At 32.9% G+C, this 115,343-nt stretch carries 95 protein-coding genes (1 of these 95 only partly in view); 43 read left to right on the plus strand and 52 right to left on the minus strand.

Features of this window, described 5'->3' with window-relative positions; genetic code table 11:
• The first annotated feature begins 41 nt into the window (after nt 1-41).
• The 4 genes from C8C88_RS02305 to C8C88_RS02320 are packed head-to-tail and all read left to right on the plus strand — an operon-like array spanning nt 42 to nt 4,094.
• The gene (locus C8C88_RS02305; protein WP_121336588.1) at nt 42-1,046 is read left to right on the plus strand and encodes a bifunctional oligoribonuclease/PAP phosphatase NrnA; all 1,005 of its coding nucleotides are present in this window, start codon (nt 42-44) and stop codon (nt 1,044-1,046) included.
• 4 nt (nt 1,047-1,050) lie between these two features.
• A complete protein-coding gene (gene gldI, locus C8C88_RS02310) occupies nt 1,051-1,674 on the plus strand; it encodes a gliding motility-associated peptidyl-prolyl isomerase GldI (RefSeq protein ID WP_121336589.1) in 624 nt (207 codons plus the stop codon).
• A 10-nt stretch (nt 1,675-1,684) separates the two neighbouring features.
• A complete protein-coding gene (locus C8C88_RS02315) occupies nt 1,685-2,809 on the plus strand; it encodes a peptidylprolyl isomerase (RefSeq protein WP_121336590.1) in 1,125 nt (374 codons plus the stop codon).
• A 34-nt stretch (nt 2,810-2,843) separates the two neighbouring features.
• Nucleotides 2,844-4,094, plus strand: coding sequence for a peptidylprolyl isomerase (locus C8C88_RS02320; RefSeq protein ID WP_121336591.1), 1,251 nt, complete (start codon nt 2,844-2,846; stop codon nt 4,092-4,094).
• 77 nt (nt 4,095-4,171) lie between these two features.
• Here the strand turns inward: C8C88_RS02320 and C8C88_RS02325 are convergent, their stop codons facing one another.
• Nucleotides 4,172-4,612: a hypothetical protein gene (locus C8C88_RS02325; RefSeq protein WP_121336592.1), complete on the minus strand. Its 441-nt coding sequence runs from the start codon at nt 4,610-4,612 to the stop codon at nt 4,172-4,174.
• Between the two features lie 131 nt (nt 4,613-4,743).
• Between C8C88_RS02325 and C8C88_RS02330 the strand changes: the two genes are divergently transcribed.
• The 5 genes from C8C88_RS02330 (at nt 4,744) to C8C88_RS02350 (ending at nt 10,786) form a co-directional block, all read left to right on the plus strand.
• The gene (locus tag C8C88_RS02330; RefSeq protein ID WP_121336593.1) at nt 4,744-5,391 is read left to right on the plus strand and encodes an HAD family phosphatase; all 648 of its coding nucleotides are present in this window, start codon (nt 4,744-4,746) and stop codon (nt 5,389-5,391) included.
• A 190-nt stretch (nt 5,392-5,581) separates the two neighbouring features.
• Nucleotides 5,582-6,631: a glycosyltransferase family 9 protein gene (locus tag C8C88_RS02335; RefSeq protein ID WP_121336594.1), complete on the plus strand. Its 1,050-nt coding sequence runs from the start codon at nt 5,582-5,584 to the stop codon at nt 6,629-6,631.
• Between the two features lie 264 nt (nt 6,632-6,895).
• On the plus strand, nt 6,896-8,305 hold the full coding sequence (locus tag C8C88_RS02340) for a leucine-rich repeat domain-containing protein (RefSeq protein ID WP_121336595.1): 1,410 nt from the start codon (nt 6,896-6,898) through the stop codon (nt 8,303-8,305).
• A complete protein-coding gene (locus C8C88_RS02345) occupies nt 8,302-8,967 on the plus strand; it encodes a CPBP family intramembrane glutamic endopeptidase (protein ID WP_121336596.1) in 666 nt (221 codons plus the stop codon). Before C8C88_RS02340 ends, C8C88_RS02345 begins: the two co-directional genes overlap by 4 nt.
• A 166-nt stretch (nt 8,968-9,133) precedes the next feature.
• Nucleotides 9,134-10,786, plus strand: a complete 1,653-nt coding sequence (locus tag C8C88_RS02350) for a PAS domain S-box protein (protein WP_121336597.1) — start codon at nt 9,134-9,136, stop codon at nt 10,784-10,786.
• Nucleotides 10,787-10,943: 157 nt separating this feature from the next.
• Here the strand turns inward: C8C88_RS02350 and C8C88_RS02355 are convergent, their stop codons facing one another.
• The 3 genes from C8C88_RS02355 to C8C88_RS02365 all read right to left on the minus strand — a co-directional run bounded on the left by C8C88_RS02355 (nt 10,944) and on the right by C8C88_RS02365 (nt 13,355).
• The gene (locus C8C88_RS02355) at nt 10,944-11,540 is read right to left on the minus strand and encodes a GNAT family N-acetyltransferase (RefSeq protein ID WP_199711380.1); all 597 of its coding nucleotides are present in this window, start codon (nt 11,538-11,540) and stop codon (nt 10,944-10,946) included.
• A 218-nt stretch (nt 11,541-11,758) separates the two neighbouring features.
• Entirely contained in the window at nt 11,759-12,118 is a 360-nt protein-coding gene (locus C8C88_RS02360; protein ID WP_121336599.1) for a hypothetical protein, read from the minus strand.
• 58 nt (nt 12,119-12,176) lie between these two features.
• Nucleotides 12,177-13,355 (minus strand): AIR synthase related protein, encoded by a 1,179-nt coding sequence (locus C8C88_RS02365; RefSeq protein WP_121336600.1) that lies wholly within the window; start codon nt 13,353-13,355, stop codon nt 12,177-12,179.
• A gap of 389 nt (nt 13,356-13,744) precedes the next feature.
• Between C8C88_RS02365 and C8C88_RS02370 the strand changes: the two genes are divergently transcribed.
• Nucleotides 13,745-14,017 (plus strand): DUF4242 domain-containing protein, encoded by a 273-nt coding sequence (locus C8C88_RS02370; RefSeq protein ID WP_121336601.1) that lies wholly within the window; start codon nt 13,745-13,747, stop codon nt 14,015-14,017.
• A gap of 111 nt (nt 14,018-14,128) precedes the next feature.
• Here C8C88_RS02370 and C8C88_RS02375 read toward each other — a convergent pair whose 3' ends face one another.
• A complete protein-coding gene (locus C8C88_RS02375) occupies nt 14,129-16,318 on the minus strand; it encodes a glutamine synthetase III (protein ID WP_121336602.1) in 2,190 nt (729 codons plus the stop codon).
• A 266-nt stretch (nt 16,319-16,584) separates the two neighbouring features.
• On the opposite strand from C8C88_RS02375, the gene C8C88_RS02380 reads away from it, so the two are divergent.
• Nucleotides 16,585-17,598, plus strand: coding sequence for a glutamine synthetase beta-grasp domain-containing protein (locus C8C88_RS02380; protein ID WP_121336603.1), 1,014 nt, complete (start codon nt 16,585-16,587; stop codon nt 17,596-17,598).
• A 144-nt stretch (nt 17,599-17,742) separates the two neighbouring features.
• Nucleotides 17,743-18,708: a TerC family protein gene (locus C8C88_RS02385; RefSeq protein ID WP_121336604.1), complete on the plus strand. Its 966-nt coding sequence runs from the start codon at nt 17,743-17,745 to the stop codon at nt 18,706-18,708.
• Nucleotides 18,709-18,782: 74 nt separating this feature from the next.
• Here C8C88_RS02385 and C8C88_RS02390 read toward each other — a convergent pair whose 3' ends face one another.
• Together C8C88_RS02390 and C8C88_RS02395 are read right to left on the minus strand one after the other, a co-directional pair.
• Complete coding sequence (locus C8C88_RS02390; protein WP_121336605.1) at nt 18,783-19,295, minus strand: hypothetical protein; 513 nt, start codon at nt 19,293-19,295, stop codon at nt 18,783-18,785.
• A gap of 234 nt (nt 19,296-19,529) precedes the next feature.
• Nucleotides 19,530-24,572 carry a T9SS type A sorting domain-containing protein gene (locus C8C88_RS02395; protein WP_121336606.1) on the minus strand — a complete coding sequence of 1,681 codons (5,043 nt, stop codon included), beginning with the start codon at nt 24,570-24,572 and terminating at the stop codon, nt 19,530-19,532.
• A gap of 614 nt (nt 24,573-25,186) precedes the next feature.
• Between C8C88_RS02395 and C8C88_RS02400 the strand changes: the two genes are divergently transcribed.
• Entirely contained in the window at nt 25,187-25,585 is a 399-nt protein-coding gene (locus tag C8C88_RS02400) for a FimB/Mfa2 family fimbrial subunit (RefSeq protein ID WP_121336607.1), read from the plus strand.
• Nucleotides 25,586-25,682: 97 nt separating this feature from the next.
• On the opposite strand, the gene C8C88_RS02405 is transcribed toward C8C88_RS02400, so the two are convergent.
• The gene (locus C8C88_RS02405; protein WP_121336608.1) at nt 25,683-29,225 is read right to left on the minus strand and encodes a methylmalonyl-CoA mutase family protein; all 3,543 of its coding nucleotides are present in this window, start codon (nt 29,223-29,225) and stop codon (nt 25,683-25,685) included.
• Nucleotides 29,226-29,464: 239 nt separating this feature from the next.
• On the opposite strand from C8C88_RS02405, the gene C8C88_RS02410 reads away from it, so the two are divergent.
• On the plus strand, nt 29,465-30,172 hold the full coding sequence (locus tag C8C88_RS02410) for a DUF4197 domain-containing protein (RefSeq protein ID WP_121336609.1): 708 nt from the start codon (nt 29,465-29,467) through the stop codon (nt 30,170-30,172).
• Nucleotides 30,173-30,298: 126 nt separating this feature from the next.
• Entirely contained in the window at nt 30,299-31,153 is an 855-nt protein-coding gene (gene purU, locus C8C88_RS02415; protein WP_121336610.1) for a formyltetrahydrofolate deformylase, read from the plus strand.
• A gap of 61 nt (nt 31,154-31,214) precedes the next feature.
• Here purU and C8C88_RS02420 read toward each other — a convergent pair whose 3' ends face one another.
• Together C8C88_RS02420 and C8C88_RS02425 are read right to left on the minus strand one after the other, a co-directional pair.
• On the minus strand, nt 31,215-32,699 hold the full coding sequence (locus C8C88_RS02420; RefSeq protein WP_121336611.1) for a catalase: 1,485 nt from the start codon (nt 32,697-32,699) through the stop codon (nt 31,215-31,217).
• 330 nt (nt 32,700-33,029) lie between these two features.
• The gene (locus tag C8C88_RS02425) at nt 33,030-33,815 is read right to left on the minus strand and encodes an alpha/beta fold hydrolase (RefSeq protein WP_121336612.1); all 786 of its coding nucleotides are present in this window, start codon (nt 33,813-33,815) and stop codon (nt 33,030-33,032) included.
• 107 nt (nt 33,816-33,922) lie between these two features.
• Between C8C88_RS02425 and C8C88_RS12915 the strand changes: the two genes are divergently transcribed.
• Nucleotides 33,923-34,072, plus strand: coding sequence for a hypothetical protein (locus C8C88_RS12915; RefSeq protein WP_199711381.1), 150 nt, complete (start codon nt 33,923-33,925; stop codon nt 34,070-34,072).
• Here C8C88_RS12915 and C8C88_RS02430 read toward each other — a convergent pair.
• Complete coding sequence (locus tag C8C88_RS02430) at nt 34,046-34,873, minus strand: ABC transporter substrate-binding protein (protein ID WP_121336613.1); 828 nt, start codon at nt 34,871-34,873, stop codon at nt 34,046-34,048. The genes C8C88_RS12915 and C8C88_RS02430 overlap by 27 nt on opposite strands.
• Nucleotides 34,874-34,936: 63 nt before the next feature.
• Between C8C88_RS02430 and C8C88_RS02435 the strand changes: the two genes are divergently transcribed.
• The gene (locus C8C88_RS02435; protein ID WP_121336614.1) at nt 34,937-35,554 is read left to right on the plus strand and encodes a YceI family protein; all 618 of its coding nucleotides are present in this window, start codon (nt 34,937-34,939) and stop codon (nt 35,552-35,554) included.
• Nucleotides 35,555-35,594: 40 nt separating this feature from the next.
• On the opposite strand, the gene pyrF is transcribed toward C8C88_RS02435, so the two are convergent.
• Both pyrF and prfA read right to left on the minus strand, forming a co-directional pair.
• Entirely contained in the window at nt 35,595-36,407 is an 813-nt protein-coding gene (pyrF, locus tag C8C88_RS02440; RefSeq protein WP_121336615.1) for an orotidine-5'-phosphate decarboxylase, read from the minus strand.
• Nucleotides 36,408-36,554: 147 nt separating this feature from the next.
• Nucleotides 36,555-37,631, minus strand: coding sequence for a peptide chain release factor 1 (gene prfA / locus C8C88_RS02445; RefSeq protein WP_121336616.1), 1,077 nt, complete (start codon nt 37,629-37,631; stop codon nt 36,555-36,557).
• A gap of 250 nt (nt 37,632-37,881) precedes the next feature.
• Here prfA and C8C88_RS02450 point away from each other — a divergent pair, with 250 nt between their 5' ends.
• From C8C88_RS02450 to C8C88_RS02465, 4 genes are all read left to right on the plus strand, one after another.
• Nucleotides 37,882-38,520 carry a DUF1801 domain-containing protein gene (locus C8C88_RS02450; RefSeq protein WP_121336617.1) on the plus strand — a complete coding sequence of 213 codons (639 nt, stop codon included), beginning with the start codon at nt 37,882-37,884 and terminating at the stop codon, nt 38,518-38,520.
• Nucleotides 38,521-38,621: 101 nt separating this feature from the next.
• Entirely contained in the window at nt 38,622-39,095 is a 474-nt protein-coding gene (locus C8C88_RS02455) for a DUF6265 family protein (RefSeq protein WP_121336618.1), read from the plus strand.
• 194 nt (nt 39,096-39,289) lie between these two features.
• On the plus strand, nt 39,290-41,653 hold the full coding sequence (locus tag C8C88_RS02460; RefSeq protein ID WP_121336619.1) for a TonB-dependent siderophore receptor: 2,364 nt from the start codon (nt 39,290-39,292) through the stop codon (nt 41,651-41,653).
• Nucleotides 41,654-41,707: 54 nt separating this feature from the next.
• A complete protein-coding gene (locus C8C88_RS02465) occupies nt 41,708-42,256 on the plus strand; it encodes a PepSY-associated TM helix domain-containing protein (protein WP_121336620.1) in 549 nt (182 codons plus the stop codon).
• A 74-nt stretch (nt 42,257-42,330) separates the two neighbouring features.
• Here the strand turns inward: C8C88_RS02465 and C8C88_RS02470 are convergent, their stop codons facing one another.
• Together C8C88_RS02470 and C8C88_RS02475 are read right to left on the minus strand one after the other, a co-directional pair.
• Nucleotides 42,331-42,708, minus strand: coding sequence for a hypothetical protein (locus C8C88_RS02470; protein WP_147403437.1), 378 nt, complete (start codon nt 42,706-42,708; stop codon nt 42,331-42,333).
• Nucleotides 42,709-42,908: 200 nt separating this feature from the next.
• Complete coding sequence (locus tag C8C88_RS02475) at nt 42,909-45,542, minus strand: valine--tRNA ligase (RefSeq protein WP_121336622.1); 2,634 nt, start codon at nt 45,540-45,542, stop codon at nt 42,909-42,911.
• Between the two features lie 217 nt (nt 45,543-45,759).
• Here C8C88_RS02475 and C8C88_RS02480 point away from each other — a divergent pair, with 217 nt between their 5' ends.
• Entirely contained in the window at nt 45,760-46,146 is a 387-nt protein-coding gene (locus C8C88_RS02480) for a DUF1573 domain-containing protein (RefSeq protein WP_121336623.1), read from the plus strand.
• A 40-nt stretch (nt 46,147-46,186) separates the two neighbouring features.
• On the opposite strand, the gene C8C88_RS02485 is transcribed toward C8C88_RS02480, so the two are convergent.
• The gene (locus C8C88_RS02485; protein ID WP_121336624.1) at nt 46,187-47,515 is read right to left on the minus strand and encodes an aspartyl protease family protein; all 1,329 of its coding nucleotides are present in this window, start codon (nt 47,513-47,515) and stop codon (nt 46,187-46,189) included.
• Nucleotides 47,516-47,641: 126 nt separating this feature from the next.
• On the opposite strand from C8C88_RS02485, the gene C8C88_RS02490 reads away from it, so the two are divergent.
• The 5 genes from C8C88_RS02490 to lgt all read left to right on the plus strand — a co-directional run bounded on the left by C8C88_RS02490 (nt 47,642) and on the right by lgt (nt 52,613).
• Nucleotides 47,642-48,847 (plus strand): pyridoxal phosphate-dependent aminotransferase, encoded by a 1,206-nt coding sequence (locus tag C8C88_RS02490; RefSeq protein WP_121336625.1) that lies wholly within the window; start codon nt 47,642-47,644, stop codon nt 48,845-48,847.
• Between the two features lie 167 nt (nt 48,848-49,014).
• Nucleotides 49,015-49,686, plus strand: coding sequence for a GTP cyclohydrolase I FolE (folE, locus tag C8C88_RS02495; protein WP_121336626.1), 672 nt, complete (start codon nt 49,015-49,017; stop codon nt 49,684-49,686).
• A 140-nt stretch (nt 49,687-49,826) separates the two neighbouring features.
• The gene (gene cysS, locus C8C88_RS02500; protein ID WP_121336627.1) at nt 49,827-51,305 is read left to right on the plus strand and encodes a cysteine--tRNA ligase; all 1,479 of its coding nucleotides are present in this window, start codon (nt 49,827-49,829) and stop codon (nt 51,303-51,305) included.
• Between the two features lie 70 nt (nt 51,306-51,375).
• On the plus strand, nt 51,376-51,624 hold the full coding sequence (yidD, locus tag C8C88_RS02505) for a membrane protein insertion efficiency factor YidD (RefSeq protein WP_121336628.1): 249 nt from the start codon (nt 51,376-51,378) through the stop codon (nt 51,622-51,624).
• A 62-nt stretch (nt 51,625-51,686) separates the two neighbouring features.
• Complete coding sequence (gene lgt / locus C8C88_RS02510) at nt 51,687-52,613, plus strand: prolipoprotein diacylglyceryl transferase (protein WP_121336629.1); 927 nt, start codon at nt 51,687-51,689, stop codon at nt 52,611-52,613.
• Nucleotides 52,614-52,942: 329 nt separating this feature from the next.
• Here lgt and secDF read toward each other — a convergent pair whose 3' ends face one another.
• From secDF to gyrB, 3 genes are all read right to left on the minus strand, one after another.
• Nucleotides 52,943-55,915: a protein translocase subunit SecDF gene (gene secDF, locus C8C88_RS02515; protein WP_121336630.1), complete on the minus strand. Its 2,973-nt coding sequence runs from the start codon at nt 55,913-55,915 to the stop codon at nt 52,943-52,945.
• 225 nt (nt 55,916-56,140) lie between these two features.
• The gene (gene mdh / locus C8C88_RS02520) at nt 56,141-57,076 is read right to left on the minus strand and encodes a malate dehydrogenase (RefSeq protein WP_121336631.1); all 936 of its coding nucleotides are present in this window, start codon (nt 57,074-57,076) and stop codon (nt 56,141-56,143) included.
• Nucleotides 57,077-57,131: 55 nt separating this feature from the next.
• A complete protein-coding gene (gyrB, locus tag C8C88_RS02525) occupies nt 57,132-59,075 on the minus strand; it encodes a DNA topoisomerase (ATP-hydrolyzing) subunit B (RefSeq protein WP_121336632.1) in 1,944 nt (647 codons plus the stop codon).
• Nucleotides 59,076-59,326: 251 nt separating this feature from the next.
• Between gyrB and C8C88_RS02530 the strand changes: the two genes are divergently transcribed.
• On the plus strand, nt 59,327-60,190 hold the full coding sequence (locus tag C8C88_RS02530) for a LamG domain-containing protein (protein WP_121336633.1): 864 nt from the start codon (nt 59,327-59,329) through the stop codon (nt 60,188-60,190).
• A gap of 306 nt (nt 60,191-60,496) precedes the next feature.
• On the opposite strand, the gene gatB/aspS is transcribed toward C8C88_RS02530, so the two are convergent.
• From gatB/aspS to C8C88_RS02565, 7 genes are all read right to left on the minus strand, one after another.
• Nucleotides 60,497-63,826 (minus strand): bifunctional amidotransferase subunit GatB/aspartate--tRNA ligase AspS, encoded by a 3,330-nt coding sequence (gene gatB/aspS / locus C8C88_RS02535; RefSeq protein WP_121336634.1) that lies wholly within the window; start codon nt 63,824-63,826, stop codon nt 60,497-60,499.
• Complete coding sequence (locus C8C88_RS02540) at nt 63,826-65,223, minus strand: amidase (RefSeq protein ID WP_121336635.1); 1,398 nt, start codon at nt 65,221-65,223, stop codon at nt 63,826-63,828. The genes gatB/aspS and C8C88_RS02540 overlap by 1 nt, the downstream gene beginning before the upstream one ends.
• 1 nt (nt 65,224) lies before the next feature.
• Entirely contained in the window at nt 65,225-65,497 is a 273-nt protein-coding gene (locus C8C88_RS02545; protein WP_199711382.1) for an Asp-tRNA(Asn)/Glu-tRNA(Gln) amidotransferase subunit GatC, read from the minus strand.
• 228 nt (nt 65,498-65,725) lie between these two features.
• Nucleotides 65,726-66,175 carry a hypothetical protein gene (locus C8C88_RS02550; protein ID WP_121336637.1) on the minus strand — a complete coding sequence of 150 codons (450 nt, stop codon included), beginning with the start codon at nt 66,173-66,175 and terminating at the stop codon, nt 65,726-65,728.
• A 31-nt stretch (nt 66,176-66,206) separates the two neighbouring features.
• A complete protein-coding gene (locus C8C88_RS02555; protein ID WP_121336638.1) occupies nt 66,207-67,973 on the minus strand; it encodes a TonB-dependent receptor in 1,767 nt (588 codons plus the stop codon).
• A gap of 45 nt (nt 67,974-68,018) precedes the next feature.
• Nucleotides 68,019-68,882 carry a PhzF family phenazine biosynthesis protein gene (locus tag C8C88_RS02560; RefSeq protein ID WP_121336639.1) on the minus strand — a complete coding sequence of 288 codons (864 nt, stop codon included), beginning with the start codon at nt 68,880-68,882 and terminating at the stop codon, nt 68,019-68,021.
• Nucleotides 68,883-68,942: 60 nt separating this feature from the next.
• Nucleotides 68,943-71,957 (minus strand): tetratricopeptide repeat protein, encoded by a 3,015-nt coding sequence (locus C8C88_RS02565; RefSeq protein ID WP_121336640.1) that lies wholly within the window; start codon nt 71,955-71,957, stop codon nt 68,943-68,945.
• A gap of 169 nt (nt 71,958-72,126) precedes the next feature.
• Between C8C88_RS02565 and C8C88_RS02570 the strand changes: the two genes are divergently transcribed.
• A complete protein-coding gene (locus C8C88_RS02570) occupies nt 72,127-72,810 on the plus strand; it encodes a cell division ATP-binding protein FtsE (protein WP_121336641.1) in 684 nt (227 codons plus the stop codon).
• Nucleotides 72,810-73,703, plus strand: a complete 894-nt coding sequence (locus C8C88_RS02575) for a glycosyltransferase (RefSeq protein ID WP_121336642.1) — start codon at nt 72,810-72,812, stop codon at nt 73,701-73,703. Before C8C88_RS02570 ends, C8C88_RS02575 begins: the two co-directional genes overlap by 1 nt.
• A gap of 1 nt (nt 73,704) precedes the next feature.
• Here the strand turns inward: C8C88_RS02575 and C8C88_RS02580 are convergent, their stop codons facing one another.
• The 3 genes from C8C88_RS02580 to C8C88_RS02590 are packed head-to-tail and all read right to left on the minus strand — an operon-like array spanning nt 73,705 to nt 76,028.
• The gene (locus C8C88_RS02580) at nt 73,705-74,805 is read right to left on the minus strand and encodes a glycosyltransferase family 4 protein (protein ID WP_121336643.1); all 1,101 of its coding nucleotides are present in this window, start codon (nt 74,803-74,805) and stop codon (nt 73,705-73,707) included.
• Nucleotides 74,802-75,209: an FdtA/QdtA family cupin domain-containing protein gene (locus tag C8C88_RS02585; protein ID WP_121336644.1), complete on the minus strand. Its 408-nt coding sequence runs from the start codon at nt 75,207-75,209 to the stop codon at nt 74,802-74,804. The genes C8C88_RS02580 and C8C88_RS02585 overlap by 4 nt, the downstream gene beginning before the upstream one ends.
• A complete protein-coding gene (locus tag C8C88_RS02590) occupies nt 75,210-76,028 on the minus strand; it encodes a glycosyltransferase family 2 protein (protein ID WP_121336645.1) in 819 nt (272 codons plus the stop codon).
• Nucleotides 76,029-76,072: 44 nt separating this feature from the next.
• On the opposite strand from C8C88_RS02590, the gene C8C88_RS02595 reads away from it, so the two are divergent.
• Complete coding sequence (locus C8C88_RS02595) at nt 76,073-77,230, plus strand: glycosyltransferase (RefSeq protein ID WP_121336646.1); 1,158 nt, start codon at nt 76,073-76,075, stop codon at nt 77,228-77,230.
• On the opposite strand, the gene C8C88_RS02600 is transcribed toward C8C88_RS02595, so the two are convergent.
• From C8C88_RS02600 to C8C88_RS02615, 4 genes are read right to left on the minus strand one after another with little or no spacing between them, the layout of a single operon-like run.
• Nucleotides 77,204-78,478, minus strand: coding sequence for an O-antigen translocase (locus tag C8C88_RS02600; RefSeq protein WP_121338529.1), 1,275 nt, complete (start codon nt 78,476-78,478; stop codon nt 77,204-77,206). The genes C8C88_RS02595 and C8C88_RS02600 overlap by 27 nt on opposite strands.
• Before the next feature lies 1 nt (nt 78,479).
• Complete coding sequence (locus C8C88_RS02605; protein ID WP_121336647.1) at nt 78,480-79,559, minus strand: DegT/DnrJ/EryC1/StrS aminotransferase family protein; 1,080 nt, start codon at nt 79,557-79,559, stop codon at nt 78,480-78,482.
• Complete coding sequence (locus tag C8C88_RS02610; protein ID WP_121338530.1) at nt 79,556-80,533, minus strand: GNAT family N-acetyltransferase; 978 nt, start codon at nt 80,531-80,533, stop codon at nt 79,556-79,558. The genes C8C88_RS02605 and C8C88_RS02610 overlap by 4 nt, the downstream gene beginning before the upstream one ends.
• A gap of 35 nt (nt 80,534-80,568) precedes the next feature.
• A complete protein-coding gene (locus tag C8C88_RS02615; RefSeq protein WP_121336648.1) occupies nt 80,569-81,171 on the minus strand; it encodes a trimeric intracellular cation channel family protein in 603 nt (200 codons plus the stop codon).
• Nucleotides 81,172-81,321: 150 nt separating this feature from the next.
• On the opposite strand from C8C88_RS02615, the gene C8C88_RS02620 reads away from it, so the two are divergent.
• The 8 genes from C8C88_RS02620 to C8C88_RS02655 all read left to right on the plus strand — a co-directional run bounded on the left by C8C88_RS02620 (nt 81,322) and on the right by C8C88_RS02655 (nt 91,663).
• Entirely contained in the window at nt 81,322-82,107 is a 786-nt protein-coding gene (locus C8C88_RS02620; protein ID WP_121336649.1) for an RNA methyltransferase, read from the plus strand.
• A gap of 21 nt (nt 82,108-82,128) precedes the next feature.
• Nucleotides 82,129-83,676, plus strand: a complete 1,548-nt coding sequence (locus tag C8C88_RS02625) for a serine hydrolase (RefSeq protein WP_121336650.1) — start codon at nt 82,129-82,131, stop codon at nt 83,674-83,676.
• A 116-nt stretch (nt 83,677-83,792) separates the two neighbouring features.
• Nucleotides 83,793-86,012: a bifunctional (p)ppGpp synthetase/guanosine-3',5'-bis(diphosphate) 3'-pyrophosphohydrolase gene (locus tag C8C88_RS02630; RefSeq protein WP_121336651.1), complete on the plus strand. Its 2,220-nt coding sequence runs from the start codon at nt 83,793-83,795 to the stop codon at nt 86,010-86,012.
• 84 nt (nt 86,013-86,096) lie between these two features.
• The gene (locus tag C8C88_RS02635) at nt 86,097-86,570 is read left to right on the plus strand and encodes a Fur family transcriptional regulator (protein WP_121336652.1); all 474 of its coding nucleotides are present in this window, start codon (nt 86,097-86,099) and stop codon (nt 86,568-86,570) included.
• A 69-nt stretch (nt 86,571-86,639) separates the two neighbouring features.
• Nucleotides 86,640-87,911, plus strand: a complete 1,272-nt coding sequence (locus C8C88_RS02640; RefSeq protein WP_121336653.1) for an adenylosuccinate synthase — start codon at nt 86,640-86,642, stop codon at nt 87,909-87,911.
• A 59-nt stretch (nt 87,912-87,970) separates the two neighbouring features.
• Nucleotides 87,971-88,552 (plus strand): GDP-mannose pyrophosphatase NudK, encoded by a 582-nt coding sequence (nudK, locus tag C8C88_RS02645; RefSeq protein WP_199711384.1) that lies wholly within the window; start codon nt 87,971-87,973, stop codon nt 88,550-88,552.
• A 342-nt stretch (nt 88,553-88,894) separates the two neighbouring features.
• A complete protein-coding gene (locus C8C88_RS02650; protein ID WP_121336655.1) occupies nt 88,895-90,838 on the plus strand; it encodes a DUF2075 domain-containing protein in 1,944 nt (647 codons plus the stop codon).
• A gap of 423 nt (nt 90,839-91,261) precedes the next feature.
• Entirely contained in the window at nt 91,262-91,663 is a 402-nt protein-coding gene (locus C8C88_RS02655; RefSeq protein WP_121336656.1) for a DUF1398 domain-containing protein, read from the plus strand.
• Nucleotides 91,664-91,672: 9 nt separating this feature from the next.
• Here the strand turns inward: C8C88_RS02655 and C8C88_RS02660 are convergent, their stop codons facing one another.
• Both C8C88_RS02660 and C8C88_RS02665 read right to left on the minus strand, forming a co-directional pair.
• Nucleotides 91,673-92,893, minus strand: coding sequence for an MFS transporter (locus tag C8C88_RS02660; RefSeq protein WP_121336657.1), 1,221 nt, complete (start codon nt 92,891-92,893; stop codon nt 91,673-91,675).
• A 54-nt stretch (nt 92,894-92,947) separates the two neighbouring features.
• Nucleotides 92,948-93,859: an AEC family transporter gene (locus C8C88_RS02665; protein ID WP_121336658.1), complete on the minus strand. Its 912-nt coding sequence runs from the start codon at nt 93,857-93,859 to the stop codon at nt 92,948-92,950.
• Between the two features lie 132 nt (nt 93,860-93,991).
• On the opposite strand from C8C88_RS02665, the gene meaB reads away from it, so the two are divergent.
• Nucleotides 93,992-95,086 carry a methylmalonyl Co-A mutase-associated GTPase MeaB gene (gene meaB / locus C8C88_RS02670; RefSeq protein WP_233549304.1) on the plus strand — a complete coding sequence of 365 codons (1,095 nt, stop codon included), beginning with the start codon at nt 93,992-93,994 and terminating at the stop codon, nt 95,084-95,086.
• 10 nt (nt 95,087-95,096) lie between these two features.
• On the opposite strand, the gene C8C88_RS02675 is transcribed toward meaB, so the two are convergent.
• The 4 genes from C8C88_RS02675 to C8C88_RS02690 all read right to left on the minus strand — a co-directional run bounded on the left by C8C88_RS02675 (nt 95,097) and on the right by C8C88_RS02690 (nt 99,670).
• Complete coding sequence (locus C8C88_RS02675; RefSeq protein WP_233549305.1) at nt 95,097-96,878, minus strand: LTA synthase family protein; 1,782 nt, start codon at nt 96,876-96,878, stop codon at nt 95,097-95,099.
• Between the two features lie 170 nt (nt 96,879-97,048).
• On the minus strand, nt 97,049-97,276 hold the full coding sequence (locus C8C88_RS02680) for a hypothetical protein (protein ID WP_121336660.1): 228 nt from the start codon (nt 97,274-97,276) through the stop codon (nt 97,049-97,051).
• A gap of 26 nt (nt 97,277-97,302) precedes the next feature.
• Nucleotides 97,303-98,211, minus strand: coding sequence for a prohibitin family protein (locus C8C88_RS02685; RefSeq protein WP_121336661.1), 909 nt, complete (start codon nt 98,209-98,211; stop codon nt 97,303-97,305).
• A 76-nt stretch (nt 98,212-98,287) separates the two neighbouring features.
• On the minus strand, nt 98,288-99,670 hold the full coding sequence (locus C8C88_RS02690; protein WP_121338532.1) for an MATE family efflux transporter: 1,383 nt from the start codon (nt 99,668-99,670) through the stop codon (nt 98,288-98,290).
• Nucleotides 99,671-99,883: 213 nt separating this feature from the next.
• On the opposite strand from C8C88_RS02690, the gene C8C88_RS02695 reads away from it, so the two are divergent.
• Nucleotides 99,884-100,432 carry a hypothetical protein gene (locus tag C8C88_RS02695; protein WP_199711385.1) on the plus strand — a complete coding sequence of 183 codons (549 nt, stop codon included), beginning with the start codon at nt 99,884-99,886 and terminating at the stop codon, nt 100,430-100,432.
• A gap of 255 nt (nt 100,433-100,687) precedes the next feature.
• Complete coding sequence (locus tag C8C88_RS02700) at nt 100,688-101,530, plus strand: hypothetical protein (RefSeq protein WP_121336662.1); 843 nt, start codon at nt 100,688-100,690, stop codon at nt 101,528-101,530.
• A 156-nt stretch (nt 101,531-101,686) separates the two neighbouring features.
• On the opposite strand, the gene mtaB is transcribed toward C8C88_RS02700, so the two are convergent.
• The 11 genes from mtaB to hisS all read right to left on the minus strand — a co-directional run bounded on the left by mtaB (nt 101,687) and on the right by hisS (nt 112,654).
• Nucleotides 101,687-103,015, minus strand: coding sequence for a tRNA (N(6)-L-threonylcarbamoyladenosine(37)-C(2))-methylthiotransferase MtaB (gene mtaB, locus C8C88_RS02705; protein ID WP_121338534.1), 1,329 nt, complete (start codon nt 103,013-103,015; stop codon nt 101,687-101,689).
• Nucleotides 103,016-103,185: 170 nt separating this feature from the next.
• Nucleotides 103,186-103,710, minus strand: a complete 525-nt coding sequence (locus C8C88_RS02710; RefSeq protein ID WP_121336663.1) for a GNAT family N-acetyltransferase — start codon at nt 103,708-103,710, stop codon at nt 103,186-103,188.
• A gap of 19 nt (nt 103,711-103,729) precedes the next feature.
• Complete coding sequence (locus C8C88_RS02715; RefSeq protein ID WP_121336664.1) at nt 103,730-104,527, minus strand: Cof-type HAD-IIB family hydrolase; 798 nt, start codon at nt 104,525-104,527, stop codon at nt 103,730-103,732.
• A 21-nt stretch (nt 104,528-104,548) separates the two neighbouring features.
• Nucleotides 104,549-104,767, minus strand: coding sequence for a putative signal transducing protein (locus tag C8C88_RS02720; protein ID WP_121336665.1), 219 nt, complete (start codon nt 104,765-104,767; stop codon nt 104,549-104,551).
• 17 nt (nt 104,768-104,784) lie between these two features.
• A complete protein-coding gene (locus tag C8C88_RS02725; RefSeq protein WP_121336666.1) occupies nt 104,785-105,432 on the minus strand; it encodes a DEAD/DEAH box helicase in 648 nt (215 codons plus the stop codon).
• Nucleotides 105,433-105,518: 86 nt separating this feature from the next.
• On the minus strand, nt 105,519-106,682 hold the full coding sequence (locus C8C88_RS02730) for a sigma-54 dependent transcriptional regulator (protein WP_121336667.1): 1,164 nt from the start codon (nt 106,680-106,682) through the stop codon (nt 105,519-105,521).
• 84 nt (nt 106,683-106,766) lie between these two features.
• Nucleotides 106,767-108,083, minus strand: a complete 1,317-nt coding sequence (locus C8C88_RS02735; RefSeq protein WP_121336668.1) for an ABC transporter permease — start codon at nt 108,081-108,083, stop codon at nt 106,767-106,769.
• A 51-nt stretch (nt 108,084-108,134) separates the two neighbouring features.
• Complete coding sequence (locus C8C88_RS02740; RefSeq protein WP_121336669.1) at nt 108,135-109,055, minus strand: ABC transporter ATP-binding protein; 921 nt, start codon at nt 109,053-109,055, stop codon at nt 108,135-108,137.
• A 165-nt stretch (nt 109,056-109,220) separates the two neighbouring features.
• Nucleotides 109,221-110,339, minus strand: a complete 1,119-nt coding sequence (dnaJ, locus tag C8C88_RS02745; RefSeq protein WP_121336670.1) for a molecular chaperone DnaJ — start codon at nt 110,337-110,339, stop codon at nt 109,221-109,223.
• A 44-nt stretch (nt 110,340-110,383) separates the two neighbouring features.
• On the minus strand, nt 110,384-110,965 hold the full coding sequence (locus tag C8C88_RS02750) for a nucleotide exchange factor GrpE (RefSeq protein ID WP_121336671.1): 582 nt from the start codon (nt 110,963-110,965) through the stop codon (nt 110,384-110,386).
• 318 nt (nt 110,966-111,283) lie between these two features.
• Complete coding sequence (hisS, locus tag C8C88_RS02755) at nt 111,284-112,654, minus strand: histidine--tRNA ligase (protein ID WP_121336672.1); 1,371 nt, start codon at nt 112,652-112,654, stop codon at nt 111,284-111,286.
• A gap of 109 nt (nt 112,655-112,763) precedes the next feature.
• Between hisS and C8C88_RS02760 the strand changes: the two genes are divergently transcribed.
• Entirely contained in the window at nt 112,764-114,005 is a 1,242-nt protein-coding gene (locus C8C88_RS02760; protein ID WP_121336673.1) for an ABC transporter permease, read from the plus strand.
• A gap of 66 nt (nt 114,006-114,071) precedes the next feature.
• Here the strand turns inward: C8C88_RS02760 and prmC are convergent, their stop codons facing one another.
• Together prmC and C8C88_RS02770 are read right to left on the minus strand one after the other, a co-directional pair.
• Nucleotides 114,072-114,929, minus strand: a complete 858-nt coding sequence (gene prmC, locus C8C88_RS02765) for a peptide chain release factor N(5)-glutamine methyltransferase (RefSeq protein ID WP_121338535.1) — start codon at nt 114,927-114,929, stop codon at nt 114,072-114,074.
• Nucleotides 114,930-114,937: 8 nt separating this feature from the next.
• On the minus strand, nt 114,938-115,343 hold the 3' portion of the coding sequence (locus C8C88_RS02770) for a GNAT family N-acetyltransferase (protein ID WP_121338536.1). Its footprint extends 80 nt past the window's final position; only the last 406 of its 486 coding nucleotides appear in the window; its start codon lies beyond the right edge, outside the window — the gene reads right to left on this strand; it ends in the stop codon at nt 114,938-114,940.

The following is a 115,343-nucleotide window of genomic DNA, read 5'->3' on the forward strand; positions in this document are numbered from 1 at the left end:
TGATTTCAACTTTACATTAAAAAAATGTAATTTCGCAAACTATGAAAATACAAGACATTCAAGCGATAAAGTTGTTATTATCAACTCCGAAAAAAATTGCCATAATTCCTCACCGCGGTCCTGACGGAGATGCGATGGGTTCTACCCTAGGTTTGTATCATTTTTTATTAAAAAATAATCACCAACCAACCGTTATTTCTCCAAATGAATTTCCTGATTTTTTAGATTGGATTCCTGGCGCAAATACGGTTAAAATTTTTGAAAAAAACAAAGAAAACTGCACCAAAATTCTAGAAGAAGCAGAGCTAATTTTTACATTAGATTTTAATGCTTTGCATCGTGTAGGAGAAATGGAGCATACACTGGCAAAACTCAAAGTGCCTTTTGTGATGATTGATCATCATGAAAAACCACATGATTATGCCACCTATATGTATTCAGATACTTCGTTTGGATCTACCTGTGAAATGTTGTACAATTTCATTTCATTTCTTGACAAAAAAGAAGATATTGACGAAACAATAGGAACTTGTATTTATACCGGAATTCTAACCGATTCAGGTTCTTTTAGATTTCCAAAAACAACAGGAACAACACATCGAATCATTGCTGATTTGATTGATTTAGGTGTTAAAAATACCGTAATTCCAACTCTCCTTTTTGACAATAGTTCTTTCGGGCGTTTACAATTATTAGGAAGAGCTCTTCAAAATATGAAAGTCATTACGGAACACAAAACGGCCTTTACAACACTTACACAAGATGAACTTGATTCATTTGATCATGTTAAAGGTGATACCGAAGGGATTGTAAACTATGGATTAAGTATAAAAGGAATTATTTTTACTGCTATTTTTATCGAAAATAAAGAAGAAAAAATAATCAAGATTTCGTTTCGTTCTCAAGGTGATTTCAATGTAAATCAATTTGCAAGAGATCATTTTAATGGTGGAGGACATCACAATGCAGCAGGTGGAAAATCAGAAGTTTCAATGGATGAAACAATCGAAAAATTTGAAAATTTAATAAAAACCATAAGCATATAAACCCATGGGATACCGAAAGATTATTACAATCCTTTTTGTTTTAGCGGTAGTTGCTACTAGTTGTAAGCAAAGTCAAGAGGCGCGAAGACCTATTTCGCAGGCTTCAGGTACGTTTATGAAAAAATCAATCGAGCGAAACAAGAAATTAATTGCTGGTGAGGAAGGAAAGATTCAAGCTGTCATAAAAAGAAACTCTAAAACAAAATTCATCGCTTCCGCTAAAGGGTATTGGTATGCCTATTCCATCAAAAACATCAAAGACACCATCACTCCTAAAAAAGGGGATATTGCTTTTTTTGATTATGAGATAAAAGATTTAAAGGGAAATATCATTTATACTAAACAAGAAGTTGGTCCTCAAACGTATTATGTTGACAAACAAAATATCATGATGGGATTGCGTGACGGAATAAAAATAATGCATAAAAAAGAAAAAATAAATTTCCTTTTTACCTCACAAATGGGATATGGATATCATGGTGACGATAAAAAAATTGGTACTAATATGCCTTTATTATGCATCGTTACACTTCGTGATTTCAAGTCTGAAGCTGCCTATAAAAAAGAGCTTGAATTGAAAACCGAAATCACATCTCAAATAAAATCCCAAGATACTATAACACAATAAATATTTAGAAATGAAAAAAAGAATCGTATTCCTATTCGCTATCATTGCTTCACTTTATTCTTGCAAAGAAGAACATAACAATCTTCCTGATGGTCTATATGCTGATATTGAAACAAACAAAGGACACATCATTGTACAATTAGAATATGAAAAAGCGCCAATAACTGTGGCTAACTTTGTGACTTTGGCCGAAGGGAAAAATGAATTTGTAACCAATGAAAATTTAAAAAACAGACCCTTTTTTGATGGTTTAAAATTTCACCGTGTAATCGAAAATTTCATGATTCAAGGTGGTGATCCTCTTGGTACAGGTTCTGGTGATGCAGGATACAAATTCAAAGATGAATTTTCTGATATGCATTTTGACAAAGGTGGCGTTTTAGCAATGGCCAATAACGGTCCTACAACTAACAGCAGCCAGTTTTTCATCACTCACGTTGAAACTCCATGGTTAGATGGAAAACACACTATTTTTGGTCATGTGGTTGAAAAAGGAATGGATGTTGTCAACGCTATTAAGCAAGATGACTACATGGTAAAAGTAACTATTATTCGTAATGGAGACGCTGCAAAAAAGTTTGACGCTGCAAAAACATTCCGTGATTATTTTACTGTAGAAGCTGAAAATCAAAAGAAAAAATCAGCTATTGATGCTGAAAATAAAAGAATTTTTGATGCAAAATACAAAGTTGTTCGCGATCAAAAAGTAGCTTCTCTTTCTGCTTTGAAAGCAAAAGCAACAAAAAGTAAAACTGGTTTACAATACATAATAACTAAAAAAGGAACTGGTAAAAAACCAGCTGTAGGTCAGAACATATTCATTCATTATGCTGGTTTTCTTGAAAACGGAGAATTATTTGATAGCAGCATAGAAAGTGTTTGCCAAGCTTTTGGAACTTATGATGCTAACAGAGCCGCTCAAAAAGGTTACCAACCTATTCCTTTTCAAGCCGGTCGCAAAGACGGAATGATTCCAGGTTTTATAGAAGGATTAGAAAAACTATCTTTTGGAGACAAAGCCGTTTTATTTATTCCATCTAAATTAGGATACGGTGAAGCGGGCGCAGGTGGTGTTATTCCACCAAATGCTAACATCATTTTTGAAGTGGAATTAATTGAAAATCCACAACAATAAAAAAACTATTATTATAGAATTAAATTAAGACCCAATGAAATTTAAATTGCTATTCCTATTGCTTTTCGGAATGTTGAACATTCAGGCTCAAACTACCAAAAAAACAGTACCAGCCAAAAAAACAAGTACAATTACAGCGGTAAAAACTACTGTAAAACCAGCTCTAAAACCAGCTCTAAAACCAGTTGTAAAAGCACCAGCTGCTCTTGAAGGAATTTTTGTAAACCTGTCTACAAACAAAGGAGACATTGTGATTCAATTAGAATACCAAAAAGTTCCTGTTACTGTAGCGAACTTCATCAGTTTAATAGAAGGTACAAACCCATTTGTAACAAATGAAAAACTAAAAGGGAAGCCTTTTTTTGACGGGCTAAAATTCCATAGAGTAATCAAAGATTTCATGATACAAGGAGGAGATCCATCAGGAACTGGTTCTGGCGGTCCAGGTTATGCTTTCAAAGATGAGTTCACGGATTTGAAACATGACAAAGGCGGTATCCTTTCTATGGCAAATTCTGGCCCAGCAACTAACGGAAGTCAATTTTTCATTACACACAAAGAAACACCTTGGTTAAACGGAAAACACACTGTTTTTGGTCATGTTACACAAGGAATGAATGTGGTTAACAGTATTGCACAAGAGGATGTAATTACTAAAATGGTTGTAATCAGAAAAGGAGCTTTAGCAAAAAAATTTGATGCCGTAAAAGTCTTTTCAGATTATTATGCTAACAAAGCGGAAGACGCTAAAAAGCAAGCTTTGATTGATGCAGAAAACAAAGCAAAACAAGCCGCTATTCAAGCAGAAAACAAAAGAATATACTTAGAGAAATACGGACCTGTAGTTAGTGCAAAAGCCGCTTATTTTGCTGCTGAAAAAGCAGGTGCAACAACTACTCCATCGGGACTTATTTACAAAATCACACAAAAAGGAACGGGTGAAAAACCAGTTGATGGTTCTACCTACTATTTTCACTATGCTGGCTATTTTGAAGATGGAACATTGTTTGACAGTAGCTACGAAGAAGTTAATAAAGCTTATGGAAAATACGATGCGAACAGAGCTGCTCAAAATGGATACCAAGCGTTCCCTATTGAAGCAGGAAGAAAAGATGGTATGATTCCTGGTTTTCTAGAAGGATTGAATCTAATGAATTTAGGGGATAAAGCAATTCTTTTTATTCCTTCGAACTTAGCTTATGGTGAGAGAGGAGCTGGCGGTGTTATTCCTCCAAACGCTACTCTTATTTTCGAATTAGAAACCATGAAAGCTGCCTCTAAATAGTAGAAAAAGAAAAAAATATCTTTACTAAAAAACCCGCTAAACATAAATTTAGCGGGTTTTTATTTCTTGTTTTTCAATTATTTTTTTCCGAATTTCCAATCAAATTCGTCTTTCTGATTTATGATTGCACCTATTTCAAATTTAACAACCTCATCAAATTCGGTTTGTAAAATAATCCAATTATCTTCATTAAAATAGTTTTCGAAGGTATCAAATTCTTCTTGAGTAAATTTAGTAATTCCGTTAGCTGCTAGGTCTTTTTTAATATCACCAATTTTTTTACCGATCACTTTTTTTCCAAACAACTCTAAATCTGAACTTGATGCCACAATATATCCTAACCTAAGTTCTTCTTCTTGATAGAAAGTCAAACGCATTTTGAGTTTATTGTAAGAAAAAATAACGTTGTCATCTTCGTCTTTATAATTTCGATCTGGCTTTCCGTAAATAGCACTAACGTCATTTTGTTTCATTCCGAAAAGGAGCTTATCGATTCCGTTTTTAAGGTTGATTTTCATATAGAATTATTTTGGTACAAAGTTCGCAAAGTTTTTTGCAAAAAGCGTTACGTTTTGTATTTAAAAAAAGATTTGATTTTATTCAAAAAAGCAGATATTAGCACTTCTTAAAACAAGCCGTATATTTTTATATGAAAAACATAAAATGCATAATTTTTGATTGTGATGGAGTTTTGGTCGACAGTGAAGCTATAGGCAATAGGGTTTTGTTGAACATGGCTTCAGAACATGGGCTTGAAATGTCACTTGAAGATGCCTATAAAAACTTCAATGGTCGCTCGCTAAAAGACTGCTTTCAACAAATAGAGCTAGCTATAAACAGTACTTTACCTGATGATTTTGAAACAACATATCGCAAAAAAAGTTTTGAAGCATTTAAAATACATTTAAAACCTGTAGAAGGAGTTATAGAATTTATCGACAACCTAAAAATCCCCTATTGTGTTGCTTCTAGCGGCCCTATCGAAAAAATTAATCTTAACTTAAAAACAACTGGACTTTTAGAAAAATTTGAAGATAAAATATTCAGTTCTTATCAAATTAAAAGTTGGAAACCAGAACCAGAAATCTTTTTATATGCCGCTCAAGAAATGGGTATTGCAGTTGAGGACTGTATTGTTATTGAAGATAGCAAAGCAGGAATAATGGCCGCTGTAAAAGGTGGCTTCAAAGTTTTTGGATTAGCAAATCATACCAATCCAAAAGAATTAGAAAATGAAGGAGCCATTGTTTTTCAAAGTTTTCATGAGCTGGCTTCCTTATTAGAAATGAATAATTAATACTAATATTCTATTTGATCTCTTTTAATTCTATCCAATAAGCCCAAATTATTTACATCTAAATTGTACATTTGCCGAATACTTTGCCCAACTATAAGTTCTGTTTAAGTATCTATTTAAAGACAATTCGCCCCCTTTTTTGTTTTTCAAAAAAAGATAAACACCCTAAAAACAACTATTTTTTACAACCATGAGTATCTTAAAAAGCATCAACGTATATAGAAGAAGTATCATGCGCGGTTTAACTAAAAACATAGGCGCTTCTGTAAATCAAAACCGTAATTTACCCGCAAGAGAAGAAATCAAACGCGTTTTAATTTGTAGACCTAATCAACGTTTAGGGAATTTATTATTGATTACACCACTTGTTCAAGAAGTAACAGCTACTTTCCCGGAATGTAAAATTGATTTATTTGTAAAAGGGGGTTTAGCACCTATAATATTTGAGAATTACGACAACATAAATCTTGTTATTGAACTACCAAAAAAGCCTTTCAAAAACTTAATTAACTATTTTAAAGTTTGGATAACAATCAAAAATCAGCATTACGATTTAGTAATTAATGTTGACCAAAATTCTTCGTCTGGACGATTATCGACTCAGTTTGCAAGTGCAAAATATAATTTTTTCGGAGACATTAGTGATGATAACAACATAAAAAACAGCGATTATGATCACATTGCAAAATACCCTATTTATAATTTTAGAAGTTATTTAGCTAAATTAGGATATCCAAAAAATGAAACTCCACTACCGTTTTTAGATCTTAAATTAAAGGATTCAGAAATTGCTGAAGGAAATAAAATTTTAAAAGATATTGTAAAAAATGACACCAAAACAATTTGCATTTTCACTTATGCAACTGGTAATAAATGTTATCCAGAATCTTGGTGGATTCCTTTTTATGAGAAATTAAAAAAAGAATATAGCGCTGATTATAATATCATTGAAGTTTTACCTGTAGAAAACGTTTCTCAAATAGGGTTTCAAGCCCCAACATTTTACAGTAAAGATATTCGCGAAATTGGTGCTGTAATTGCTAATACTGAAATATTCATAGGTGCTGATAGTGGCATTATGCATTTAGCTTCGGCAGTACACACACCTACTGTTGGTCTTTTTTCAGTTTCAAATCTAAAAAAATACCATCCTTATAATCCTAATAGTACCGCAATTGACACTAATCATAGTGATACGGATGAATGCATTAAAGCAATAAATAAAATTCTAGGAAAGTAAGCGGTTATTTCCAACAGAAGATTAACCCATAAAAGAGCACAAGTATAATATACTGATTTTCAGTTGTTATACTCGTGTTTTTTTTTTAATTTAGCTTTAGTTAAGGATTACAAATCCCAACAATCCCCAAATCCAGATTACGATCAATAAAAGATACGGTACTAAATCGCTGTTATCTTAGGTGTTTATATTTTACAAACCTGTTTTATTGGTGAAGAAAACCAAAATGAACATCAGGAATTAAAGAACACAAAACTGAGGATTATGGACACCGATATAAAAAGTGTAAGTAATAAACCGAAACGTACAAACTGGTTGCCTAAAGCGCTCCTTGTCTTGCTTGGGATTTTATTGATTGGGATTTTTTATCAATTTAAAAACGAAAATCGATTTGCTGTTGTTACTTTTTATGGAAATGGAAATGGATCCAATCAATCCAAAAACTATGGTTTAACACAATTTACCGCTACAAAAAATCTCAAATCATCCGTACTTGCAGAAAAAGGAGATCTATTAAGCTACAATGATATCATTCTCCTTTTTGATAAAGCAAAAAAAGATTCCCTTAAAGTAGATGATTCTAACAATTCCTTTGTCTTTGTAAACGGAAAAATAAACAGCATCATCATCTCAGAAAAAGTAGACTTGCTACCTTGGCTTCGCAGTATGGATCCGTACGCTATTTCGGATTTAAAAATGATTCATTTCCAATCAGAAATCAAAAACAACTATATTCCTTATTTAAAAAAAATAGCCCATTTGAAACCAAATACCGCTTTATCATTTGAAGAAAACGATTCTTTGAATGTGATGAAAAGCTATTTGAAAAAATCAGATTTTTTTACACCTGAATTTATTGTTGCACAACTTCCGGAGCGTCAATTGCCTCTATTAGCCCATTGGAAAACAATAAAAAATCTTTACATCAGCGTATCAGACTCTATTATTAGTTATTCTCTACCTGCTATGCCTAATTTGAAACAATGCGTTTTAAGTGGCGTAAACATCAGGTCAATAAATCCGATATTTTTTAACCAAAACAAACAATTAAAAAAACTAAGCATTATAGGTTGTCCAAGAAATTATACTTTTTTAGAACCACTTCCAAATCTCGAGCAACTTGCTATTAGTCAATATGATTGCGAAGATTACACAAACAATCTAGAAACCATTCAGAATAAATTAGCAAATTTATCGGTTCTAATCCTATCGGGAAATCACACTAATATTGATATTCTCTCTAAATATAAAAATTTGCATTGGTTGGGACTTCCAAGTAATACATCCCAAAAAGAATTTGATTCCATAGCTACTCATTTACAAAATTTGCAAGTCCTAGAACTAAAAGGAAGTCCTGCAATCAAAGACTTATCCTATTTGAAAAAACTACCCACACTCAGAGCACTTGTAATTAGAGACACTATAACTGATAAAAAAACTCTTTTAGCGTTAACCGAATTACGTTATTTATCCGTTCCAAAAACAAACATGAAAGACAGTACTTATGTCCATGAATTAGAAAAAGCATTGCCTGGATGTATTCTTGTTCCTAATAGTGGCGCTTGTGTTGGATCTGGTTGGTTGTTGTTATTGATTCCACTAGTGTTTTTATTCAGTGTCGTTTTTAATAAAAAGATTTTAAAAAGGTCCTTCAAAAAAAATTCGAAACTATGAATCCTTCTATTTACATCCGAAACCTATCTCAGCGAGCGCAAAAATCAGCACTTGCAGCTTTGTTATGTAGTGTAGGATTAGCCTTTTTTGCATACTTAAGCGTTTATCCATTTCCAACAAAAGCGATTGCATTAATTCCTCTTCTAATGACTGCATATATTATGAGTCGTAGCATTAGTTCGCCCTTAGCTTCGTTCAGACGTTTATTTCGAAACATTTACACGTTAAAAACATTGCTTTATACTGTTATTGGACTTCAAATGGGAATTGCAGCTGCAATGTATTACAGAGGAGATAACGGAATGACAACACTTCCTGAAGTTTTTAAAAGTTTTGCTTTTTTAGCAGCAACTATTGGAATGCTTGAAGAATTAGTTTTTCGGAGTTTTATTCAAGGAAGGCTTGCAATATTGAATACAAACTTTGCTTTACTTTATACTGCTTTTGCAAATGCAACATATAAAACTTGTTTATTCCTTTCGCCAGTAGCAGAATCCCACATTGATCTAATGCCATTTTTCTTCTGGTCATTTGGTGCTTATGTAGGAATTGGGTTGTTGCGTTATTATTCAAAAAGTATGATTCCTGTGCTTATCCTTCATGCCGTTTTTGATTTACTTGTATATGCAGAAAATAGTAAGGCACCATGGTGGGTTTGGTAACTTAAAAAAATACCTACACCAACTCCCTAATTTCATTTTTATAAAGCAATAAAATATAGTCCGCTTTTACTCAAAATTGAAGATAATTCAGTAACTTTAATAGATATAAGCAACTGTATTCCCGTTTGTTAAATTTATTTATTACTGAATTTAATACCATAAAGCCATGAAAATTTCTTTTGAAACAAAAATATTCTTAGGGTTTATAATTAATATTTTGGTTGTTGTAGCATTGGGATGGATTTTCATTTCAAGAATTGATAAACAAAGAAATGTAACTCTGGATAAAACATTAGATACAATAACTCTTTCGTTATTCATACTTTCAATAATATTATTGGTCATTGTTTATTTTATTATTCGAGCGCAACTTCGGGCAAAAAACTTTTCTCAAAAACAACTTTTAGAGAACAAACAACTCTTACAATCTATTGTAGATAACACTTCGAATCCTATTTTTATTAAAAAATTAAATGGAGAATACCTTTTAATTAATAAAGAATATGAATCCTTGTTTCATCTATCAAGTGATAAAATTATAGGTAAAACAGACCTTGATTTCTTAGCTCCAAAAGTAGCAGAAGCTTCCAGAAACTCTGATATGGAAGTCGTAAAAGTCCTTAAAGAATTAAAAACGGAGGAAATAATTGAACAAGCAGACGGAGTACACACTTACCTAGCAGTAAAATTTCCATTATACGATTCAACAGGAAGAATATATGCAATAGGAGGAATTTCGACAGACATAACCGAAAGAAAAAAAATGGAAGAATCATTTACTGCTTCCGAACAATTTTTTAAAATGTCTACCGAAATGATGATTATTGCATCATTGGATAAATTTATTAAAGTCAACCCTGCAACTACTAAAATATTAGGCTATTCAGAAGAAGAATTATTAAGCCAACCGTTTCTTAATTTTGTATACACCGAGGATAAAGGCAACACCAAACAAGAAGTTGGAAAACTTAAAACGGGAGCCGTGACACAGCAATTTAAAAACCGATACATCTGTAAAGATGGATCCATAAAATGGTTACAATGGTCGACTTTTCCAGAATTATCAACAGGTTTATTATATGCCGTGGCTAGTGATGTAACCCAATTAGTCGAGAACGAAATGTCCTTAAAAGCAGCAGATAATTTTTTCAATATTTCATTAGAAATTATGGCTATTGCCAATAAAGATAAATTTGAAAAAGTAAACCCAACAATGATAAAAACATTAGGATATACTGAGGAGGAATTATTAGGTAATCCTTTCCTTAAATATGTATATCCGGATGATGTTGAAGGCACTGAAAAAGAGATTGAACTCCTTCAGAAAGGAAATGCAACAATCGAATTTCGTAACCGATGGATTTGTAAAGATGGCTCAACAAAATGGCTCAATTGGTCCGCTACTCCTGATATTAACACAGGGCTTTTATATGCTGTAGCACGTGATATTACCGATGTTCTCAAATTAGAAGGAGAACAACAAAAAGCAATTGATGAACTTTATGAGAATGAAGAAAAACTAAGACTTATTGTAGAGAATATTGGCGAAGGTGTTATTGTTGCCAATGCAGACAAAAAAGTAATTTTAGCAAATGATATGGCCAATGCCTTATTTGGCATCGAAGAAGACGATAAAATATCCACCGATTTAACCACGCATTTTGAGCTCTATTTCCCTGACGAAAAAACGGTTTTCCCATCTCAAAATTCACCAATAGAACGCGCATTCAATGGAGAAGCTACAGACGATGTTGACATTATTCTTTGGAACCCTAGTGCTCAAGAAAAAAGAGAGTTCTTATCAGCGGAAGACCTTTAGTGGATCAAAAAAATAATGTAGTAGCTGTTGTAGTTACTATTAAAGACATTAGCAAATACAAACAATTAGAAGAAGAACTACAAGAAAGTCAATCTAAATATCGACAATTAATAGGCTTTAAAAAAGGGGGAGACAGTATTTAGCTCCCCTTTTCTCACTATAATTTTCTTTTCAAATTGTTTTTCACATTTTCAAACCATTCTGTTCTAAGAATACTTAGCACAATACTATCTCTACGAACATTGCTATCTAGCGTAGGCATATGATTTCGGAGGACACCTTCTACAGTACAGCCAATGCTTTTCATAGCCGCAATACTTACTTGATTGTTATTATCTGCACGAAATTCAACACGTTCCATTTCAAGGGTTTCAAAGGCATATTGTAAAAGCAAGAATTTGCAATGCTTGTTTAGCCCAGTTCCTCTGAATTTTTTTCCGTACCAAGTATATCCTAATTGCAAGGTTTTGTATTCAAAATTAATATCGTAAAAACGAGTACTTCCAGCATATTTTCCTGATTTTTTATCAAAAACGATAAAAGGAAATTCTTTTTTGGTCTCTTTTGCTTTTATGGCAAGTTGAATATAATTTTCTAGGTTTTTGCCTCCATCAGCTCTAACTAAAGAGTATTCCCAGGTTTCTGGTTCGTTGATTGAAATTTCTAATAAATTATCGACATCTGTTTGTTCTAATGGGCGCAATAAAACAATGTCGTCTTCAAGAATTGTATTTTGAGATAGGTTTAATTCCATTTGGGGATTCATTTATACAAGCACAAAAACAGTGCTGGTAATTAATTTGTAATTACTGTTTTGTCACAATTAAAGTAAAAAGTCTAAAGTAAAAGGACTAAATTTATGATCCTAGAAGCTGTATTTACACAGATTTTTTACATTAGAATTAGTAGGATAATTACTTTAATTGAAGATTTAAAACATTGAGTTGAGTCAGTGTTTCGGGAAATTATTTTTTATTCATTCATTTCGTCATAACGGACAGGAATTTGTGGATCGTAAAGTGGGCACTTAAATTCTTCCATAGTATCAGCAAGAAGGTTCATCGTTTTTCCTTCGGTTCCGTAACAATCTATTTGTATGCTTTGAGGGGTTGTTTTAACATGAAAAGCTCCTTTTTTTCCTGTGGTGTTTTTCCAACTGCTTTCGTCTACTTTTTCCCAGTTTGAAAACACACTGTTAATTCTGTTAATAATGACATCAACAGGAAGATCCTCTATGCCTTCAACACTTTCTTGTTCTACGAGTGCTTCGTAAACCAAATGGTGATTAAGATAGATTCCTTCTTTATATTTCCAAAAAAGTAATTCGTACATTTAAAAAAATTGAAAAATTAAAAAATTAAAAGATTGAAAATCAGCAAAGGATACTTTTTTAATACTCGAAAGTTCCGTATTCGCTTGTTATGGTCAACTTTTTAGAATTGGCAGCTTCTACTCTACCTACAATTTGTGCATCAACATTAAACGATTTTGAAATAGCAATAATGTCTTGTGCAACAGCTTCAGGAACGTAAATTTCCATACGGTGACCGCAATTGAATACCTGATACATTTCTTTCCAATCCGTTTTAGATTGTTCTTGAATTAACTGGAACAAAGGTGGAACTGGAAACAAATTATCTTTTATTATGTGAAGGTTTTGTACAAAATGCAAAATTTTAGTTTGTGCTCCACCACTACAATGTACCATTCCGTGCACTTCTTTAGAAGTATATTTATCTAAAATTTTCTTGATAATTGGCGCATAAGTTCGTGTTGGCGAAAGTACTAATTGTCCTGCATCAATTGGAGAATTTTTAACTTCATCTGTCAATTTTACTTGTCCAGAATAAATCAAATCTTCTGGTACAGCTGCATCATAACTTTCTGGGTATTTTGTTGCCAAATACTTCCCGAAAACATCATGACGTGCAGATGTTAATCCGTTACTTCCCATTCCTCCATTATAGCTTTTTTCGTAAGTTGCCTGACCAAAAGAAGCCAATCCCACAATAACATCACCAGCTTGAATGTTTGCATTATCAATGACATCACTACGTTTCATTCGAGCCGTAACCGTTGAGTCAACAATAATAGTTCTAACAATATCCCCTACATCAGCAGTTTCACCGCCTGTAGAATGTATCGTTACTCCAAAAGAGTCTAATTCTTTGATTAATTCTTCTGTTCCATTAATGATTGCTGAAATAACTTCGGCTGGAATCAGATTTTTATTTCGTCCAATTGTTGAAGAAAGCAAAATATTATCTGTAGCTCCTACACACAATAAATCATCAATATTCATAATTAAAGCATCTTGTGCAATGCCTTTCCAAACAGAAATATCAGCTGTTTCTTTCCAATACATGTATGCCAAAGAGGATTTAGTTCCAGCTCCATCAGCATGCATGATTAAGCAATAATCTGTATCCTGAGTCAAATAATCAGGAACAATTTTACAAAATGCTTGAGGAAACAATCCTTTATCTATATTTTTTATAGCATTGTGCACATCTTCTTTCGATGCTGAAACACCACGCTGTGCGTATCTTTTTGAAGTATCTGAACTCATGTAAGGTAGTTGTGTAATCTGCTTTTGAGCAAATAAATTTTTGGGGCAAATATAATTATTTTTTTTGGGTTTTGCCTATTGGCTTTCTAAGTGTTTTGTTAAATCCGCAATCTTCAAATTGAAAATAGATTTATTTTATTAAATTTACATCAATGTTTTGTAAATCAATTATTTAAAAAATGATAGAATATATACAAATTGTTTATCACAATAAATTTTAGGCTAAATTACACCTTCATTTTTATCAAAATTTAGCTTAAAACCTATTAAAAAACGAAACAAATTTCAAATTCATAATTTAAAGTAGAAAAGTGGAAACCAGAGACCACTATAAAAAACGGGGCATTACCGAAAAGCCATAAGAGTAGGAAACTAAAAACCTTAACATCATGCCTAAATATGTAATTGAAAGAGAGATTCCCGGTGCTGGTAAATTTAATAGTGAACAATTAAAAACCATTTCACAAACATCTTGTGATGTACTAGGAAAAATGGGACCAAAAATTCAATGGGTTAACAGTCAGGTAACTGCTAATAAAATCTATTGTACTTATATTGCTCCAAATGAGCAAATGATTCGAGATCACGCTCAGCTAGGCGGATTTCCCGCAAATTCAATAAATCAAGTAATTGAAACTATTGACCCTACAACGGCAGAATAAACCATGAGTTACTCCTAATAAGTCCATTTTGTGTCAACTTATTTTAAAACGAGACAAAAAAAAGCCTATCCAAAAAAGATAGGCTTTTATAATTACGTAAAGTTGTAATCGTTATTTAGTAAACAACAATTCTCGATATTTAGTTAAAGTCCAATATTCATTATCCACTAGTAATTCCAGTTTATCACAGTGATTTCTAATGATTTCAAAATATGGTTTTACTTTATTGCAATATGCTTCTGCCATTTCTTGTGCATCAGTCAAATGATTTGCTAGTTTTCTTTCTTCGGTCATGGCTTCAACTTTAGAATTGATTCCTTCGATATGACCTGAAATATCTTTAATCAAGTTAATTTGCTCTTTAGCAAGAACTTTAAATTCGTCTCCAAAAATATCTTTTAAGCCTTTTACATTCTCTATCAGGGTATTTTGATAACGAATAGCCGTTGGAATTACATGATTTTTCGAAATATCTCCTAAAACTCTACCTTCAATTTGAATTTTCTTAGTGTACTCTTCTAGTTCTATTTCATAACGAGCTTCAACCTCAATATGATTCATAATTCCTAATTCAGAGAACAAATCTAATGCTTGTTTTGAGGCTCTGGCTTTCAATGCTTCAGGAGTAGTTTTGAAATTACTTAATCCTCTTTTAGCAGCTTCTATTTCCCAAGCTTCGCTATAACCGTCTCCTTCAAAAAGAATTTTTTTAGATTGTTTGATATACTCTCTTAATACATTAAAGATAGCATCGTCTTTCTTCATGTCTTTAGAATCAATCAAATCATCGACTTCAATTTTGAAAGCTCTCAATTGTTTTGCAACAATAGCATTCAAAGTAGTCATTGCATTTGAACAGTTTGCAGAAGAACCTACAGCTCTAAACTCAAATTTATTTCCTGTAAAAGCAAATGGCGAAGTTCTATTTCTATCTGTATTATCAAGCAAAACGTCTGGAATTTTACCAACAACGTTTAATTTCAAATCTGTTTTTTCTTCAGGAGATAATTTTCCAGAAGTTACCCCTTCTAATTCAGCCAAAACTTTAGTCAGCTGCTCTCCAATAAATACAGAAATAATTGCAGGTGGCGCTTCATTCGCACCTAATCTGTGATCATTACTTGCAGTTGCAATAGAAGCTCTTAATAAGGATTCATTATCATTAACCGCTTTTATAGTATTGATAAAGAAAGTCAAAAACTGCAAATTGCTCATCGGCGTTTTACTTGGACTCAACAAGTTAACTCCTGTATCTGTAGCTAATGACCAGTTATTATGCTTACCAGAACCGTTTACTCCTTTAAAAGGTTTTTCATGGAATAATACTTTGAAATTGTGACGTTCAGCCACTTTTTCCATAACATCCATTAACAAACAGTTATGATCTACTGCTAAATTTGTTTCTTCAAAGATAGGAGCCAACTCAAATTGATTTGGAGCTACTTCATTATGGCGTGTTTTAACAGGTATTCCTAACAACATACATTCTTGCTCTAAATCCCTCATGTAAGTCAAAGCACGCGTAGGAATAGAACCAAAATAATGATCGTCTAATTGTTGCCCTTTGGCAGAAGTATGCCCTAGTAAAGTTCTTCCAGTCATCATAAGATCTGGGCGAGATCTAGCTAAAGACCTATCAACCAGGAAGTATTCTTGTTCCCAACCTAATGTTGCAGTTACCTTTTTAACATTTTTATCAAAATATTTACAAACTTCTGTAGCCGCATCATCCATAACTGATAAAGCTCTCAATAATGGAATTTTATTGTCTAAAGCTTCTCCTGTATAAGAAATGAAAACTGTTGGAATGCATAAAGTTGTTCCATATATAAATGCTGGCGATGTAGGATCCCAAGCTGTATATCCTCTTGCTTCAAATGTATTTCGGATACCTCCATTTGGAAAACTTGACGCATCTGGTTCTTGTTGCACCAATTGTGCCCCTCCAAATTTTTCAACCGGATCACTTCCATCATAAGATGTTTCAAAAAAAGCATCATGTTTTTCAGCTGTTGTTCCAGTAAGTGGTTGAAACCAATGTGTATAATGTGTTACTCCTTTAGATAAGGCCCACTCTTTCATCCCCATCGCGATATAATCCGCTAACTTTCTGTCTATTTTAGTTCCATTCTGAACTGCACCCTGTACTCCCTTAAAAGCATCTGAAGTTAAATATTGCTTCATTGCCTTTTCATTAAAAACATTCGAACCAAAAATAGATGATTTTCTATCTGATTCTTCAAATTTAAACGGCTCTCTTGTGGAAGCTTCTCGCAAAGCTTGAAAACGTAATGTTGACATTTTAGACAAATTTTAAGTTGTTAATAATTGATTTTATTACAAATAACAAATATAAACAATAAAAAACAATTAAAATAAGCGCTAACAATTATGGAATTAATTTTTAATGACAGCTAAAATTATCATTTTTTAAATATACCCCCCTATAAAATACGCTTATGTGAAAAATAAAGTCTTAAGTCACAAAAATCACCCCCTGATTTTTACCAACGAAAAAATTATTTTACATTTGTAACCAGATAAATAAAGAATAAATATATAATATTATGGCTAAAATAAAATTAGAATACCTTTGGTTAGATGGTTACGAACCAACACAAAATCTTAGAAGTAAAACTAAAGTTGAAGAACACGAAAATTTTCAAGGTACTTTAGAAGAAATCGGAAACTGGTCATTTGATGGTTCATCAACTAGACAAGCAGAAGGTGGTTCATCAGATTGTTTATTAGTACCAGTTGCTATTTATCCAGATCCAACACGTATCAACGGATATTTAGTAATGACTGAAGTTATGAATGCAGATGGAACGCCTCACTCTTCTAATGGTAGATCTACTATTGATGATGATGGAGATTTTTGGTTCGGTTTTGAACAAGAATATTTCATTATGGACAACCATACATTATTGCCTTTAGGATTCCCTATCGGTGGTTACCCTGCTCCACAAGGTATGTACTACTGTTCAGTAGGTGGAAAAAACACTCACGGTAGAGATATCGTTGAAGAGCATGCAGATTTATGTATTGCTGCAGGTATCAACTTTGAAGGTATTAATCAAGAAGTTGCTTGTGGTCAATGGGAATTCCAATTGTTTGCAAAAGGAGCTAAAAAAGCAGGTGACGAAATCTGGGTTGCTAGATACTTATTAGATCGTCTATCTGAAAAATATAACTGTTTTATTGAATATCACCCAAAACCTCTTGGAGATACTGACTGGAATGGTTCAGGAATGCACGCTAACTTCTCAAATGAAGTATTAAGAACATGTGGTTCTAAAGAAACATACGAAAAAATATGTGAAGCTTTCAGACCAGTTACTAAAGAGCATATTGCTGTTTACGGAGCTTACAATGAGTTACGTTTAACTGGTAAACACGAAACTGCTTCTATCAATGATTTCTCTTATGGAGTATCTGATAGAGGATGTTCAATCCGTATTCCTTTAATGACTGTTCAAAAAGGATGGAAAGGATGGTTAGAAGACAGAAGACCAGCTTCTAATGGTGATCCATACAAAATTGCAGCAAGAATTATAAAAACTGTTAAATCAGCATTGTAATCCACTCTATTTATACTAAAAAGTGCCATTGTAATTAATGGCACTTTTTTTTGCTCTAAAAAACCCGACTTTTATCCCCAATAAATTTAGAAGTTAAATAATCAAAAAGTATCTTTACAAACCATTAATTTAATCACTTAAAATATGATTGTCTGGATATGTTTCTTAATAGCAATTTTTATATTCCTAGCACTTGACTTAGGTGTTTTCAACAAAACACCACATATAATAAGCTCTAAAGAAGCCGGAAAATGGACTTTTATCTGGGTTACGCTATCATTTCTTTTTTCTGGAGTTATTTATTGGTTGTATAGTAACAACTATATTGCTAATCCTGACGCTTTAAAACCAACTACGGCCGCTATAAAATTTATTACCGGTTATTTAATTGAATTATCGCTGAGTGTCGATAATATATTTGTAATAGCCATCATTTTTTCTGCTTTCAAAATACCACAAAAATACCAACATCGCGTGCTATTTTGGGGAATTCTAGGAGCAATTATATTTAGAGGATTAATGATCTTTTTTGGTGTTTTACTTATTAATAAGTTTACTTGGACTACCTATATTTTTGGTGCTTTTTTAATTTACACAGCGTTAAAAATGCTAATGAATGGGGAAGATGACAAATTTGAACCCAAAAAATCATTTGTCTATAAAAGTCTGAAAAAATTCATGCCTATTTCCAATCATATAGACCAAGAACATTTTTTTGTAAAAAGACGCCATATCACCGCGGCCACACCTCTTTTTGTAGCATTAGTTGTTATTGAAGTAATGGATGTAATCTTTGCAATTGATAGTGTTCCTGCCATTTTAGCCATTACAAACGATCCTTTTTTAGTTTTCAGTTCTAATATTTTTGCCATTTTAGGATTACGTTCTATGTATTTCTTTTTAGCAAACATGCTAGCAAGATTCAATTATTTAGAGTACAGCCTTATTGCAATATTAAGCTTTGTTGGACTCAAAATGCTACTACATGATTTTATAGAAATTCCTGAATGGGCTTCATTAGCATTTATTGCTACTGCTCTTTTAATTGGAATTATTGTTTCTTTAAAACTAAATAAAGAAGTAGAAGAAATGGAAGAAGAAACGAATTAACATTTGGTTTATTAAAAAAATAAAAAGGCTGTCAAAATAATTTTGACAGCCTTTTTAATAATAGTGCTAAAGATTTAGTTCAAAACTTTAACTTTAGAATCATCAATACCATAAGCACTTATTACTGCATTGTAATCTGAAAATTTAACTTTACTAACCAATTTATTTGTTAGATATCCTGGAATAATTACAATTCTAAAAGTTTGATTAGATCTGTATTGGTCCAAAACTGATTGTAAATCATTACCAACCATATAAATATTCACATCATTCATAGTAAAATCAAAGTGATACGCAAAATCAAGTGTTCCATCTGAAAAATAATAACTTTCTGGCAACAACTTCCAGACATCCTGACCTTGGAAAATTCCAGATAATCTATATACTAAAACCATATCCGAGGGATAGATAGCAGGTACAAGATCAACTCCTCTCGAATAAGCATTTAGTGAATTAAAGGAAACGCTATTAACTTCAAATACTTCACTAATTGTATCATTGTCAACATAAGCCGTAGTATCATTTGTTGTGCAACCTTGTAAACTGAAGATTCCAACAATCGCTAAAAGTATAGTTATTCTTTTCATAATATAAAGTGTTTAAGTTTAATGTGCTTACCCAAAAACCAAACCAAAAAATATTTTCACTAAAAATTATTTTCCTTTTTGGGAACAAAACACACTCAAAACCCAGCAAATATCTGGCAATTGACCCTTATAAAATATTTTTATTTTTTTTTAAATTTTAATGTTTAAAAAAATAAATACTAAAAAAGCACCTGTTAAAAACAGATGCTTTTTTATTTAGATTACTTCATAAATTTATCTTGAAGACAACACTTTTTTAACGGTGCTTCCTTGATTAGTAGTTAATTTGACAACATAAACTTGGCTTGAACCTTTGTTTACATTTAAGTTTAACGAAATTTCTTTATTCAAATAACCATCTGGATCTATTTTAGAGAATACCAAAATACCTCTTGAATTGAATACTTCAATTTTCACACTTGACATGTAATTAAAATTATATCTAAGTGTAAGAACATCTCTAAAAGGAACTGGGTAAGCACTAAAACCAGCTTTTTCTGTAGTAACCTCTGAAGTTTTAACATCAGGAGCGACTGTTTTAGTTGTTGTGGTTGTAGTTGCAACCTTAGATGTTGTCAAAATAGTATTAGTTAATACTGGACATGAAAGTCTTCCTACATTATACCCTATGAATATTCGACAACCATCGAAAGCATTATTGATTTTATCAACAACATCAGTCAAATCAGCAAGTGAAACCCCTACTGAATCTCCTCCTAATGCTTTATTAGCCAAATCAAATAATCCTCGAACTGTTTTATTAGATAAAGCATTTACAACACTAGATTTAATATCAAAATATCCATAATCATTATTAACGGATCCATCTGGATTACATTCTCTTACCAAAGGAATTGTTGATCCACAACCACCCTCTGGAGCTGCTGTTGCTAATTCACCTCCTTGCAAAGCAAAATTACCGAGTTGTTCACTTATACCTAGATTAAGTCCTAAAGTAATAGTTTGTGCTAACAATGAATTATTAATTACTCCTTTTTTCAAATAATTTGGTGGCAAATCATTGATTGAAAAATTTCCTGTCATAAGTGATTTACTATTTCCACCTCCTGGCAACACCTTAATAACTGCAGTAATATCTATTTCAGTTTTTGACACTACTACGGAACGACCTAAAGAACCAATTCGCATAACATCACTAGGATATGCATCCAAAGCCATTTCGATAAGTTCTCTTGTAGTATGTGATCCATTATTCGCACATGAAATACCTCCTTCATTTCCATAATATCCCTGTGTATACGTACAATTTAGCTCACAAAGAATTAAACCAACATTAATTTCTTTGCTCAACTCACAATCATTGAAATCTTTGACTAAAACGGTATGAAGTCCAGAGCTAAGATTAGAGAAAGTATATGGAGATGTTTGCTCTGTCAAAGTACCACCATCAATACTTACACGATAAACACCTGTTCCTCCAGAAAAAGTAGCTTCTATACTACCACTATCTGTTCCTTCGCAAGTTTCAGGTTGTGAAGTTAAACTAAGTTCAACTACCGCTGGAATGGTAACTTCTACTGTTCCTGTTTTGGTACAACCGTTTTCATCTCGAACTATCCAATTGTAAGTTCCTGCAGTAAGTCCAGTAAAAATTCCTGAGCTAACATAGTTCGATCCATTGTCTTTTGAATACTCCAAATCTCCTGTTCCGCCTGAAGCGGTGATGGTGAAACCTGTATTGGCTACGCCAAAACATAACGGATTATTTGCCACTGCCGAAGCAGTAATTTCATCTGGAATGGTAACTTCTACTGTTCCCGTTTTGGTACAACCGTTTTCATCTCGAACTACCCAATTGTAAGTTCCTGCAGTAAGTCCAGTGAAAACTCCTGAACTAACATAGTTTGCGCCATTGTCTTTTGAATATTCTAAATCTCCTGTTCCGCCTGATGCTGTAATGGTAAAACCAGTATTGGCTACGCCAAAACACAACGGATTATTTGCCGCTGCCGAAGCAGTAATTGCATCTGGAATGGTGACTTCTACTGTTCCTGTTTTGGTACAACCGTTTTCATCTCGAACTACCCAATTATAAGTTCCTGCGGTAAGTCCAGTGAAAACGCCTGAGCTAACATAGTTCGCTCCATTATCTTTTGAATATTCTAAATCTCCTGTTCCACCTGAAGCTGTAATGGTAAAACCAGTATTGGCAACGCCAAAACACAACGGATTATTTGCCTGAGCTGAAGCAGTAATTGCATCTGGAATGGTAACTTCTACTGTTCCCGTTTTGGTACAACCGTTTTCATCTCGAACTACCCAATTGTAAGTTCCTGCAGTAAGTCCAGTGAAAACTCCTGAACTAACATAGTTTGCGCCATTGTCTTTTGAATATTCTAAATCTCCTGTTCCGCCTGATGCTGTAATGGTAAAACCAGTATTGGCTACGCCAAAACACAACGGATTATTTGCCGCTGCCGAAGCAGTAATTGCATCTGGAATGGTGACTTCTACTGTTCCTGTTTTGGTACAACCGTTTTCATCTCGAACTATCCAATTGTAAGTTCCTGCAGTAAGTCCAGTAAAAATTCCTGAGCTAACATAGTTCGATCCATTGTCTTTTGAATACTCCAAATCTCCTGTTCCGCCTGAAGCTGTAATGGTAAAACCAGTATTGGCAACGCCAAAACACAACGGATTATTTGCCTGAGCTGAAGCAGTAATTGCATCTGGAATGGTGACTTCTACTGTTCCTGTTTTGGTACAACCGTTTTCATCTCGAACTACCCAATTGTAAGTTCCTGCAGTAAGTCCAGTGAAAACTCCTGAACTAACATAGTTTGCGCCATTGTCTTTTGAATATTCTAAATCTCCTGTTCCGCCTGATGCTGTAATGGTAAAACCAGTATTGGCTACGCCAAAACACAACGGATTATTTGCCGCTGCCGAAGCAGTAATTGCATCTGGAATGGTGACTTCTACTGTTCCTGTTTTGGTACAACCGTTTTCATCTCGAACTACCCAATTATAAGTTCCTGCGGTAAGTCCAGTGAAAACGCCTGAGCTAACATAGTTCGCTCCATTATCTTTTGAATATTCTAAATCTCCTGTTCCACCTGAAGCTGTAATGGTAAAACCAGTATTGGCAACGCCAAAACACAACGGATTATTTGCCTGAGCTGAAGCAGTAATTGCATCTGGAATGGTAACTTCTACTGTTCCCGTTTTGGTACAACCGTTTTCATCTCGAACTACCCAATTGTAAGTTCCTGCAGTAAGTCCAGTGAAAACTCCTGAACTAACATAGTTTGCGCCATTGTCTTTTGAATATTCTAAATCTCCTGTTCCGCCTGATGCTGTAATGGTAAAACCAGTATTGGCTACGCCAAAACACAACGGATTATTTGCCGCTGCCGAAGCAGTAATTGCATCTGGAATGGTGACTTCTACTGTTCCTGTTTTGGTACAACCGTTTTCATCTCGAACTACCCAATTATAAGTTCCTGCGGTAAGTCCAGTGAAAACGCCTGAGCTAACATAGTTCGCTCCATTATCTTTTGAATATTCTAAATCTCCTGTTCCACCTGAAGCTGTAATGGTAAAACCAGTATTGGCAACGCCAAAACACAACGGATTATTTGCCTGAGCTGAAGCAGTAATTGCATCTGGAATGGTGACTTCTACTGTTCCTGTTTTGGTACAACCGTTTTCATCTCGAACTACCCAATTGTAAGTTCCTGCAGTAAGTCCAGTGAAAACTCCTGAACTAACATAGTTTGCGCCATTGTCTTTTGAATATTCTAAATCTCCTGTTCCGCCTGATGCTGTAATGGTAAAACCAGTATTGGCTACGCCAAAACACAACGGATTATTTGCCACTGCCGAAGCGGTAATTGCACTAGGTTGAGTTATTTCTTTTGTCACACTTGCTGTACATCCTTTACTATCTGTTACTATTACAGTGTAAAACCCTGGAGCTAATACTGTTCTATCTTCCGAATCAATAGTTCCTACAACATCAGCCCAATCATAAGTATAAGGACCTATTCCTCCGCTTGCTGTTACATTTATCGAACCATTATTGGCACCATTACAAGTTACATTAACTACAACTCCATCAATTGTTGGTAGTGCATTTACAACCCTTGTTACCTGAGTTCTTGGTCCCTCACAACCACCAACACTACAACTTACCCAGTAACTAGTTGTTCCTGTAATGCTAACATTATATGTAGCACCAGTATAAACAAGATTTCCATTTGTAGCAGCATCATACCACTTAAGTTCAGTACCCTCTCCACTACATCCAGTAGCCGTAAAACTTACTGGCCCAGAACCACATCGTTCTCCTGTTGTAGCAACTGGTGCGCTTGGTACATTATTTAATTGTCCATTAGCAAAGTCTACTAATATTGAAGATAATGATTGTGATTCTCTGGTTTCAAAAAGAAATGTAGTTGTACATGGATCAAGAGTTATTTCAGCAATCTTAAGATCAATAAATCCTTCAAAAAAAGAATTTGCAGGATACACATCTGCAACACCACTTTTAGGAACATAATTCCAATCTGTTGGTGATGTTGGAGCTGCGACATCTGCAGTATTTACTATTGTATAAAGGCTAGCTATATCTAAGGCAATAGGGGTTGTGTTTAAAGCTCCATTTTCCCAACGATACGCTTTTCTATCATCAACAGAACCTCCATTAACAAAATGGCTCACAATTAAAACATCTCCATCTTGATGAACCCCAGAAAAAGGATCACCAGACCCAGAAGTTCCTGTACCCGAAGGAGACACTTTGTTTTGTAATATCCATATTCCTATAGCCGCATCGCCTGAATTAGAAAATCTATCGGCAAAGAAATACAATTTGTCACCTGATAAATACGCTCCTGCATTTTGGATATCCATTTTATCATTTTGCTGACCTTGTTTCCATTTCCAACTTGAAAAATCGTTACCGTCTTTTGTTGTTCCTCCTGTATAACCACCATCATTTGAGGAATTTACAAGATCAAAAATATGAACCCTATTAGCTCCTGGCACATCAACATAATTAGGCCAGTCAACAGGACTCCCATCAGTAACAACAGGTTGTGCCCAAGAAATAGTTCCATACAAAAACAATGCAATTCCTATAAAAAAATGGAAGAAATTACGTTTGCTCCTATCTAGAACTTCTAGACAATAAATTGTTTTTTTTGTTTCAGAATTAAAAATATCTGATTTAGAAATCGTTTTTTGGAATGAGAAAGAATTTTTAAAAACCCTTAATATTTGTTCCAAAAGCTGCGAAAAAGTACTGTTTTTCATAATAATAGTATTTTAAAAATACCATTAATTAGAGGGAATAAAAAAGTTTACAGACCCGGGGCGAGGCAAATTTTAAGAAAAACCTATAAACCATCTTCAAGATATTCTTGAAGTAAAATGTCAAAAACCTTTATTACAAAGATTTTTCAGTCAAACAACTGACAATAAATAACTTAAATATCAACATAATAAAATTAATTAATAAAATTCAATTTGATTTACAAATAGCAACATACTCGACAACATTCGTATTTAATCGACAAAGCGCACCTGTAAAAAACTACAACCGTTTAATTTACAAATAGTTATATTTCATTTAAATTACACTTTATAATAATGATGGTACTACAAGGCTAATTTCTGTTTAAATTTTTTTTTAATCTGCAAAAGGTTTGTTAGTTTCTAATTGCTAAGAAGTCGCACACTTTTTTTAATTATAATTTATCGACCTATTCTTATTTACCCCAAATACATATTCAATTAACCCTCAAGTAACTACAACGATATTGAAAGGGTAAAATAGTGCTTAAATCAGAAAATACGCTGTCTTTTAATCTTAAATCAAAAAGTAATTTTACAATAGAAATTTTAAGTATTAATTTAAAACTAGAATTATGAAAAACATTTTAAAATTTAGTTTATTGTTGGTAGTAACAATGACTAGTATGAGTTCGTATGCAATCGATGGCGATTTTTTACTTAATGTAAAAAAAGGTAAAGGAAATGAAATTAGCTTTTCTATGAATGAAATCAAAAAAGTTAATGTATCTATTTATGATGATGAAAAAAACTTAATCTTCACTGAAATAGCAAAAGGTGAAAAAGGGATTTTGAGAACTTATAACTTAGATGAACTTCCTGCTGGAACGTACTATTTAGTTGTAGAAAACGAGCTAAAAAGTGTAAAACATGAAATCATTATTGCTGAAGAAAAGTCAATTTTGACTACAAAAGTAATTTCAGAAGTTTACAAACCGGCTATGAAAAATAAAAATGTAGCCAATGTTAATTAGATTATTAGAAAAAATAATTCCAAAATGTAATGTTTAAGAGGCTGTCCTTTATCATAGAACAGCCTCTTTTTTTTATAAAAAAATATAATTTTTGCAATTACATATTTCGTCTATATTGACCTCCAACTTCAAATAAAGCAGTGGTAATTTGACCTAAAGAACACACTTTTGTTGCTTCCATTAAGCGCTCAAATAAATTTTCATTTTTGATAGCAGCTTCTTGAATTGAATCTAATTGTTCTTTTACTTTATCTGTATTGGCTTTATGTAAATTATTCAGCATTTTAATTTGGTATTGTTTTTCTTCTTCAGTGGCACGAATCACTTCCGCAGGAATAATTGTTGGTGAACCTTTAGAACTTAAGAACATATTCACTCCGATAATTGGAAACTCACCGGTATGTTTCAAAGTCTCATAATACAAACTTTCTTCCTGAATTTTACTTCGTTGATACATCGTTTCCATAGCGCCAAGCACACCACCACGCTCGGTTATTCTGTCAAATTCTTCTAAAACAGCCGCTTCAACTAAATCTGTTAATTCTTCTATGATAAACGAACCTTGAATTGGATTTTCATTTTTAGCAAGTCCTAATTCTTTATTGATTATCAATTGAATCGCCATTGCTCGTCGCACAGATTCTTCTGTAGGTGTTGTAATTGCTTCATCATATGCATTGGTATGCAAGGAATTACAATTGTCATAAATAGCGTACAAAGCCTGTAAAGTGGTACGAATGTCATTGAAATCAATTTCTTGCGCATGAAGGGAACGGCCTGATGTCTGAATATGGTATTTAAGCATTTGAGCACGTTCGTTAGCACCGTATTTATTTTTCATGGCTTTCGCCCAAATTTTACGAGCTACACGACCAATAACAGCATATTCAGGATCAACACCATTCGAAAAGAAGAAGGATAAATTGGGTCCAAAATCATTAATATTCATTCCACGACTCAAATAATATTCTACGTAAGTAAATCCATTAGAAAGTGTGAAAGCCAATTGTGTGATTGGATTTGCTCCTGCCTCAGCAATATGATAGCCTGAAATAGAAACCGAATAAAAATTCCTTACATTATTAGTAATAAAATATTCCTGCACATCGCCCATTAATCGCAACGCAAATTCCGTAGAGAAAATACAGGTATTTTGCGCTTGATCTTCTTTCAAAATATCAGCTTGAACTGTTCCTCGAACTTGGGACAGCGTTCTGGCTTTAATTTCATTATAAATATCCAAAGGCAAAACTTGATCTCCTGTCACGCCCAAAAGCATCAACCCTAAACCATTATTCCCTTCGGGTAAATCTCCCTGGTAATGTGGTCTTTCAACTCCTTTTTTAGAATAAATAGCATTGATTTTTTTGGTAACTCCAGCTTCAAGATTATTTTCTTTGATGTAAAACTCACATTGTTGATCAATTGCTGCATTCATAAAAAACCCTAACAACATTGGAGCTGAACCATTAATTGTCATACTCACCGATGTCATAGCATGAACCAAATCAAAACCAGAATATAATTTCTTAGCATCATCTAAACAACAAATCGAAACTCCTGCATTTCCTATTTTTCCATAAATATCAGGGCGTAAATGTGGATCATTTCCATACAAAGTAACACTATCAAAAGCTGTTGACAATCGCTTTGCGGGCAATCCTGCACTTACATAATGAAAACGCTTGTTAGTTCTTTCTGGTCCTCCTTCACCTGCAAACATTCGTGATGGATCTTCACCTTCTCGTTTAAATGGATACAAACCTGCAGTAAAAGGAAATTCTCCAGGAACATTTTCCTGTAAGCACCAACGCAGAATATCGCCCCAAGCTTGATACTTTGGTAACGCTATTTTCGGAATTTGAGAATGTGAAAGCGACTCCGTATGTGTAGCCATTTTTATTTCTCTGTCGCGAACTTTGAATGTATAAACTGGATTTTTGTATTTATTTACTTTTTCATTCCAAGTCAAAATAATTTCCCAGTTGTAAGGATCCAAATCCATTTTTACTTTATCAAACTGGTTCAGCAAAAGATTCAAAAATATTTTATCTTCAGTGGCACCCGATTTTTCAGCTTCTAAAGCAGTTGGCAAAACCGAATCGTCATTAATTCCAGTTTTGTTCAATTCGGGATTTTTTTTAGCAACCGATTCAATCGTTTTAAAAATTCCGTATAATTTTTGAGCAACTTGTTCTTGGCTAAGAGCCGTAACATCATATTTTCTGTTGTTTTCGGCAATTTCAGATAAGTAACGCGTTCTGTGTGGCGGAATAACAAAAATCTTCTCGCTCATTTCACGCGTGATTTGGAATGTTGATTTCAAATCAGAATTTGTTTTCTCCTGGATTTTATCCATAATCGCTTTGTAAAGCGTATTCATTCCAGGATCATTGAACTGCGAAGCAATTGTCCCAAAAACTGGAAGTGTATCTAAATCTGCATCCCAAAGATTGTGGTTGCGTTGGTATTGTTTTTTCACGTCTCTTAACGCATCAAGAGAACCACGTTTGTCAAATTTATTTATCGCTACTAAGTCGGCAAAATCGAGCATATCGATTTTCTCTAATTGAGTTGCGGCACCAAATTCTGGTGTCATTACATATAAAGAAACATCCGAATGGTCCATAATTTCCGTATCAGATTGCCCGATTCCAGAAGTCTCCAAGATGATGATATCATATTTAGCTGCTTTAATCACTTGAATAGCATCAGCAACATATTTTGACAAAGCTAAATTGGATTGGCGTGTAGCCAATGAACGCATATAAACACGAGGACTATTGATGGCATTCATCCTAATTCTATCTCCTAGAAGTGCCCCACCCGTTTTACGTTTTGATGGATCAACAGAAATTATTCCGATGGTTTTTTCTGGAAAATCAATTAAAAAACGACGCACTAATTCGTCTACCAAAGATGATTTTCCTGCACCACCCGTTCCTGTAATTCCAAGGACAGGAGTATCCCCTCCCAACCTCCCCGAAGGGGAGGAGTTAGCATTATTATCCTTTATTTGAGGACTAAAAACTTTATGAAAATCATCAGGATTATTTTCCGCAAGTGAAATTAATCTAGCGATTGTGTTTACATTTTTCTCTTCAAGACTTTTTAAAACACCTGCATTTCCTAGCTTTATCAAAGCAGAGGCATCAGTGTTAGGATTTATTATATCCTTTCCTAGCTCCCTTCCTTCGGAGGGGTTGGGGGAGGATTTCTCCACTAAATCATTTATCATTCCTTGTAAACCCATGGCACGACCATCATCAGGAGAATAAATTCTTGTGATTCCATAAGTTTGTAATGCTGCTATTTCAGAAGGTAGGATTACTCCACCACCACCTCCAAATATCTTAATTTGTCCAGCTCCTTTTTCTTGAAGCAAGTCGTACATATATTTAAAATATTCGTTGTGACCGCCTTGATATGATGTTATTGCAATTGCATTAGCATCTTCTTGAATAGCAGTGTTTACAACTTCTTCCACGCTTCTATCATGACCTAAATGAATCACCTCAACACCTGTAGATTGAATGATTCTACGCATGATATTTATGGCTGCATCATGGCCATCAAAAAGTGCGGCAGCAGTAACAATTCTTACTTTATTAGTGGGTATATACGGTTTTATATGTTCCATTTTACGAATATGATAATTTAATAGCGCAATTTACGATTTATTTTTAATAATTACTTAATCTTAGATGCTGTTATTGATAAAAAAGCAATCCGGCTTTATTACAAGTCCAATAAAAAAAATAGCACTTTCGATGAATCTTTTGTTCCTAAATAAAATTAGAACTTTATTTTTGAATAAATAGTACTTTTGGCACGAACTTTAGGGTGAACTGAGGAACTAACATATAAAAACAATTTAAGATGAAAAAAATTTTAATTTTGGTAGTCGCAGTCTCCCTTTCAAGTTGTGCAGAAATGCAACAAGTTCTTAATCAATTACCGCAAAAACAAGGAATTGGAGGGGTTGATATTGCTGGAGGACTGAGAGAAGCATTGAATAATGGCATTTCAAAACAGGTAACAAAATTGACCGCTGTAGACGGCTTTTACAAAAATGAAGCTGTAAAAATTTTATTACCAGAAGAATTAAGAAAAGTAGATTCTGGTTTGAGAAAAATGGGTTTGAGTGCATTGGCCGATGAAGGTTTAAAAGTATTAAACCGTGCTGCCGAAGATGCCGTTAAAGAATCTACTCCTATATTTGTTGATGCGGTAAGAAACATAACTTTTACAGATGCCAAAACCATTTTGATGGGTAATGAAAATTCAGCGACTACCTATTTGCAAAATAGTACTTCAACTGCGCTATACGGGAAATTTAATCCTGTAATTAAAAATTCATTTAATAAAGTTGGAGCCGATAAAGTTTGGACTAACATTATAACAAAATACAACAGCATTCCATTAGTAAATAAAGTAAACCCTGATTTAACTGATTATGTTACCAATCAAGCGATGAATGGCGTTTTCAAAATGATTGCAGTGGAAGAAAAAAACATCCGAACAAATTTAAGTTCAAGAACATCCGTTTTATTGCAAAAAGTTTTTGCGATGCAGGATAAAATCTAATTTGAATTTTAGCCATTTTAAAAACACAAAACAGACAAATCAAATTTTGTTATAAAAAGAAATAAGTTTAGTTTTGAAAAATACAATTCTGTACAATACAGACTAAAGCTGAAAGAGATACATAAAATGCAAAAAATTACCATACTTATACATTGCGAAGACCAAAAAGCAATTATTTCCTCTGTTACCAATTACATTGCCTCTATTGATGGTAATATTATTTATCTAGACCAACATGTTGATGCTGATGAAAATGTATTTTTCATGCGTTTGGAATGTGAGTTCAGTGCAAAAAATTGGGATATTGAAGCCATAAAAACTGATTTTCAAGCTAATTTAGCCACTCCATTTAATATGTCTTGGGAAATATATACCCAAGACGAAAAACCAAAAATGGCTTTGTTTATTTCTAAATATGACCATTGTTTATATGATATTTTAGGACGCTATAGCGCTGGAGAATTACCTCTCGAAATCCCTTTAATCATAAGCAATCATGAAGATTTAAAATCAGTTGCCGAACGTTTTTCCATTCCTTTTCATTATGTTCCTTTTACGAAAGAAATAAAAATTGAAGGAGAACAAAAGCAGATGGATTTGTTGAAGCAATATAAAATTGACTTCATCGTTTTAGCACGCTATATGCAAATTATTACACCTAATTTGATTGCAAAATACAAGAATCAAATTATTAATATTCATCATTCCTTTCTACCTGCATTTCCTGGAGCAAAACCATACCATTCTGCTTTTAAACGTGGCGTAAAAATTATTGGTGCCACCAGCCACTATGTAACGGAAGGATTAGATGAAGGTCCAATTATCGAGCAAGATATTGCCCGAGTTTCACACAGCCATTCTATAGAAGATTTTATTATGAAAGGACGTGATTTAGAACGCATGGTTTTGGCAAGAGCCATAAAATTGCATGCGGAAAGAAAAACAATGGTTTACAATAATAAAACTGTGGTGTTTTCATAAAAAAATAACACATTCACTTATATAAAAATGCTCCTTAAATAAGGAGCATTTTTTATTTAAACTATCGTTCTAACATATCAACATCTACACCCAGTCCATCAGCAACTGCGGCACCTAATCTTCCATCAACTCTATACCAATGACACAATTGTCGGTTGATAATTTCAGATTTTTTAGGACCTTCTATTCCTGACATAGCGCTAATAATATTGTGTACAGTATTTTCTTGTTGTTTTGGAGTCATTATTTTGAATAAATTCCCAGGTTGGGTATAATGATCATTTTCGCCTTCACAGTTTCTATCATACCAATCCGCAATGGTACTTTGTACTTCTAATGGTGGTTCTTTGTACGCTGGATCGATTTTCATATCATCAAAACTATTTGGATAATAATTTGGATTTTCGCCACCATTTCCGTCTATTCTCATTTGACCGTCTCTTTGATAATTATTAGTTGCAAATGGACAGCGATTTACAGGAATCTGCTCATAATTTGCACCCAACCGATACCGATGCGCATCAGGATAGGAAAGCAAACGACCTTGCAACATTTTATCAGGCGAATAGCCAATACCATTTACAATATGTGCTGGCGCAAAAGCTGCTTGCTCAATATCTTGAAAATAGTTATGAGGATTTTGATTGAGTTCTAAAACCCCAACATCAATTAAAGGAAAATCAGCATGAGGCCAGACTTTTGTTAAATCAAATGGATTAAAATAGTATTCTTGAGAATTTGCTTGTGCCTCAGTCATTACTTGAATCTTAAGATTCCATTTTGGAAAATTACCAGCATCGATATTTTCAATCAAATCACGTTGTGAAAAGTCCATATCATGCGCTTTCATTTGGGCTGCTTCTTCATTAGTAAAATTCTTAATCCCTTGCGCCGTTTTAAAATGAAATTTCACATAAAAACGTTCGTTGGCATTATTAATCATCGAAAAAGTATGACTTCCATATCCATTCATATGACGATATCCATAAGGAGTTCCTCTATCCGACATTAGTATCAAAACTTGATGCAAACTTTCTGGATTTAGTGACCAATAATCCCACATCATTGTTGGTGACTTCATATTCGTATAAGGATCTCGTTTTTGAGTATGAATAAAATCGCCAAACTTTTTTGGATCTTTTATAAAGAAAACTGGCGTATTGTTACCTACTAAATCCCAATTCCCATCTTCTGTATAAAATTTTATAGCAAATCCCCTAGGATCACGTTCTGTATCTGCCGAACCTTTTTCTCCACCAACAGTCGAAAACCGAAGCAATACTTTAGTTTCCTTACCTATTCCTGAAAAGACTTTTGCTTTCGTATATTTAGTAATATCATGGGTTACTGTAAAAGTTCCAAACGCTCCAGAACCTTTTGCATGAACCACTCTTTCTGGAATACGCTCCCTGTTGAAATGGGCCATTTTTTCGTGAAGAATATAATCTTGAAGCAACAATGGACCTCGCGGACCTATTGATTGTGAATTTTCATTTTCTACAAAAGGTCTTCCAGACGCCGTTGTAAGTTTATTATGTGATTTCATAATTGTAAAATATAATAGTTACATCCAAAAGTGGCTTACTTAAAATTATAAATGAGTAGATAGTTTTTGTTTCAAGACAAAAACTATTTATCGATTTTTACAACACATAAAAGAATAAGAAAATAATCTGATTTTCAGGGGCAAAAAAGGGTATTGAAAGTCAACATAATAAAGTTAAGAAACTTAACTTATTAACAACAAAGTAATAACAAAATCTTAACAGCCAACAAAGGCTTTATGTTTCATCTTTGTAGTGTAATAAACTGGTTATTTATTACTTTGGTTTTGGTTAGTTATAAAAATGCTGATATCTTTTGATATCGGCATTTTTTATTTTGTAGTATTTATAAAAGACAGTACTGCGGAGTTAAATGCCAGTGGCTGTTCAACGTTTACAACGTGTCCACAATTAGCAATAACAAATAATTGAGAGGAACGATAATGGCTTTCAACTACTTTACGAACAGAGGGTAAAAACATATAATCTTCCTCGCCCATTACGTATAAAGTAGGAATACTTAATTCTACTTGTCTAAACCATTTCAGCACTGGATTAATTTCGGCAGTTAGTTTAAACCATTTTATAAATTCTTTTTGGTATAATTTCTTCGCTTCATTTATAAAAAGCAACCTAGATTGTTTATGGCTTTTTTTAGGCATTATTACAAAAGCAAAAAATCGATACAAAACTAAATACGGCAGCACATACTTGAACATGTTGCCTAGTCTCATTAATACCTGAGAACGAAAATTCATTTTAAGAATTGCTCCTCCTAAAATCATGCTTTGAACGCGCTCCGGATACATTTCTGCTAATTGTCTAATTAGAATTGTTCCTAAAGAAATTCCAACAAAATGTGATTTTTCTATCTTCAAAAAATCTAAAACCTCCAAAATATCATGCGATAATGCAGCAAAGGTATATTTTTGTTTAAAAGCTGTTTTTATTGTTGTTTTCGAATTTCCATGTCCTCTTAAATCTAAAAGGAGAACATTATATTGTTTCTGAAAATCCCGAATTTGTTTAAACCAAATAGAAGAACTACCACCTGCACCATGCACAAAAGTTACCCATTGTGTGCTGGTTTCATTTTTATAAATGGTGTAATTAATCATATTTGTTTTTTTGGTAAAAATAGAATTTTAATTTTAATTGTCAATCTTAACATAAAATAATGCTCATTTAAAGATTGTATAACGTAAATTTGCAAAAAATTACACTCATGCAAGGATTATTGAAAGAGAAAAGTGAAATAGAAAGACTACAAAGAGAGTTTAAAATTCTTTCGGAACAAATTTCAAAAACAGACAAACGTACTACCGAGTCAAATATTCAAACAGAAGAATTAATTCTGGAGGAATGTGAAGCCTAATTCTTGATGTATTTTCTTAAAATAATCAAACGCTTTTAATAACCGACTTCCATACCAAGAAAACATTTCTCCATCTACTAAAATTACTTTTACATGATGGGTTAATTGTTCTATCTCTAAAGCATCCGATTCTTTAAAAGGAAATGGCTCTGAGGAAAGAAAAATTATATCTGGATTTTCTTCTGATTTTATTTTTCTTAAATCAATTTCAGGATAACGCCCCGAAATCTCAGGATTTTTATCATACATGTTATTGAAGTGATTCAGTTTCAACAATTCATTGATAAAATTATCTGAACCAGCAACCATATAAGGATCTTTCCAAATAAAATAAGCAACTTTTTTAAATGGCTTATCTTTTATGAAGTCCTTAAAATCATTCAAAGCAAAAGCCAATTTATCATTCCATTTTTGTGCTTCTACTCGGCAATTAAATAATTGACCAAAGTCAAAAATCATCTTAAAATTATCCTCAACAGTAATAATATCAGTTACCCAAACAGGACATATTTTACGCAATTCGTTAACCATTTCTCGCGTATTCTCTTCTTTGTTGCAAATGATAATATCTGGAAATAATTCTTTTATTTTATCGAAATGAACCTGCTTAGTTCCTCCAACAATTTTCTTTGTTGATTTGAAATGATACGGATGAACACAAAACTTCGTAATCCCAACAATTCTGTCCTCCAACCCTAAATCAGATAACAATTCTGTTTGTGATGGGACTAGTGAAACGATTCTTTTTGGGGCAGTTTCAAAAAAATGAGAAACACCTAATTGGTCTTTAAAAATTTTCATTTATAATGGATTTTTAACCGTTTAATAATAATAACATCCATACTATTTTTTTATCTTTGCAGTATGAAAACATGTATTAAAATAGCCCTCCTTTTTTTTATAGTTTCTACTTCTATATTCGCACAACCTTTAGTTAATGTTAGCTTACAAAAAAACAGTTCTTTAACAATTACAGGAACAACAAATGTAGTTTCTTTTAAAATTTTTCAGAATGGAGACAAGCTTTCTAACAAGAAAATGTCTTTTACCACTACACAAAATCAAAATAAAATAGCCTTAAGTGATAATAAGCTTTCTGTTATTGTAAAAGACTTTACTTCAAATAACAAAATGGCTTTAAGAGATTTTTTAAAACTTTTAAAATCAGAAACGTATCCTACTTTACTCGTACAAATAAATTATCTTGACTTAGATTCTTCAACAGACAAATCAGAATCAAATGGTGGAAATGCTGTTGTAAGCATTACAATTACTGGAGTCAAAAGACATTACATGATTCCTATTTCATTTGATAGTGATGGAGATACCTATTTCATCAAAGGTAAAAAGAAACTGAGTATTCGTGATTTTGGACTCACTCCAGTAAGCCAAATGATGGGCTTAATCAAAGTGAGCGAATGGATCGATATTGACTTCAATATGATATGCAAAATTAAAGTCACTAATACCGAGGAAATCTAAGATTTAGTATTGAATACTTTCTCTAAAAATATCTTGGGATTTAACCCAAGATTGCTTCCATTTCTTGTTGCATTTTTAAAGCTTCTTCTCTTGCCTTTACAATATAATCTTTTCCGTTTGAAGCATAAATTATAGCTCTAGATGAATTGATTAGCAACCCAACATTAGCATTCATTCCATATTTACAAACCTCAGAAAGACTTCCACCTTGAGCTCCAACACCAGGAACTAACAAGAAACTATCTGGAACAATCTTACGGATTTCTGTAAAATATTCTGCTTTAGTAGCACCAACTACATACATTAAGTTTTCGCTATTTTTCCATGCTTTAGAAGTTTCCAACACTTGTTTGTACAACTCTTTCCCATTTGTATTCAAAGTCTGGAAATCAAAAGCCCCTTCATTTGAAGTTAGGGCTAATACTATAGTGTGCTTATTTTCAAAAGCTAAAAAAGGCTCTACAGAATCTTTACCCATATATGGAGCAACAGTAACACTATCAAAATTCATGTCTTCAAAAAAAGCTTTTGCATACATCGATGAAGTATTACCAATATCGCCTCTTTTTGCATCTGCAATAGTGAAGATTTCAGGATGATTCTGATTAATATAATCAATCGTTTTTTGCAAAGACAACCACCCTTTTATTCCATAAGCTTCATAAAAAGCAGTATTGGGTTTATAAGCAACCGCTAAATCATGAGTAGCGTCAATAATAGCCTTATTAAATTCAAAAATAGGATCTTCTAATTCAAGTAAATGCTGCGGAATTTTATTCAAATCAACATCTAATCCTACACATAGAAACGATTTTTTGATTTTAATTTGGTCAATAAGTTGTAGTGTCGTCATTTGATTGAAAAGGTTAAAGTTTGAAGTTTAAGATTGCTATACTTTTCACTTAATAGTATTGGCTTTTGTTTTTTTCAAAATTAAAAAAAATACCATGCTAACTAATTTAGTATGGTATCTTTCTTTTTATTCATGCTTTCGATTAGTTTAAAAAACTTCGCTAGCTTCTTTTAGTTTCTCCATATTATTCACCAACTGAAGTTCGTCAACAATTTTTTGGATATCACCATTCATAATATTTCCTAAATCATATAAGGTTAAACCCACTCTATGATCTGTAACACGTCCTTGCGCATAATTATACGTACGGATTTTAGCAGAACGGTCACCTGAACTTACTTGAGAAGTACGTTTTGAAGCATCTTGTTCTTGTTTTTTAGCTAATTCCTGTTCGTACAAACGAGAACGCAAAACTGTTAATGCTTTATCTTTATTTTTATGTTGCGATTTTTGATCTTGACATTGCGCCACTAATCCTGTAGGAATGTGTGTCAAACGAACTGCTGATTTAGTTGTATTTACAGATTGTCCACCTGGTCCTGAAGAACAGAAGAAATCCACACGCACATCATTCATATCAATTTGAACATCAAATTCCTCTGCTTCTGGAAGCACCATAACAGTTGCTGCTGATGTATGTACACGCCCTTGAGTTTCTGTTTGAGGAACACGTTGTACACGGTGAACTCCAGCTTCAAACTTAAGCGTTCCATAAACATCCTCACCAGTAACTTCAAAAATAACCTCTTTAAATCCTCCTGATGTACCCTCGTTCATATCTACAACCGAAGTTCTCCAACCGCGATTTTCACAATATTTAGTATACATACGGAATAAATCTCCAGCAAAAATACTTGCCTCATCACCACCTGTTCCAGCACGAATCTCAACCATGACATTCTTTGCATCTTCTGGATCTTTAGGAATCAACATAAACTTGATTTCTTCTTCTAATTCTGGCAATCTTTCTTTTGCTTCATCAAGTTGCATTTTAGCCATTTCGGTCATATCTGCATCACTCCCATCAGCAATTATTTCATTCGCTTCATCAATATTTGCCATCAAAAGCACATATTCATCTCGCTTTTCAGCTAAAGCTTTTAAGTTTTTATACTCTTGATTCAATTGCACATAACGTTTCTGATCCGCAATAACATCCGGCTGGATTATTAAATCCGAAATCTCATCAAAACGTTGTTTTACTATTTGAAGTCTATCTAACATATTCTTGATCCTTTATTTGGAGTGCAAATTTAGTGAAAAGATTGCACATTTTAGATTGCTGATTTCAGATTTTTTTTCTGGAGCTATTTCCTGCTATTCGCTATATCTTTTTCTGCCAAAAAAAGCAGAAAAAGGATGTCGCTGCTATCAGGGCTAGGGAAATTGTATCAAAAACTGCGTTTATGGATTTAGATTTTTTTATACTTTTATCAAAACAAAAAAATCACTTTATTTTTAAAACTAAATAATAATGAATCCTAAAGTTGATGCCTTTATTAGTGATGCCAAAAAATGGCAGGCAGAAATAGAACATTTGAGACAATTACTACTTGATTGCGGACTAACCGAAGAATTCAAGTGGCGCGCACCTTGTTATAGCTTTCAAGGAAACAATGTAGTTCTTATAGGCTGTTTCAAAAACTATTGTACGCTTAGTTTTTTCAAAGGAACTTTGTTACAAGACAGTAAAGGTTTTCTAAGTAAACCTGGAGAAAATAGTCAAGCAATGCGCTTTTTTAAATTTACGAATGCGCAAGAAATTCAAGAACTGAAACCCATCATAAAAAATTACATTTATGAAGCCATTGAGATAGAAAAAGCAGGCTTGAAAGTAGTTTTCAAAAGCAACACAGCACTTGAATTAGTAGAGGAATTCCAAATCGTTTTAGACAAAAACCCTTCTTTGAATACCGCTTTCAAAGCCTTAACACCTGGACGACAACGAGCCTATAACTTATATTTTTCAGCCGCCAAACAATCAAAAAAGAGGCAAACTAGAATAGAAAATTACATACCACGAATTCTTAATGGAAAAGGAATCAACGATTGCGTTTGTGGAATGTCTAAAAAAATGCCCAGCTGCGACGGTTCTCACAAACACATTTCATAATATTAGGAATCCCTTAATCTTGTCTTTTTTATCAACGCTAGTTGCAATCTTTTTCATAATATTGTATTGTTTTCATCCTAAACCATTATTCATAATTCATCATGAAAAAAATAATTCTGCCACTTTTACTAATTTTTTCTTTGGCTTCTTGCAAAGACTCCAATAAAAACAACAAAATTAAAGCTGCGCAATGGCTTATTGGAAAATGGGAGAACAAATCAGCCGATGGAAATCTTCAAGAAACTTGGAAAAAAACAAATGACAGTACCTTTTTGGGTGAATCCTATTTTATCAAAGAGGAAGATACTATTCATTTTGAAACCATAATTTTACAGCAAAACGGCGAAGAACTGAAATACAACACTACCATAAAAGGGCAAAATGACGATGAACCCGTTACTTTTATTCTAACGAATGAAGTAGAGAAAGAGCTCGTTTTTGAAAACAAGAAACACAATTACCCCCAAAAAATTAGCTATAGACTACTAAATCCAAAGAGTTTAGTTGCTAAAATATCTGGAACACTACAAGGAAAACCAAGTTCTGAGCAATATACTATGACAAAAACAGAATAAATAAACTGATAATTTCTGTCAAAGATTTAAACCTTGCTACATAAGCAAGGTTTTTTATTTTGCAAAAAACTGAAATTCAATACTGTTAAAATTATTTTAAAATATTATTCATATTTAATCTAAATAAGTTTTGTCAATTCAAAAGAGGGTTTTATATTTGCATCGTTATTTTTAATTATTCCAAATAAACGATTATGAAAATCCAAATTAAATTACTTTTTATACTGTTAATTCACTCCTTTTATTCGCAAGCTCAAGATAACGGAACTATAAAAGGAAAGATAATTTCATCTGATGGAATTCCTCTTTCAGGTATATCCATAAAATTAGGAAAAGCATCTTATACTAATAAAACGAACAACCAAGGAGAATTTACCTTTCTTAATTTCCCAACAGGAATTCACACAATCACATTAGACGGAGAAGGTTTAAAAAGACAATCTAAAGAAATAAAAGTAGTGGCTAACGAAACTACTTTTGTAGAATTTAAATTAGTTGAAGACATTCAAACTTTACAAGAAATTGTAATTGTAATCAAGGAAAGTCCAAATAAAAGAAAAGAAACTGTTTTATCTGGTTTAGAAATAAAACCTTTAGATCTTCCTCAAAGTGTACAGATAATAGGAAGCAAAATAATTGAACAACAACAAACTATTCGTCTAAGTGACGTTATAAAAAATGTAAATGGAATCTATGTTGGTTCAGCTCGTGGAGGCGCTCAAGAATCATTTTGGTCTAGAGGATACGATATGTCATCGAACAATATGTTCAAAAACGGATTCCGTTTTAATAGTGGTTCAATGCCTGAAGTAGCCTCTTTAGACAAAGTAGAAGTCTTAAAAGGAAGTTCAGCATTGTTATTTGGAAATGTTGCACCAGGCGGAATTATGAATATGGTTACAAAATCCCCTTCTTTCAAAAAAGGAGGAGAAGCTGCTATGCAAATCGGGAGTTACTCGTTTTACAAACCTTCTTTGGATATTTACGGTCCATTAACTAAAAGCATTGCTTACCGTTTAATAGGCTCTTATGAAAATTCCGAAAGTTTCCGTGATGTAGTCAAAAAAGAACGTTATTACATCAATCCATCTCTTTTATTTAAAGCAAGTGATAAAACTGAAATTGTTTTACAAGGAGATTATTTAAAAGACAATTGGACACCCGATTTTGGAACTGGAGCTATTGGACAAGAAGTTGCTGCTGTGCCGCGTAATACATATTTAGGTGCTGCATGGTCAAACGGTTTAACAAAACAAACTACAGCTTCTGGATTATTAAAACATAAATTCAATGACAATTGGAAATTAAATTTTAATTCTTCTTTTCAAGATTACAGCAGAATTTCAAAAGGAACAGAACGTGTTCAGCCATCAGCTAACGGAGACTGGAATAGACCTTTGGGACAAAACAAATCATTGGAACAAATCATTGGAGACCAAATAAATCTACAAGGGAATTTTGCTACAGGCAAACTAAAACACCAATTATTTACAGGAATTGATGCTGAAAATGCGGTTTTACAAGCCTATACATACACGTTCAGCCCTACAACTTATGATGTAATTAATATTTTTGATTTAGACAAATACCAACAAAGAACTGATATTCCTGATGGAAACGTTACTAAAATAATTAAAACATCAACAAACCGTTTTGGAATATACGCACAGGATTTAATCTCTGTAACTGAAAAATTTAAAGTTTTAACGGGATTACGTTGGTCTTGGCAAGAAGCAAAAGCAGTTACAACTATAACACAAGCACCTACAACAAAACGTTTAGATGAAGCTTTTTCACCAAAATTAGGTTTAGTGTATCAGCCTACAAAAAACATGGCCTTGTTTACAAGTTATGCTAGTTCATTTACACCAAACACAGGGAATACAATTTATGGAGCGCCAATAGCAGCTTCAATCATTGATCAATATGAAGTAGGTGTTAAAAAAGATTTTTGGAAAGGAATGTTGAGCACAAACGTAACGCTTTACCAAATTATCAATAGCAACTTAGCGCAAACAGCCGAATTAAAAGCAGATGGCTCAACAAACACTGATACAAACGTAAAAACTTTGAGCGGAGAAACAACTAGTAAAGGAATTGAAATTGACATTAATGCAAAACCTATCGAAGGCTTAAGCATCATGGCAGGATATAGTTACAATGATATGCGTTATACAAAAACCTCTGGTAAAACAGGAAGTTTCATTGAAGGTGATCGATTAGTAAGAACCCCAGCAACTACAGCAAATTTAAGTTTCTTCTATACTATCCCTTCAGGAATCCTTAAAGGAATTGCATTAGGTAGTATGGCAAATTATGTTGGCGAACGATTAGCAGGATGGAACAATACCGTAGCTCAAACCATTCCAGATAGAACAATTCCCTTAAAAGCATATACAACAATTGATGTTTCTGCAGGATATACTTGGAATAAATTATCTGTATTATGTAAGCTGTCAAATGTTGCTAATGTACTGAATTACACCATCCATGAAAACTATAGTGTAAACCCAATTGCACCGCGTCAAATCATGACAACATTAAAATACAAATTCTAATTAAACCTTTTATGTAAGAATAAGTCTTATATTAATAAAACTAAAAACTTAAACATGAAAAAAATCAACTTTAGAAATTTACATCGCGATTTGGGCTATTTTTATATTGGTCTTATTGTTTCATTTGCATTCTCAGGACTTATGATGAATCACCGAGAAATGTGGCATCCAGAAAAATATACTACCGAAACAAAAGCCATTGAAGTAAAGCTTCCTGAAGAAAGTAAAATTACTGAAGAATTTGCTAAAAACTTAGGAAAACAATTGGGAATTGATGACAAAATGAGACGCCAAATGGTGAGAGAAGGAAAATTTAGAATTTCTTTTGAAAACAATGATGTTGAAATTGATACTAAAACTGGAAAAGGAGAAATTGTAACCTTCAAGAAAACTCCAATCATCAGTCAAGCCATGAATTTACACAAAAACAACTCAAATTTTTGGATTTACTATTCTGATATTTTTGCTTTAAGTTTAATAACAATTGCTTTAACTGGAACAATAATGGTGAAAGCTGGTAAATTTAGTTGGAAACAACGTGGCTGGAAGCTAGCAGTAGCAGGTGTTATTTTTCCTCTATTATTTTTAATACTATTTGGTTAAACCAAAAAAAATATACTCATAAAAAAATCCGTATTAGTACGGATTTTTTTATTGGTAACAAGAAAGCAAAAAGCTTAATTTATTTGAATTCCCTGTTGTTCTAGTATTTCAAAAAGATAGACACTTTGTTTCGGATCGTATTTTTCAATGCCGCTTTTATACCATTCTGCGATAATATTTATCTGATGAGTAGTATACCCATCAGTATCTACTTTTAAGCCAAGCAAACCAGAAACAAGAAAATCCTCTAAGACTTTATTCGTCACAATACGTCTCGGAATTCCATCAGCTACGTTTCCATTCATTCTCTCATAATCAGCCCTTCCAGAATTAAATCCCGTAACAAATGCTTCATTCTTTTTTGAACTATTAAATAGTAAAAATGGATTTAACCCTGTAGAATATCCATCGAAATAATCTTGTCTATAAGCTGGACTAAATATTTTTTTCATTTCCATATTAATGTGGTATTTGAGAATTATATTTCAAACATATCAACAATATTTAAGTAACCATCCAAAAATCGATAAAAGGATAAAATACTCTTTAAATCACAAGCGAAGTGACGTTCATCGATAAAAAAAATTATAAAAACTAAAAAATCCCATTCATTTTTCAACGAAATGGGATTTTATATTTTAGAAAAAAATCTCTATTTCAATCCAGCTAAACTGTGTTCTATAGTTTCAATTTTTGCTAGAGCATCTGCTTCTTTTTGCTTTTCATTTGCCAAAACTTTCTCTGGCGCACCAGCCACAAATTTCTCATTTGCCAGTTTATTTTGAACTGATTTCAAGAAACCTTGCGTATAAACTAACTCAGTAGTCAGTTTTGCAATTTCCTCTTCAACGTTTATATTTCCTGTAATCGGAATGAAATACTCATTTGATTTTACACGGAAAGATAATGCTCCTTCTACTTTATCCGAAACATATTCTAATGAAGTAATGTTCCCTAATTTAGTCACAACCGAATCAAAATAAGTAGACACTTTATCATTGTTTACCGCTTTCAATTCGATTGTATCTTTAAACGGAATATTCTTGTCTTTACGAATCGTTCTGATTCCAGAAATAACTTCAATTGTATTTTCAAAATCTGAAATTAAACCAGCATCAAAAGATTTTATTTCTGGCCAAGTTGAAACGATTAACGCTTCTTCCGGAGTTCTTTCAGCAAGTAATTGCCAAATTTCCTCTGTCAAGAACGGCATAAAAGGATGTAACAATTTCAAGTTGTTTTCAAGCATTTCTATGGCTTTCGCCAAAGTTAGGCTGTCAATTGGTTTTTGATATGCTGGTTTTATCATTTCGAGAAACCAAGAACAGAAATCGTCCCAAACTAATTTGTAAATCCCCATTAAAGCATCTGAAATTCTGTATTTCTCAAAATTATCTTCAATTTCCAAAAGTGTTTGTTGCAACTTAGCTTCATACCATTCAATCGCCACTTTTGAAGATTCTGGTTGTGGAATTGTATCTGAAACTTCCCATCCTTTAATCAATTTGAAAGCATTCCAGATTTTATTGGTAAACGCTTTTCCTTGGTTGCACAATTCTTCGTCAAACATAATATCATTCCCTGCAGAAGCACTCAAAAGTAATCCTACACGAACACCATCAGCACCAAATTTCTCTATTAATTCTAAAGGTTCAGGTGAATTTCCTAAAGATTTAGACATTTTACGTCTTTGTTTGTCACGAACTAAACCAGTCAAATACACATTTGTAAATGGTTTTTTGCCTGTATATTCATACCCCGCGATAATCATTCTCGCCACCCAGAAAAACAAAATATCCGGGCCTGTCACTAAGTCGTTTGTTGGATAATAGTATTTAAAGTCTTCACTTTCAGGATCCATAATTCCTCCAAAAACAGACATTGGCCACAGCCAAGATGAAAACCATGTATCAAGAGCATCAACATCTTGAGTTAAGTCTGAAGTTGTAAGTTGTAAGTTGTTGGTTTTGGCTTTTGCCAAAACTAAAGCTTCTTCTATAGTTGAAGCAACTACAAAATCTTCTTTTCCATCTCCATAGAAATAAGCTGGAATTTGTTGTCCCCACCATAATTGACGAGAAATATTCCAATCGCGAATGTTATTTAACCAATGTGCATACGTATTATCAAAACGTTTTGGATGCAATTTAATTTCTCCATCTACTAACACTGATTTTATAGCAGGTTTAACCAAATCTTCCATTTTCAAGAACCATTGATCTGATAAACGAGGTTCAATAACTGCTTTAGTTCGTTCAGAAGTTCCTACCTTATTCAAGTGGATTTCTGTTTTTGCCAAAGCCCCAATTGTTTCTAATTCTTTGGCTATTTCTTCTCGAACCACAAAACGATCTTTCCCTTGATAATGCAATCCAAAACTATTCAAAGTTGCATCTTCATTGAAAATATCAATAATTTCCAAATTATGTTTCTCGCCCAAAGTCTTATCATTCATATCGTGAGCAGGAGTTACTTTCAAACATCCTGTACCAAATTCGATATCCACATAATCATCTTCAATGATAGGAATGATTCTTCCGCAAATAGGGACAATTGCGTTTTTGCCTTTCAAATGAGCAAAACGTTCGTCATTTGGATTAATACAAATTGCTGTATCTCCAAAAATAGTTTCCGGACGCGTCGTTGCAATCGTTAGGAAATCTTCACTTCCTTCAATTTTATATTTTAGAAAATATAATTTTCCTTGTTGTTCTTCGTAAATTACTTCCTCATCAGACAAAGTAGTTTTTGCTTCTGGGTCCCAATTTACCATTCGGTATCCTCTATAAATCAACCCTTTATTATATAAATCGACAAATGATTTAATTACTGAAGCGGACATGTCAGGATCCATGGTAAACTTGGTTCTTTCCCAATCACAAGAAGCACCTAATTTTTTTAATTGGTCTAAAATTACACCACCATATTTATCAGTCCATTCCCAAGCATGAGCCAAAAACTCTTCACGTGTTAAATCATTTTTATTAATTCCTTCCGCCTTTAATTTAGCTACAACTTTAGCTTCCGTAGCTATAGAAGCATGATCCGTTCCCGGAACCCAACATGCGTTGAACCCTTTAAGACGAGCTCTTCGTATCAATACATCCTGAATAGTATTATTCAACATATGCCCCATGTGCAAAACTCCAGTCACATTAGGTGGAGGAATTACGATGGTATAGGGCGTTCTATGATCGGGCTCCGAATGAAAATAATTATTTTTCATCCAATAGTCATACCACTTATTCTCAATAGTTTTAGCGTCAAATTGTGCAGGAATTGTCATTTTATTGTGGATTCGTTTAATCGTTAAATTCGATTGTTTGTTTTTTCAGTTAAACGAATAACCAAGTCAACAAATAACCTTTTAAAATTTGGTTTGATTTTTGTGATTCTAATAAGGCACAAAAGTAAATAATTAAGTACACTATAAAAAGGGAAATAAAAATTTGTACGTTAATTAAAACGAAGTACATTTACTAAACGATTTAAAATCATTAAAAATGAAAAAGATAATCACTTTAATAGCGTTTGCATTGATTAGCAGCTTAGGTTTTGCGCAATCTGGTCCAAAAATTGAATTTTTAGCCAAAGACAATACTATTGATTACGGAAAAGTATCTAAAAGTAATGATAATGGTATTCGGATTTTTGAATTCAAAAACACTGGTGATGCCCCATTAATCATCACTGAGGTGCTATCTACCTGTGGCTGTACAGTTCCTACAAAACCTAATGAACCTATAATGCCTGGGAAAACAGGAAAAATAGAAGTTAAATATAATATGGCTCCAGGTCCAATTCGTAAAACCATAACTGTTGAATCAAATGCAGTTAATTACGAAAGCGGAAGGGTCGCATTAAAAATAAAAGGAGAAGTAATTCCTTAAACCGAAAAGGCTTTTTGAAATTTCAAAAAGCCTTTTTTTTTTATAAAACATCTTTAAGTTGAAATTTGAATTTCAAAATTTGACTATCTCTCTCCACTTCAATTGCAATCCATTTATCATCCTCTGATTTTAAAAGCGAATTGATTTGCTGTAGCGAATATCTATATGCTTTTGCACCATTGATACTAATAACAACATCTCCTTTTTGTAACCCAGAATTAGCTGCTGGAGAATTTTCTCTAAGATTTGAAATCTGATAAATAGGCTTTAATTCAAATTTATACCTGAAATTATTGGTTATATTAATTGCATTTTTATCTATTCCTGTTGATTCTGAAGGAATTGTTTCAAGCTTAACCGTTTCTTGAACCCATTGCAAACCATTATGTTGCATTTCAATACCACTTTTATTATACATAAAAGGAGTATTAAATTCTTTGTTTTTTTTCAAGTACAAAAACTGATTCGGATAATCAAAAACCAATGTAAATCTTCTTAATATTTCTCCACCAACTGACCCTAATCGACCAGAAACCATTTTTACATTTTTTATCGAAGAACTATCTGGAAAAGCAACTATAGGATTTTTAAATTCAAATCCATTCATAGAAAATCTATCCATTCGACCTCTTTTTCCAAAAACATCTCCACTAAAACCCTGCCCTAAATAATCATTGAAATTTTTTTCGGGAATTTTTATAGATTCTGAAAGATTTTGAAAAAGCCAAAGCGCATCACTATTTCCAATATCAATTAATAATTTAGCCGGAAAATTATTTCCTTCAAGTGACATTTGAGTTACAACATAGGGCTTATTTCTTTCTAAAGTAATTGGAACTTCATTGAATTTTTGTTTTAACCTCTTTCTATTTTTCTCGTTATTTTTATAAACAATAAGTTTCTTTTTATCATAATTAATTTCGACGAGATTCGTTTTCAAAAAATGGTAACCAATGATTCCATTAACTGGTATCCCAACATGAGAAGAGAGATTAAACGACTGATCTAAAATAACATATAACGAATAGTTCGTAGCTTGAATTCCGTGTGTTTCTAGCACATTATTAGTAGATTTTAAACCTTCAACTGCATCAGAGCTACCTAAACCGCGCAGGGTTATTTTTTCAATATTGTAAAAATTAATTTCTTTTTTGTCTTCTAGACTAAACAAAATAGTTTCCTCTACTCCGGAATCGAGTAAAAAATTCAACTCTATTCCGTTAACTTTAATGGGAATAAATAGTAGATTATTGATAAATTTAAAAGGAATACTTACTTTTTCTTTTCCATCAACAAAATGAAAACCTTCTTGTGCAAAAAGAGGAATAGCAAAAACAAGCAATAAAAATATTGAAATTGAATTTTTCATTTGGAATCATTTTAATAAAATTACACAAAAAATGAATAATTTGTATGGATTTTATAACAAATACGTTTTAGTTTTATCAAAATTTTCGAAAAAAAAAATGCACTTTTGCACTTCAATAATTGTAACATGCCAAATATATCCAACAGAGGCAAACTAATGCCCGAATCACCCATACGAAAATTGGCTCCTTTTGCTGAAATGGCAAAAAAAAAGGGTCATAAAGTATACCATTTGAATATAGGTCAACCCGATATAAAAAGTCCAGAAATAGCCATTGAAGCCATTAAAAATATTGACTTAACTATTATTGAATACGGCCCTTCTGCTGGTTATGAAAGTTATAGAAAAAAATTAGCGGGATTTTACACCAAACAAAACGTAAAAGTAGCTACTGAGGATATCATGATAACCACAGGTGGATCTGAAGCGCTTTTATTTGCTTTAGGAAGCATAATGGATCAGGGAGATGAAATCATTATTCCAGAACCTTTTTACGCTAATTATAGTGCCTTTTCAGCAGAATCTGGCGCTACCGTAATACCCGCAGTTTCAACAATTGAAAACGGATTTGCGTTGCCTCCAATTGAAGAATTTGAGAAACTTATTACGCCTAAAACAAAAGCAATTTTAATTTGTAATCCAAGTAACCCAACTGGGCATTTATATTCTGAATCAGAAATCCTACAATTAGGAAAACTGGCTAAACAATATGATTTGTTTTTGATTGCGGATGAAGTTTATAGAGAATTCATATACGATGAAGACATTCATTATTCCGTTATGAATCTTGAAGGATTAGAACAAAATGTCATCATGATAGATTCAGTTTCCAAGCGTTACAGCATGTGTGGAGCAAGAATTGGGTGCATGGTTACAAAAAACAAAGAGGTAATTTCAGCAGCTATGAAATTTGCTCAGGCTCGTTTGTGTCCGCCAACAATTGAGCAAATAGCTTGTGAAGCAGCAATCGACACACCTCAAAGTTATTTTGACGAGGTAATTTCAGAATATAAAGAAAGAAGAGATACTCTAATTTCAGAATTGAATAAAATAGAAGGTGTAATTGTGACTAAACCTAAAGCTGCATTTTACTGTATTGCGCAACTTCCAGTTGACAATACAGATGATTTTGCACAATGGCTTTTAGAAAGTTATGATTTGAATGGCGAAACTGTTATGGTTGCTCCTGCAGCTGGTTTTTATTCGACACCAGGAATTGGGACAAATCAAGTACGTATTGCTTATGTCCTTAACAAGGAGGATTTAACTAGTGCTGTTCGCATTCTAAAAGAAGCAATTCCTGCTTACAATTCGAGAGCTACCAAAAATTAACACTTCAAATTTTGAATAAAAAAAGGCAATAGCAAGAATGTTATTGCCTTTTTTAGTTTAAGTTCTTAAGTACTATTGATTAAATAGTATAAGCATAGAAATTGTTTCCTTTTTATTAATTATCTTTACCCCTTAAATTTACATACCCAATAAAACAGAAGCTTTTAATGATAAATAACGAAGAATTTCAAGACGAAATAGGAAACAATCATATCGGAACGAGTGCAAAAAATCCAATCCGAGATGATGCATTTGCTATTGCTGATGAAGAAAAAATTGAAAAAATAAAAAAAGATGTTGAAAACATTCTAGTTACACTTGGAATGGATTTGACAGATGATAGTTTGAAAGGCACTCCTAATCGTGTGGCTAAAATGTTTGTAAAAGAGATTTTTGGAGGTTTAAATCCAAATAAAAAGCCAAAAGCTTCTACATTCGAGAACAACTATAAATATGGCGAAATGTTAGTTGAAAAAAACATTATCGTCTACTCTACATGTGAACATCATTTATTACCAATTATAGGAAGAGCACATGTGGCTTATATTTCTAATGGAACTGTAATTGGACTTTCAAAAATGAATCGAATAGTTGAATATTATTCAAAAAGACCTCAAGTTCAAGAGCGTTTAACCATGCAAATTGTACAGGAATTACAAATCGCTTTAGGAACAGAAGATGTGGCTTGCGTTATTGATGCCAAACATCTTTGTGTGAATTCAAGAGGAATCAACGATATTGAAAGTAGCACCGTGACTTCAGAATTTGGTGGAAAATTTAAAGATGTTCAAACAAAAAGAGAGTTTTTGGATTACATTAAATTAGAAACAAAATTCTAGTCCTCTCTCCGACCCTCCCCAAAGGGGAGGGAGCCTAGTCTGGTATTATTGGGGCAAAGGAATCAATTATTAACAACACATTCACCTCTCGGCTCCCTCCCTTTTGGGGAGGGCTGGGGTGGGGAAAACAATAAACTACAATGCCATTATATAAAAGCCAAACCCTAAAAATATACAATTCTCTTTCAGGAGAAAAGGAAACATTTACACCCATTCATGAAGGCAATGTTGGAATGTATGTTTGCGGACCGACGGTGTACAGTAATGTGCATCTAGGAAATGTGCGAACATTCATGTCTTTTGATATGATTTTTAGGTATTTTTTGCATTTGGATTACAAAGTACGTTATGTTAGAAACATCACTGACGTGGGGCATATTGTGGATGATGTTGATGAAGGCGAAGATAAAATTGCTAAAAAAGCACGTTTAGAACAGCTCGAACCGATGGAAGTTGTACAGCGTTATACGGTAGATTTTCATGATATTTTGAATGCTTTTAATTTTTTACCACCAAGCATTGAACCTACTGCAACAGGTCATATCATTGAGCAAATTGAAATTATCAAAAAAATAATTGATAAAGGAATTGGTTATGAAGCCAATGGATCTGTGTATTTTGATGTTGTAAAATTCAACGAGACCAATCATTACGGACGCTTAAGTGGCCGAAATATTGAAGATATGCTTGCCAATACTCGTGATCTTGATGGACAATCTGATAAAAGAAACCCTCAGGATTTTGCACTTTGGAAAAAGGCAGAACCGCAACATATTATGCGTTGGCCTTCGCCTTGGAGCGATGGTTTTCCAGGCTGGCATTTAGAATGTACCGCTATGAGTACTAAATATTTAGGCAATCATTTTGACATTCACGGAGGAGGAATGGATTTGAAATTCCCTCATCACGAATGCGAAATTGCGCAAAATGAGGCGTGTACTGGTCAAACTCCAGTTAATTATTGGATGCATGCCAATATGTTAACTTTGAACGGAAAGAAAATGGCCAAGTCTACTGGAAATAATATTTTGCCAAGAGAAATATTGACTGGTGAAAATACAATTTTGAGTAAAGCTTTTTCGGCTTCGGTAGCACGATTCTTCATGTTACAAGCCCATTACCGTAGTATTCTTGACTTTTCTGACGACGCTATTGTGGCTGCCGAAAAAGGATACAAACGATTAATGGAAGCCCTATCTACATTAAAAGACATTACAGCAGGAACTTCAAGTTCTATAGATATTGTAGGTTGGAAACAACAGTGTTACGACGCCATGAATGATGATTTTAACTCTCCTATATTAATTGCACAATTATTTGAAGGGGTTCGATTCATCAATCTATTAAAGGACGGAAAAGAAACCCTAAACTCTGAAGATTTAAAATCTTTTGCAAAAACAATAAATGCCTTTGTATTTGATGTTTTAGGATTGGAAGATGAAAAAGTATCTGACAGTAGTAATGATAAATTAGAAGGCACTATCAATATGCTTATTGAAATGCGCAAGCAAGCAAGAGATAACAAAAACTTTGCCCTTTCTGACCAAATTAGAGATCAATTAATTGCATTAGGAATACAATTAAAGGACGGAAAAGAAGGAACTACTTTTAGTATTTAGATTAATCTTTGAATAAAAGATGTCAAATTTTGGATTGAAATAAAGAAATTGAAGATTTAAATTACGCATCATGTTATCAAAAATAGTTATCTATCCTTTTGTGCTTTTAGTTCGTTTTTATCAAGTTGCCATTTCCCCCTTTACGCCCGCAGCTTGTAGATTTGAACCTACTTGTTCTTCCTATATGTTAGAAGCTTTACAAACCCACGGCTTGATTTACGGTGGTTTTTTAGGAATGAAACGAATTCTTAGCTGTCACCCTTGGGGGAAAAGCGGATATGATCCAGTTCCAAAAAAAAATTGCAATCATAAACATTAACGTATTATAAGGATATTTTTTACATTAAATTTTTATTTTTACATCACATAAAAAAATAATAAATGACACATGCTTTAAACATCGTTTGGAATCCATCTGAAGGAATAGATTTAGGTTTTTTTGTAATTAGATATTACAGCCTAATGTTTGTAATTGCTTTTGGATTGGGTTGGTACATTATGAAAAATATTTTCGAAAGAGAAAATGAATCAATAGATAAATTAGATTCCTTATTCATCTGGACTGTACTAGCCACATTGATAGGCGCTAGATTAGGACATGTGTTTTTTTACGATTGGGAATACTATCGAAATCATTTGATGGAAATTATTTTACCCTTCCGATTCAATCCAAATTTTGAATTTACCGGATATCAAGGTTTAGCAAGTCACGGAGCTGCAATCTCAATTATAATTGCTATGTATTTTTATAGCAAAAATGTTTTAAAAAGACCCCAATTATGGATTTTAGATCGAGTAGTTATTCCTGTTGCGAGCGGTGCCATTTTTGTTAGATTAGGAAACTTTTTTAACTCAGAAATTATTGGTCATGAAACCACATCTCCTTTTGGAATTAGATTTGTAAGAGATCAGTTCAGCCCTAGAGATGCTGTGAATGCAACACAAATACCAAATTCAAAAGAGGCTTATCACGCTATAGCAACGGACCCTAAATTTGCTTCTTTATTAGAACAAGTTCCCGCAAAACATCCTACACAATTGTACGAAGCTTTCTGCTATATTTTTGTTTTCGCTATATTGTATTTTTTATATTGGAAGACAGAAAAAAGAAAAAGTCAAGGATTTTTATTTGGTATGTTTTTGATTCTTTTATTTAGTGTTCGTATGGTTGTAGAATCTGTGAAAGAAAGTCAAGGTGGATTCGAAAGTGCATTAGGATTACTATCAACAGGACAATGGTTAAGTATTCCTTTTATTCTTGTGGGATTCTATTTTGTCTTTACTGCTGAAAAACCTGTTGAAGAATAAAATAAATAAAAGTCCGTCCAAAACTATATAGATTTTAAAAATATATAACAGTAGCAAAAAACATTTTTGCTACTGTTTTTTTTGCTTTATAATGAGTTGTAAAAATTTAATTATGAAATATATCCCACTTAAAACCTTGCCCTATGAAGACTTTCACGGTACTAATCATAGTTAATTTCTTCTCTAAATACAACTCAAGTATTTGTGTTTATTCTGATTTCTAATCTACATGCCAGCAATATAAATAACAGGTATTTATGCTTAGATAAATAGTAAAAAAAAAAGGATTCAACTTTAGTTGAATCCTTTTAAATATATTAAAGTTATTTCTAGCTTTCTTGATGTTGTTTTACAACCAAGTCTTTATCAGCTTTTGAAATTGTATCTACCAATACTGGAGTTGCAATGAACAATGAAGAATATGTTCCAACAACAATACCTACTAACATAGCAAATATAAATCCTCTAATTGATTCTCCACCAAAAATAAACATAGTCAACAATACTAATATCATCATTAATGAAGTATTCAACGTTCTTGATAAAGTAGTATTAATAGAAGCATTTACAATCTCTTCAAAAGTACCTTTACGTTTACCCATGATAAACTCTCTAATTCTATCAAATACAATAACGGTATCATTCATAGAATATCCAATTACTGTTAAAATAGCAGCGATAAAATGCTGATCCATTTCCATGTGGAAAGGCATGAATTTATAACATAAAGAGTAAATTCCTAATACAAATATTACGTCATGTGCAACAGCTGCAATTGCACCTAATGAATATTGCCATTTACGGAAAGAGATCATTAAGTATAAGAAAATAACAGCCATAGCACCAAGAACAGCCCAATATGAATTTGTTTTAATATCCTCAGAAATAGAAGCACCAACTTTAGAAGCTTGTAATACACCTATTTTTTTACCATCATAAGAATTGATAAATTTATCATAAGTCATACTAGAATAATGTTTTTGTAAAGCAGCGAATAATTTCTCATTTACTTCTTTATCAACATTAACACCTTCTTCTTTTATCTTGTATTTTGTTGTGATTTTCAATTGATTATCATCACCAAAAACTTTAGCTTCAACAGTAGTACCAAATGCAGCAGATAATTCTTCTGAAATTTTTGTTGCATCAACTGGCTTGTCAAACTTCACTTGAAAAGTTCTACCTCCAACAAAATCTACACCTTCATCTAATCCATTTACAAAGAAAATAGAGATTAAACTTACTAGAACAACTATAGAAGAGAAAACATAAGTCACTTTCTTCATTCCAATAAAATCAAAATGGAAGTTAGTAAACCAGTTTTTAGTAGTTGAAGTAGAGAATGTTAAATTACTGTTTGAAGCAATATTTTTATCAATAAAGATTCTAGCTATAAATATAGAAGTAAACAATGAGGTTACAATACCAATTAATAACGTTAAAGCAAATCCTTTAATTAACCCTGTTCCAAAAGTAAACAAAATTGCACCTGTAAGTATGTGAGTTACATTCGCATCAATGATAGAACGCATTGCACCATGCCATCCATAAGATGCTGCTACAGCTTCTGCCAATGTTTTACCTTCACGTAATTCCTCTTTTGCTCTTTCGTAAATAATGATATTCGCATCAACAGCAGTTCCTAATGTCAGTACGATACCTGCAATACCTGGTAATGTTAATACAAAACCAAAACTTGCCATAATACCAAATAAGAAAAGTAAATTTAACAACAAAGCAAGATTTGCATACCAACCTGCTCTACCATAATAGAACACCATCCAGAGACAAACTAATAAAAATCCAACAATTGAAGAAGTTGTCCCTGCATCAATTGCAGCTTGACCTAAGGATGGACCTACCACTTCTGATTGGATAATATCCGCAGAAGCTGGCAATTTACCTGCTTTCAATACGTTAGCTAAATCTTTAGTTTCTGTTACATCAAAAACACCAGAGATTTCAGATCTACCACCTGAAATTGGACCACTAGAAACTCCTGGAGCAGAATAAACAACATCATCCAAAACAATAGCAATATTGCTTTTTTGAGTGTATGCTCTTCCTGTTAACTCTTCCCAAGCTTTAGCACCTTGTCCGTTCATTTGCATAGAAACAGCTGGTTTTCCTAATTGATCAAATGTATCACTTGCATCAGTAACAACACCACCGCTCATTGCAGCTACATTATCACGGTTTCCTTTTAATGCATATAATTCTACTGCTTCAACATCTTTAGCTTTAGCATCTTTTACAGTTGTTGGTTTTCCCCAAACAAATTTTGCGTAACGTTGATCTGCAGCTAATAAAATTCTAATATCAGCTCTTTTAAAATAACTGTTTACAACTGCAGTATCTTTTGGAGCGAAAAGTCCTAAAACTGGACCACCACCTTGACCAATGATTTTATCTAATAAAGGATTATTCCCTTTTTTAGTTTCAGCTGAATCTTTACCGTCTGTCAATAAAGCACTCAAAGAGTCTTTTGCAACTGTTTTTGTAGCAACTTTATTAATTTCAGTTTTTTTCAATGCCTCATTTGCAGCCATTAAAAAATTACCTATTTCGTCAATTTTGTATGTTTCCCAAAATTCTAATTGCGCAGTACTTTGCAATAATTTTTTAATTCTGTCCACATCTTTAGCACCAGGAAGTTCAACAAGAATTCTTCCTGACTCTCCTAATTTTTGGATATTAGGTTGTGTTACACCAAATTTATCGATACGTTTTCTTAGTACTCCAAAAGCACTTTCAACAGACTCGTTAACTTTTCTTTTGATTACTTTTTGAACTTGAGCATCTGTCATTTGGAAATCAATTCCACCTTCACCTTGTAAACTTCTGTTTGCAAAAATATCAGGAGATGCTAATTTTACACTACCTTTTGAATTTGCTTCAAACGCTTCGAAAAACTTATCGATATACGTTTTATTCCCCTCCATGTTTGCAGTTGCATCAGCCAAAGATTTATTAAAAACTGGATTTTTTGAATTATTAGATAATCCTTTTAAGATGTCTTTAACCGAAACTTGAAGTATAACATTAATACCTCCTTCTAAGTCAAGACCTTTATTGATTTGCTTGTCTTTTACTTCATTAAAAGTAAAATCAGTAAATCCAAGATTAAATACTTTTTCTTTACCAATAGAATCTAAATATTTTACTTCTTTCTCAGGATTGCCACCAGCAAAAGATTTTGCATCACTTGCTACCTTATTAGAAACAAAAGTGAAAGAAAGTTGGTAAATACTTACCAATGCAAATAGAATTGCGAAAAATTTAATAAGTCCTTTATTCTGCATTATTACTAAAAATTAATTATTTTATTCATTTATTTTTTGCTTTAAACCCTATGAAATATGGCGTAACGTTATTTTTTATTTCAAAAAAAGAACACAAATCTCTATCCCATTTTTTTTAAATCGAGCAAATATATAATTAAGGAAAAGATTAACCAATTTATTTATTGATTAATCTCAAAAAAAAGACTGCAAAAATGCAGTCTTCCTTATATATGGCATAAAAAATTATGCTAAAACCGATTTTAAGTCTGCATTCATGTTTCTAACAGCATCTGCACTTTTAGCAAATAATGCTTTTTCAGCATCATTCAACTCAATGTCAAGAATTTGTTCTACTCCATTTTTACCAATAATACATGGCACACCTATACAGATATCACTTTGTCCATATTCTCCTTCTAAGAACACCGAGCAAGCAATCATTTTCTTTTGATCATTCAAAATACTATCAACTAAATACGCTACAGAAGCTCCAGGAGCATACCATGCAGACGTACCTAAAAGTCCCGTTAAAGTAGCTCCTCCAACCATAGTTGAAGCGGCAACTTTAGCTAATTCGTCTTCTGAAAGAAATTTAGAAACCGGAATACCATTATAAGAAGCTAATCTAGTTAACGGAATCATGGTAGTATCGCCATGTCCTCCAATAACCATAGCTGAAACATCATTTGATGGTTTATCTAAAGCTTTTGATAAATAATATCTAAAACGAGAACTATCTAAAGCTCCTCCCATACCAATAATTCTATTTTTAGGCAATCCTGTAGATTTCAATGCTAAATAAGTCATTGTATCCATCGGATTTGACACTACAACTACAATTGTATTTGGAGAATGTACCAATACATTTTCAGCAACAGTTTTTACAATTCCAGCATTGATACCAATTAATTCTTCACGAGTCATTCCTGGTTTTCTTGGAATTCCTGATGTAATTACCACTACATCGCTATTAGCCGTTTTAGAATAATCATTTGTAACACCAGATACTTGCGTGTTAAAACCAGTATTTGTAGCACATTGCATAATATCCATAGCTTTACCTTCGGCAAAACCTTCTCTAATATCCAATAATACTACTTCACTTGCAATTCCTCTATAAGAAATTACATCTGCACAGGTTGCTCCCACATTTCCTGCTCCTACGATGGTAACTTTCATGATATTTATATATTTATTAATTCCTTTAGTATAGAATTATGATTAAGCCACTAATTTACGCATCAATATTGGCATAAACTGCATTTTTCTCAATAAATTCTCTTCTAGGAGGCACTTCATCTCCCATTAACATCGAAAATACTCTATCTGCTTCAGCTAAACTATCAATAGTTACTTGACGCAATGTTCTGAAACTTGGATCCATTGTAGTTTCCCACAATTGTTCTGCGTTCATCTCTCCAAGACCTTTATATCGTTGAATCGCTGCACTACCACCCATTCTTTCATTAGCGATGTCACGTTGATCTTCCGTCCAAGCATATTCTTTCTTATTTCCTTTTTTAACTAAGTATAATGGAGGAGCCGCAATGTAAACATGGCCTTGCTCGATTAATTCTTTCATAAATCGGAAAAAGAATGTCAAAATAAGTGTTGCGATATGACTACCATCGACATCGGCATCACACATAATAATTACTTTATGGTAACGTAATTTTTCAATATTCAATGCTTTACTATCTTCAGCGGTACCAATTGTAACTCCAAGTGCCGTAAAAATATTTCGTATCTCTTCGTTTTCAAAAACCTTGTGATGCATCGCTTTTTCTACGTTCAAAATCTTACCACGTAATGGCAAAATAGCTTGAAATGCACGATCACGACCTTGTTTTGCAGTTCCTCCTGCAGAGTCTCCCTCGACAAGATATACTTCACATTTTTCAGGATCTTGTTCGGAACAATCTGAAAGTTTCCCTGGCAATCCACCGCCACCCATTACGGTTTTACGCTGTACCATTTCACGTGCTTTTTTAGCAGCATGACGTGCTTGAGCAGCTAGAATAACTTTTTGAACAATAATTCGGGCATCGTTTGGATTTTCTTCCAAATAATTCTCAATCATTTCGCTCACCGCTTGACTAACTGGCGAAACGACTTCTCTATTTCCTAATTTAGTTTTTGTTTGACCTTCGAATTGAGGTTCAGCAACTTTTACAGAAATAATTGCTGTTAATCCTTCACGGAAATCATCTCCTGAAATATCAAATTTCAGTTTATCTAACATTCCAGAAGTATCCGCATATTTCTTCAAAGATCTTGTAAGACCTGTTCTGAAACCTTGCAAGTGCGTCCCTCCTTCGTGTGTATTGATATTATTTACATAAGAAAAAATATTCTCTGTATAACTCGTATTATAAATCAGCGCCACCTCAACAGGAATTTCACCTTTTTCATGATCCATAGAAATTACATGCGTAATAATTGGCTCACGGTTTCCGTCTAAATAACGAATGTATTCTTTCAAACCTTCTGTAGAATGGAAAATTTCTGAAACAAAATTTCCGTCTTTATCTAGTTCTCTTTTATCTGTAAAAGTAATTGTGATTCCTTTATTCAAAAAAGACAATTCACGCATACGTGCAGAAAGCGTATCATAGGAATACTCTGTAGTCTGAGTAAAAATTGTTGGATCTGGATAGAAAGTAACAATTGTTCCTCTCTTAGTTGTTTCACCAATTTGCTTAACTGGATACAACGCTTTTCCTCTTTCATATTCTTGTTCATACACTTTACCGTCACTACTGTGAACTGTAGCTGTCAAATGAGACGACAAAGCGTTCACACAAGAAACCCCAACTCCGTGAAGACCTCCAGAAACTTTATAGGAATCCTTATCAAATTTACCTCCAGCACCAATTTTAGTCATTACAACCTCAAGCGCAGAAACTCCTTCTTTTTTATGGATACCAACAGGAATACCACGACCATTATCTTCAACGGTAATAGATCCATCTTCATTTATAGCAACACCAATAGTATCACAATGACCTCCCATGGCCTCATCGATAGAGTTATCTACCACTTCATAAACCAAGTGATGTAATCCTCGTACACCTACATCTCCTATATACATTGAGGGACGCATTCTTACATGCTCCATTCCTTCTAATGCCTGAATACTATCTGCTGAATAATTGTTCTTATTGATTTCTTCGCTCATATTTTTTAATCTAAAAAATGTATTTTTTGTCTAACACGCAAATATATAAAAACGCAAAGTATTTACAGTTTAAAATACTGTTTTAAGTAGTTAAGTTATTAACAAAAAATGTCAATTTCAATAGTAAAAAAACAATTTCAACGATAATAAAAAACAGACTTAAAAACATCAATGACAAATATTTCTTTTTTATTTACATTATTTTTCTTACAATTTAATTAACTTAGTTCTTTAATTTTAAAAGAAAAAAAATGAAAAATACAGCAACACTACTCTTCCTTATAATCTTTGGATGTTCTTTTGGACAATATAAAAATTTAAAAATTGATAGATCACTACTACTCCAACTTCCGATGAATGGAAACATAAAAGACAGTAGTCCTTTAGCACTAAAAACCACTTGTCATAATTTAGAAACCGTTCCTGATAAAAACAATAACGAAAACGGTGCTTTTTCATTTGAAAACAGTGGTTACATCCAAATTGAAAACATTGAAGCTTTTAGAAACTTACAAACATTTAGCTTTTGCAGTTGGGTGTACTTAACCACGTATTCTGGGCATGGAAATATCTTTTCTAAAGCCTCTCCAGGTAGAGATTTTAATTTGCAAATTGACGAAAACGGGCAGGTAAATTTTCATTTTTATGATGAAAATTATTATCACTGGTATTCCAAAGCCAAACTAGATTTAAAAAAATGGTATCATATAGTATTGGTTTTTGATAAAAATGAAGTTAATCTATTCATAAATGGCAAGAAAGCTCAAACTAACACCTATTTTCCAGATACTTATGACAATAAAATTCCTTTTTACAAAAAAATAAAATGGGAAGGGCAAGAATTATTCATTGGCAATATTGGCACTTATGCTGGTGAATGTTTTCCTGGCTATCTCGACGATGCAAGAATTTATGAAAAGGCGATTACTCCAATAGAAATAACAGATATAATGAAATTGAAAAATTTAGAAAATAACAAAAAATATGTTTCGGATTTTGAAAGTTACGAAACCCAATATAAGCAATCAACGGAAGAGAGGATAGGAACCAAAGAGAATTGGACTGAACCAATGATGGAAATGCCAAGAAATGAAACAATAAAATCTTCAAAATAAAATCAAATTGATTTCTATAACAAAAACATAAGTAACTGCTAAAATTTAATGTCGTATTAGTGAAGTTACTAAATTTATTTGCCACAGATTTCACAGATTAGCACAGATTAATTCGTCACCTAGCTTAAAAATCTTTTTAATCCTTCAAATCTGTGGCAAAAACTCTTATTAATAATTGTTGTCGTATTTTAATATTGCGCAATATATTTTTCTAATTACTTAGTATCGTTTTACTAGCTTATATTCATAAAAAAACGCTCTCAAAATAGAGAGCGTTTTTTTACAAGTTTTAGATTATGAAGTCAATTATTTCATAATTCGAACATTCATTTCTTCTACCTTTTTATCCGATAAAAGCGATGGCGCTCCAAATAATAAATCTTCACTACTTCCTGTTTTCGGAAAAGCCATAACTTCTCTAATGGATGCTTTTTTCTCTAAAATCATCATCAAACGGTCTATTCCCCAAGCAATTCCTCCGTGTGGTGGTGCGCCGTATTGAAAAGCTTTATGCATTGTTCCAACACTTTTCATCATTTCTTCTTTATTGTAACCCATATTTCTATAAGTTGCTTCCAGAATTTCAGATTTGTGCGCACGAACTGAACCTCCACCAATTTCGTAACCGTTTAAGATGATGTCGTATTGCTGCGCGATAATAGTTCCAATTTCTTCATCATCTCCTTTCATATGCTTTTCTAAATCATAAATCGCAGGCATCGAGAACGGATTGTGTGTAAAAGTCCATCTACCTTCGTCTGTTCTTTCAAACATTGGAAAATCAACAACCCAAGCCGGACATAATTCTTTCGGATTAATCAAGTGTAGCATTCTACCCAACTCCTGACGAACAGCATCTAAAGCTTTATTAGCAGTAGCATAATCTGCTGCCGAAAAGAACACAATATCGCCTACTTGTGCGCCAGTTGCTTTTATAATTCCTGCCGCAATTTCTTCACCTAAAAACTTAATAATCGGCGACTGCAACTCTTCTTCATTTACAATAATATAAGCCAATCCACCTAAACCGTGCTGTTGCGCAATAGCGGTAAGGTTTTCAATTTGACCTTTAGACATACGTTTGTTTCCTTGTTCCTTAGCCGAAACCTTGATACATTTCACAATTCCGCCATCTTCAATTGGTTTGCTAAATACTTGGAAAGTCGTATCTTTTACAATATTAGTAATATCCTGCATTTTCAATCCGTAACGCAAATCAGGTCGATCACAACCGTAGAAATCCATTGCATCCTTATAGGTAATAACTTCAAACGGACGTAAAATCCACTTGTTACCGTATATTTTCTTCACTACTTCATTAAACATTTTTGTGTTTAAATCTATAATTTGCTGCATACTTGCGTAGGCCATTTCTAAATCCAATTGCGTAAATTCTGGTTGACGATCTCCACGAGAATCTTCATCTCTAAAACAACGTGCAATTTGGAAATACTTTTCATAACCACTTACCATCAACATCTGTTTGAATTGTTGAGGCGCTTGTGGCAAGGTATAAAACAAACCAGAACCTTTACGTGTTGGAACAATAAATTCGCGCGCTCCTTCATCCGTACCTGCACTTAAAATTGGCGTTTCAATTTCCAAAAATTCTTCTTCATCCAAAATGTCACGCAATAATTTAATTACTTTATGACGGTTTACGATGGCTCTTCTAACCTCTTCATTTCTATGATCCAAAAACTTGTATTGGAAACGAATTGCTTCGTTCGTTTTGGCCGCTCTTTTAATCTCAAAAGGCAATGTTTTCGATAAGTTTAAAATCTCTAAAGCTGAAGTTTCCAACTCAATTTTACCTGTACGCAAACCGGCATTATAATCATCTTCATTACGTCCAACAACAATCCCCGTTACCGAAATCACTGATTCTGGTTTCAATTTCACCAACTCATCAATATTAGGAAACGATTCTCTACTAATTCGTACTTGAAAAATCTCAAAACTTGAATCACGCAAATCAATAAACATCAATTCACCGTGATCTCGAACACTCGCAATCCAACCGGATAACATCACTTCTTGACTGATGCTTTCTTCAGATAACTGTGAAATTTTATGCGTTCTATACGTATCTTTTATAATAATCGGAATTTCAGGAAGTGATTCTTCTTGACTTTCTTTATTTTCAACAATCGTTTCTATCGAAAATTTTTCCGACGCTTCTTTCTTTTCCAAAATAGCATCAGCACCTAATTTGTCTAAAATAATTTGACGAATTACTTTACCATTAGCGCCTTTCCCAATAACCCCTAAAACTTTACCAACTAAAATACCAGCTTTTCCTTGGTCACCCGCTTTGATATCATTGGCAACAGCCTCATTTTCTGAAATTACAGTCGAAATCACTTCTTGGATTGTATCTTCAGAAATAGTGTTGTCTTCAAAATACTTGTTGTAGTCAAAAGTTCGGTCTTTTAAATACCCCGTAATCGCATTTTGGACTAAAACTGCCGTGATTTTTTCAGCCTTGAATAATTTAAAAATATCCGTTAAATGGGCAATACTATGGATTTCTGCATAGTCTTCAGCCTTAATATTGTTTGCCAAAGTTTTAGCAACAAACGAAGGGTCTTTGATTTCATTATTTATTTCTACAAATGTTTGCGAACGCAATTTATCTGCAGTGAAAAACTTAGCATCTTGAGGCAAAACACCACCGTTAATCAAAATAGATTCCACAGCATAAGGCAATGCACTTGTATCCACTTTTATCGCTTCAATCTCCGCTTTAATATTTACAAAAGGTAAATCTGGTTCCGAAATAAAACGATAATCCGCTTCAAATTCTTTTTTTCGCATTACTTTGGTTTGCTTCAAATCAGCATCCCATAATACAGTTGTTTGATCAGGTCTAAATTCTTTGTGCTCAATAAAATAATTGAATTGTTTTTCAACCTCTTCTTTCAAAGCTTCCACCATAAACTTAAACGAGTTCAAGTTTTTGATCTCCGTTCTTGGGTTTAATTCGTAACTATGTTTTTTGCGCAAAGACACCGAAACATCCGATTTGAATTCTCCTTTTTCCAAATTCGCTTCAGAGATTCCTAAGTTTTGAACAATACGTTGAATGTATTGCGCGTAGGTAGATGCGTCTTCAATATTACGGATACAAGGCTCCGTAACAATTTCTATCAACGGAACACCCGCTTTATTAAAATCGACTAAGGAAATTTTCTTTTCGTGAACCAATTTCGCAGCATCTTCTTCAATATGAACCTGAGTTAAATTTACAGTAAATTGAGTACCGTCATTTCTATAACAAGAAACGTGTCCGTCAGGAATGATAGGATTATGAAATTGCGTTATTTGAATATTTTTTGGATTATCCGGATATTCGTAATGCTTTCTATCCCAAGAGATAATTTCATTACTGAATGACGAATCCACCGCTTTTCCAAAATAAATCGCTTTTGTAATTGCTTCTTTGTTTAAGGCAGGCAAAACGCCCATTTGTCCCGTACAAACCGAACATATGTTTTGGTTAGGTGTTTCTATTTCTTGATTTGGACAAGAACAAAACAACTTGGTTTTGGTATTCAATCGAACGTGAGTTTCTAGTCCAATTACCAATTCTAAATCGTGGGCTTTTAAAGCCGCAGTTAATTGCTCCAATTCCATTATATTGTATCTTTTAAGAAGTTTGCGAACTTCAACACTAATTCATCATTATTTTTTGCTGCCGTAATTTGCAGTCCAGTGCTTGTTCCTTGTGGTACGGTCAACGTTGGCAATTGCCCCAAACTAAAACCAACTGTATACGCATCGGACAAATACATCGCCAATGGATCTTTTAAACTGTCTCCAATTTTAGGCGGAGTACTTGGTGTAACTGGCGATAAAATAATATCAACTTCTTGAAAATCTTTACTAAAATTCTCCGAAATTTGATCTCTTAAAGCCAATCCTTTCAAATATATTTCATCTGAAAAACCTTGAGACAACACTTGATTTCCACCAACAATTCTACGTTTTGTTTCTTCCGAAAAATTCTCAGAACGGGTAACAGCATAGGTTTCAATTAAATTTTCTGCTTCAATTCGGTTTCCATAATTAGTACCGTCCAAACGAGACAAATTAGAAGCCGTTTCAGCCATTGCTAATGTATAGTAAGTTGAAACTAAAATTTCCGATTTGAAAAAATCCAATTCTTTTACCACAATTCCATTGGCTTTCAACTTTTCGATAGTTGCCAAAAAATCAGCTTTTATCTGTGCATCGATAGCGTCACTTTCGATAAAGTTTTTAAAATAACCAACTGTTTTCACAGTAGAAGTTGCAATCGAATCTTCACTAATTTCTGATGATGAGATTGAAGTTTGATCTTTTGGATCTTTTCCGCTCATTATATTCAACACAATTCGAATATCTTCAATTGATTTCGCCAATGGACCAACACAATCCGTAGAAGACGCATAAGCCATAAGACCAAATCGAGAAATTCTTCCGTAAGTAGGTTTAAAACCATAAATATGATTGTAACCTGCAGGCTGACGTATAGAACCGCCGGTATCGCCTCCAATAGAAAACGCAGTATACTCTTTTGCCACGTTAACCGCAGATCCGCCGCTTGAACCTCCAGCAACTAATTCTGGATTGATAGCGTTTTTTACAGCTCCAAAAATGGTATTCTCACTAGATGAACCATGTCCAAAACTATCGCAGTTTTCTTTTACCAACGGAATAGCACCCGCATCCAATAATTTTTGAATGGCAGTTGCCGTGTAAGGTGATTTGTAATTTTTCAACAAATCAGAACTTGCAGTCGTGTAAGTTCCTTGCACCATATACACATCTTTAATTCCAAAAGGAATTCCTTCTAACAAACCTATTGTTTCTCCGTTTGCAATTTTAGCATCCACTTTTGCAGCTAAATCTAGTGCCAAAGTATCCAACAAAGAATTTACTGAATTGTAAGTATTTTGTTTAAGTACCTCTAATTTTTCTTGTACCAAAGCGGTGCAAGTTATTTGTTTTGACACCAATTGTTGGTGTATTTTTTTTATCTGAGAATCCATTTTATCCTTCTATAACTTTAGCAACGACTAAAAAACCATTTTTTTTGTTCGGGAAATTTTCTAAAATAAGTTGTTTCTCCATAGCCGAACTTTCTATCACAACATCTTCTCTTAAATCATTTACTGACACACAATTATGATTGACATTATTTGCAGCATTATTATTATTTGATGGGATTGCATTTTTAATTACATCAAATAATTTGTTCACGCTCTCAGAGGGTTGTGCTCCTTTAATACTCGACAAAATGTCGACTGTCATTATTTTACTCATAATTTTAATTCGTTTTAAAGTCAAACTTTTAAGGTGGCGAATTTACAAAAGTTTTATTTGGGAATATCATTTTTTTAATGATTTAGATGGTTTTCAACCAAAGAAGATACTAATTTAACATTATGTTTAATTTTGTTATAATATGTAGCCTTGTTGTGAAATAGTAGTCAAGTTAAGAGGAAGAGAAAACAGATAAAATGAATGCAAGTATCGCAGATTTTAATGGATTTACTGAATAGTCTCAATCACATATTTCGTTCCATTAATTTCAAAAGTAAACCCCACTTCATTTCCCATTAATTTATTTCCCAAAGGAGATTGTGGAGATAAAGCAATAACATTGATTCCTTCGACACTGATTTTTGGAAGTGCCACACTCAAGTATAAATAAATTCCATTGGCTTTGACCAAACTACCAACAATAATAGTCTCTGCTATGGTATTAGAATCTATTTTGTCTAAAATGGCTTTTTGCTGAAGCACTTCTCTAAGTTTTGCATTTAGTTTTTCCTGCTCAATATGCATCATAGACAAAGCGGTTTCGTGTTTATCACCAGCTGAACCTTTGGCATCATTCTTAGAATCTTCCGTTAAAGCCTCAATCATGTCTCTAAAAACATCGATTCGATCTTGAACTAATTGCAAGTAATAACTATGTGTTTTTTGTTTAAAAGTCATGTTGTTATATAAACCAAAAGTTTACAAATAATTAAAAATCAAATTTATAATTCGCACCTATAACTATTTGAAATCCCTGAACCGGATAATTCAAAGATCTTTCATAGGCTTGATTTGTTATATTATTTGCTCTTAAATAAGTTGTTAGTTGGTCACTATATTTGAATCCAACATGCGCATTAACATCAAAATAAGATTTTAAAGTAACAGGAACGTAATTTGGAGCGATTATATTAATAATATCCATGTTTATTTTTTGATCTTTTCGTTCTCCCACATAAAAAACATCTGTTCCTACAAACCATTTTGGACTTATCGTATAATTAAGAGTTGAACTCAATTTAATTTTAGGCAAATTCCATGCTTCACTTTGCACCTTATTGGTATAATTATTAAAAGTTCCGTTAATTCCAAAAGTCACATTTTCGGACACATCTGCTTTTAATTCTCCAAAAAAACTAAGCGTTTTCATATCATCATAAACTACTTGTAAAGAGTTCCCAAAAGCATAATCTTCGTTAGCACTATTTACCGTATAATCATTGCTTTTAAACAAAGCTTTATTTCTTTCATTGATATAAGACGCTCTCATATTGTAACTCACATTATCCGCTAACTTTCCTTTTAAACCTGCAAAAACATCATATTGTTTATCTGTAGGAGTGATGTATAAAGTTGGTGAAACAAACGGATTTTCAGCAACAAAATCTAAGTAGGTATTTTGCTTTAAATCTCCTTCGGCACCTGCATAAAAAATCATCAAATCGCTAACTACTTTATAGGAAGCATTAATTTGCGGATAAATCAAAAACTTACTGTCATTATTTTTCGAATCCATACTATAAAATACACCAGCTCCAATGTTCAAAGTCCAATCATTTTCTGTGATTACAAAGCTTGGTACGATTCCAAAATTAGAAAACCCATATTTTATAGGTTCCGTATTGGTATTCAAATAATTTTTTTTGAAACTTCCTCCTAAATAATCTACAACTGCTTTCACTAGTACCTTTTGGTCCATTACATCCAATTGAAAAGAGGGTTTTACATAAAACCTGTTTTCTGAAGAACCATATGCATCTGAAAAATGATTGAATTTTATACTTGCGTCGTTGAAAAGACTCTCGTCAAAACCAATTTTACCTCCAACAGAAATCGTATTATACGATTGCTGCGGCTTAATTCCAGCCATGAAAACAGCTCTATCCTCCGCTGAAAATCCACTTGCAAAATTAGTAGGTAAGCCATACCAATTATAAATTTGGTTTTGATAACCTAAATCAAAACTCCACGACATATCCTTATCATTTGAGCCATAAGCCACATCAATCGAAGTGTCAAAAAACGCATTTTCTAATTCAACATCTTTAATTCCGCCTTGTGAAGATAAATGACGAAACTTCCCTGCAACATATTCAGTACTATTTAAATCCTCGGTAACAAATAATTCTGCATTCAAAGTTCCATAATTTCCTCCTCCAAATGTAGCATAATTCTTAAACAAATGCCCTTGTTCTTCTTTATCAACACCTTCTGCATTGCCTTTTGATGGCGTAAAAGTTGAGGCTACTGGAAATGGAAAAATCGAGTATTTTATCATTTCTTTCTTTGAGGTTTCTTCATCATCAAGTGATGGCGTTTCTTTTACTTTAAATGCGTCCGAAATAGTCGGCGTATAAGGCTTTACCACATTCACTACTTCGGTTCCTATATTTTCTTGTTTTTTTTGAGCCAAAGAAAATTGGAAAACGATTAATAATACTGAAATAGCTATTCTATTTTGGAAATTGATTTTCATATTTTTTTATTCTTATTATTTAATTACGAATGCTAAACCTCTTCTTTATATTTCCCATTCGCCTTTTGCAACGAATTGCGTTTCTCCTCCAATTTTTATATCAAAATGGTTTTCAACTAATTTACCTTCAAAATAAAGCTGTGAAGGTCTCCCTATAAAATCCCCCTGATGATTTACCATTTGGATTTCACTTGAATAATATTTTAATAGAAAAGCCTGTAAACAGGTACTTGCACTTCCAGTTGCAGCATCTTCCTTAAGTTGATTATTCTCAATATACAACATTCTGCTATGCAGTTTTCCTTCTTCCAAACAATAAAAGTAAATAGCTCTAAATTTTGTTTTACAATGACTAGACAACCATTCATTCATTTTAACATGATCCAGAATTAAGTGTTCAAGTGCTTTTATATTTTGAAGAGGAACAATTACAAAGGCACTTCCCGTACTCACTTCTTGAATAGGAAATTGACTGTCAAAATCTGAAACACTCAAATTAGTAAAAGATAGAAAATCTTCTGCTGAAAAAACATCGAAAAACTGAGGTTGAGCTGCTTGTAACCAAACTAAATCTCCCGATTGATTAATTGGAATTTGCCCAATTGGAACTGTCAGAAGAATATTTTGTGGCTGATCTTGAAATATTTTATTCATCAAAACCCAAGAAGTACCTATAATAGGATGCCCAGCAAACTGCATTTCATATTCGGGTGTGAAAATTCTAATATCTGCTTCTTTAGTTTCTGTATTGTATCTAGTTATAAAGGTGCTTTCTGCAAAGTTGATTTCAGTTGCTATTTTCTGCATTTGTTCAGTACTTAAGACCTCTGCATCTAAGAAAACAGCCAGTTGATTGCCCTCATATTTTTTCTCGGCAAAAACATCAACTATGTAAAAAGGTATATTCATTCTGCTTATTTTTTGTTTTCAATTATGTGAAAATTTCTCTGTCTGCGTTATTAATTTCAACTAATTATCTATTGAAGAATTTGTTTTAGACTCTTCTGCTTTAATAGCATCTAATTCTTTTTGAGCTTCAGCAACTACTTCTGGAAAATCTTTGAAATTTTGTATAACATTATCTAATATATAGGTAGCTTGGTAACTGTCTTTCAATCCATAAAAGTTTTTTGCCATAAGAATTAAACCTTTGGCTCCAAAATATTTATATCCCGAATAATCCTTTGCTAATTTTTGCACCGTAACATTCGATTCCTCAAATTTTGAATCTTTATTTTTGAAATATGCATCATAATATAATGTTTCAGCTGCTAATTCACCTTTGGCTATCCCAAGTAATTTTGCGTAAGCAGTTCTAGCTTTACTTTCGTCACCCGTTTGTATTGCTGCTCTTGCTACAATAATTTGAGCATCACTTTTAACCGTATTATCTACTTTAGGATTTGCTAGAACCTTGTCAGCATAAATTACTGAATTCGAATAATCCTTTTTCTCATAGTAACATTTCATCAAATTAGACTGAGCAAATGTTTTGTTTTGTGGCAAATCAGCTTCATTCTCTAAACGAGATAATACTGGAATAGCTTTGTCAAATTCATTTGCTTTCAAGAAAATCTGAGCCAATCTAGATAGTGATTGTTCTGTAAATTCAGAACGCGGCTCGGCAATTACATATTCGTAATTAGGAATTGATTTGTCTTCTGATCCTTCTGAAAAATACAATTGTGCCAAATAAAAATTAGCTTGTAATGCGTGAATTCCTTTTGGAAAAGCTGCGATATATCCTCTAAAACCAACTATTGCTTGTTTAGAATTGCTTTGTTGAAATTGTTTTTCAGCTGCTTCATAAGTATCATTATCCAATTCTGCATCCGTAACTGCAACAAAATCTAATGTTCTAACCCAAGATGCATATTCATCAACTTTCCCATTATCAACATAGATTAATCTAGCAGTTGCAACGGCTTCTAGAGCTTCTTCGGTTTTAGGGAAATCAGCAGCAACTTTCTTGAATTTTTGCAAAGCCAATTCATCTCTATCTGAATTATAATAAATCAAGCCTTGTCTTAAAATTGCTTTGGATGTAAAAGAACCATTTTTAAACTCTGCATTCAATCGGTCATACGTTTTTGTAGCAAGATCTGATTTACCTGAAGCAACATAGGTATTTCCTAGTTCGTAAAGTGCGTCATCACGGTATTCTGATTTTGGATATACTTGCAAAAACGAGTTAAGTTCTTCCGTTTTTTTATCATTTTTAGAAATAAAACCATAACAAATCGCTTTTTGGTAATAGGCATAATCTGAATCAACGCTCTTCAATTCAATTACTTTGCTATAAGCGTCCATAGCAGGCCAATATTTTGATGTTACGAAACGACAATCCGCCAATCGCAAATAGGCATCATTCAATCGAACTTTTTCCGAACTCCCTTTTTCAATCTGTGCTTGAAAATAATTGCCCGCTTGATTGTAATCTTTCAGTTTAAAATAGGCGTATGCAATATTGTAATTACTGTTTTTATATTCAGGAGTTGAAGCTGCATTTCCTAGAGCCATAAACTGTTTGTAGCTTGATAAAGCGCTTTTGAAATCATCCAAAACATATTCGGCTTCTGCCTTCCAGAAAGTTGCTCTTGCCGTAATACCATTATCTTGTTGTTCTGCAATTGACTTGGCAAACATCTTTAAAGCTTCTTGATAATCATTATCCGTATACAACTCTAATCCGGTATAAAATAACACTTTTTGATACGCTAACTTATTCTCTGGCTTTCTGTTTTTCTCTAATAAAAGTAAAGCTTCTTTATAGTTTTTTGATGAAATATAAGAATCAATCAGAAGCCTTTCTAATTCAGAATTGTTTGGGTTATTAGGATATTTTTCAATAAAATTCATTAAAACAACAGGGACACTTTGATACGAATTCCCTATTTCATAACTCAATTTAGCATAATTCAAACTCGCTTCTTCTTCTAAAGAAGCATCAAAACTCATTTCAGATGCATTTTTGAACGCATTCAAAGCTTCTTGTTTTTTATTTAATTTCAAATAGCTTTGACCTAAATGATAATACCCATTTTGCGCTACAAAATCTTTCCCTCCAATGATTTTATTGAATTGCGAAATTGCATTTTCATAATCATTTTGCTGATAATAAGCATATCCCAATTGGTAAAAATCGGTATTATTCCATTTTCTGTTTTTACCATTATAGGCCACTAGATAAGGAATTGCTTCGTTATATGCTTTTAAATTAAAATAGCTTTCGCCAATGATTTTATTCAATTCAGATATTTCAGCAGGAGTTGATTTAGCCATCGCTTTTTTACCTAAATCAATTGCCTTTTGGAAATTTCCAAGCTTAAAATTCATATCCGCTTGATAATACGAAAGTTTCTCTTTGTATTTTTCTTCACCAGAAACAGCATCAAAATACTTGGTTGCTGCTTTGTAATCATCTCCTTCATAAGCCATAAAACCGAGGTAATATTTAGCTTGAGAACCATATTCCTCTGAATCGATTACTTTATTAAAGTAGGTTGTAGCTTCTTTTTTATTTTTAGAATTAAAAAAACTATAGCCTTTTTGGAAATTAAACGTATCGCGATCGCTTCTACTCAAATTACTTTCGTCAACTTTATCAAACCATTCTAAAGACTGAGGATAGCTGCCTTGATTAAAATAATAATGGGCAATTGCAATGTAGGCTTGATTTTGTTTTACACTCGTAGGATAATCCGAAACAAACCGTTCCATCAATTCATTACCATTTGATTGGTTCATAAAAATGGCGCAACTAGCGGCATAATAAGCACAATCTGATTTTAAATCTTCGGTTGTTGCAGTCGCTTTTACATCGTCAAAAATAGTTTTGGCAGACGCATATTGTGCGGCATTGTATAAAGAAAGAGCACTCTCAAAGTCTTTTAAATCATGGGTATAAATGGTTGATTTTTGCGCCGATACAGGAGCAATTACAATAAAAAAAAGGAAAAATAAAAACCCTGAAAATTTATGCATTGTGATTTTTGTTTAATATTCAAATGTATCATATTATAAGGTCTATAACGAAATGCTTTCTGTATTTATTATGAACAAATGTTTTAACAAAAAAATTAAAATAATTGAAGTTTGATAATTGATAATTGATAATTGATAATTACTTTTACAACATAAACAAATACCTATTATGTCACAACCCATATTGTCTTTAAAAAACGTTGCTATTTATCAAGAAGGAAAAACCATTTTATCTAGTGTGAACTTAGACGTACATCGTGGTGAGTTTATTTACATCATTGGAAAAACAGGTTCTGGTAAAAGTAGTTTAATGAAAACTTTATATGCAGATTTACCATTAACTGAAGGCGAAGGACATGTAGTTGACTTTGATTTAGCCACTTTAAAAGAAGATGACATTCCGTTTTTAAGACGAAAAATCGGGATTGTTTTTCAAGATTTCAAATTACTTCCGGATCGTTCTATAAAAGATAATATGTTGTTTGTTTTGAAGGCTACAGGCTGGATTGACAACAATGAAATGGAACGAAAAATAGAAGAAGTTTTAGACAAAGTTGGTATGAAAGAATTTGCAAATAAAATGCCTCACCAACTCTCTGGCGGAGAACAACAACGTGTTGCTATTGCAAGAGCTTTATTAAATGATCCTGAACTTATTCTTGCTGATGAACCAACTGGAAATCTTGACCCACAAACCAGCACTGAAGTTCTTGATGTATTGCGAAAAATTAATGCCAATGGAAAAACAATTCTTATGGCTACGCATGACTACGCGCTATTGATGAAATTTCCTTCTAAAACATTGAAATGTGAGGATGAACGAATTTTTGAAGTAGTTCAGAAAACAGCCTAATGATTTCAATACTTGTTCCAATTTTCAATTACAATGCCTATCCGCTTGTATTTGAATTGCAGAAACAATGTACCAAATGCAATATAAATTTTGAGATTTTATGCCAGGATGACGCCTCAAAATCTCCTTTAAATAAATTTAATGAGGCTATAAATGCACTCCCAAATTGCAGTTTTGTTTCTTTAAATGAAAACCTAGCTCATCGAGAAAACAGAAACTCGCTTGCTGAAAAAGCCATATACGATTATTTGCTTTTTATAGATGGTGACTCTATTATAATTGACAACAATTATATCCAAAAATACATCAATACCATTCCTCATTTTGATGTTGTTTACGGCGGCAGAAGACATCCTGAAAAATATCCTTCTTCACAACAAAAACTAAGATGGAAATATGGTAAATTTATTGAAGATAAATCTGCTAAGCTTAGAAAAAAAGCCCCATTCAAATCGCTTCTTTTCAACAATACTCTGATTAGAAAAGTCTGTTTTGACAAAGTAAAATTTGATAAGACTACAAAAAAATATGGTCATGATGACACTCAACTTTCCTATGAATTAAGCCTATCGCCTATTAAGTTACTCCACATAAACAATCCTGTAGAACATGGAGATATTGATTCTAATTCAGCTTATTTGAACAAAACCAAAGAATCGCTTGAGAATTTAATGTCTTTGTATGAAGAACAAAAAATAAGCACGGAATTTATACGTTTAATTAGCTTATATCATTTTTTAATACAAACTAAATCAAGGCTAATTATTGCAAAATTATATGCTCTTTTTAAAGGACTTATTTATCGAAATCTAACCGGTAAAAATCCCAATTTATTAATTTTCAATATCTTTAGAATTGGATATTTGTGTTCATTAAAATCAAAAAAAGTATAATCTAATTGTTTTTTATTTCCCTAAAAAACTGATTCCAACTTTGCATAATTTCATCTAGATTATACTCTGATATGACAGATTTTGCAGTTTCTCCCATGCGAATTCGCAGTTCTTTATCTTCAATCAAAGTTTTGACAGCATTTATGTAATCCTTATCATTATTGTTCTGAATCAAAAATCCATTCTTTTCACTATCAATAATATTTCTTGGGCCACACGGACAATCATAAGCAACACAGGGCAAACCAGCTGCCATTGCTTCAATTAACACCATACCAAAACCTTCAAATCTAGATGTCATTAAATAAAAAGAAGCTTCTGAATATTTCTCATTAATATTCTGTACAGGCTCATGGAAAACAATATTTTCAGTCAGATTTAGATTTTCAGCTAATTCTTTCAACTCAAATTTTTCATCGGATTTGCCATAGATTTCTAATACCCAATCTGGATAATCCTCTACTACTTTTTTCCAAATTTTAAGCAAATTATCAAATCCCTTTTCATAAGCATGGCGTCCAACAGCTATGACTTTTTTGCTGGATTGATCACTTAATTTCTTTGGAAAATCATATAACGGATTTGTAATTACTACTCCATTAGTTATACGCCACTCTTTTAAACTTTCATCAGACAAGGCTACAAAATGAGTATATTTTTTGGCTCCAAATTCTTTTATAAATAGTTTGAACTTCATTTTTAATTTAGACCAAACATGCTCACTTTGCTTTTGCTCTGCTATAAATTTAGAACCATGACTTTCAAAAACAAGGGGTGTCTTTTTATCTAAAAAAAAAGGAACCAAATATGCTTTTAACCCATTATCAGCAACAATAATTACATCTGGATTTATTTGCTTACAATGCTTTTGAAGTTCATTTTTATAATTCAAAAGATAGTTCATTTTATTCCCATCCAAAATCATATCGTGCAATACAATTTTAGGATTGAAAAAATAAAACAAGGATGAGTTTCCTTTATTTTGGGTTAAAATATGAATCTCATAACCCCATTTTTCAATAAGATAATTAGTTTTAGTAGAAAGAACTCTCGCCACTCCGCCTGCATCATTTATACTGGGAACTATATAAAGTAATTTCACTTTTTCGATTTCAAAAATTCATCAAAATCCCTGATATAATCAGCTTCATCAAAAACATCTTGAGCCAAAACCAAACAAACAGAACCCGAAGAAAAATTTTGGAGTTCGCGCCAAATCCCTGTTGGAATATACAATCCGACATTTGGTTTATTCAAAAGAAATGATTTTTTTTCGAATCCATCGTGAAGCACAACTTCAAAACTCCCGCTTAACGCAATCAACGTTTCTTGCTGATTAATATGAGAATGCCCGCCTCTAAAGGAATTACTGGGCACATCAAAAAGATAATATACCCGTTTAAAATCAAATGGCAAAAACCCATTTTGGACAAACCCTAAATTACCTCTAAAGTCTTCCACAACAGGAATTTTTATCAATTGAATTTCACTAAGTGTTGTTTTCATTTAATAATTTAAAAAATCATTTTTACCTCTATTCGCATTTTTAATTGCACCAAAAACCTGACTCATTTTAATCTTATTCTGTTTAAGATCAAAAAACACTTTCAAAAATAATCCTAAATAATAATTGATGTTCTTAACTCTTTTAAAAAATGCTCCCTGAATATAATATCTTTCCTCAAAACTTATGGTATCGTCTGTTGAGACAGGAGGATGGACTACTACAACCTGTGGTTCAATAATTAATTGTTGGTTTTTACTTTTGACATCGGACAAGAAAATAGCTTCTTCACCCATTTTAAACCGACTTCCTAATCCAAAATTTTCATCAAACTGAAGCTCTAATTTTGCTAACATCTCGCTATTAAAAGTCATTTCAATTGACAAAATATTAAAAAGTTCTAGCTGACTTATCTTTTCTTTTGTCTTTGATAAACTGCTTTTAAATAATGTTCCGTCTGGTTTTTCGGCATAAAAACATATGCAAGTTGCGGAGGGAAATTTATTGTATGTATCAATTATAATAGAATCAAAATCATTTTTAAAAACAACATCATCATCTGCAATCAAAAGGACTTTTCCTTGAGCGTTTTTTAATCCTAAATTTCTACTTTTTGACAACCCTTTTTCAAATAAATTTATCACTCTAACAGACGGAAATTCTGAAATTAAAAGATTGTTTTCTTGAGTTTGATTAACAATTAGTATCGAAAAATTAGAAAAATCAGAAAAGGGAAACATTGGAATCAAAAAATCTAGAGAATTCCTGTTCATTGTAGCCAATACTATTTCCAGATCTTCTTTTTTGAATGCTGTATCCAATTTGTCATTATATTTACACAAATATAAAAAATTACGCTTTGTAAATGAAAATACTTTTGATAGGTGAATACAGTCGCTTACACAACTCCCTAAAAGAAGGATTAATAAGCAACGGACATGCTGTCACATTGGTCTCATCCGGTGATCATTTCAAAAAGTTTGATTCAGATTTCTCTTTTCAAGCTTCTACAATAAGTAAGTATTGGTTTCTCACAAAAGTCAAAAACGCAATTCATAAACTTTCAGGAATTGATATAGAAAAAGCAGAAAGAGGGTTTCGATTTTATCTTTTAGTACCCAAATTATATGCTTTTGACCATGTGCAACTCATTAATTCAGATGCCATTGAAACGTTCCCTTGGCTTACAAAAATACTTTTGAGAAGAGTTTTCAAAAAAATTAAAAGTCGCAGTTTGTTAATTTGTGGTGATGAAACTCCTGTGATTGATTTTTTACTAAAAAAAGAATTTGATTATTCTACTTTGACACCTTATTTTGAATCACATTCTTTGAAAAAACATTTTGAGTATTCTTTAAAATACAGCACCAAAAGCTACCGAAAAACATTCGATTGGTTAAGCAAAAACTGTCAAAATTTAATTGTTTCAGATTTAGATTATAAAATTCCGATGGAAAAAATGGGATATTCTGTTGCTTTTATTCCAAACCCAATAAACACTGAAAAATTAGAATTTCAAGTTCCAAAAATGGAAGATAAAATCATTATTTTCTTGGGAATAAACCGTTTGAGTTATATAAAAAAAGGAATTGTTTTTTTCGAAAAAGCTTTAGCAATAATTGAAAAAAAATACCCAAAAGTTGAGATTATCACAACCGAAAATAACCCTTATAAAACCTATATCAAACTAACCGAAAAAGCTACTATTATATTAGATCAAGTATATTCATTTGACCAAGGTTATAATGCTCTTGAGGCTATGGCCAAAGGAAAAGTTATTTTTACAGGTGCCGAAAAAGTATTTGAAAACCACTATAATCTTATCGAAAAAGTAGCGATTAATGCCGAGCCTAACGTAGGTTCATTAGTGGCAGAATTATCGTTTTTGATTGAAAATCCAAAAAAAATAATAGCGATTGGAAAACAAGCTAGAGCATTTATCGAAAAAGAGCACGATTACATCAAAATCAGTAATGCCTATTTAACGCTTTGGAATTCAAAACAAACTTCTTCTGAAATATAGGCTCAAAACCAATAAGTAAATCGAATATGTTAATGCGTGAGCCATTACAACTCCTTCTATTCCAAATGTTTTAACTAGAAAAATACTTGAAAAATAAGTTATTAAAAGCGAAAACAGTTCTGAGACAATGAAGGCAACGGTGAGTTTTTTGGCAAAAAACTGGTATCCCAAAATCCAAGCAGCCATCTTCAACATATCCCCAACTAATTGCCAAAAAAACAAGCTTGTTACCGGAAGAAATGCCTCTGTAAAAAGAAGTTTAACAATCCATAATCGGGTGAAATAAATAAGTAAAAGCCCAATAACAATGAAAGGAAAAATAGCTTTATAGTATTTCCAAAATACAATTTTAGTTTCTTGATTGTTCTTGGCAACAGCCAAATTTGGTAAAAAATAAAGCGTCAAAATGGACGATATAAAAAGCAAATAATACGATGAAATTCGGCTAATAGCTTCCCAATATCCTGCTTCCTGAATACCAACAATAGTAATAATGTTTTTTCGGATCGAAAGAAAAACAATCGAACCTATAATACCAGGAACTAATGCCATCAAAAAATAATGAGATAAATTACTTATTATTTTGAAGTCGAAAAAACGAAGTCGGACGGAATTAAAAATGGAAATTTCTTTAGAAACAAAGTAAAAAGAAACCAAAAACAATACAGAAGGTGTTATTATAATAGCCAACAAAGCGCCAATTGTTTGATATTGTGAAATAAACAAAACCGACACAATAAGTCCAATTAAATTCCCAATAATAGCAATATAAACTACGTTTTTGAACTTCCCCAAACCATTTATAACTGAAACTAAAATCAGTGACAAAGCATACCAAGGCAGTGCAAAAGCAAAAGCTTTGAACACAAAACTAAACTGGAATTGAGAACCAAAAATCAGTGTATTCCAATAATCTGCACCAAAAAAAAGCAATCCACTTAAGCAAACCGAAACGGATAAAACACTTATAAATACAGTTGAGACAAACTTGTTCAAGTCCGACTCTTCTTCTCTACTTTCGGATACATACTTTATAATCCCGTTTTGAAAACCTAAGGTAGAAATGGTTTCAAACGAACCAACAAAATTTCTGAAGTTTCCAACAAGTGCTAAGCCACTAGGGCCAACAAAAACGGCTATTACTTTGGAGGTAATTAATCCAATTCCTAGTTTCAAAACGATACTCAAACTATTCAGAGAAGTAATTTTAAATAAATTAGTCTGCGTTATTTTTTTTATAAAATCCAACTTAATATGCATTTAAAGTTGCTATTATAAAATCGACTTCATCCTTTGTCAAAACAGGATTTAAAGGCAAACTCAACACCTCATTATGAATTTTTTCGGTGATGGGAAAACTAAGTTTATTCCACTCAGATAATGCTTTTTGTTTGTGTGGAGGAACCGGATAATGAATGGCCGTTTGAATGCCTTTTTGATACAAATAGTTTTGCAAATCAGCTCTGTCCTGAGTCCGAATAACAAACAAATGAAAGACATGCTTAGTAGAAAAATCCCAATTTGGAAGTACTATTTTTTTGTTTATAATCTCATTCAAATACCGTTTAGCAATTACTCTTCGTTGCTCATTTTCAAAGTCTAAATTTGGCAATTTCACATTCAAAAAAGCCGCTTGCACCTCATCTAATCTTGAGTTTAGACCGATACATTCATTATAATATTTGGTGTCCGAACCGTAATTTCGCATCAACCGAATAGCATTTGCTAATTCAGAATCATTTGTAGTTACAGCGCCTCCATCACCTAAAGCTCCTAAATTTTTGCTTGGATAAAAACTATAAGCTACACTGGAATTATGATTCTTGATTGCACCGTGAGCTTGGGCAGCATCTTCCACAATTAGAAGATTATTTTGATTTGCTATGGCAATAATAGCATCCATTTCTGCTAATTGTCCATAGAGATGAACAACCAAAATTGCTTTGGTTTTTGATGTGATTTTGGCCTCAATCAAATCAGGATTAATTGTATAAGTTTCAAGCTTTGGCTCGACTAAAACCGGCACTAAATCTGCCTGTAAAATTGCTAAAATAGTAGCGATATATGTATTTGCAGGAACAATAACCTCATCCCCTTTTTTGAGTTTTCCAAGCTGAATATACCCTTTAAAAATGAGTGTTAAAGCGTCCAATCCATTGCCAACACCTACACAATATTCTGCTTCGCAATACTTAGCAAAGCTGGTTTCAAACGCTTTGACTTCATTCCCTAAAACATACCAACCGCTATTTAAAACCGCATCTAATTTTTCTTTAAAAGCACTTTCATAAGGTTCGTTTATTTTTTTTAAGTCTAAGAATTGTATCATATCAAAACCTTTTCTAATAGCATATAGTTAGCCGTTTCTACTTCATAAAAATCATGAATAACAGTACTTGCACCAAAACTTTCTTTCCAATAAGACAGACCTTCATTTAATTTTTTTCCATTTGATTCATTCGAAATTCCAAAATCAAAAAACCTTTTCTTCGCAAATACTTCTTGGATTAAAAAATGAAATAAAAAATCTAAACTTCCTAAAGTTTCCTCTTGTTCGTATTTCGAAATATACTGACAATGGGCTACATTTTCACTTTCAAAAACAGTAGTTCCTGCCACAATTTCCCCTTCATAATAGACATTAAATTGCCTGATGTTTTCTGGAAAAAACAGTTTCAACCTCACAATCTCAGCTAAAGAATGAACCGGCTTCGCATGGTGTTTATCTAATAAATTTGGAGTTAAAATTTCATTCCAAAACGAATCAAAATTAGTCTCCTCTTTGATTACTAAACCGTTTTGAATCCCTTTTTGAATCCCCCTTTTTCGGATTTTAGCAATTGGATTTTCTTGTAACAAATCAATAACCGATAAACTATCTCGTCGCACTAATTGGGCTTCGGTCAAAAACAATGCATATAAAATTTCTTCTGCGGGTTTTTTATGGTAAATAGAAGGAATCGTTTTTAGATATAATTTTTCTATTTTATGTTCTTTTAAAAACAACAAGAGCAGTTTGAAAACCGTAATAACAGTGGCTAATTTTGTTTGTTCGTTATAAACTAAACCGCCATACGTTAATCCCTGATGTGAATATAGAGTGGTCCCAACCTTATTAGCGGGTAAAACTGCAAGTAGTTTTTTGTCATCAAAAATCAATAATGAACAGTCTTGAAAACGATCTTTATGATATTCCATAAAATCTCGATGAAACAAGAAAGTAGCATTTTTGGCTTGACCGATAAAGGTATTCCAAATTTCATAATCATTTTCTTGGTATTGTTTTATCGAGAGATTTTTCACCATTGGGTTTTAGACTTCGTGAAATTAAGCATTTTTTATTTATGTTCTAAAGTGGGCAAATACCATTTGAATTTCACGGCCATCAGGCGAACCGAAATAATTACTAAAGAAGTCGTCAAGTATAAAACATCGCTCTCTAAATTCAATTTCCGAAGAACAAAAAAGACAATTCCACCCAAAATACAAATCGTAGCATAAATTTCTCTTCTAAAAATAATAGGGATTTCAGTACATAAAATATCTCGAATTACACCTCCAAAACAAGCTGTCATAGTGCCTAATGCAATACATATAATCGGATGAAGTCCAATATTTATTCCTTTTTCAAGTCCAATTAATGTAAAAACCCCTAATCCAATCGTATCAAATAAAAACAAGGATTTTCGTAAGTGATCGAATTTTTTTCTGAAAATAATCGCCAAAACATATCCAACAATAATTACATACACATAATTCAAATCAAGCATCCACCCAACCGGAGTACTACCAATCATAATATCTCGCAAGGTTCCTCCTCCAACAGCGGTTACAAAAGCAATGATGAAAACACCAAAAGGATCAAGTTTTTTATTCATTGCGGTTACTGCGCCTGACATGGCAAAAGCCAAAGTTCCAATAATGTCTAATAGATGAAACACGTATAATTTAAGATTTAGGATTTTTACAAATTTAAAGAAAATACTCCTGATTAACGGCAATTACAGCGTTTTCTAATACAGTAGTTATTCGGTTTTAGAATTTAAAAAAAGATAGTAACTTAGCACCTTAGTAACCAAGCGACTTTTCCATTGAAACAAATTACTTCGATACAAAATCCATTCATAAAATCTTTAGTGTTATTACAGGAAAAGGCAAAAGCTCGAAAACAATCAGGAACATTTTTGATTGAAGGCCAACGCGAAATTTCTATAGCTATAAAAGGAGGTTATGAAATTGAAACTTTGTTGTTTTTACCTGAAATTTGTTCAGAAACCGAAGCAAGAAAATTATCAAAATCAGCTGATTTGATTGAAATTAATAAAGAAATCTATCAAAAGTTAGCTTACCGAGATACTACCGAAGGAGTTTTGGCTGTAGCCAAAACAAAATCAACACAATTATCTGATTTAAAATTATCCGATAATCCTTTAATCCTTGTTGCAGAAGCTCCTGAAAAACCAGGAAATATAGGCGCTTTATTAAGAACTGCGGATGCCGCAAATTTAGATGCCGTTATTATTGCCAATCCAAAAAGTGATTTATACAACCCTAATATTGTTCGCTCAAGCGTAGGTTGTTTATTCACCAATCAAATCGCTACTGGAACTACTGCTGAAATTATTGCTTTTTTGAAAGAAAGAAAAATAAATTTCTATTGCGCCACTTTACAGAATTCAAATCCCTATCATGTTGAGGATTACACCAAACCAACTGCTTTAGTTGTAGGAACAGAAGCTACAGGATTAACGCAAGAGTGGCGAGATGCAGCTACACAAAACATAATTATTCCGATGCAAGGCGAAATAGATTCCATGAACGTTTCTGTTGCAGCTGCCATTTTAATTTTCGAAGCAAAAAGACAAAGAGGTTTTTAAATTTTATAAAAAAACAACAAAATGAAAAAATTTATACTTGCATTTTCCCTGTTAATTGTTGCCAATGCTTTTGCTCAAATCAGCACTCCACAAGTTGATGAATTAGTAGAACGAACCATAAAAACATTTGATGTACCAGGAATTGCAGTTGCCATCGTCAAAGACGGAAAAGTTATTCATTCCAAAGGATATGGTGTAAAATCAATTTTGACCAATGAAAAAGTCGATGCGAACACATTATTTGGAATTGCTTCGAACAGTAAGGCATTTACAAGTGCTGCCTTGGCAATATTAGTTGACGAAGGAAAAGTAAAATGGGACGATAAAGTAATTCAATACCTTCCTAATTTCAGAATGTACAACGAATATGTAACCAATGAATTTACAATTCGTGATTTATTAACACACCGCAGCGGATTAGGACTTGGTGCAGGCGATTTAATGATTTGGCCTGACGGAAGCGATTTTACAGCCCAAGATATTGTACAAAATTTACAGTATTTAAAACCCGTTTCTGCCTTCAGAACACAATTTGATTACGACAACTTACTTTATATTGTTGCCGGAGAAGTAATTCGGGTAGCCAGCGGAAAGTCTTGGTGTGATTTTGTAGAAGAACGCATTATGAAACCTTTGGAAATGGACAACAGTGTAGCGTCATTCCTTCGGTTAAAAGACACTACAAACACAATTGCACCGCATGTTCCCGTTGACAAAAAACTACATGTAATTAAACGATATCAAAACCACCTTTTTGACGGAGCAGCAGGAATTTATTCTAGCGTAAATGATTTGAGCAAATGGATCATCATGCAAATGAATAATGGAAAATATGGTCCTGAAAACAAAACCTTATTTTCAGAAAAAGAACACAATGAAATGTGGCAAATGCAAACCATAATTCCTGCAAAAACAAAAGCACCTTATTTTACCCATTTTAGCGGATACGGATTAGGTTGGTTTCTAAACGATGTCAAAGGATACAAACAAGTCTCTCACACTGGCGGATTAGAAGGTATAGTTACTCAAGTTACCTTATTACCTGAATTAAATTTAGGCATTATTGTATTGACAAATCAGCAATCTGGGGCTGCTTTTAATGCTATTACGAACACAATAAAAGACAGTTATTTAGGAATACAATCTGAAGATTATGTTACTCTGTATAGCAACCGTATGAAAGCTAATGAAGAAACTGATGATAAAGTAACAACCGAAGTCTGGAATACTGTAGCTAAAAACAAGAAAGAGAAAATTAAAATAGATTTTGACACTTTCGCAGGAACTTACAAAGACAATTGGTTTGGAGAAATTGTTCTTTCGGAGAAAAAAGGAAAATTATATTTCAACTCGAAACGTTCACCTCAACTCTCGGGAGAAGTTTTTTTCTACAAAGAAAATAATTTGGTGGTCAAATGGAACAACGCTTATTTCCACGCTGATGCACACTTATTGTTTGAATGTGATAAAAACGGGAAGTCGATTGGATTAAAAATGAAACCTATTTCAGAATCAACAGATTTCAGTTATGATTTTCAAGATTTAGATTTTAAAAGAATGAACAATTAATCGCCTTTGAAAAATATTTTTTGTTTTAAAAATTCCAAATCTCCCCTTGTAAACCAAAAAATTTGCTTGCACATCTCCTAACTTATTGTTATTTTTAGGAATTGAACCATGCCGTTATGATAGAAATAGATTTAGAAAAAGAAAACAAAGCAATTGCCCAAGAATATAAAGAATTACTTCGGATAAGTTACCAAACCTTAACTCCCGAAGATAAAAAACTGATTCGTAAAGCATTTGACGTAGCTGTTGATGCCCATAAGGAACAAAGACGAAAATCAGGAGAAGCTTATATTTTTCACCCTATAGCTGTAGCAAAAATAGTAGCTTCCGAAATTGGTTTGGGTGCTACTTCTATCGCAGCTGCATTATTGCATGATGTAGTCGAAGACACGCCAATAACAGTTGAAGATATTGAACGTTTATTCAATCCAAAAGTAGCACAGCTAGTGGAAGGATTGACCAAAATATCAATGGTTCAAAAGGATTTAAACGCCTCATTACAAGCTGAGAATTTCCGAAAAATGATTCTGACGCTTAATGATGACGTTCGTGTAATCCTGATAAAACTTGCAGACCGTTTGCACAATATGCAAACTATGGATTCTATGCAAGAAGACAAACAAACCAAAATTGCTTCAGAAACCTTATACATTTATGCCCCATTAGCACACCGATTGGGTTTATATAACATCAAAACAAAACTTGAAGATTTAGGACTTAAGTATACGGAACCTGTCATTTACAATGATATTTTAAGTAAAATTAAAGAAACTAAAGAAGAGCAAGACGCTTATATAAAAGACATTTCTGATGTCCTTAAAGCATCCTTAGATGAAGAAGGATTTGAATATATTATAAAAGGCCGACCAAAATCTATTTACTCTATTCGTAGAAAAATGAAAGCGCAAAACGTAAGTTTTGACGAGGTTTATGATAAATTTGCTTTACGCATTGTATACAAATCAAATGCACACGATGAAAAATTCCTAGCATGGAAAATTTATTCAATCGTAACGGACCACTACAGACCTAGCCCGAGCCGATTAAGAGATTGGATTTCATCTCCAAAATCTACAGGCTACGAAGCCTTACACATTACCGTTATGGGTCCGAAAGGACGATGGGTAGAAATTCAAGTTCGTAGTGAACGTATGGATGAAATTGCTGAAAAAGGATATGCTGCGCATTACAAATATAAAAATGGTGCTACTGAAGAAAGCGGATTAGACGTTTGGTTGAATTTACTTAAAGAGGCTTTAGAAAATTCCGAAACTAATGCCGTTGATTTTGTAGAAGATTTTAAAATGAATTTATATTCAAAAGAAATCTTCGTGTTTACACCAAAAGGAGAAATTAAATCTTTGCCTAAAGGTGCCACTTCATTAGATTTTGCTTTTAGCATTCACTCCGAAATAGGAATTCGTACCCGAGGAACACGCGTCAACGGAAGATTAGTTCCTTTGAATCATGAATTAAAAAGTGGGGACCAAATTGAAGTAATTACATCTCAGAATCAAAAACCAACAGTCAACTGGCTTGATTATGTAACGACTTCGAGAGCAAAAACAAAAATTAAAAATGTTCTGAACGAAAACACCAAAAAAATTGGTGAAGAAGGAAAAGAGCTGCTTACTAGAAAATTAAAACACTTAAAAATAAATCTTAACGAACAAGTAATAAATGAGTTAGTTAATTTCTTTAAATTAAAAACAAGTTTAGATTTGTTTTATAGAGTTGGAATTGGCGCTATTGAAAACCAACAACTCAAAGATTATGCAGCCCAAAAAAGCAATACGTTTATTAATTTCTTCAAAAATAAAATAAAACGAAATACTGGAACTGCTGATGAAGATATCCACAAACAAATTATCAGTAGCAATTATGATTTATTAGTTTTTGGAAAAGAACACGACAAATTGGATTACAAATTATCTCCTTGTTGCAACCCAATTCCTGGAGATGATGTTTTTGGTTTTGTAACCATCAATGAAGGTATCAAAGTACATAAAAAAGATTGCCCTAACGCCATTGGTATGCAATCTAACTATGCCTATAGAATCATGACGGCCAAATGGATAGACTCATCGCAAGAGGAATTCAAAGCTATAATTAACATCACCGGAATGGATGTTCTAGGACTTACGAATCAATTAACTAAAGTGATTTCGAACAATATGAATGTGAATATTCAGAGTATTTCGTTGAGTACTGATGCAGGAATTTTTCACGGGCAAGTTGTGGTGGTGGTGCAAAATAATACAATTCTTAAAAAAATGATTAGTAACATCAAAAAGATTGATGGAATCGATAAAGTTACAAGAGTTTACAAAACATAGAAAGAATGTGTTTTTTAACACTTATGCTCAAACTTTAAACCCTGAACTTTAAACTTTAAACAAAAAAAATTATCTTTGCCAGATATGACACTCATTTCCACAGATAACAACCAAAACCAAGAAACTGTAAAAAATGTTTTTACAATGTATCTTGAAAAAAAAGGGCATCGCAAAACTCCGGAACGCTATGCAATACTTCAGGAAATTTACGATAGTGAAGAGCATTTTGATATAGAAAACCTTTATATCAAAATGAAAAACAAAAACTACCGTGTGAGTAGAGCAACTTTGTACAATACAATCGAATTACTTTTGGATTGTGCCTTAGTTCGCAAACATCAATTTGGACAAAATCAGGCACATTATGAAAAATCCTATTTTGACAAACAGCACGATCATATTATTATGACCGATACTGGCGAAGTAATTGAGTTTTGTGATCCAAGAATTCAAAGTATCAAAAAAACTATTGAAGAGATATTTGACATTGAAATCACAAATCACTCTTTATATTTATATGGAAACAAAAGAGCACCAAAACCGGACACAGCAGTTTAAAAACAAAATAATTCGGTAGCATTAAAGTTACCTCATCAATACAATAATTAACTACAAATAACACACAGAATGACCATAGATTTATTATTAGGATTACAATGGGGAGATGAAGGAAAAGGAAAAATCGTTGATGTATTAACCTCTAAATACGACATTATTGCTCGTTTTCAAGGTGGACCAAATGCAGGACACACTTTAGAATTTGACGGAATAAAACATGTATTAAGAACAATTCCTTCTGGGATTTTTCATAAAACAGCTGTTAACATCATTGGAAACGGAGTTGTAATTGATCCTGTTGTTTTTCAAAAAGAAATCGAAGGTCTAGAAAAATTTAATATTGATATCAAAAGCAAATTAATTATTTCTAGAAAAGCACATTTAATTTTACCAACACACCGTTTGCTTGACGCAGCTTCTGAAGCATCAAAAGGAAAAGCAAAAATTGGTTCTACTCTAAAAGGTATTGGTCCAACTTATATGGACAAAACAGGAAGAAATGGTCTTCGTGTAGGTGATATTGAATTAGAAGATTTTGCAGATCGTTACAGAGCTTTGGCGGACAAACACGAAGCAATGATTGCTTTCTATAACGTAGCTATTGAATACAATCTTGAAGAATTAGAAAAAGAATTTTTTGAAGCTATCGAAGAATTGAAAAAATTAGATTTCATTGATAGTGAAGAATACATGTACCAAGCACAAAAAGCAGGAAAATCAATCTTATGTGAAGGTGCGCAAGGTTCCTTATTAGATGTTGATTTTGGAACATATCCTTTTGTAACTTCATCTAATACAACAGCAGCTGGAGCTTGTACAGGTTTAGGAATTGCTCCTAACAAAATCAAAGAAGTATACGGAATCTTCAAAGCATATGTTACTCGTGTAGGTAGCGGACCATTCCCAACAGAACTTTTTGACGAAGATGGTGCAACAATGGCACGTGTTGGAAATGAATTTGGATCCGTAACTGGAAGACAAAGACGTTGTGGTTGGTTAGACTTAGTTGCTTTGAAATATGCTGTTCAAGTAAATGGAGTTACGCAATTAATGATGATGAAAGGAGATGTTCTTTCAGGATTTGAAACATTAAAAGTATGTACAGAATACAATTATAAAGGAGAAAAAATTTCTCACTTCCCATACAACATCGAACCAGAAAATGTAACGCCTATTTATCAGGATTTCAAAGGATGGAAACAAGATTTAACTGGAATGACCACTTATGATGAACTTCCAATTGAATTGAAAGAATATATTGAATTCATAGAAAAAGAAGTCGAAGTGCCTATCAAAATTGTTTCTGTAGGTCCAGACAGAAAGCAAACAATTCTGAAATAAAACCAATTGACGCCCTGAAATTCAGGGCGTTTTTTATAATACCTAATCCTACCCAAATCATGAATAACCCAACTATCAAAATACAAAAAACTGAATTGCTTTCTGACAATTGGTACATCTTAAATAAGGTAACTTTTGATTACCAAAACAAAGACAATACATGGGGAACACAAAAACGTGAAGTTTATGATCGCGGAAATGGAGCTGTAATATTACTATATAATACCAAGAAAAAAACCGTCATTTTAACCAAACAATTTAGACTACCCACCTATCTTAACGGAAATGAAACTGGACTGATGATTGAAGCCTGCGCAGGTCTACTCGACGAAGATCATCCTGAACAATGCATCATTCGCGAAACAGAAGAAGAAACAGGTTACCGCCTAACACAAGTACAAAAAGTATTTGAATCCTATATGTCACCTGGCGCCGTAACCGAAATTTTATATTTCTTTACGGGAGAATATGATGAATCTATGAAAGTTAGCGAAGGCGGAGGACTTGAGCATGAACAAGAAAACATTGAAGTGCTAGAATTCAATTTTGAAGAAGCCTACGCAATGATAGCCAGTGGCGAAATAAAAGATGCCAAAACCATCATGCTATTACAATATGTCAAAATAAACAACTTGGTTTAATCCTCAAACCCTATCCGAATAATTTGGGCGTGACCTTGCTTTCACTTTCGTTGCAGCATGGTCGGGCTATCCGTTATAATCTCCCGAAAAAAACGGGAGGATTTCCACTTCTATCCCTCACGCAAACCAGTAATAAAAAACAGTTTTTTTTATCTTAAAAAAGTAAGAAAAATTTTAAATAAAAAATATTAACCATCATTATTTGTAAACAAATATTTATATATTTGAGTGTAAATATTATGTAGCGTTTATAAGATAAATCTATCCAAAAAGAGATGGCTTTGTGTGATTTTGTTACACATATATACAAGTTACCAGCAACCCTAAAAATACGACAACATAATGCCAGGAAAATATCAAAATAAAATTTCAGAATTTCTAAAAGCACACAATGAAACTGTAGTTGGTCATTTAGCTATTGGGGTTACAAATCACCAGCTTTTAATGCAGCAAAGAACATCCTGGAATCATCAAGTTACATTTTTAAAAGAAGCGTTTCAGCATCTGCCACAAGAATGGCAATTGATACTTGAATATCCAATTCCCAGACGTTCAAAACGCATTGACGTTATAGTTTTGGCTAACGACTTAATTTTCGTAATTGAATTTAAAGACAAAGAAACAAAATACACGCCTGACGCTATTAGCCAAGTAGAAGACTATTCATTAGACCTTAGAGATTTCCATAAAGAATCAGCCTCATTTACTTTAATACCAATTGTTTGGGCATCTGAAGCAAAGGAAAAATCAAATCGACTTTTCGACAACGGAGACTTTGTTAAACCAACATTGTTTTCAAATAGACAGAATTTACATTCAACAATCAAATCCGCATTTGAATTCTTTACAAATACAACGAATACGAAAATAGATCCAAGTGGTTGGAACAATAGTGAATACCTTCCTACTCCTACAATCATAGAAGCAGCTCAACATCTTTTTTCTGGGCAAAATGTAAGAGAGATTTCTCGGTCACACGCTGGTTCAGAAAATTTAACTGACACCACAAATGCTATATTAAAAGCAATTAAAGAAGCTCAACAGAATGATGAGAAAATAATATGTTTTATAACTGGTGTTCCTGGTGCAGGAAAAACTTTGGCAGGTTTAAATATAGTTCACAACGTTGAAAATCATTCCGGAAAAGGAGTTTTTCTATCTGGAAACGGTCCCTTAGTGAAAGTGTTAACGGAAGCATTGGCCAGAGATAATTCAAAAAGAAATCAAATATCATTGGTCCAATCAAGGAGAGAAATAGCTTTCGTTCAAAACGTTCATCAGTTTCTTGACTTCTACCACAATAACGACCAGACTCCACAAGACAAAATCATTTTATTTGACGAAGCTCAAAGAGCTTGGAATGCTGAACATTCAAAACGAAAATTTGACAGAGACTTTTCAGAAGCAGAAATGTTGTTCAACATAATGAATAGAAATGAAGGTTGGGCTGTAATTGTTGCATTAATTGGAAGTGGGCAGGAGATAAATACCGGAGAAGCTGGACTTGCAGAATGGGGAAAAACCATAAGTGAAAAGTTTTCAAATTGGAGAATTTACATTTCACCAGAACTTAAAGATGGAAATTCAAATATTGCGAACTATAAGCTTTTTGAAACTGCACCGACTAACCTTTCAATTACAGAGCTGCCAGAACTACATTTAAAAGTTTCTATAAGATCTTACAAAGCAGAAAAGCTTTCCGAATGGGTTGTAGCACTTTTAGAAGATGAACCATTAACAGCTAAGGAACTTTTACAAAATCATCTAAAAGATTATCCTATTTTCATAACCCGTAATATTGAGACTGCAAGAAATTTTTTAAGAAATAAAAATCGAGGACACAGACGCACTGGAATGGTAGCAAGTTCTGGCGCCAGACGGTTAAAGCCTTTTGGGCTAGACGTAACAGCAGAAATTGATGTTGTTAACTGGTTTCTAAATCCTAAAGAAGATGTTCGTTCATCTTGCTTTTTAGAATTACCTGCAACTGAATTTGCAGTTCAAGGTTTGGAACTTGACTGGGTTGGTTTGTGCTGGGGTGACGACTTTAGGAAAGAAGATTCTGGTTGGTCTTTTCACGCATTTAAGGGGACTAAATGGCAACTTGAAAGAAAAGATGAAAGAAAGCAGTTTATAAAAAACAAGTATCGTGTTTTATTAACTCGTGGACGTGAAGGTTTAATAATATTTATTCCAGAAGGTTCTGAGACTGATCATACGAGACCAAATAAAAATTACGACACAACATATGATTATTTAAAACGGACAGGAATAAAAGAACTTTAAAAGAATGGCAGAAAAAAGGGCAGCTTGTAACAGCACCTACCCAAAAGGCGGTGTTTTGTGCTCTAAAGGCAGATTTTTGGTGAACGAAACTTTCGTACTTTTAATCAACATTTGTGGTGAATCGCCCGCCCTTCGCCAAGCGGCAAGACGTTAAAAAAATTACTACAAGGTCGAGCGTGTTGCAAATGTTTCCTGAAAGTTGAGTAGCCTAAATTGTTCAAGAAAACAAACTTAAGTTTCACTACAGTCAATTGGATAGACGTATTTACAAGATAGATTTAAATTAATAATGTTTGTGGGTACGAGCTTGAAGCTTGCACTAGCAGTGAAATACAATTTTAAAATTAACAATCATTTAAAAAGGTTTAAACATTATGGTTGCTTGCAATTCAACTAATCGTTTAACAATTAAAAACAAAAAAAATGTTTACAGTAAACCAAATCAAAGAGGCTCACAGCAAAGTAAAATCAGGTGCAGACTTTCCTGCATACATTCAGGATATTAAAAAATTGGGTGTTGCCTTTTATGAAGCTTTTGTAACTGATGGCCATACCGACTATTACGGTGTGAATGATTATAAGACTTCGTCAATTTCTATGTACAGCACGTTAACGATTGCCCAAGTTGCAAACATTGAACAGTTTAAAGCAGACATCAAGGCTCATCAACAGGGCAAAACAGATTATGCAACTTTCTGTAACGACTGTGCAAAATCAGGTATTGAAAAATGGGCGGTTTGTATGGACAAAATGACCTGCACTTATTATGACAAAGCTGGCAACGAAATTTTGGTAGAACAGATACCGCTGAAAAACAAACAATAATTCTTTGATTTAGTTAATCGCTTTTTTCTTTTTTAGATTTGGTAAAAAGAAAGCAATGATACCTATCAAAGGTAAATAAGCACACAGATGATACACATAATCAATACTTGTGTGATCCGCTAAGTTTCCTAATAAAGCAGATCCTAAACCTCCCATACCAAAAGCAAATCCATAGAAAAGACCGGAGACCATTCCTAGTTTTTTAGGCAATAATTCCTGTGAAAAAACTAAAATTGCAGGGAAAGCCGAAGATATAATTGTTCCAATGATAACGGATAAAATACCCGTCCAAAACAAATCAACATAAGGCAATAATAATGTGAAAGGAGCGGCTCCTAAAACCGAAAACCAAATCACATATTTTCTTCCAAATTTATCTCCCAATGGACCTCCAATTAAGGTTCCTACTGCACAAGATGCCAAAAATAAAACCAAATGAAACTGTGCATCTTGAACAGATAAATGAAATTTATCCATTAAATAAAAAGTAAAATAACTTGACATACTTGCCATATAAAAGAATTTTGAGAAAATCAAAATCATCAATATAACTACCGAAGCTATAATTTTAGTTTGTGACAAATTCGGCAAATCTATAACCGCTTTCTTACTCGCTTTTAAACTTAAATGACTTTGGTACCAAAAAGCAATTCGGCTTAAAACCATCAATGCAATTAATGCAACGATAACAAACCAAATAATATAATATTGTGTATTTGGAACTACAATTAAAGCCACTAACAAGGGGCCAATTGCTGTTCCTGCATTTCCTCCTAATTGAAAAATTGATTGTGCTAAACCTCGTTTTCCTCCAGAAGCCAAAAACGAAATTCGCGATGCTTCAGGATGAAAAATAGAAGAACCAATCCCAACCAAAACAACTGCTACTATTATCATTGAAAAAGTAGCTGCATAGGATAACAGCACGATTCCAGACATTGTAAAAAGCATTCCAAAAATCTGAGAAAAAGGTTTTGGTTTTTTATCTGTATACAAACCAACTAATGGCTGCAAGATTGAAGCCGCTAATTGATAGGCAAGAGTTATCAAACCAATTTGTGTAAAGGATAAATTAAAATTTTCTTTTAAAATAGGATACGCAGCTGGAATAACAGCTTGCAATAAATCATTCAACAAATGGGCAAAAGCAATAGAAAACAATATAGGATAAACTGTTTTTTGAACTAAAGAATTTGAATCAATACTAGATGCGACAGAAGAAGAATTCATATTTTCAAGATAAGCAATAATTAATACGACTATTTTTTAGTCGAAAAAGAAATTTTAAATAAACTGAACAACATAATACCAAAACAGCAAACTGATAAATGAAATCGGAATCCCAAAACCGATCATCATGCTACTCAATCTTGGTTTCAAACCATGGGAACTAGCCAAAATACTTGCTGTTATCATTGGAGCCATTGCAGCTTCCAATATTGCTATTTGAATTGTTTTTGAATTTTGATTCAAAACTACAACATACAACAGATAAATAAGTGCTGGTGTTAGTATTAATTTATACAAAAGTCCTAAACCTAAAAATTTCCAATGCTGGCTTTTCCTGTCAAACCGCAATTGCAAACCAACAGAAAGCATCGCTAATGGAGTCATTGCCAATCCTACTTTTTGAAAAGCAAGTTGGATGTATTTATGGAAATCAAGATTGAAAACATTCATGATACATGCTAACATAAAAGTAATAAAGGGCGGGAAAAAAAATATTTTTTTAGCAATATCAAGACCACTCGGACTCCCTGTTGAATAAATTGTTGCTACTAGTATTCCTAGTGTGGAAAGAACTACAAACGTTCCTGGTTGATCTACTAAAATAGCTGTTTTCAATCCCTCCTGCCCATACAAAGATTGAATAATTGGAAACCCTAAAAAAGACGTATTCCCTAAACCAGCCGTAATTATTAAACATCCTTTTAGTTTTTTGGACCAACCAAATCGGTTTCCTATGAAATTAAAAAACAAATACGAAACCACAAAACCAATCCAAGTAACAGCTATAGGAAATAAGAGTTTGTTATTCCATTCAATTTTAGGAATATAATATAACGCTAAAGCAGGAAGACAAATGTAGATTACTATCTTATTTAATACTTTATAAATAGACAAAGGAAATCCTTTTACTTGTTGCAAAATAATTCCTAGAAATAAGAATATGAAGATTAAAATAAGATTACTCATAATTAATAATTGAATGCAAAAATACCATTTAAATTAATTTTTCAATAGGTAACACGTAAAACAGTTTCAAAAGACAATCGTTTTTTGAAACTGTTTTAGTTTTCACTACTTTTACTTTTCAAACAAACAGTTTTGTCAAATAAAAAGAATTCCTCTAGCGCTTTAAATGAAAAACCCGGCATTTCACAACCGGAAAGTATCAGTATGGCATCTATTGAACACATCAAACAATTTAGAAAAATCCAGCCAAGTTCAGCAGAATTGATAGAGGGAATTTTAGCCGGAAACATAACTGCCTTGAGCCGTTCTATAACGTTAATAGAAAGCACCAATAGCAACCATTTGGCTAAAGCCAACGAAGTAATAAATGGCTGCTTACCTTATGCTAATAAATCCATCCGAATAGGAATTACAGGTGTTCCAGGTGTTGGAAAAAGCACTTTTATTGAAGCTTTTGGTAAATATTTAACTGGTATCGGAAAAAAAGTAGCGGTTTTAGCGGTTGATCCAAGTAGCACAATTTCTCATGGAAGTATACTGGGAGACAAAACTAGAATGGAAGAATTGGTTAAGGACAAAAATGCTTTCATCAGACCTTCTCCATCAGGAGAAACACTGGGAGGAGTCGCTAGAAAAACACGTGAAACCATAACGCTTTGTGAAGCTTGTGGATTTGACATTATAATTATAGAAACAGTTGGTGTTGGCCAAAGCGAAACTGCCGTTCATAGTATGGTAGATTTCTTTTTGCTACTAAAAATTGCTGGAGCTGGTGATGAATTGCAAGGAATCAAACGTGGCATTATGGAAATGGCTGATGCAATAGTAATCAACAAAGCTGATGGAGACAATATTAACAAAGCAAATTTGGCTAAACTTGAATTTAATCGAGCGCTTCATCTTTTTCCTGCCAAAAAATCTGGTTGGATGCCTACAACAGCCACCTGCAGCGCAATTGCTCATGAAGGAATCGCTACTGTTTGGCAAACAATTGAAAAATTTATTGATTTGACCCAATCCAATCACTATTTTTTTGAAAAAAGAAAAGAGCAAAATCAATATTGGATGTTGGAAACCATAAACGAACAATTAAAATCAGATTTTTACAACCAACTTGAAATTCAAAAATTAGTAGAAGAAAATAAAAAAGCAGTCCAAAAAGATGAAATTTCTCCTTTTGCGGCTGCTCAAAAAATATTGAATTTTTATCGAGAAAATAAAAAGTAAACTTTAAAATTTAATTTTCCCTACTCTTATATTTATTTTCTTTATATAAATTGCCTGCCATAATTACATGTGCCAAAGCATCTTTGGCCAATTCATTATTGAGTTTTACAGGAATTAAAGTAGTGTCATTTATTATTTTGAATTGCAATGGTTTTAAATTAGGCTGCATAATTACAACCTGATTTTCAACTCTAAAAGCATTTATATCATTAAACTGCATGATAGATCTACCCGGTATAGCAGAATTCAACTTAGTTAAATTTCTCCCAGGCATCGGTGTTTCAAATGACATTCCAAGATAACTTAATAAAGTAGGCGGAATATCAATCTGACTACTCAATTTATCATAAACTTTCCCTTTTGGTACACCAGGCCCAATTATAAAAGCCGGAATATGGAATTTATTTATAGGCACTAAATTTTTTCCATAAGTTCTAGTATTATGATCTGCAATGACAATAAAAATTGTGTTTTTAAAATACGGTTCTTTTTTAGCTAATTGAAAGAATTTACCAATCGAAAAATCAGCATATTTCATAGCATTATTTACTGTAGCTGGCGTTTTATCAAAAGGTTTTATCCGCCCAGAAGGATATTCAAAAGGTTCGTGATTTGAAGTTGAAAACAGTAATGAAAAGAAAGGTTTATTGCCTTTCGATTTAAAATAATTATTTGCTTTTAAAGCTAAATCTTCATCTGAATAACCCCAAGTTCCTTTGAATGCATATTTAGTTCCATCTGAATCAAAATCTTCTTGATCAACAATATCTTCAAAGCCATTTCCATTAAAAAAAGAAGCCATATTATCAAAATTAGCCATTCCGCCATAAATGAAACTAGTGCTATACCCTTTTCTTTTCAAAGCATCCGCCAAAGTAAAAAAACCTTGTTGAGAATTTCCTAGCTTAACAACACTTTCTGAGGGCGAAGGAAGAAATCCTGTAATTACAGCTTCAATTCCTCTTACACTTCTAGTTCCCGTACAATATAAATTGGTAAATAACAGTCCCTCTTTTGATAATTTATCGAACTCTGGAGTTAATGGTTTCCCGCCCAAAATCCCAACATATTCTGCACCCAAACTTTCCTGCAAAAAAACAACAAGATTATAAGGTCTTTTCAATAGAGTATCTGGTTTTTGATTGTGAAGAAATGGAATTGACTTCTCTGTAAAATCTGTTTCAGCAACATCCATATATTTTTTTACACGAGCTTCAGCCTCTGTCGCAGTCATTTCTCCATACATCTTAGTATTTCCCTCATTCTTAATAGAATAAACAGCAAAAGCAACTGTATAAAAGGAATTTAAACCCAAACAATTTGTCAACTGATCTGTCGAAAAAACAGCATTACTTGCATTAATAGGTCTCTTAGAAGTTAAGCTTGAACGCGCGCCAAAAAATAGAAAAAAAGCTACAACTGGGAAAACAAATAATTTAAATTTGTAATCAGATGATTGCGTATGAAAAAAACGTTTCCCTTTTTTAATGGCAAAATACAAAGTAAGTCCTAAAATCAAAAAAGTGACTATTATGGAAGCCAAATAGCTTTTCAATAACATTCCCACCACTTCTTTTGGATAGATTAAATAATCTAAAAAAATCTTATTGGGACGCGTGTCATATTGCTTTACAAAATCTGGGGTTGCTAATTCTACCAAAAGAATTAGAAACAAGAATAAAAAGCTATAAAAAACCAGAAATTTATTTGTGAATTTTGTCGCTTTATTAGGCAAAAATGTAATTATAAGCGCTGGCAAAAAAGACAAATAGCACAATAATATTAAATCCATTCGCAACCCAATTGGAAAAATATACCAGAAATCTTGAGTGTGAATGACCCTGTCTTTAAATAAAAAAAACAAAAACAATCGACTTACCGTAGTTATAAGTAATCCAATAGCTATGAAATTAAAAACAGGTTTTAGAAAATACAATCTCTTCATTGAAATAATTCCGTTAACTACTCTTCGTAGCGACCAATTTCTCTGTCATAAAATTCATTAGCAAGAACGATCAATCCTTCCATTTCAGCATTCAATTCTGCTTCATCAAGGTCTTCAGCTTCTTCCATAAATTCAACCTCATCATCTTTAAGATTGATAATAAATCTTGGGTAATCTAGGTGAATGATAAAAATATCTTCTGGAAAATCAGTGTTGTCGCCTAGTAAAAATTTTGGTAATTCCATAATTGTTGTTTAATCGTTAATTGGTTTTATTTATCAGAAAGAATAATAGGTGCCGATCCTTTACTATTCATAAAAATGATTTTAGTATTCGGAGAAGCTGCTAATTCTTTTTGCGCTTTAATTTGTTCATATTGCAATTGTTTATCAGATAATCCAGTCGAAATAATTCTTTGATAATCTGCTATTCCTTGCGCTTCAACTCGTTTTCGTTCTGCTTCTTGTTTTTCTTTTTGCAAAACAAAAGTCATTTTTTGGGCATCCTGTTCCGCATTAATTTTACTTTCTATAGATGCCTTTACAGAAATAGGAAGATTTATATTTCGGATTAATAATTGTTCTAGAATCAAGCCTCTGCTTTTAAAATCAGCTTCAATTGTTTTGAAAATTCGCTGTTGAAATTCGTTTCTTTTAGTTGAATACAAAGCCACAGCATCATAATAAACAGCATTGTCACGAATACGAGTTCGGGTTACAGGACGTACAATTTTATCGGAATAATCCACCCCAATTTGTTTGAAAATTTTAGGCGCATCTTGCGGAGAAACTCGAAACAAAACCGTTAAATCAATAACCACTTCAAGTCCGTCATTTGATAAAACCCGAATAGCATCGTCCCCTTCTTGAGCGCCTTCTCCATGAATTGCAGACATCGTATAATTTTGAGTTTGAACATCAAAAATAGTGACATCCAAAAGTGGGTTTATAATATGCAAACCACTCTCCAACACATCTGAATCTACATTTCCGTAAAGCGATTTAACCCCTACTTTACCGGCATCAATTTGTTTAAACATAGAAGAAAAAAGCCCTAAAGCAATGACTAAAATTCCAATAATTTTCAGCAAATTAGAAAATTTAGAAAAAGGGTTCACATTGTTTTTTAATGAAAAACTAAGAACCAATAAAATTATTCCGAGAATAATAAATACTATCATTTTTTTGTTTTTTAGAAGTTTAGTGAATCAGACTATTGACGGATAAACAAATTGAAATAACTATTTCTGACTATTTTTAATTTTCCAGATTTATAGCCACTAACTTTCGTGTTAATCTCGCAAAGCGAATATACAAAAATAAAGCGGCCGCTGATAATCCTGCTAAAAGTCCAATCCAAATTCCTACAGCTTGTAAAGAAGTATATTTTCCTAAATAGTAAGAAACTGGAAATCCAATTAGCCAGTAAGAAACAAAAGTTATATACATTGGAATTTTTACATCTTGCAATCCGCGTAACGCCCCTAGAACTACTACTTGAATTCCATCAGATATTTGAAAAATAGCCGCTATTAAAAGCAACTTCGCGGTTATAATAATAATTTCATGATTGTCTAACATTTGTGAAGAATCACTCATATTCAAAAACAAATGAGGTAAATAATTGTGAAAAATCACGAAGACAATTCCAAAAAATGTTTCTAAAATGATTGCTAATAAAAATATTGATCGAGCTACAACAATCAAGTTTTTGTATTCATTCATTCCTTTGGTGTGACTCACCCTAATCATTGCAGTAACACTTAATCCCATAGCCACCATAAAAGTTGATGATGCAAGTGTAAGCGCTATTTGATTAGCAGCCTGACTATTTTTACCTAATGAACCGGAGAGCCAAATGGCAGCTGTAAATAAAGTTACCTCAAACAACATTTGCATAGCCGATGGCAACCCTAAATTGATGATTTTTTTCAGAATGGACTTCCGAATTTCTTTAAAAGTAAAATTCTTGAAATAATGTTTAAAAGCTTCGTTTCTCCTTAAAAGCAAATCCATAAAAACTACCATCATAATTCTTGAAATAACAGTTCCTAAGGCTGCGCCAAGAATACCCAATTTTGGAAAAAACCAAAAACCATAAATCAAAACATAATTAAAAAATATATGAACCACGTTAGCCATAAAAATAGCGTACATAGAATATTTAGTTTGAGCCAATCCATCTGCAAACTGCTTATACCCTTGATACATAATTACAGGTATTAAAGAAAAAGCAACCCAGTCAATATAAGGCGCAGCCATATCCGCAACTTCTTTTGGTTGATGCATAAAATACATAATCTGTTTAGACAGAACGGTTACAATAAATAAAGCAACGCCTAAAACAGTACACAACAACAATCCGTGATGAAAAGTAGTCCGAATTTTTTTATCATCTTGTTCTGCATTAGCTTCAGCTATCAATGGAGTTATTGCTGTCGAAAAACCAATTCCTAGCGACAAGGCTATAAAAATAAAACTGTTCCCTAAAGAAACAGCCGCTAACTCAGTAGATCCTAAGTTTCCGACCATAAAATTGTCCACAATTCCTATCAATGTATGTCCCAACATTCCTAGAATTACTGGATAAGCCAATTGTATATTATAAGAAAACTCCTTTGTATATTGAGATAGATTCACGTTGTCATTTTTAAGTTCGCAAAGGTAATTAGAAGGATCCAATTCTATCCATACTATTTCAACAATAAAGATATTTACACAAATAAAAATTTTCTTAATTAAATCATAAAAAAAATTAACAGCATAACATCTCCTAAAAAATGCAGTTATATTTTGTAGCAGCATTAAAGTATGATGCAAAAAAAATTCATTTAACCCCCAAAAATTAAGATTATGAAACCTACAACAAAAATCAAAATTCTATTGGTAGCAGTACTAACACTATTTTACACCAATACTAGTTCAGCGCAACAAAAAAACACGCCAGAATACGATCAAGGATTTCGTTTAGGCTTTGGTTTGAATACTGGATATGCAACTAACGATCCGTATAAATTAACTTTAGGAGCTGATGCAAGATTACAATATGATCTCTCAAAAAGATACTCCTTCACTTTAACTACGGGCTTTTCAAACTTATTCGTGAGTAAATCTGACGGAAATGATTTAGGATTTATCCCCGCAAAAGCAGGATTTAAAGCGTTCATTTGGAATGATGAATTTTATGTAATGGCAGAAGGTGGAGCCGCTTTTCCTGTGACAAATAATTACAATAAAACATCTCTTATTTTAGCCCCAAGTATTGGTTATGCAACAAAGTATATTGATATTTCATTGCGATACGAGCAATATTCTGATTTTCCTAGATTGATTAGTGATGGAACTTATGGAAAAGGTGTTGGGCAATTAGGCCTTCGATTAGCGTATGGCTTCAAACTGTAAACCAAAAATATTATATAGAAAATGCGCTAAATTATAGCGCATTTTTTGGTTTAAAAATTTAATTTTTAACTAATGAATCTGATTGTATTAGTGCGTTTATGTCAGAGGAATGCTTTATTTTTGGAGGACTTTTTAAAACTATATTAGAATTATTTGTCACCTTGTTGTAACAGCTTCATTTGTTGTTCTTTTATAATTTAGAAACTTAATTTTCATTGCATTTAGACTAAGTCAGCTATTTTTAAAACCCTTTTAATGGAAAATTTCACTCTCGAATTATTATTTCAAATCATCGGAATTGGTTCTGCATCAGGATTAATTCACAAAGACAATTCCTTATTAATCATAAGTGATAATAGCGGATTTTTATATGAATACAAAATGGATTCCAGCCAATTAAAAAGACACCAATTACTGGAAACTACTGCCGAAAATATCCCTAAAAAAGACAAGTCTGATTTTGAGGCAATCACACGATTTGGTGATGAAGTTTATATTTTCGGTTCCGGATCCACCGAGAAAAGAAATAAAATGATGCAATTCAACACCAAAAATGAAACAACCACCACAACGGACTTATCTGATTTATATTCTGTCATGCAAAGTTTTGGCGAAATAAAACCTAAAGATTTCAATATTGAAGGAGCTATTTACAATGGGGAAAGCTGGTATTTATTCAATCGTGGAAATGGAAAATCAAATAAAAACATCCTTTTTACTATAGAAGGCAAAAACCTCACTAACGAATTCCAAATCCTTTCAAATCCATTTAAATTACCTAAAATAAATGGCGTACATACGAGTTTTACCGATGCTGTTTTGGTAGATACTAAATTTTATTTTTTGGCTGCAGCCGAAAACACCGAGTCTACTTATGATGATGGTGAAGTATTTGGGAGCATTATTGGACGAATTGATATTGAAACCATGAAAATTGATTTTACTAAAGTCATTAGTAATAACCATAAGTTTGAAGGATTGACAGTCTTTAAAAATTCAAATGAAAAAATTGAATTTCTACTCTGTGAAGACAAAGATTCTGATGTTTTAGAAACACAGATTTACAAATTAACTTTAGACAAAAACTTAAAAAATTAAACCGTAGTGTTTTTCATTAAAAACAACAGTATTTAGTCTACGATTTCTTAAAAATTTTAAACCATATAAGTCATATCAAAAGATTGAAAAAAACTTAAATGATTCAAACTTAAATAACTTATATGTTTTTTAAAAAATTAATAGTTTAAAAACCAATTAAACCATAGCCGTAACAAAATCCATACGCACACTTCCATCTTCATCAATTTTGGTCAAATTAATTTCATGTAATGTATTAACTAATTCTGGATTCCAAGGTGTTTTTACTTTCACATAGTTTTCGGTGAAACCGTGAATGTAACCTTCTTTATTTTCACTTTCAAACAAAACCGTTCTATTAGTTCCCAACTGACTTTCATAAAAAGCACGACGCTTTTTAACAGACAATCCACGAAGCATTTTACTTCTTTTAGCACGAACATTAGCGGGAACAACACCTGTCATTTCAGCTGCTTCTGTATTATCGCGTTCAGAATACGTAAAAACATGCAAATACGAAATATCCATTTCATTTAAAAAATGGTATGTTTCCAAGAAATGTTCGTCTGTTTCACCAGGAAAACCAACAATTACATCCACACCAATACAAGCATGTGGCATCACTTCACGAATTTTATTTACTCTTTCCGTATATACTTCACGTAAGTAACGACGTTTCATCAACTTCAGGATTTCATTACTTCCAGATTGCAACGGAATATGAAAATGAGGCACAAACGTTCTACTTTTAGAAACAAAATCTATAGTTTCATTTTTCAATAAATTAGGTTCAATAGATGATATTCGTAATCTTTCAATGCCTTCCACTTTATCTAATTCCTGAACTAATTCTAAGAAAGTATGTTCGTGTTTTTTATTCCCGAATTCCCCTTTTCCGTAATCTCCAATATTTACACCCGTCAGAACAATTTCTTTGATATTTTGCTGAGAAATTTCCTTTGCATTTTTCAAAACATTTTGAAGTTCATCACTTCTCGAAATTCCTCTTGCTAATGGAATTGTACAATACGTACATTTATAATCACAACCATCTTGCACTTTTAAGAAAGCACGTGTTCTATCGCCAATGGAATAACTTCCTACATAAAAATCAGCTTCTGCAATTTCGCAGGAATGCACTTCTCCAAAATCATTTTTAGACAAATCGTTTATGTAGTCTGCCAATTTAAATTTTTCGGTTGCACCTAAAACTAAATCCACACCATCAACATTAGCTAATTCCTCAGGCTTCAACTGAGCGTAACATCCTACTGCTGCAACAAAGGCTTTATCATTCAACTTCATTGCTTTACGCACCACTTGCTTGAACTGCTTATCTGCATTTTCAGTCACAGAACACGTATTAATCACATACATATCCGCTACTTCCTCAAAATCCACGCGATCAAAACCTTCGTCTTGTAAATTTCGTGCAATTGTAGAAGTTTCCGAAAAATTCAGTTTACAACCTAGTGTATAAAACGCAACTTTTTTTCTTTCTGTCATAATTCCTTTTTTGGCGAATGTCTTTCGCAACAGGCTGCAAATTTACACACAATAATCAACAATTTAAAGCGCTAAATTAATTATATTTTGATTCTGTTATCAAACGTCAAGTAGCGCAACTAGCTAAAAAACAAAACGATGATATATTAAAAAATCCCTATTAAAATATATCAATAGGGATTTTTGATTTCGTACCAGACTTCTTCTTCGCCTTCATACTCGAAAGTAGTAACGTATTGGAGTCCGATTTTTTCAAGTATTTTTCTAGAACTCAGATTACCTGAATCGGCATAGCCATAAATTGTATCTATTTTCATTTCTTTAAAACCATATTCGATAAAAGCTTTGGATGATTCTGTTCCATAACCTTTACCCCAATGTTTTTGAATAAATCGATACCCAATCTCATAAAAATTCTGATGCTCATTAAGCAAGTCTTTATTGAATTTTAACCCAGACCAACCAACAAACTCGTTCGTTTCTTTCAGAATAACTGCCCAACGACCAATTCCGTTATCCAGATATTGTTGTCTTATATTTTTGATATATTCCCGACTTTCTTCAATATGAGTTACGGGTTTATTCCCTAAATAAATATGTACTTCTGGATTAGAATCTAATTCAAACATGCCATCAATATCTGTCGGAAGTAGTTCCCTTAGAATTAATCTTTCGGTTTCTATAGCCTTTCGCATAGATATTGATTTAGTAAAACTAGTTCAAAATAAATCTACGAACTACTTCTGCCACACCATGATCATTATTTGAAGCCACAATAACATCGCCTTTGTCTCTCAATTCAGGATCTACATTATCAACCCAAACCCCCAATCCAGCATATTCAATCATAGTCAAATCATTTCCTGCGTTACCAACAGCGATGATTTCACTTTGAAGTATATTTAATTTTTCTGCCAAAAACTTAATGCTTGCACCTTTATCAATTCCGTTTTGAGCAACTTCTAGAAAGAAAGGTTTTGACATACAAATGCTCAAATGTGGCATTGTTGCCTTCAAATCAATTTCGACTTGTTTAAGATAATTTGGTTCTTCTAATAAAATACATTTTATAGCCGAAGATTTAACCTCCTCTTTAAAACTAGGTACTTTATTATGAATTAATCCCGTAATTGTTCTCTCAACTTCAATATATTCCGAATCCGTTTCGCTTACAATTTTACCGTCAATATAAGTAATTATATGCGTTTTGCTTTTTAAGCTATACTCATATAATTCATGGATTTGTTCTTGAGAAAGTGTCTGCTCAAAAATAATTTTATCTTCCTTCAAATCTGTGATAACAGCTCCATTATATGAAATCATAAAGGAATTATCTAACTGAAGTTCTTTGGCATAAGCCGTCATTGCTGGAGTTGGCCTACCAGAAGCTAACACAACATACACACCCAACTCTTGAGCCTTAGACAGCATTTCTTTATTTTCATCTGAAATTTTATGGTCATCCGTCAACAAGGTGTCGTCCATGTCCAAAACTAACATTTTATATTTCATGTAATTTCTCTTTGATGGGTTTTAAATACTCATTCTGAATTCTTCAATAACAGGATTTGCTTTCGCAAATTCAGTTTCTTGGATAAACAATTCAACAGCTAATCCCGTATTTCCAAATCCTGCTAATCGAGCAGATTGAATGTTGTTTTTTAAAACTGTGTCTACACCTGCCGCTTCAATTTTTTCCTGTAATGCCAAAGCCAATATTTCGCTTCCAGAAAACACTTTCATTAATCCCATTTTGTTTTTATTTTTTATTAATCTTCATTTTCTTCTTCCTCATCCTCTTCTATCGCATCGAAGTCAAATTCATAAGGTTCCAATAACATTTTATCCGCTAAAATTTCAATTCGTTCCGTGTACTGTTCTGTAAAAATAATACGTTGTGTTTTAGCAATACTATTTGAAATACGCATAATTTTAGTTTCGTGACGCAATCTCAAAATAGGATCTGCATCATCAAGAATGAACATTTTCAATCTGTTTACATTATAGCCAGCAGTAGTAAACATCTCGCTCAATTTATTTGGTGTGCCTATCAAAACATCAATTCCGGTTGAAATATAATTTTTATCATATTCCATATCCCCTTTGTCATGAACACCATATACACGCAAGTCAGTATATTTTCCGAACTTCTCAAAAAGTTCTTCCATTTCCAAAACTTTAGCTTTATCTTCTACAATAATCAAAGCACGAGGAGATTCCTCGCCTTCACGAACAAGTTGCTGTATTACATTAATAACAATTGTGGTCGTTTTTCCGCTTCCTTTTGGAGCAATGACCATACAATCAGCACCACTTTTTAAGGTCGAAAAAGTTTCTTGTTGAATTGCATTTGCTTCTGCCAAGCCATTTTCAATTAAAGCCTGTTGCAGATTTTCGTTTATTTTTTTTAATTTCATTTATTTTAGATTGAAAGATTTAAATACTCAAAAATTAAAAGAAATATTCTCTAACTTTTATATTATTCAATCTTTAAATTATTTATTTATTTCGATGCAAACAACTTAACATCATTTTCAGAAATTTCATTTCCTCCAAGAATAATCAATCGTTCTACTACATTACGCAATTCACGAATATTTCCTGTCCAATCGTATTCTTGCAATAAATCAACTGCCTGACCAGAAAACTTTTTCACAGCAGTTCCTTGCTCTAAAGCAATTTTCTCTGCAAAATGTGTAATCAACATTGGAATATCTTCTCTTCTGTCATTCAATGCTGGAACTTTTATTAAAATCACAGCCAAACGATGGTATAAATCTTCACGAAAACGTCCTTCAGCAATTTCTTTTTTCAGATCTTTATTAGTTGCCGCAACAACGCGCACGTCCACTTTGATATCTTTATCGGCACCCACTCTGGTAATCATACTTTCCTGCAAAGCACGTAATACTTTGGCTTGAGCCGAAAGACTCATATCTCCAATTTCATCTAAAAAAATAGTCCCTTTGTCAGCGGCTTCAAACTTCCCTGCCCGGTCTTTTACTGCTGATGTGAAAGCTCCTTTTACGTGACCAAATAACTCACTTTCAATCAATTCAGAAGGAATCGCTGCGCAGTTTACTTCAATTAACGGGAAATTAGCTCTTTCGCTTTTTTCATGCAATTGATGCGCAACAAGTTCTTTTCCGGTACCATTTGGCCCGGTTATTAAAACTCTGGCTTCGGTTAGTGCTACCTTATCAATCATCAGTTTGATGTGATTAATCGCTTCACTTTCGCCAATCATTTCGTAGTTTTTACTAACTTTCTTCTTCAGAATTTTATTCTCTACTACGAGTTGTTTTTTGTCCAAAGCATTGCGGACTGTATTCAATAATCGGTTTAAATCTGGTGGTTTTGAAATATAATCAAAAGCCCCTAAACGCATTGTATTTATTGCCGTTTCCATATCGCCGTGACCTGAAATCATGACCATCGGAATTTCTGGTTTTATCTTTTTGACCGCTTCAAGGAGTTCAACACCATCCATTTTTGGCATTTTGATATCACACAAAACCAAATCATAGTCGGTATTTTTAATTTTTTCGTAACCTGAAATACCATCCTCAGCTTCTTCTACAACATAAGCGGTATTCTCTTCCGAAAGTATTTTGGTTAACACTCTTCGAATGGCTGGTTCGTCTTCTATGATTAATATTTTTGACATAATCTTTAGATATTTTGGGTATTTTGATTTGGATTTTTGCTTACTAAATTATCAAGATTTACAATAACTGAACCAAACTGTATTTTAATATTGTAACCAACGATATAATTCTTTCCAAGTTGGTTTTTTGCCATACATAAGGATTCCTACTCTGTATATTTTTGCAGCAAACCATACTACAAAAAAGAAAGTCGAAAAGAGAATCGCTATCGAAACCATAATTTGCCACAAAGGTACGCCAAACGGAATTCGCATCAACATAACTATTGGAGAAGTCAACGGAATCATCGAAAAAACAGTAGCAATAGTTCCATTTGGATCATTTATAACGGTAAAGAAACCGATATAAACGCCTAAAATCAACGGCATAATAATAGGCAATAAAAACTGTTGAGAATCCGTTTCATTATCAACTGCTGCTCCAATTGCAGCATAAAACGAACTATATAAAAAATATCCTCCTATAAAATAAATGACAAAACTGATAAGTATGGTCGCAATAGGTAAATTCCAAAGTTCTTGAATATACATTTGAGCCGTTGCTGCAAATTCCTGATGTGCAGTTTTTATCACTTCTGGCGGAATGTGTGAAGTTGCCCCAACATTCAAATGAAAGAATATAGTCGCTGAAAACAATAATGCCAATCCAATAACAGCCCATATAAAAAACTGAAGTATTCCTGCTAAAGAAGTCCCTATAATTTTGCCCATCATAAGTTGAAATGGTTTTATTGAAGAAATTATAATTTCAATAATACGACTGGTTTTCTCCTCTATTACACTACGCATAACCATGTTACCATAAATAATAATGAACATCATTATCAAATAACCAAAAGCACCGCCAATGGCTACTTTAATTTCATTAAGTCCTTTTAAACTCTGTTCTCCAGAAGCTTTTGTAAGATTGATATTTACTTTGGCCTCGGCATTTTTGATAGCTAAAGTGTCTAAATGCGCTTTTTCAAAATTAGCAATCGTAAGTTTTTTAGCTATTTCATCTTGAATATTTTCAATGAATGAAATACTTGGACTATCATTTGAAATGTATTGTATTTTATTCTCTAAAGTCTTTGTATCATTAACTTTTGGAATGTATAAAACTCCTTCAAATTTTTCTTTGGTTAAACTGTCTTTTAGAAAGTTCAAATCAATCAAAGTTAGATCAACATAATTGTATTCAGCTGTTTTACTGTTTTGAGAAATAAAACTGTTTACAAACAAACCAGATTCATCATGCACGGCAATTTGCTTTGTATCTGCTTTCATACTACTTAAATAGCCCACAAAAAGTGCGATGGCTACAAAAAGTAGTGGACTTAAAAATGTCATTACTATAAAAGACTTATTACGCACTTTGGCAATAAATTCTCTTTTGATAATTAGTGATATGATGCTCATTTTGAGGTTTTATGATTTGAGTTGTCTATTTGCAGACTTAAATTTAAAAATCTATTGGGTAACCGTTTGAATAAAAATGTCGTTCACACTTGGAATTTTTTCAACAAAATGAGTCACTTGTCCTCGTTGTGTTAAAACATTTAAAAGCTCATTAGGTTGTGCATTTCCTAATTGAATTTCTAATTTCAACTCATTGCTAAGCGATTTAAAATGAGCTGGAGTAACTGAGAATTTTTGAGAAATGTCATACATCAATCCTTCTACATTATCCGATAAAATACCCACTTCAAAACTATTCGTTTTAAATTGTCGTCTGACATCATTTAGTTTTCCTTCAATTAATTTATTTGATTTATGAATCAAAGCAATATGATCACACAATTCCTCCACACTTTCCATTCGGTGAGTTGAAAAAATTATGGTTGAACCCTGCTCTTTCAATGCTAAAATTTCTTCTTTAATCACATTTGCATTTACTGGATCAAAACCTGAAAAAGGTTCGTCAAAAATTAATAATTTGGGTTTATGCAATACACAAACCACAAACTGAATTTTTTGCGCCATTCCTTTTGAAAGTTCTTGAATTTTCTTGTTCCACCACCCTTGAATTTCCAATCGTTCAAACCAATATTCCAATTGTTTTTTAGCTTCCGCTTTTGACAATCCTTTCATTTGAGCTAAATACAAACATTGTTCTCCAACTTTCATAGACTTATACAAACCTCTTTCTTCAGGAAGATAGCCTATATACTGAACGTGTTTCGGTTGTAATTTTTCACCATCAAGAATTATTTCCCCACTATCAGGCAAAGTAATCTGATTTATGATTCGGATAAGCGATGTTTTACCGGCACCATTAGGACCTAAAAGCCCATAAATACTGCCTTGAGGAACAGACAACGAAACTTCATTAAGCGCGACATAATCGCCATATCGCTTTACAATTTTATTGACTTCAAGAAGGTTGCTCATGCTAGATTTTAATTAATTTTATTCCTTTGGCCTTATCGGCCAAGGGTTTGTAAAAGTAAATAATTAGTACTGAAATACTTTATTCTGTTACATAAAAAACCCACCCTTGTAATGATTAAGGATGGGAATTATTTTTTTGAATCTAAAAATTCAATTTATATTTAGTTAAGAGAACATATCTTTAACTTTCTCGAAAAATGATTTGTCTGATTTTTCAGGATTAGGGATAAAATTCTCATCCGCAATATTTTTTTCAAAAAACTGCTTTTGCTCTTTGTTTAATGTTTTTGGTGTCCAAACATTAACATGAACTAATAAATCTCCATTTCCGTATCCGTTAAGACTTGGTATTCCTTTTCCTTTAAGTCTAAGAATTTTACCAGATTGAATTCCTTCTTCTAATTTAATTCTTACTTTACCATTTATAGCTTCAATATCTTTTGAAATTCCAAGCACTGCTTCCGAAAAACTCACATATAAATCATAATGCAAATTCTCTCCTTCGCGTTTCAAGAACTCATGTTCAACTTCTTCAATCGCTACAATTAAATCTCCTGGAATACTATTACCTGGAGCATCGTTCCCTTTATTAGAAACTTTCAATTGCATTCCGTCAACAACTCCTGCAGGAATTTTTATAGAAACCGTTTCATCTTCAAGAATCATTCCTTGTGAATCTGCTTCAGCTGGTTTTTTGTCTAAAATTTGACCAGAACCACCACAAGTAGGACAGGTTGAAGCGGATTGCATTCTTCCTAAAATAGTATTGGTAACTCGCATTACTTGTCCTTGACCGTTACAAGTCGAACACGTTTTGTAAGATACACCAGGTGCTTGAACTTTACGTTTTACCTTTACTTTTTTCTCTACTCCATTGGCTATTTCTTCCAATGTCAATTTTACTTTTATACGAAGATTACTTCCTTTTGCACGACGTACTCCGCCTCTTCCACCACCGTTACCACTGAAACCGCCAAAACCACCGCCAAAAATATCACCAAACTGGCTGAAAATATCATCCATATTCATTCCGCCATGGCCTCCGCCAAAACCTCCTGAACCATCAAAAGCTTGATGTCCGTACTGATCATATTTAGCTTTTTTCTGAGGATCACTCAAAACTTCGTATGCTTCAGCGGCTAATTTGAATTTTTCTTCTGCCTCTTTGTCGCCTGGATTTTTGTCTGGATGGAATTTAATTGCGCTTTTTCTGTATGCCTTTTTAATTTCAGCAGCGTCAGCATTTTTTGAAATGCCTAATATCTCGTAAAAATCTTTTTTCATTTTTATTTTTTTATGAAGCCCAGATGCGATCTGTTGCGTCTATACTACTGTCCAATAACAACTTTAGGAAAACGTATAATTTTATCTCCTAATTTGTATCCTTTTTCAAGAACATCAACAATTTTCCCTTTCATCTTATCTGATGGAGCTGGAATTTGAGTAATTGCTTCTGCAAAATCCGCATCAAAAGAATCTCCTGCCTTAACATCAACTTGTTCCAATCCTTTTGAAACTAAAGTATTTTTTAGTTTTTCGTGAATAAGTTCAACCCCTTTCAATAGTAACTCATCTTCTGATTTACTGATTTCAACTAAAGCTCTGTCAAAATCATCCAAAACAGGAAGCATCGCTAACAAAACCTCTTGATTTGCTGTTTTAAACAATTCAATACGTTCTTTTGAAGTTCTTCTTTTGTAATTTTCAAATTCAGCAAATAATCGTAAAAATTTGTCTTTTTCTCTTGCCAAATCTTGTGTTAATTGCTCCTCAACACTTAATTCCTCATCAATAATGATTTGTTCACCATTTGCATTTTTTTCCAATGTTGCATCATCTATTTCTTGATCGATTTCTGTATTTTCAGTAGTCATATTACCCTTATTTTTAAAAATATTCTTAAACTTCATTTTTTATTCTTTTTTTTGAATTGCAAAAGTACTGCCAAATCTCATAAAATGTCAAATTGTCATCTTTTAGATACCTGTTTTTGAATCGAAATAATAAATCCTATTAAACTATTTAGAATTTATGTCAAAAAAAATTTAATATAATTTTAAGACTATTTCGATTTAGTTTGGATAAGTTTGTGTTCTTCAAATCAAAAAAAATAATTTGAATTGATGTCCCTAATTGAAATTAAGGTTCGTATCTAAATAATTATTAATTCATCATTGCCTTATATTAAAAAAAGCTTCGTTTTGGAAAACGAAGCTTTTTTTATTTCTTTAAGCCAATCTCTTTTTCAATCCTTCAAAATCAAGTGAAACTTGCTCACCAGTACTTAAATTCTTTAATGAAAAAGTATTTGTATTCATCTCTTGATCGCCTACAATAACGGCAAAAGGAATATTTCTCTTATCAGCATGTTGAAATTGTTTCGCTACTTTAGCATTATCTGGATAAAGTTCCACTTTCAAACCTGAATTTCTCAATTCTTTTATAGCTTTCATCGCATAAAAAGCTTCTTTCTCACCATAATTGATAAACAAGGCTTTGGATGTAGCTCTAACCGTGTCTGGAAATAAATTTAGTTCTTCAACAACCAAATAAATTCGGTCTAAACCAAAGGAAATTCCAACACCGCTCATATTTTTGAGTCCAAAAATTCCAGTCAAATCATCGTATCTACCTCCACCACCAATAGAACCCATCGAAACTGATTTTGGCGGAGCCACTTCAAATATAGCCCCTGTATAATAATTAAGTCCTCTAGCTAAGGTTACATCTAAATCCAAAATTGCTGTTGACAACCCAAGTGCCGTAACATTATCACAAATGAAACGCAATTCTTCCACTCCTTTTATTCCTTCTTCAGACTCAGCAAGCAAAACAGAAAGTTGATTTATTTTCTCTGAAATGGTTCCGGTGAAATTGAATAACGGCTGCACTTTTGCAATCGCTTCCTCCGAAATTCCTTTCTCAATCATTTCTTTTTTAACACCGTCTTCTCCTATTTTATCTAGTTTATCAAGCGCTACGGTAAAATCTATTAATTTATCAGAAGCACCAATTACTTCGGCAATTCCAGATAATATTTTTCGGTTATTGATTTTAATAGTTACACCTTCTAAACCCAAAGCGGTAAAAACAGTATCATATAACTGTACTAATTCTACTTCCTGCCACAATGATTTAGAACCTACTACATCCGCATCACACTGAAAAAACTCTCTAAAACGTCCTTTTTGCGGGCGATCCGCACGCCAAACGGGTTGGATTTGGTATCGCTTGAACGGAAACTCAATATCATTTTGGTGTTGCACCACATAACGCGCAAACGGAACTGTTAAATCATAACGCAACGCTTTTTCTGAAATGCTTGACGTTAATTTAGTACTGTCTTTGTTTTCCAAATGGGTTGCATTGGCTTTCGCCAAATAATCTCCAGAGTTTAATATTTTAAAAATCAAACGATCGCCTTCCTCTCCATATTTCCCCATTAAGGTTTCAGAATTTTCAAAAGAAGGAGTTTCTATAGGTTGGAATCCAAATTTTTCGAAATTGCTTTTTATAATCTGAATAATATATTGACGTTTTGCCACCTCAGCTGGTGAAAAATCTCTGGTTCCTTTTGGAATGCTCGGTTTTGATGCCATTTTGTATACTTCTTGAATAAGACTGCAAATATCTTATTTTTAAAATAAATAATACTCCTTCTAAAACAAACTTGTAACAAAAATTGTATTTTCGTGTCAAATAAGCACTATGTTTAAATTATTCCGCGAAAACGTCCGAATTGCTTTTGGTTCTATTAGAACACAATTGTTGCGCACCATACTTACTGTATTGATTATTGCTATTGGAATTACTGCTTTGGTAGGGATTCTTACGGTAGTTGCAGCACTTGAGAACACTATTTCATCTGATTTTGCTTCGATGGGCGCTAACACATTCAATATCAACCAATACGAAAACGAAACCCGAAATCGTGGGCGTCAAGAACGCGAAATTATAAATCCAATTATTTCGTATCCAGAAGCGGTAGCTTTCAAAAACAAATTTAAATATCCATTTACAGAAACTTCTCTTTCATTTACTGCTACTTCTACAGCCGAAGTAAAATACCAATCTACAAAAACAGATCCTGAAATAACTGTTGTGGGAGTTGATGAACATTTTATAACGAACTCTGGTTTAGAAACTAGTTTAGGTCGAAATTTTAATGGATTTGATATTGACAACAACACTTATGCTTGCGTAGTAGGTTCGGATTTTGAAAAAGGGCTACTAAAAGACATGAACCCAATTGACAAAATAATTTCCATACGAGGTGCAAAGTTTAAAGTTATTGGAGTATTGAAAGAAAAAGGCTCAACCTTTGGCAACAGCCAAGATTTAAGAGTTTTAATTCCTATTCAAGTAGCGCGTTCTTTATTTACTGCGCCAAATATCAATTATACGATGAGTATTATGGTTGGCAAAAAAGAATTGCTAGACCAAGCCATTGACAATGCTACCAGTACCATGCGAAGAGTACGCAAACTGAGTCCCGTGAAAGACAATAATTTTGGCGTAGTCCGTAGTGATGATCTTATTAATAGAATTCTAGGTATTACTAAATATCTTGGGCTTGCGTCCTGGCTTATTGGCATCATCACCGTTCTAGGTTCTTCGATAGCTTTGATGAATATCATGATTGTATCCGTAACGGAGCGTACCCGTGAAATTGGCGTTCGAAAAGCTTTAGGAGCTAAAAAAACAACTATTGCTTTTCAGTTTTTTATTGAAACCCTATTAATAGGACAATTAGGCGGTTTAGTCGGAATTATTTTCGGTATCTTAATTGGTTTTGGTATTGCAACTGCCATGAGTTTTGTATTTGTAATTCCGTGGGGAGCAATTATGTCTGCTTTTATAACCAGTTTTGCTGTGGCAATAGTTTCTGGATTATATCCAGCCATCAAAGCTGCAAAACTTGATCCAATTGAAGCTTTACGCTATGAATAATATTAGATAATTATTTCTTTATACAAAAAACGTCTTGATTTCTCAAGACGTTTTTTGTAGTGTATTTTATCTCAAATCTACTTTTATCATTCTGTCATTACCGTAAATATCTTTTCGTAATTCGATGTTTTTGAAGTTCATTTTTTCGAGTAAATCTTTCATTTCAACACCCAAATATTGATTGATTTCAAAATACAATTGTCCATTTGGTGAAAGATTTTTTTGAGCCAATGCCGCTATTTTTCTATAAAAAATTAACGCATCATTATCTTCTACAAAAAGTGCTAAATGCGGTTCATGTTCCAAAACATTTTTCTTGATTTCTTCTTTTTCTAGATTTCGAACATACGGAGGATTAGAAACAATAATATCAAATTGCTGTTCTAAATCTTCCGTTTCAAGAATGTTTTTTTCGATAAAAGTGACATTCACTTCATTAATTGCGGCATTTTTTTTGGCTGTAGCCAAAGCCTTTTCAGAAACATCAATCGCAAAAACAGATGCATCAGAAAGATTTTTAGCTAATGAAATAGCGATACAGCCACTTCCAGTTCCAATGTCAAGTATTTTTGGCTTTTGACTTTTGACTTTTGACTTTTGACTTTCTAAAATCCATTCGACTAATTCTTCTGTTTCTGGTCTTGGAATCAAAACATTTTCATTTAGCTCGAAATCCAATCCATAAAAATTGGTTTTTCCTAATATGTATTGAATTGGAATTTCTTTTTTTAAAGACTCCAAAAGAGAATTCCAAACCATAATTTCATCCGCAGAAAAAATCAAATCAGGATGTAAAGCCAAATCGATTTGCTTCAATTGATTTTTTTCTTCTAAAATTAAATAGAAAAAACTCTCCGCCTCGCCAGCATCGTAAATTGGCGTCAGTTCTTGAAGGAATTCAGTTCTATATTCTTTTATTCTCATTTTAAAACTTATAATTCTTTTATCATCCAAACCGGACAACTGGTATGACCTGTACTTCCCATCGGAGAACAAATGTACTCGAAACCTGATTTTTTATATAATTTTTGGGCAGCATGCATAAAAGGCATCGTCTCTAAATAGCATTTTTCAAAACCAAAATCTTTGGCAGCTTGCAAACAAATTGCCATCATTTCACTTCCTATTCCTAAACCACGCGCTTCAGGCAGAAAATACATTTTTTGAAGTTCACAAATAGTCTCCGCTTCGTTTTCTAAAGGAGCAATTCCAGCACAGCCAATAATTCTAGCTTCTTTTTCGACTACATAATAAACAGACTTGGGTTTGTTATATTCTTCAAACATCAAATCTAAATAGGGATCTTCATAAGCAGTACCTACCTTTGGAATGTTCAAT

The sequence above is a fragment of the Flavobacterium sp. 123 genome (assembly GCF_003634825.1).
GTDB lineage: Bacteria > Bacteroidota > Bacteroidia > Flavobacteriales > Flavobacteriaceae > Flavobacterium.

What these genes read in the sequence shown, in the direction of transcription:
- C8C88_RS02365 (WP_121336600.1), bottom strand. Translation starts at nt 13,355, where the DNA reads ATGAGTTCAGATACTTCAAAAAGATACGCACAGCGTGGTGTTTCAGCA.
- C8C88_RS02395 (WP_121336606.1), bottom strand. Translation starts at nt 24,572, where the DNA reads ATGAAAAACAGTACTTTTTCGCAGCTTTTGGAACAAATATTAAGGGTT.
- C8C88_RS02540 (WP_121336635.1), bottom strand. Translation starts at nt 65,223, where the DNA reads ATGGATTCTCAGATAAAAAAAATACACCAACAATTGGTGTCAAAACAA.
- gyrB (WP_121336632.1), bottom strand. Translation starts at nt 59,075, where the DNA reads ATGAGCGAAGAAATCAATAAGAACAATTATTCAGCAGATAGTATTCAG.
- C8C88_RS02360 (WP_121336599.1), bottom strand. Translation starts at nt 12,118, where the DNA reads ATGTACGAATTACTTTTTTGGAAATATAAAGAAGGAATCTATCTTAAT.
- prmC (WP_121338535.1), bottom strand. Translation starts at nt 114,929, where the DNA reads ATGAGAATAAAAGAATATAGAACTGAATTCCTTCAAGAACTGACGCCA.
- C8C88_RS02370 (WP_121336601.1), top strand. Translation starts at nt 13,745, where the DNA reads ATGCCTAAATATGTAATTGAAAGAGAGATTCCCGGTGCTGGTAAATTT.
- C8C88_RS02685 (WP_121336661.1), bottom strand. Translation starts at nt 98,211, where the DNA reads ATGATAGTATTTATTATTCTCGGAATAATTTTATTGGTTCTTAGTTTT.
- C8C88_RS02695 (WP_199711385.1), top strand. Translation starts at nt 99,884, where the DNA reads ATGAAACCTACAACAAAAATCAAAATTCTATTGGTAGCAGTACTAACA.
- C8C88_RS02655 (WP_121336656.1), top strand. Translation starts at nt 91,262, where the DNA reads ATGTTTACAGTAAACCAAATCAAAGAGGCTCACAGCAAAGTAAAATCA.
- C8C88_RS02730 (WP_121336667.1), bottom strand. Translation starts at nt 106,682, where the DNA reads ATGTCAAAAATATTAATCATAGAAGACGAACCAGCCATTCGAAGAGTG.
- C8C88_RS02725 (WP_121336666.1), bottom strand. Translation starts at nt 105,432, where the DNA reads ATGAAATTAAAAAAAATAAACGAAAATCTGCAACAGGCTTTAATTGAA.
- C8C88_RS02565 (WP_121336640.1), bottom strand. Translation starts at nt 71,957, where the DNA reads ATGCATAAATTTTCAGGGTTTTTATTTTTCCTTTTTTTTATTGTAATT.
- C8C88_RS02435 (WP_121336614.1), top strand. Translation starts at nt 34,937, where the DNA reads ATGAAAACATGTATTAAAATAGCCCTCCTTTTTTTTATAGTTTCTACT.
- C8C88_RS02450 (WP_121336617.1), top strand. Translation starts at nt 37,882, where the DNA reads ATGAATCCTAAAGTTGATGCCTTTATTAGTGATGCCAAAAAATGGCAG.
- C8C88_RS02410 (WP_121336609.1), top strand. Translation starts at nt 29,465, where the DNA reads ATGAAAAAAATTTTAATTTTGGTAGTCGCAGTCTCCCTTTCAAGTTGT.
- C8C88_RS02630 (WP_121336651.1), top strand. Translation starts at nt 83,793, where the DNA reads ATGATAGAAATAGATTTAGAAAAAGAAAACAAAGCAATTGCCCAAGAA.
- yidD (WP_121336628.1), top strand. Translation starts at nt 51,376, where the DNA reads ATGTTATCAAAAATAGTTATCTATCCTTTTGTGCTTTTAGTTCGTTTT.
- C8C88_RS02715 (WP_121336664.1), bottom strand. Translation starts at nt 104,527, where the DNA reads ATGAAATATAAAATGTTAGTTTTGGACATGGACGACACCTTGTTGACG.
- folE (WP_121336626.1), top strand. Translation starts at nt 49,015, where the DNA reads ATGATAAATAACGAAGAATTTCAAGACGAAATAGGAAACAATCATATC.
- nudK (WP_199711384.1), top strand. Translation starts at nt 87,971, where the DNA reads ATGAATAACCCAACTATCAAAATACAAAAAACTGAATTGCTTTCTGAC.
- C8C88_RS02470 (WP_147403437.1), bottom strand. Translation starts at nt 42,708, where the DNA reads ATGAAAAAAATATTTAGTCCAGCTTATAGACAAGATTATTTCGATGGA.
- C8C88_RS02400 (WP_121336607.1), top strand. Translation starts at nt 25,187, where the DNA reads ATGAAAAACATTTTAAAATTTAGTTTATTGTTGGTAGTAACAATGACT.
- C8C88_RS02735 (WP_121336668.1), bottom strand. Translation starts at nt 108,083, where the DNA reads ATGAGCATCATATCACTAATTATCAAAAGAGAATTTATTGCCAAAGTG.
- C8C88_RS02675 (WP_233549305.1), bottom strand. Translation starts at nt 96,878, where the DNA reads ATGGATTTAATATTATTGTGCTATTTGTCTTTTTTGCCAGCGCTTATA.
- C8C88_RS02635 (WP_121336652.1), top strand. Translation starts at nt 86,097, where the DNA reads ATGACACTCATTTCCACAGATAACAACCAAAACCAAGAAACTGTAAAA.
- dnaJ (WP_121336670.1), bottom strand. Translation starts at nt 110,339, where the DNA reads ATGAAAAAAGATTTTTACGAGATATTAGGCATTTCAAAAAATGCTGAC.
- mdh (WP_121336631.1), bottom strand. Translation starts at nt 57,076, where the DNA reads ATGAAAGTTACCATCGTAGGAGCAGGAAATGTGGGAGCAACCTGTGCA.
- C8C88_RS02455 (WP_121336618.1), top strand. Translation starts at nt 38,622, where the DNA reads ATGAAAAAAATAATTCTGCCACTTTTACTAATTTTTTCTTTGGCTTCT.
- C8C88_RS02595 (WP_121336646.1), top strand. Translation starts at nt 76,073, where the DNA reads ATGAAAATACTTTTGATAGGTGAATACAGTCGCTTACACAACTCCCTA.
- C8C88_RS02385 (WP_121336604.1), top strand. Translation starts at nt 17,743, where the DNA reads ATGATTGTCTGGATATGTTTCTTAATAGCAATTTTTATATTCCTAGCA.
- C8C88_RS02700 (WP_121336662.1), top strand. Translation starts at nt 100,688, where the DNA reads ATGGAAAATTTCACTCTCGAATTATTATTTCAAATCATCGGAATTGGT.
- C8C88_RS02330 (WP_121336593.1), top strand. Translation starts at nt 4,744, where the DNA reads ATGAAAAACATAAAATGCATAATTTTTGATTGTGATGGAGTTTTGGTC.
- C8C88_RS02650 (WP_121336655.1), top strand. Translation starts at nt 88,895, where the DNA reads ATGCCAGGAAAATATCAAAATAAAATTTCAGAATTTCTAAAAGCACAC.
- hisS (WP_121336672.1), bottom strand. Translation starts at nt 112,654, where the DNA reads ATGGCATCAAAACCGAGCATTCCAAAAGGAACCAGAGATTTTTCACCA.
- C8C88_RS02430 (WP_121336613.1), bottom strand. Translation starts at nt 34,873, where the DNA reads ATGAAAATTTTTAAAGACCAATTAGGTGTTTCTCATTTTTTTGAAACT.
- C8C88_RS02570 (WP_121336641.1), top strand. Translation starts at nt 72,127, where the DNA reads ATGTCACAACCCATATTGTCTTTAAAAAACGTTGCTATTTATCAAGAA.
- gatB/aspS (WP_121336634.1), bottom strand. Translation starts at nt 63,826, where the DNA reads ATGGAATTGGAGCAATTAACTGCGGCTTTAAAAGCCCACGATTTAGAA.
- C8C88_RS02740 (WP_121336669.1), bottom strand. Translation starts at nt 109,055, where the DNA reads ATGAGCAACCTTCTTGAAGTCAATAAAATTGTAAAGCGATATGGCGAT.
- C8C88_RS02320 (WP_121336591.1), top strand. Translation starts at nt 2,844, where the DNA reads ATGAAATTTAAATTGCTATTCCTATTGCTTTTCGGAATGTTGAACATT.
- prfA (WP_121336616.1), bottom strand. Translation starts at nt 37,631, where the DNA reads ATGTTAGATAGACTTCAAATAGTAAAACAACGTTTTGATGAGATTTCG.
- C8C88_RS02585 (WP_121336644.1), bottom strand. Translation starts at nt 75,209, where the DNA reads ATGAAAACAACACTTAGTGAAATTCAATTGATAAAAATTCCTGTTGTG.
- C8C88_RS02465 (WP_121336620.1), top strand. Translation starts at nt 41,708, where the DNA reads ATGAAAAAAATCAACTTTAGAAATTTACATCGCGATTTGGGCTATTTT.
- C8C88_RS02720 (WP_121336665.1), bottom strand. Translation starts at nt 104,767, where the DNA reads ATGGGATTAATGAAAGTGTTTTCTGGAAGCGAAATATTGGCTTTGGCA.
- pyrF (WP_121336615.1), bottom strand. Translation starts at nt 36,407, where the DNA reads ATGACGACACTACAACTTATTGACCAAATTAAAATCAAAAAATCGTTT.
- C8C88_RS02555 (WP_121336638.1), bottom strand. Translation starts at nt 67,973, where the DNA reads ATGAAAATCAATTTCCAAAATAGAATAGCTATTTCAGTATTATTAATC.
- C8C88_RS02760 (WP_121336673.1), top strand. Translation starts at nt 112,764, where the DNA reads ATGTTTAAATTATTCCGCGAAAACGTCCGAATTGCTTTTGGTTCTATT.
- C8C88_RS02575 (WP_121336642.1), top strand. Translation starts at nt 72,810, where the DNA reads ATGATTTCAATACTTGTTCCAATTTTCAATTACAATGCCTATCCGCTT.
- C8C88_RS02710 (WP_121336663.1), bottom strand. Translation starts at nt 103,710, where the DNA reads ATGCGAAAGGCTATAGAAACCGAAAGATTAATTCTAAGGGAACTACTT.
- C8C88_RS02680 (WP_121336660.1), bottom strand. Translation starts at nt 97,276, where the DNA reads ATGGAATTACCAAAATTTTTACTAGGCGACAACACTGATTTTCCAGAA.
- C8C88_RS02340 (WP_121336595.1), top strand. Translation starts at nt 6,896, where the DNA reads ATGGACACCGATATAAAAAGTGTAAGTAATAAACCGAAACGTACAAAC.
- C8C88_RS02425 (WP_121336612.1), bottom strand. Translation starts at nt 33,815, where the DNA reads ATGATTAATTACACCATTTATAAAAATGAAACCAGCACACAATGGGTA.
- C8C88_RS02530 (WP_121336633.1), top strand. Translation starts at nt 59,327, where the DNA reads ATGAAAAATACAGCAACACTACTCTTCCTTATAATCTTTGGATGTTCT.
- gldI (WP_121336589.1), top strand. Translation starts at nt 1,051, where the DNA reads ATGGGATACCGAAAGATTATTACAATCCTTTTTGTTTTAGCGGTAGTT.
- C8C88_RS02605 (WP_121336647.1), bottom strand. Translation starts at nt 79,559, where the DNA reads ATGATACAATTCTTAGACTTAAAAAAAATAAACGAACCTTATGAAAGT.
- cysS (WP_121336627.1), top strand. Translation starts at nt 49,827, where the DNA reads ATGCCATTATATAAAAGCCAAACCCTAAAAATATACAATTCTCTTTCA.
- C8C88_RS02335 (WP_121336594.1), top strand. Translation starts at nt 5,582, where the DNA reads ATGAGTATCTTAAAAAGCATCAACGTATATAGAAGAAGTATCATGCGC.
- C8C88_RS02475 (WP_121336622.1), bottom strand. Translation starts at nt 45,542, where the DNA reads ATGACAATTCCTGCACAATTTGACGCTAAAACTATTGAGAATAAGTGG.
- mtaB (WP_121338534.1), bottom strand. Translation starts at nt 103,015, where the DNA reads ATGACAGAAAGAAAAAAAGTTGCGTTTTATACACTAGGTTGTAAACTG.
- C8C88_RS12915 (WP_199711381.1), top strand. Translation starts at nt 33,923, where the DNA reads ATGCAAGGATTATTGAAAGAGAAAAGTGAAATAGAAAGACTACAAAGA.
- C8C88_RS02375 (WP_121336602.1), bottom strand. Translation starts at nt 16,318, where the DNA reads ATGTCAACATTACGTTTTCAAGCTTTGCGAGAAGCTTCCACAAGAGAG.
- lgt (WP_121336629.1), top strand. Translation starts at nt 51,687, where the DNA reads ATGACACATGCTTTAAACATCGTTTGGAATCCATCTGAAGGAATAGAT.
- C8C88_RS02325 (WP_121336592.1), bottom strand. Translation starts at nt 4,612, where the DNA reads ATGAAAATCAACCTTAAAAACGGAATCGATAAGCTCCTTTTCGGAATG.
- C8C88_RS02665 (WP_121336658.1), bottom strand. Translation starts at nt 93,859, where the DNA reads ATGAGTAATCTTATTTTAATCTTCATATTCTTATTTCTAGGAATTATT.
- C8C88_RS02660 (WP_121336657.1), bottom strand. Translation starts at nt 92,893, where the DNA reads ATGAATTCTTCTTCTGTCGCATCTAGTATTGATTCAAATTCTTTAGTT.
- C8C88_RS02550 (WP_121336637.1), bottom strand. Translation starts at nt 66,175, where the DNA reads ATGACTTTTAAACAAAAAACACATAGTTATTACTTGCAATTAGTTCAA.
- C8C88_RS02545 (WP_199711382.1), bottom strand. Translation starts at nt 65,497, where the DNA reads ATGAGTAAAATAATGACAGTCGACATTTTGTCGAGTATTAAAGGAGCA.
- secDF (WP_121336630.1), bottom strand. Translation starts at nt 55,915, where the DNA reads ATGCAGAATAAAGGACTTATTAAATTTTTCGCAATTCTATTTGCATTG.
- C8C88_RS02490 (WP_121336625.1), top strand. Translation starts at nt 47,642, where the DNA reads ATGCCAAATATATCCAACAGAGGCAAACTAATGCCCGAATCACCCATA.
- C8C88_RS02420 (WP_121336611.1), bottom strand. Translation starts at nt 32,699, where the DNA reads ATGAAATCACATAATAAACTTACAACGGCGTCTGGAAGACCTTTTGTA.
- purU (WP_121336610.1), top strand. Translation starts at nt 30,299, where the DNA reads ATGCAAAAAATTACCATACTTATACATTGCGAAGACCAAAAAGCAATT.
- C8C88_RS02485 (WP_121336624.1), bottom strand. Translation starts at nt 47,515, where the DNA reads ATGAAAAATTCAATTTCAATATTTTTATTGCTTGTTTTTGCTATTCCT.
- C8C88_RS02640 (WP_121336653.1), top strand. Translation starts at nt 86,640, where the DNA reads ATGACCATAGATTTATTATTAGGATTACAATGGGGAGATGAAGGAAAA.
- C8C88_RS02350 (WP_121336597.1), top strand. Translation starts at nt 9,134, where the DNA reads ATGAAAATTTCTTTTGAAACAAAAATATTCTTAGGGTTTATAATTAAT.
- C8C88_RS02355 (WP_199711380.1), bottom strand. Translation starts at nt 11,540, where the DNA reads ATGGAATTAAACCTATCTCAAAATACAATTCTTGAAGACGACATTGTT.
- C8C88_RS02345 (WP_121336596.1), top strand. Translation starts at nt 8,302, where the DNA reads ATGAATCCTTCTATTTACATCCGAAACCTATCTCAGCGAGCGCAAAAA.
- C8C88_RS02750 (WP_121336671.1), bottom strand. Translation starts at nt 110,965, where the DNA reads ATGAAGTTTAAGAATATTTTTAAAAATAAGGGTAATATGACTACTGAA.
- C8C88_RS02315 (WP_121336590.1), top strand. Translation starts at nt 1,685, where the DNA reads ATGAAAAAAAGAATCGTATTCCTATTCGCTATCATTGCTTCACTTTAT.
- C8C88_RS02460 (WP_121336619.1), top strand. Translation starts at nt 39,290, where the DNA reads ATGAAAATCCAAATTAAATTACTTTTTATACTGTTAATTCACTCCTTT.
- C8C88_RS02625 (WP_121336650.1), top strand. Translation starts at nt 82,129, where the DNA reads ATGAAAAAATTTATACTTGCATTTTCCCTGTTAATTGTTGCCAATGCT.
- C8C88_RS02405 (WP_121336608.1), bottom strand. Translation starts at nt 29,225, where the DNA reads ATGGAACATATAAAACCGTATATACCCACTAATAAAGTAAGAATTGTT.
- C8C88_RS02390 (WP_121336605.1), bottom strand. Translation starts at nt 19,295, where the DNA reads ATGAAAAGAATAACTATACTTTTAGCGATTGTTGGAATCTTCAGTTTA.
- C8C88_RS02380 (WP_121336603.1), top strand. Translation starts at nt 16,585, where the DNA reads ATGGCTAAAATAAAATTAGAATACCTTTGGTTAGATGGTTACGAACCA.
- C8C88_RS02480 (WP_121336623.1), top strand. Translation starts at nt 45,760, where the DNA reads ATGAAAAAGATAATCACTTTAATAGCGTTTGCATTGATTAGCAGCTTA.
- C8C88_RS02305 (WP_121336588.1), top strand. Translation starts at nt 42, where the DNA reads ATGAAAATACAAGACATTCAAGCGATAAAGTTGTTATTATCAACTCCG.
- C8C88_RS02560 (WP_121336639.1), bottom strand. Translation starts at nt 68,882, where the DNA reads ATGAATATACCTTTTTACATAGTTGATGTTTTTGCCGAGAAAAAATAT.